This is a genomic window from Acinetobacter sp. NRRL B-65365 (assembly GCF_001605865.1).
GTDB classification, from domain to species: domain Bacteria; phylum Pseudomonadota; class Gammaproteobacteria; order Pseudomonadales; family Moraxellaceae; genus Acinetobacter; species Acinetobacter vivianii.
Window position 1 is genome coordinate 1 of sequence record NZ_LRPD01000067.1, and the last position, 115,343, is coordinate 115,343.

General features: G+C 42.5%; 116 protein-coding genes, 2 tRNA genes, 1 pseudogene and 1 riboswitch. Of the genes and pseudogenes, 54 read left to right on the forward strand and 65 right to left on the reverse strand.

Going from position 1 to position 115,343, the window contains the following annotated elements; all coding sequences use genetic code 11:
- Positions 1–27: 27 nt before the first annotated feature.
- The 3 genes from AWW72_RS16670 to AWW72_RS16680 are packed head-to-tail and all read right to left on the reverse strand — an operon-like array spanning position 28 to position 2,833.
- Complete coding sequence (locus AWW72_RS16670; protein ID WP_062848071.1) at positions 28–1,086, reverse strand: DUF6670 family protein; 1,059 nt, start codon at positions 1,084–1,086, stop codon at positions 28–30.
- Between the two features lie 17 nt (positions 1,087–1,103).
- Positions 1,104–1,937 carry a CDP-diacylglycerol--serine O-phosphatidyltransferase gene (gene pssA / locus AWW72_RS16675; protein WP_004774322.1) on the reverse strand — a complete coding sequence of 278 codons (834 nt, stop codon included), beginning with the start codon at positions 1,935–1,937 and terminating at the stop codon, positions 1,104–1,106.
- 38 nt (positions 1,938–1,975) lie between these two features.
- Complete coding sequence (locus AWW72_RS16680; RefSeq protein WP_004774321.1) at positions 1,976–2,833, reverse strand: 23S rRNA (adenine(2030)-N(6))-methyltransferase RlmJ; 858 nt, start codon at positions 2,831–2,833, stop codon at positions 1,976–1,978.
- A gap of 382 nt (positions 2,834–3,215) precedes the next feature.
- On the opposite strand from AWW72_RS16680, the gene AWW72_RS16685 reads away from it, so the two are divergent.
- Positions 3,216–3,827 (forward strand): 2OG-Fe(II) oxygenase, encoded by a 612-nt coding sequence (locus AWW72_RS16685; protein WP_062848072.1) that lies wholly within the window; start codon positions 3,216–3,218, stop codon positions 3,825–3,827.
- A gap of 64 nt (positions 3,828–3,891) precedes the next feature.
- Positions 3,892–4,419, forward strand: a complete 528-nt coding sequence (locus AWW72_RS16690; protein ID WP_062848073.1) for a hypothetical protein — start codon at positions 3,892–3,894, stop codon at positions 4,417–4,419.
- Positions 4,420–4,444: 25 nt separating this feature from the next.
- On the opposite strand, the gene AWW72_RS16695 is transcribed toward AWW72_RS16690, so the two are convergent.
- The 4 genes from AWW72_RS16695 to AWW72_RS16710 all read right to left on the reverse strand — a co-directional run bounded on the left by AWW72_RS16695 (position 4,445) and on the right by AWW72_RS16710 (position 8,619).
- The gene (locus tag AWW72_RS16695; protein ID WP_004774317.1) at positions 4,445–4,687 is read right to left on the reverse strand and encodes a DUF2789 family protein; all 243 of its coding nucleotides are present in this window, start codon (positions 4,685–4,687) and stop codon (positions 4,445–4,447) included.
- Positions 4,688–4,844: 157 nt separating this feature from the next.
- On the reverse strand, positions 4,845–5,831 hold the full coding sequence (locus tag AWW72_RS16700; RefSeq protein ID WP_004655942.1) for a malate dehydrogenase: 987 nt from the start codon (positions 5,829–5,831) through the stop codon (positions 4,845–4,847).
- Positions 5,832–5,998: 167 nt separating this feature from the next.
- Positions 5,999–6,685: a ribonuclease T2 family protein gene (locus AWW72_RS16705; RefSeq protein WP_249409181.1), complete on the reverse strand. Its 687-nt coding sequence runs from the start codon at positions 6,683–6,685 to the stop codon at positions 5,999–6,001.
- Positions 6,686–6,711: 26 nt separating this feature from the next.
- Positions 6,712–8,619: a lytic transglycosylase domain-containing protein gene (locus tag AWW72_RS16710; protein WP_171254744.1), complete on the reverse strand. Its 1,908-nt coding sequence runs from the start codon at positions 8,617–8,619 to the stop codon at positions 6,712–6,714.
- Between the two features lie 299 nt (positions 8,620–8,918).
- On the opposite strand from AWW72_RS16710, the gene miaB reads away from it, so the two are divergent.
- The 4 genes from miaB (at position 8,919) to AWW72_RS16730 (ending at position 12,579) form a co-directional block, all read left to right on the forward strand.
- Positions 8,919–10,370: a tRNA (N6-isopentenyl adenosine(37)-C2)-methylthiotransferase MiaB gene (gene miaB, locus AWW72_RS16715; protein ID WP_009514230.1), complete on the forward strand. Its 1,452-nt coding sequence runs from the start codon at positions 8,919–8,921 to the stop codon at positions 10,368–10,370.
- 40 nt (positions 10,371–10,410) lie between these two features.
- The gene (locus AWW72_RS16720; RefSeq protein WP_047431185.1) at positions 10,411–11,484 is read left to right on the forward strand and encodes a PhoH family protein; all 1,074 of its coding nucleotides are present in this window, start codon (positions 10,411–10,413) and stop codon (positions 11,482–11,484) included.
- Positions 11,485–11,782: 298 nt separating this feature from the next.
- Positions 11,783–12,268 (forward strand): rRNA maturation RNase YbeY, encoded by a 486-nt coding sequence (gene ybeY / locus AWW72_RS16725; protein WP_062848076.1) that lies wholly within the window; start codon positions 11,783–11,785, stop codon positions 12,266–12,268.
- An 11-nt stretch (positions 12,269–12,279) separates the two neighbouring features.
- Complete coding sequence (locus tag AWW72_RS16730; protein ID WP_062848077.1) at positions 12,280–12,579, forward strand: antibiotic biosynthesis monooxygenase family protein; 300 nt, start codon at positions 12,280–12,282, stop codon at positions 12,577–12,579.
- 127 nt (positions 12,580–12,706) lie between these two features.
- Here the strand turns inward: AWW72_RS16730 and AWW72_RS16735 are convergent, their stop codons facing one another.
- Entirely contained in the window at positions 12,707–13,594 is an 888-nt protein-coding gene (locus AWW72_RS16735; RefSeq protein WP_062848078.1) for an energy transducer TonB, read from the reverse strand.
- 244 nt (positions 13,595–13,838) lie between these two features.
- Between AWW72_RS16735 and AWW72_RS16740 the strand changes: the two genes are divergently transcribed.
- From AWW72_RS16740 to AWW72_RS16750, 3 genes are all read left to right on the forward strand, one after another.
- Positions 13,839–14,519 carry a hypothetical protein gene (locus AWW72_RS16740; protein WP_005255299.1) on the forward strand — a complete coding sequence of 227 codons (681 nt, stop codon included), beginning with the start codon at positions 13,839–13,841 and terminating at the stop codon, positions 14,517–14,519.
- Between the two features lie 196 nt (positions 14,520–14,715).
- Positions 14,716–15,420: a DUF3108 domain-containing protein gene (locus tag AWW72_RS16745; RefSeq protein WP_005255301.1), complete on the forward strand. Its 705-nt coding sequence runs from the start codon at positions 14,716–14,718 to the stop codon at positions 15,418–15,420.
- A gap of 88 nt (positions 15,421–15,508) precedes the next feature.
- A complete protein-coding gene (locus tag AWW72_RS16750) occupies positions 15,509–16,084 on the forward strand; it encodes a xanthine phosphoribosyltransferase (protein WP_004774302.1) in 576 nt (191 codons plus the stop codon).
- Between the two features lie 48 nt (positions 16,085–16,132).
- Here AWW72_RS16750 and AWW72_RS16755 read toward each other — a convergent pair whose 3' ends face one another.
- A complete protein-coding gene (locus AWW72_RS16755; protein ID WP_062848079.1) occupies positions 16,133–16,957 on the reverse strand; it encodes a YwqG family protein in 825 nt (274 codons plus the stop codon).
- A gap of 171 nt (positions 16,958–17,128) precedes the next feature.
- Between AWW72_RS16755 and thyA the strand changes: the two genes are divergently transcribed.
- The 5 genes from thyA to msrA all read left to right on the forward strand — a co-directional run bounded on the left by thyA (position 17,129) and on the right by msrA (position 20,808).
- Positions 17,129–17,971, forward strand: coding sequence for a thymidylate synthase (thyA, locus tag AWW72_RS16760; protein ID WP_004774299.1), 843 nt, complete (start codon positions 17,129–17,131; stop codon positions 17,969–17,971).
- A gap of 20 nt (positions 17,972–17,991) precedes the next feature.
- Positions 17,992–18,501, forward strand: coding sequence for a dihydrofolate reductase (locus AWW72_RS16765; protein ID WP_062848080.1), 510 nt, complete (start codon positions 17,992–17,994; stop codon positions 18,499–18,501).
- Positions 18,502–18,519: 18 nt separating this feature from the next.
- Positions 18,520–19,575: an Lnb N-terminal periplasmic domain-containing protein gene (locus tag AWW72_RS16770; protein WP_062848081.1), complete on the forward strand. Its 1,056-nt coding sequence runs from the start codon at positions 18,520–18,522 to the stop codon at positions 19,573–19,575.
- A gap of 126 nt (positions 19,576–19,701) precedes the next feature.
- Positions 19,702–20,178 (forward strand): META domain-containing protein, encoded by a 477-nt coding sequence (locus tag AWW72_RS16775; RefSeq protein ID WP_062848082.1) that lies wholly within the window; start codon positions 19,702–19,704, stop codon positions 20,176–20,178.
- Between the two features lie 105 nt (positions 20,179–20,283).
- Entirely contained in the window at positions 20,284–20,808 is a 525-nt protein-coding gene (msrA, locus tag AWW72_RS16780; protein ID WP_062848083.1) for a peptide-methionine (S)-S-oxide reductase MsrA, read from the forward strand.
- 51 nt (positions 20,809–20,859) lie between these two features.
- Here the strand turns inward: msrA and AWW72_RS16785 are convergent, their stop codons facing one another.
- From AWW72_RS16785 to AWW72_RS16805, 5 genes are all read right to left on the reverse strand, one after another.
- Complete coding sequence (locus AWW72_RS16785; protein ID WP_004774290.1) at positions 20,860–21,264, reverse strand: ExbD/TolR family protein; 405 nt, start codon at positions 21,262–21,264, stop codon at positions 20,860–20,862.
- Position 21,265: 1 nt separating this feature from the next.
- The gene (locus AWW72_RS16790) at positions 21,266–21,886 is read right to left on the reverse strand and encodes a MotA/TolQ/ExbB proton channel family protein (RefSeq protein ID WP_004774288.1); all 621 of its coding nucleotides are present in this window, start codon (positions 21,884–21,886) and stop codon (positions 21,266–21,268) included.
- A 32-nt stretch (positions 21,887–21,918) separates the two neighbouring features.
- Positions 21,919–22,704, reverse strand: a complete 786-nt coding sequence (locus tag AWW72_RS16795; RefSeq protein ID WP_062848084.1) for an energy transducer TonB — start codon at positions 22,702–22,704, stop codon at positions 21,919–21,921.
- Between the two features lie 209 nt (positions 22,705–22,913).
- Positions 22,914–23,777, reverse strand: a complete 864-nt coding sequence (gene purU / locus AWW72_RS16800; RefSeq protein ID WP_004774285.1) for a formyltetrahydrofolate deformylase — start codon at positions 23,775–23,777, stop codon at positions 22,914–22,916.
- Between the two features lie 84 nt (positions 23,778–23,861).
- On the reverse strand, positions 23,862–24,560 hold the full coding sequence (locus AWW72_RS16805) for a TetR/AcrR family transcriptional regulator (protein ID WP_004655980.1): 699 nt from the start codon (positions 24,558–24,560) through the stop codon (positions 23,862–23,864).
- A gap of 121 nt (positions 24,561–24,681) precedes the next feature.
- Here AWW72_RS16805 and AWW72_RS16810 point away from each other — a divergent pair, with 121 nt between their 5' ends.
- From AWW72_RS16810 to AWW72_RS16825, 4 genes are all read left to right on the forward strand, one after another.
- Positions 24,682–26,136 (forward strand): coniferyl aldehyde dehydrogenase, encoded by a 1,455-nt coding sequence (locus AWW72_RS16810; protein WP_062848085.1) that lies wholly within the window; start codon positions 24,682–24,684, stop codon positions 26,134–26,136.
- Positions 26,137–26,336: 200 nt separating this feature from the next.
- Positions 26,337–26,573, forward strand: coding sequence for a 50S ribosomal protein L28 (gene rpmB / locus AWW72_RS16815; protein ID WP_004649871.1), 237 nt, complete (start codon positions 26,337–26,339; stop codon positions 26,571–26,573).
- Between the two features lie 12 nt (positions 26,574–26,585).
- Positions 26,586–26,741 carry a 50S ribosomal protein L33 gene (gene rpmG / locus AWW72_RS16820; protein ID WP_003654787.1) on the forward strand — a complete coding sequence of 52 codons (156 nt, stop codon included), beginning with the start codon at positions 26,586–26,588 and terminating at the stop codon, positions 26,739–26,741.
- 227 nt (positions 26,742–26,968) lie between these two features.
- Entirely contained in the window at positions 26,969–28,684 is a 1,716-nt protein-coding gene (locus tag AWW72_RS16825; protein ID WP_062848086.1) for a cation:proton antiporter, read from the forward strand.
- A 55-nt stretch (positions 28,685–28,739) separates the two neighbouring features.
- On the opposite strand, the gene AWW72_RS16830 is transcribed toward AWW72_RS16825, so the two are convergent.
- Both AWW72_RS16830 and AWW72_RS16835 read right to left on the reverse strand, forming a co-directional pair.
- Positions 28,740–29,018, reverse strand: a complete 279-nt coding sequence (locus AWW72_RS16830) for a hypothetical protein (protein WP_004774280.1) — start codon at positions 29,016–29,018, stop codon at positions 28,740–28,742.
- 112 nt (positions 29,019–29,130) lie between these two features.
- Complete coding sequence (locus AWW72_RS16835) at positions 29,131–29,634, reverse strand: DUF6586 family protein (RefSeq protein ID WP_004774279.1); 504 nt, start codon at positions 29,632–29,634, stop codon at positions 29,131–29,133.
- Between the two features lie 85 nt (positions 29,635–29,719).
- Between AWW72_RS16835 and AWW72_RS16840 the strand changes: the two genes are divergently transcribed.
- The gene (locus AWW72_RS16840; protein ID WP_004774278.1) at positions 29,720–30,046 is read left to right on the forward strand and encodes an EF-hand domain-containing protein; all 327 of its coding nucleotides are present in this window, start codon (positions 29,720–29,722) and stop codon (positions 30,044–30,046) included.
- A gap of 11 nt (positions 30,047–30,057) precedes the next feature.
- Here the strand turns inward: AWW72_RS16840 and AWW72_RS19235 are convergent.
- From AWW72_RS19235 to AWW72_RS16875, 8 genes and pseudogenes are all read right to left on the reverse strand, one after another.
- A pseudogene (locus AWW72_RS19235) lies at positions 30,058–30,435 on the reverse strand (ASCH domain-containing protein).
- 12 nt (positions 30,436–30,447) lie between these two features.
- On the reverse strand, positions 30,448–30,693 hold the full coding sequence (locus tag AWW72_RS16845) for an RNA recognition motif domain-containing protein (protein WP_032810903.1): 246 nt from the start codon (positions 30,691–30,693) through the stop codon (positions 30,448–30,450).
- A 65-nt stretch (positions 30,694–30,758) separates the two neighbouring features.
- On the reverse strand, positions 30,759–32,738 hold the full coding sequence (locus AWW72_RS16850) for an ATP-dependent helicase (RefSeq protein ID WP_062848087.1): 1,980 nt from the start codon (positions 32,736–32,738) through the stop codon (positions 30,759–30,761).
- Positions 32,739–32,855: 117 nt separating this feature from the next.
- Complete coding sequence (locus AWW72_RS16855; RefSeq protein WP_062848088.1) at positions 32,856–33,428, reverse strand: HdeD family acid-resistance protein; 573 nt, start codon at positions 33,426–33,428, stop codon at positions 32,856–32,858.
- 171 nt (positions 33,429–33,599) lie between these two features.
- On the reverse strand, positions 33,600–34,358 hold the full coding sequence (locus AWW72_RS16860) for a hypothetical protein (RefSeq protein ID WP_062848089.1): 759 nt from the start codon (positions 34,356–34,358) through the stop codon (positions 33,600–33,602).
- Positions 34,359–34,447: 89 nt separating this feature from the next.
- Positions 34,448–37,087 carry a type I DNA topoisomerase gene (gene topA / locus AWW72_RS16865; protein WP_062848090.1) on the reverse strand — a complete coding sequence of 880 codons (2,640 nt, stop codon included), beginning with the start codon at positions 37,085–37,087 and terminating at the stop codon, positions 34,448–34,450.
- A gap of 33 nt (positions 37,088–37,120) precedes the next feature.
- Complete coding sequence (locus AWW72_RS16870) at positions 37,121–37,570, reverse strand: hypothetical protein (RefSeq protein WP_004774271.1); 450 nt, start codon at positions 37,568–37,570, stop codon at positions 37,121–37,123.
- 234 nt (positions 37,571–37,804) lie between these two features.
- A complete protein-coding gene (locus AWW72_RS16875) occupies positions 37,805–38,050 on the reverse strand; it encodes a SlyX family protein (RefSeq protein WP_004774270.1) in 246 nt (81 codons plus the stop codon).
- Between the two features lie 32 nt (positions 38,051–38,082).
- Between AWW72_RS16875 and AWW72_RS16880 the strand changes: the two genes are divergently transcribed.
- Positions 38,083–39,996, forward strand: coding sequence for an ATP-binding cassette domain-containing protein (locus AWW72_RS16880; RefSeq protein WP_062848091.1), 1,914 nt, complete (start codon positions 38,083–38,085; stop codon positions 39,994–39,996).
- 59 nt (positions 39,997–40,055) lie between these two features.
- Here the strand turns inward: AWW72_RS16880 and AWW72_RS16885 are convergent, their stop codons facing one another.
- Together AWW72_RS16885 and AWW72_RS16890 are read right to left on the reverse strand one after the other, a co-directional pair.
- The gene (locus AWW72_RS16885) at positions 40,056–40,583 is read right to left on the reverse strand and encodes an O-acetyl-ADP-ribose deacetylase (RefSeq protein ID WP_062848162.1); all 528 of its coding nucleotides are present in this window, start codon (positions 40,581–40,583) and stop codon (positions 40,056–40,058) included.
- Between the two features lie 133 nt (positions 40,584–40,716).
- On the reverse strand, positions 40,717–41,259 hold the full coding sequence (locus AWW72_RS16890; protein WP_062848163.1) for a DUF4334 domain-containing protein: 543 nt from the start codon (positions 41,257–41,259) through the stop codon (positions 40,717–40,719).
- A 209-nt stretch (positions 41,260–41,468) separates the two neighbouring features.
- Here AWW72_RS16890 and AWW72_RS16895 point away from each other — a divergent pair, with 209 nt between their 5' ends.
- The gene (locus AWW72_RS16895; protein ID WP_004774266.1) at positions 41,469–42,404 is read left to right on the forward strand and encodes an LpxL/LpxP family acyltransferase; all 936 of its coding nucleotides are present in this window, start codon (positions 41,469–41,471) and stop codon (positions 42,402–42,404) included.
- Between the two features lie 62 nt (positions 42,405–42,466).
- Here AWW72_RS16895 and AWW72_RS16900 read toward each other — a convergent pair whose 3' ends face one another.
- A complete protein-coding gene (locus tag AWW72_RS16900) occupies positions 42,467–44,047 on the reverse strand; it encodes a PT dipeptide repeat lipoprotein (protein ID WP_062848092.1) in 1,581 nt (526 codons plus the stop codon).
- Positions 44,048–44,181: 134 nt separating this feature from the next.
- Here AWW72_RS16900 and AWW72_RS16905 point away from each other — a divergent pair, with 134 nt between their 5' ends.
- From AWW72_RS16905 to AWW72_RS16915, 3 genes are read left to right on the forward strand one after another with little or no spacing between them, the layout of a single operon-like run.
- Complete coding sequence (locus AWW72_RS16905) at positions 44,182–45,423, forward strand: cupin-like domain-containing protein (protein ID WP_062848093.1); 1,242 nt, start codon at positions 44,182–44,184, stop codon at positions 45,421–45,423.
- Positions 45,424–45,472: 49 nt separating this feature from the next.
- Positions 45,473–46,354: a DUF6502 family protein gene (locus AWW72_RS16910; protein ID WP_062848094.1), complete on the forward strand. Its 882-nt coding sequence runs from the start codon at positions 45,473–45,475 to the stop codon at positions 46,352–46,354.
- Positions 46,355–46,356: 2 nt separating this feature from the next.
- Positions 46,357–47,067 (forward strand): hypothetical protein, encoded by a 711-nt coding sequence (locus AWW72_RS16915; RefSeq protein WP_062848095.1) that lies wholly within the window; start codon positions 46,357–46,359, stop codon positions 47,065–47,067.
- 340 nt (positions 47,068–47,407) lie between these two features.
- On the opposite strand, the gene AWW72_RS16920 is transcribed toward AWW72_RS16915, so the two are convergent.
- Positions 47,408–48,517, reverse strand: a complete 1,110-nt coding sequence (locus AWW72_RS16920) for an endonuclease/exonuclease/phosphatase family protein (protein ID WP_062848096.1) — start codon at positions 48,515–48,517, stop codon at positions 47,408–47,410.
- Between the two features lie 188 nt (positions 48,518–48,705).
- Between AWW72_RS16920 and asd the strand changes: the two genes are divergently transcribed.
- From asd to truA, 5 genes are all read left to right on the forward strand, one after another.
- Complete coding sequence (asd, locus tag AWW72_RS16925; RefSeq protein WP_004774257.1) at positions 48,706–49,824, forward strand: aspartate-semialdehyde dehydrogenase; 1,119 nt, start codon at positions 48,706–48,708, stop codon at positions 49,822–49,824.
- A gap of 141 nt (positions 49,825–49,965) precedes the next feature.
- Positions 49,966–51,426, forward strand: a complete 1,461-nt coding sequence (locus AWW72_RS16930; protein ID WP_062848097.1) for a FimV/HubP-related protein — start codon at positions 49,966–49,968, stop codon at positions 51,424–51,426.
- A gap of 61 nt (positions 51,427–51,487) precedes the next feature.
- Positions 51,488–52,729: a T4P machinery localization factor FimV gene (fimV, locus tag AWW72_RS16935; protein WP_062848098.1), complete on the forward strand. Its 1,242-nt coding sequence runs from the start codon at positions 51,488–51,490 to the stop codon at positions 52,727–52,729.
- A gap of 44 nt (positions 52,730–52,773) precedes the next feature.
- Entirely contained in the window at positions 52,774–53,742 is a 969-nt protein-coding gene (locus AWW72_RS16940) for an asparaginase domain-containing protein (protein ID WP_171254743.1), read from the forward strand.
- 15 nt (positions 53,743–53,757) lie between these two features.
- Positions 53,758–54,555, forward strand: coding sequence for a tRNA pseudouridine(38-40) synthase TruA (truA, locus tag AWW72_RS16945; RefSeq protein WP_004774249.1), 798 nt, complete (start codon positions 53,758–53,760; stop codon positions 54,553–54,555).
- A 65-nt stretch (positions 54,556–54,620) separates the two neighbouring features.
- On the opposite strand, the gene AWW72_RS16950 is transcribed toward truA, so the two are convergent.
- Positions 54,621–55,628, reverse strand: a complete 1,008-nt coding sequence (locus AWW72_RS16950; protein WP_004774248.1) for an AraC family transcriptional regulator — start codon at positions 55,626–55,628, stop codon at positions 54,621–54,623.
- A 230-nt stretch (positions 55,629–55,858) separates the two neighbouring features.
- On the opposite strand from AWW72_RS16950, the gene infA reads away from it, so the two are divergent.
- Positions 55,859–56,080: a translation initiation factor IF-1 gene (infA, locus tag AWW72_RS16955; RefSeq protein WP_001284370.1), complete on the forward strand. Its 222-nt coding sequence runs from the start codon at positions 55,859–55,861 to the stop codon at positions 56,078–56,080.
- 72 nt (positions 56,081–56,152) lie between these two features.
- Here infA and AWW72_RS16960 read toward each other — a convergent pair whose 3' ends face one another.
- Positions 56,153–56,524 carry a lysozyme inhibitor LprI family protein gene (locus AWW72_RS16960; protein ID WP_004774245.1) on the reverse strand — a complete coding sequence of 124 codons (372 nt, stop codon included), beginning with the start codon at positions 56,522–56,524 and terminating at the stop codon, positions 56,153–56,155.
- 152 nt (positions 56,525–56,676) lie between these two features.
- Between AWW72_RS16960 and AWW72_RS16965 the strand changes: the two genes are divergently transcribed.
- Positions 56,677–57,087, forward strand: coding sequence for a hypothetical protein (locus tag AWW72_RS16965; protein ID WP_004774243.1), 411 nt, complete (start codon positions 56,677–56,679; stop codon positions 57,085–57,087).
- Between the two features lie 52 nt (positions 57,088–57,139).
- Here AWW72_RS16965 and leuB read toward each other — a convergent pair whose 3' ends face one another.
- The 4 genes from leuB to leuC form a co-directional block, all read right to left on the reverse strand.
- Complete coding sequence (gene leuB, locus AWW72_RS16970) at positions 57,140–58,219, reverse strand: 3-isopropylmalate dehydrogenase (protein ID WP_062848099.1); 1,080 nt, start codon at positions 58,217–58,219, stop codon at positions 57,140–57,142.
- Between the two features lie 46 nt (positions 58,220–58,265).
- Entirely contained in the window at positions 58,266–58,844 is a 579-nt protein-coding gene (locus AWW72_RS16975) for a hypothetical protein (protein WP_004774240.1), read from the reverse strand.
- Between the two features lie 135 nt (positions 58,845–58,979).
- Entirely contained in the window at positions 58,980–59,630 is a 651-nt protein-coding gene (gene leuD / locus AWW72_RS16980; RefSeq protein ID WP_004774238.1) for a 3-isopropylmalate dehydratase small subunit, read from the reverse strand.
- A gap of 12 nt (positions 59,631–59,642) precedes the next feature.
- The gene (gene leuC / locus AWW72_RS16985; RefSeq protein ID WP_004774237.1) at positions 59,643–61,061 is read right to left on the reverse strand and encodes a 3-isopropylmalate dehydratase large subunit; all 1,419 of its coding nucleotides are present in this window, start codon (positions 61,059–61,061) and stop codon (positions 59,643–59,645) included.
- Between the two features lie 344 nt (positions 61,062–61,405).
- Between leuC and AWW72_RS16990 the strand changes: the two genes are divergently transcribed.
- Complete coding sequence (locus tag AWW72_RS16990; RefSeq protein WP_004774234.1) at positions 61,406–61,612, forward strand: DUF2061 domain-containing protein; 207 nt, start codon at positions 61,406–61,408, stop codon at positions 61,610–61,612.
- 52 nt (positions 61,613–61,664) lie between these two features.
- Positions 61,665–62,528, forward strand: a complete 864-nt coding sequence (locus AWW72_RS16995) for a LysR family transcriptional regulator (protein ID WP_004774233.1) — start codon at positions 61,665–61,667, stop codon at positions 62,526–62,528.
- A gap of 98 nt (positions 62,529–62,626) precedes the next feature.
- Here AWW72_RS16995 and AWW72_RS17000 read toward each other — a convergent pair whose 3' ends face one another.
- Positions 62,627–63,277, reverse strand: coding sequence for an HAD family hydrolase (locus AWW72_RS17000; RefSeq protein ID WP_004774231.1), 651 nt, complete (start codon positions 63,275–63,277; stop codon positions 62,627–62,629).
- A 183-nt stretch (positions 63,278–63,460) separates the two neighbouring features.
- Between AWW72_RS17000 and AWW72_RS17005 the strand changes: the two genes are divergently transcribed.
- Positions 63,461–63,937 carry an RNA pyrophosphohydrolase gene (locus AWW72_RS17005; RefSeq protein ID WP_004656060.1) on the forward strand — a complete coding sequence of 159 codons (477 nt, stop codon included), beginning with the start codon at positions 63,461–63,463 and terminating at the stop codon, positions 63,935–63,937.
- A 93-nt stretch (positions 63,938–64,030) separates the two neighbouring features.
- The gene (gene ptsP / locus AWW72_RS17010; RefSeq protein WP_004774229.1) at positions 64,031–66,325 is read left to right on the forward strand and encodes a phosphoenolpyruvate--protein phosphotransferase; all 2,295 of its coding nucleotides are present in this window, start codon (positions 64,031–64,033) and stop codon (positions 66,323–66,325) included.
- 66 nt (positions 66,326–66,391) lie between these two features.
- Here the strand turns inward: ptsP and AWW72_RS17015 are convergent, their stop codons facing one another.
- Positions 66,392–66,841 (reverse strand): hypothetical protein, encoded by a 450-nt coding sequence (locus AWW72_RS17015; protein WP_062848165.1) that lies wholly within the window; start codon positions 66,839–66,841, stop codon positions 66,392–66,394.
- Positions 66,842–67,444: 603 nt separating this feature from the next.
- Here AWW72_RS17015 and AWW72_RS17020 point away from each other — a divergent pair.
- A complete protein-coding gene (locus tag AWW72_RS17020) occupies positions 67,445–68,965 on the forward strand; it encodes a catalase (RefSeq protein WP_005255347.1) in 1,521 nt (506 codons plus the stop codon).
- 124 nt (positions 68,966–69,089) lie between these two features.
- Here AWW72_RS17020 and AWW72_RS17025 read toward each other — a convergent pair whose 3' ends face one another.
- From AWW72_RS17025 to AWW72_RS17045, 5 genes are all read right to left on the reverse strand, one after another.
- Complete coding sequence (locus AWW72_RS17025; protein WP_004774224.1) at positions 69,090–70,142, reverse strand: MBL fold metallo-hydrolase; 1,053 nt, start codon at positions 70,140–70,142, stop codon at positions 69,090–69,092.
- Between the two features lie 353 nt (positions 70,143–70,495).
- Complete coding sequence (locus AWW72_RS17030) at positions 70,496–71,104, reverse strand: glutathione S-transferase family protein (protein WP_047431290.1); 609 nt, start codon at positions 71,102–71,104, stop codon at positions 70,496–70,498.
- A gap of 52 nt (positions 71,105–71,156) precedes the next feature.
- Complete coding sequence (locus AWW72_RS17035) at positions 71,157–71,852, reverse strand: helix-turn-helix transcriptional regulator (protein ID WP_005255351.1); 696 nt, start codon at positions 71,850–71,852, stop codon at positions 71,157–71,159.
- A 71-nt stretch (positions 71,853–71,923) separates the two neighbouring features.
- The gene (locus AWW72_RS17040) at positions 71,924–72,598 is read right to left on the reverse strand and encodes an HAD-IA family hydrolase (RefSeq protein WP_005255352.1); all 675 of its coding nucleotides are present in this window, start codon (positions 72,596–72,598) and stop codon (positions 71,924–71,926) included.
- Positions 72,595–73,527, reverse strand: a complete 933-nt coding sequence (locus tag AWW72_RS17045; protein ID WP_004774219.1) for an RluA family pseudouridine synthase — start codon at positions 73,525–73,527, stop codon at positions 72,595–72,597. The genes AWW72_RS17040 and AWW72_RS17045 overlap by 4 nt, the downstream gene beginning before the upstream one ends.
- Positions 73,528–73,959: 432 nt before the next feature.
- Here AWW72_RS17045 and AWW72_RS19520 point away from each other — a divergent pair, with 432 nt between their 5' ends.
- The 5 genes from AWW72_RS19520 to AWW72_RS17065 all read left to right on the forward strand — a co-directional run bounded on the left by AWW72_RS19520 (position 73,960) and on the right by AWW72_RS17065 (position 80,151).
- Positions 73,960–74,106, forward strand: a complete 147-nt coding sequence (locus tag AWW72_RS19520) for a hypothetical protein (RefSeq protein ID WP_004637771.1) — start codon at positions 73,960–73,962, stop codon at positions 74,104–74,106.
- A 211-nt stretch (positions 74,107–74,317) separates the two neighbouring features.
- Positions 74,318–77,674 carry an Rne/Rng family ribonuclease gene (locus AWW72_RS17050; protein WP_062848100.1) on the forward strand — a complete coding sequence of 1,119 codons (3,357 nt, stop codon included), beginning with the start codon at positions 74,318–74,320 and terminating at the stop codon, positions 77,672–77,674.
- A gap of 190 nt (positions 77,675–77,864) precedes the next feature.
- Positions 77,865–79,706, forward strand: coding sequence for a long-chain-acyl-CoA synthetase (locus tag AWW72_RS17055; protein WP_062848101.1), 1,842 nt, complete (start codon positions 77,865–77,867; stop codon positions 79,704–79,706).
- Positions 79,707–79,879: 173 nt separating this feature from the next.
- Positions 79,880–79,955, forward strand: a tRNA-Lys gene (locus AWW72_RS17060).
- A gap of 120 nt (positions 79,956–80,075) precedes the next feature.
- A tRNA-Lys gene (locus AWW72_RS17065) sits at positions 80,076–80,151 on the forward strand.
- A 124-nt stretch (positions 80,152–80,275) separates the two neighbouring features.
- On the opposite strand, the gene hemW is transcribed toward AWW72_RS17065, so the two are convergent.
- Positions 80,276–81,430, reverse strand: a complete 1,155-nt coding sequence (hemW, locus tag AWW72_RS17070; RefSeq protein WP_062848102.1) for a radical SAM family heme chaperone HemW — start codon at positions 81,428–81,430, stop codon at positions 80,276–80,278.
- 114 nt (positions 81,431–81,544) lie between these two features.
- On the opposite strand from hemW, the gene AWW72_RS17075 reads away from it, so the two are divergent.
- From AWW72_RS17075 to AWW72_RS17090, 4 genes are all read left to right on the forward strand, one after another.
- Positions 81,545–82,006 (forward strand): DMT family transporter, encoded by a 462-nt coding sequence (locus tag AWW72_RS17075; protein ID WP_005226577.1) that lies wholly within the window; start codon positions 81,545–81,547, stop codon positions 82,004–82,006.
- Between the two features lie 30 nt (positions 82,007–82,036).
- Positions 82,037–83,395 (forward strand): MATE family efflux transporter, encoded by a 1,359-nt coding sequence (locus tag AWW72_RS17080; RefSeq protein WP_004774209.1) that lies wholly within the window; start codon positions 82,037–82,039, stop codon positions 83,393–83,395.
- Positions 83,396–83,655: 260 nt separating this feature from the next.
- On the forward strand, positions 83,656–84,948 hold the full coding sequence (locus AWW72_RS17085; protein WP_062848103.1) for an ABC1 kinase family protein: 1,293 nt from the start codon (positions 83,656–83,658) through the stop codon (positions 84,946–84,948).
- A gap of 151 nt (positions 84,949–85,099) precedes the next feature.
- Positions 85,100–85,354, forward strand: a complete 255-nt coding sequence (locus AWW72_RS17090; RefSeq protein WP_004774205.1) for a type B 50S ribosomal protein L31 — start codon at positions 85,100–85,102, stop codon at positions 85,352–85,354.
- Between the two features lie 97 nt (positions 85,355–85,451).
- On the opposite strand, the gene AWW72_RS17095 is transcribed toward AWW72_RS17090, so the two are convergent.
- Both AWW72_RS17095 and crcB read right to left on the reverse strand, forming a co-directional pair.
- Positions 85,452–85,781, reverse strand: a complete 330-nt coding sequence (locus AWW72_RS17095; protein ID WP_062848104.1) for a DUF190 domain-containing protein — start codon at positions 85,779–85,781, stop codon at positions 85,452–85,454.
- A 15-nt stretch (positions 85,782–85,796) separates the two neighbouring features.
- Positions 85,797–86,177: a fluoride efflux transporter CrcB gene (crcB, locus tag AWW72_RS17100; RefSeq protein ID WP_004774202.1), complete on the reverse strand. Its 381-nt coding sequence runs from the start codon at positions 86,175–86,177 to the stop codon at positions 85,797–85,799.
- A 133-nt stretch (positions 86,178–86,310) separates the two neighbouring features.
- Positions 86,311–86,377: riboswitch (Fluoride riboswitch) on the reverse strand.
- Positions 86,378–86,662: 285 nt separating this feature from the next.
- Here crcB and AWW72_RS17105 point away from each other — a divergent pair.
- Positions 86,663–86,995 carry a HopJ type III effector protein gene (locus tag AWW72_RS17105; protein ID WP_004774201.1) on the forward strand — a complete coding sequence of 111 codons (333 nt, stop codon included), beginning with the start codon at positions 86,663–86,665 and terminating at the stop codon, positions 86,993–86,995.
- 16 nt (positions 86,996–87,011) lie between these two features.
- Here AWW72_RS17105 and AWW72_RS17110 read toward each other — a convergent pair whose 3' ends face one another.
- From AWW72_RS17110 to AWW72_RS17130, 5 genes are all read right to left on the reverse strand, one after another.
- Positions 87,012–87,650 carry a flavin reductase family protein gene (locus tag AWW72_RS17110; protein ID WP_062848105.1) on the reverse strand — a complete coding sequence of 213 codons (639 nt, stop codon included), beginning with the start codon at positions 87,648–87,650 and terminating at the stop codon, positions 87,012–87,014.
- Between the two features lie 18 nt (positions 87,651–87,668).
- Positions 87,669–88,079: a GFA family protein gene (locus AWW72_RS17115; protein ID WP_062848106.1), complete on the reverse strand. Its 411-nt coding sequence runs from the start codon at positions 88,077–88,079 to the stop codon at positions 87,669–87,671.
- Positions 88,080–88,157: 78 nt separating this feature from the next.
- Positions 88,158–89,420, reverse strand: a complete 1,263-nt coding sequence (gene dctA / locus AWW72_RS17120) for a C4-dicarboxylate transporter DctA (protein ID WP_062848107.1) — start codon at positions 89,418–89,420, stop codon at positions 88,158–88,160.
- Between the two features lie 118 nt (positions 89,421–89,538).
- Entirely contained in the window at positions 89,539–90,741 is a 1,203-nt protein-coding gene (locus tag AWW72_RS17125) for a TIGR03862 family flavoprotein (RefSeq protein ID WP_062848108.1), read from the reverse strand.
- Entirely contained in the window at positions 90,734–91,378 is a 645-nt protein-coding gene (locus AWW72_RS17130; protein ID WP_062848109.1) for a class I SAM-dependent methyltransferase, read from the reverse strand. The genes AWW72_RS17125 and AWW72_RS17130 overlap by 8 nt, the downstream gene beginning before the upstream one ends.
- A gap of 356 nt (positions 91,379–91,734) precedes the next feature.
- Here AWW72_RS17130 and AWW72_RS17135 point away from each other — a divergent pair, with 356 nt between their 5' ends.
- Positions 91,735–91,926, forward strand: coding sequence for a DNA gyrase inhibitor YacG (locus AWW72_RS17135; protein WP_004774191.1), 192 nt, complete (start codon positions 91,735–91,737; stop codon positions 91,924–91,926).
- Positions 91,927–91,944: 18 nt separating this feature from the next.
- On the opposite strand, the gene AWW72_RS17140 is transcribed toward AWW72_RS17135, so the two are convergent.
- From AWW72_RS17140 to pqqA, 6 genes are all read right to left on the reverse strand, one after another.
- Positions 91,945–93,006, reverse strand: a complete 1,062-nt coding sequence (locus tag AWW72_RS17140) for a dipeptidase (protein WP_062848110.1) — start codon at positions 93,004–93,006, stop codon at positions 91,945–91,947.
- On the reverse strand, positions 93,003–94,166 hold the full coding sequence (gene pqqE / locus AWW72_RS17145) for a pyrroloquinoline quinone biosynthesis protein PqqE (protein ID WP_062848111.1): 1,164 nt from the start codon (positions 94,164–94,166) through the stop codon (positions 93,003–93,005). Before pqqE ends, AWW72_RS17140 begins: the two co-directional genes overlap by 4 nt.
- Positions 94,163–94,447 carry a pyrroloquinoline quinone biosynthesis peptide chaperone PqqD gene (pqqD, locus tag AWW72_RS17150; protein WP_062848112.1) on the reverse strand — a complete coding sequence of 95 codons (285 nt, stop codon included), beginning with the start codon at positions 94,445–94,447 and terminating at the stop codon, positions 94,163–94,165. The genes pqqE and pqqD overlap by 4 nt, the downstream gene beginning before the upstream one ends.
- On the reverse strand, positions 94,440–95,198 hold the full coding sequence (gene pqqC, locus AWW72_RS17155; RefSeq protein ID WP_155858571.1) for a pyrroloquinoline-quinone synthase PqqC: 759 nt from the start codon (positions 95,196–95,198) through the stop codon (positions 94,440–94,442). Before pqqC ends, pqqD begins: the two co-directional genes overlap by 8 nt.
- An 11-nt stretch (positions 95,199–95,209) precedes the next feature.
- Positions 95,210–96,121, reverse strand: a complete 912-nt coding sequence (pqqB, locus tag AWW72_RS17160; RefSeq protein ID WP_062848114.1) for a pyrroloquinoline quinone biosynthesis protein PqqB — start codon at positions 96,119–96,121, stop codon at positions 95,210–95,212.
- Between the two features lie 74 nt (positions 96,122–96,195).
- On the reverse strand, positions 96,196–96,270 hold the full coding sequence (pqqA, locus tag AWW72_RS19245) for a pyrroloquinoline quinone precursor peptide PqqA (RefSeq protein ID WP_009514286.1): 75 nt from the start codon (positions 96,268–96,270) through the stop codon (positions 96,196–96,198).
- 426 nt (positions 96,271–96,696) lie between these two features.
- On the opposite strand from pqqA, the gene AWW72_RS17165 reads away from it, so the two are divergent.
- Positions 96,697–98,433, forward strand: coding sequence for a hypothetical protein (locus AWW72_RS17165; protein ID WP_062848115.1), 1,737 nt, complete (start codon positions 96,697–96,699; stop codon positions 98,431–98,433).
- A gap of 57 nt (positions 98,434–98,490) precedes the next feature.
- Here the strand turns inward: AWW72_RS17165 and AWW72_RS17170 are convergent, their stop codons facing one another.
- From AWW72_RS17170 to AWW72_RS17190, 5 genes are all read right to left on the reverse strand, one after another.
- Positions 98,491–99,135, reverse strand: a complete 645-nt coding sequence (locus tag AWW72_RS17170) for an MBL fold metallo-hydrolase (RefSeq protein ID WP_062848116.1) — start codon at positions 99,133–99,135, stop codon at positions 98,491–98,493.
- A 29-nt stretch (positions 99,136–99,164) separates the two neighbouring features.
- Complete coding sequence (gene hemH / locus AWW72_RS17175; protein WP_062848117.1) at positions 99,165–100,181, reverse strand: ferrochelatase; 1,017 nt, start codon at positions 100,179–100,181, stop codon at positions 99,165–99,167.
- Between the two features lie 70 nt (positions 100,182–100,251).
- Complete coding sequence (locus AWW72_RS17180; RefSeq protein ID WP_004774177.1) at positions 100,252–101,280, reverse strand: DUF4062 domain-containing protein; 1,029 nt, start codon at positions 101,278–101,280, stop codon at positions 100,252–100,254.
- Positions 101,281–101,375: 95 nt separating this feature from the next.
- Positions 101,376–102,263, reverse strand: a complete 888-nt coding sequence (gene murI, locus AWW72_RS17185) for a glutamate racemase (protein WP_062848166.1) — start codon at positions 102,261–102,263, stop codon at positions 101,376–101,378.
- A 44-nt stretch (positions 102,264–102,307) separates the two neighbouring features.
- Positions 102,308–102,931 carry a DUF1285 domain-containing protein gene (locus tag AWW72_RS17190; RefSeq protein WP_062848118.1) on the reverse strand — a complete coding sequence of 208 codons (624 nt, stop codon included), beginning with the start codon at positions 102,929–102,931 and terminating at the stop codon, positions 102,308–102,310.
- Between the two features lie 186 nt (positions 102,932–103,117).
- Between AWW72_RS17190 and AWW72_RS17195 the strand changes: the two genes are divergently transcribed.
- Positions 103,118–104,830, forward strand: a complete 1,713-nt coding sequence (locus AWW72_RS17195) for an electron transfer flavoprotein-ubiquinone oxidoreductase (protein WP_004774172.1) — start codon at positions 103,118–103,120, stop codon at positions 104,828–104,830.
- Between the two features lie 72 nt (positions 104,831–104,902).
- Here AWW72_RS17195 and tusA read toward each other — a convergent pair whose 3' ends face one another.
- A complete protein-coding gene (gene tusA / locus AWW72_RS17200; RefSeq protein WP_004774171.1) occupies positions 104,903–105,160 on the reverse strand; it encodes a sulfurtransferase TusA in 258 nt (85 codons plus the stop codon).
- A gap of 175 nt (positions 105,161–105,335) precedes the next feature.
- Here tusA and AWW72_RS17205 point away from each other — a divergent pair, with 175 nt between their 5' ends.
- On the forward strand, positions 105,336–106,175 hold the full coding sequence (locus tag AWW72_RS17205) for a CorC family transporter (RefSeq protein ID WP_004774169.1): 840 nt from the start codon (positions 105,336–105,338) through the stop codon (positions 106,173–106,175).
- Positions 106,172–107,731, forward strand: coding sequence for an apolipoprotein N-acyltransferase (lnt, locus tag AWW72_RS17210; protein ID WP_062848119.1), 1,560 nt, complete (start codon positions 106,172–106,174; stop codon positions 107,729–107,731). The genes AWW72_RS17205 and lnt overlap by 4 nt, the downstream gene beginning before the upstream one ends.
- Position 107,732: 1 nt before the next feature.
- On the opposite strand, the gene AWW72_RS17215 is transcribed toward lnt, so the two are convergent.
- The gene (locus tag AWW72_RS17215; protein ID WP_062848120.1) at positions 107,733–108,071 is read right to left on the reverse strand and encodes a tRNA-binding protein; all 339 of its coding nucleotides are present in this window, start codon (positions 108,069–108,071) and stop codon (positions 107,733–107,735) included.
- A gap of 244 nt (positions 108,072–108,315) precedes the next feature.
- Between AWW72_RS17215 and AWW72_RS19250 the strand changes: the two genes are divergently transcribed.
- Positions 108,316–108,579, forward strand: coding sequence for a DUF2798 domain-containing protein (locus AWW72_RS19250; RefSeq protein WP_081410395.1), 264 nt, complete (start codon positions 108,316–108,318; stop codon positions 108,577–108,579).
- 63 nt (positions 108,580–108,642) lie between these two features.
- On the opposite strand, the gene AWW72_RS17220 is transcribed toward AWW72_RS19250, so the two are convergent.
- The 3 genes from AWW72_RS17220 to gspF form a co-directional block, all read right to left on the reverse strand.
- Positions 108,643–108,987: a hypothetical protein gene (locus AWW72_RS17220; protein WP_062848121.1), complete on the reverse strand. Its 345-nt coding sequence runs from the start codon at positions 108,985–108,987 to the stop codon at positions 108,643–108,645.
- A 261-nt stretch (positions 108,988–109,248) separates the two neighbouring features.
- On the reverse strand, positions 109,249–109,686 hold the full coding sequence (gspG, locus tag AWW72_RS17225; protein ID WP_032810915.1) for a type II secretion system major pseudopilin GspG: 438 nt from the start codon (positions 109,684–109,686) through the stop codon (positions 109,249–109,251).
- A gap of 23 nt (positions 109,687–109,709) precedes the next feature.
- The gene (gene gspF, locus AWW72_RS17230; protein ID WP_047431372.1) at positions 109,710–110,915 is read right to left on the reverse strand and encodes a type II secretion system inner membrane protein GspF; all 1,206 of its coding nucleotides are present in this window, start codon (positions 110,913–110,915) and stop codon (positions 109,710–109,712) included.
- A gap of 213 nt (positions 110,916–111,128) precedes the next feature.
- Here gspF and AWW72_RS17235 point away from each other — a divergent pair, with 213 nt between their 5' ends.
- Positions 111,129–113,354 carry a primosomal protein N' gene (locus AWW72_RS17235; RefSeq protein ID WP_249409182.1) on the forward strand — a complete coding sequence of 742 codons (2,226 nt, stop codon included), beginning with the start codon at positions 111,129–111,131 and terminating at the stop codon, positions 113,352–113,354.
- 103 nt (positions 113,355–113,457) lie between these two features.
- Complete coding sequence (locus AWW72_RS17240) at positions 113,458–115,275, forward strand: cation:proton antiporter domain-containing protein (protein ID WP_062848123.1); 1,818 nt, start codon at positions 113,458–113,460, stop codon at positions 115,273–115,275.
- Positions 115,276–115,343: the final 68 nt, after the last annotated feature.

Genomic DNA, 115,343 nt, shown 5'->3' on the forward strand with positions numbered 1-115,343 from the left:
ATTTATTGGAATTATCTTACCGAGCGTCTATTTTTTACACAAATAAGGCTGAAAATGTGGGATTTTGTCGATTATTTGCTCATTTTTATCTTTTTCTTGCCAGTGTAATGGTCGACAATCGATATATTCACAGTATCCAGAGCCTTCATAGCTTTTATTTTTCCATAGAAGTTGGTAATTAAAACTGCCTACATAGCCAGCAGCGAGACCAAACTTATAATCTCCCCGACTTTTAGCTTGTAACTGAAAAATTACTTCGCCTTTTTCTTGATACTGCCAAATAAACTCTCGTGGCAAATACATTTCACGCCCATTCGGTGTTTTAACCTTCGGATAAACCCGTGTGATATCCAGAACGACTTGCTGCTCATACAGAACAGCCGCCTCTTTTGTTTGTATTTCTATCCGTGAAAAAATGATGTTATTCCATTGATTCCTGAGCTCAGACAAAATGATTTGCAAATCAGGGTTGATCTGAATGATTTGATAAGTGAAAAAATGAAAAGCAATAAAAGGAAAATAAATTGCTCTGGCATGTTTTAAAACACCTGACGCTTCGATTTGGTATTTTTGTTTTTTATAAATGATTTCACCTTCGCACTGGCAAGAAACATACCAGTAGTCAGCAACTCCCCATTGCAGAGCCGAATGATTTTCAATGTCGGTGCAGATTTTCACTTTGAGTTGGCAACTGAGTTCTTCATCATCACGCTTAAAATAATAGTTGGGAAAATCGGCCTGAATATGATCGACATCAAGAAACTGGTAACGATCTACTTCTAATTGACATTGTTCTTTTGCACTATAACTTTTTAGATGCCCCACAGTTGATGCGCTGCTACTGACCAAAACCGTGGCAGTATCAATCGCAGTTGTGGTAATGGCACTGGCGTTATAGCAAATTGGAATACGAGGCTGCCCAATCAGGCTAATAAAATTGAAATAATGAAAAGGTTCAGGCAAATTTGGCAGGATCAACGCCTGATAAACAATTTTAAAAAGGCCTTTAGGCGGGTGAAAAGTTAAAGCATCTGACTTATTGAGGTTCAGCTGCTTTAATTGATTATTACTCATCAATATTGGCATACTGAACCTCCTGAATTTTAAGTTGTTATTTTTTCATCATTCTTTTTGGCAAATAAGGTCGTTACAAATCCAGAGAGTACATAGAGAATACATACAATCAGGATCCCTACAGGAATGTTGTACGTGATTGCAGCAAAAATCAAGACTACAGGCAACATCACGACAAAAGGTACACGTTTACGATCCATTTGTTTAAATGAATAGTATTTGATGTTTGAAATCATCAACAAACCAACGGCAACCATCACAACAGCATTGATGACCTGAATCACAATATCTCTTAAATCAAAGATAAATGGGAAATCTCGACCGACCCATACCAATGAAATCACGGTGACAGCCGCAAGCGGGCTGGCAATTCCAATAAAGTAACGCTTATCTACAACACCAATCTGTACGTTGAAGCGAGCCAAGCGGAATGCAGCACAAGCGGTATAAATAAAGCAACATGCCAAACCAATACGCCCAAGATCATGCAGACTCCAGCTATACATCAAGATTGCAGGTGCGACGCCAAAGGCCAATAAATCAGAAAGTGAATCATATTGTTCACCAAATGCACTTTGTGCGCCAATTGCACGTGCAACACGACCATCTAAACCATCAAGCAATGCAGCCAAGAAAATTGCATAGATCGCTTGGTTAAAATTGCCATTCATGCTCGCAATAATTGAGTAGAAACCAGAAAGAAGTGCGGCTGTTGTAATTAAATTAGGCCACAAATAAATGCCACGACGTTTCACTTTTTGTCCTTCGTGCGTATGCTCTTCTTCTTCTACTTCAAAAGTGATGCCATCAAAAGAATGAGCATCTTTATTTAAATCAGAATCAGGTTTAAGAGAATTTGTCATTATTTTCAATTCCTCGAGAATCTTTGGACGTTGATGGGTTATTCACCCACCAACCAACGCACAGCAGCATGTCCACCATTTTCACTCATGCGTAAATGTGGAAATAACCATTGTAATGCTTGATCCGCATCTTCCGAGAATTTCCAAGGTGGATTAATTACCAATAAGCCACAACCATTCAAACCAACTGGTGTGTCATCTGGCCATACGCAAATTTCACAAATCAATTGACGGCGGATACCAGTTTTAAACATTTTCTTTTCAAAACGATCAATCATCGCGCGATCTTTGATTGGATACCAAACAGCGAATACACCTGTTGGCCATTTTTTATGTGCTGTTTGCAGTAATTCAACCAACTGCGGGAAATCTTTACGCTCGATTTCATAAGGTGGGTCAATCATGACCAATCCGCGCTTTTCTTTAGGCGGAATGACACCCATCAGGCCTTCATAGAAATCACGCTCATGCAAGCCCGCACGTTTATCACGAATATTAAAATATAATTGTTGAAATACATCACGCTGCATTTCGAACACAGTCGCTTTATCCATTTCACGCATGCCTTCAAGGGCAAACCACGGTGAACCTGGATAAGCACCTTTACCCGAACCCGCACGCATATCTTCAACAATTTTAAGATATTGCTTTACACCTTCAGGCGCATTACGTTTAATCGAATCGTCAAGTTTAACTAAACGATGGATACCCGTTAAGAATTCACCTGATTTTTGTGCTTCAGAAGTCGATAAATCATATTTACCGGCACCACCATGGGTATCTATATAACGATAAGGTTTATCTTTAGCATTTAAGCGAGCAAGCAGTTGAAGCAAAAGTACATGCTTCATAACATCGGCAAAGTTACCTGCATGGAAATGGTGACGGTAATTCATGTTGACAATTATTCCTCAATTCAAAGGATAGTTTAACATGAAAATAGGGGCCGATGACATTTCACAGATGCTTGCGACTGTTGACATTTTTTAGCTGATACAAGGCATGGTTTTCGAAATTTAGCATTCTAAATAAGAAAAGCATAACGCCGAAGCAGCAAAAAATGTCGCAGTCCCGAAGGGTTATAGCTAAAACTACCCTAAACTTCGTTATGAAACTTGACAAGGGAATCGCCATTGCCTACGTTCCATGCCTCGTTTATGTCATTTTAGCTTATAACGCAAGGCATGGTTGAAATATCAGCGACCCCTCAACTATTCTTTAGCGTTGATGTGATCATCTAAAATCATACTGCAATCTAACCAACAGAACTGGAGTTCTATGCAACGAACCTCTCTTGCTGAATCATGGAATCTAGACCAAATTCTGGATGATTTAAATGAATTTGGCTTTGCCTTAGTTGATGATGTCTATTCAAATGAATATGTACAGTCGCTTGTTCATGAATGCACCTCTCATCTTGCTGAATTCAGAGCAGCGGGAGTACAAAACGGCGTTGTCAGTCATATTCGTAGTGACCATATTCTCTGGATTGATGGTCAGTTACCGATTGCCCAACAGCATATCAAAGCTTTAGAAGAGTTCTCACAAGCGTTAAATCAGGCGTTTTATCTTGGGATTAAAGAAGTAGAAGCACATTTTGCCTGCTATAACGCAGGTGAATTTTATGCTTTACATCGTGACAATCCTCAACAAAAAAATGACCGGATGATTTCCACCGTATTCTATGTGCATGAAAGCTGGCAAGAAGATTGGGGCGGTCAATTACGTTTGCAGGATAAAAATGGTCAATGGCATATTATCCAGCCCTCGCCTAATCGTCTGGCGATCTTCCAAAGCGATTTATTGCATGAGGTTCTACGCTCAAAACAACAGCGCTTGTCGATTACTGCATGGTTACGCAGTGGAAGCTCAATCTGGAATCAAGGCTAAGCCCTTTAAATTCCTGAAAACAGCCTTATATACCTAGGCATAACTGACGATTCTGGATCAATACATGTCGAACGAAACTAAACAAGTCATTGCACGAATTGGTGAAACTGACCAACTCTTTTTAGAGAATAATAGCCCTGAACTTGCTTTAGAGCGTGCAGACCTGCGTTTACAGCTGGTCGTACTCAGTCATGTGCGTCAGGAACAATTACACTTCTTACAGGAAGCAATCGTACTACTGGAACAGGCACGAATTGAATATGACGAAATGCCATTAAGCCTGTATCTCAATCTGTCATTATATTTGGCCAAAGCTTATATGATTTACTTCGAGCTGACCAAAGAGCAACGTTTTGCCCTCATTACTCAGCAGATCTTAAAGCCTTTGGCATATACAGAACACTTAGATATTTATTTCTTCTTGGCTTATGCTTCGGCCTCTAAGCAAGAATTCGCATTAACACGACATTGGTTAACGAAATACGTATCTTGCTTGGATCATGATTTAGAGTTATTACAACTCCACCCTGCTTTTAATCAAGCACGTCAAGAAGACTGGTTTGCAGCCCTTATAAAAAATAAAGCTCACTGATGTGAGCTTTATTTTTATTGAATCATTACTTGGTACTGTCTACATGCAACTGTTGATTCAGTTCATCAATCACAATGGCCCACTCATCATCTTTGTCCCAATGACTTTTTAGAAAATCTCGCTGACCCGCGCTCCAGAATTCAGCCTCATGCAATTTCTGATCCGCACTGAGCTGATGTGTTTTCACAAAACTTTCAATTGCTGCTTCATCTGCCCCAAGCCCAAGTTGCTCAAATAAAAGTTCTAATGTGGGTTGCTGTTCAAACATTGTTATTCTCCATACAGTGCTTCCGATCAAAATAATTTATCAGTAAATGCATCGGACATGCTTAGGTATGTCTATATTTTCTTGTTGTTTTTTGTGTGCTATGTATAAGAAAAGCACTCTCAGGGAGAGTGCTTTTTCAATTTATCAAACTGATAAATTATTTTACCATGTCAGCGATTGCTGCACGTTCTTCTTCAAGCTCATTCAGCGTGAAGTTGATACGCTCACGACTGAATTCGTCAATTTCTAAACCTTGAACGATTTTGTATTCACCGTTTTCAGTTGTTACAGGGAAACCGAACATTACGCCTTCTGGAATACCATAAGAACCATCAGATGGAATACCCATAGTTACCCATTTGCCATTTGTACCAAGCGCCCAGTCACGCATATGGTCAATTGCAGCATTCGCAGCTGAAGCAGCTGAAGACAAACCACGCGCTTCGATAATCGCAGCACCACGTTTACCAACAGTTGGAAGGAACACATCTTTGTTCCAAGCCGCATCGTTGATTTTGTCTTTTAAGCTTACGCCATTTGCAGTTGCAAAACGGTAATCAGCATACATTGTTGGAGAGTGGTTACCCCAAACAGTCATATCTTCGATGTCAGAAACTGCAACACCTGCTTTTTGAGCAAGTTGAGTCAACGCACGGTTGTGGTCAAGACGTAACATTGCTGTGAAGTTTTTCGCTGGAAGATCTGGAGCAGATTTCATTGCGATATAAGCATTTGTATTTGCTGGGTTACCAACAACCAATACTTTAACGTCACGGCTAGCAACTTCGTTCAATGCTTGACCTTGGCCAATAAAGATTTCGCCATTTACTTTTAATAAGTCAGCACGTTCCATACCTGGACCACGTGGACGAGAACCAACTAATAACGCATAGTCAGCATCTTTAAATGCAACTTTAGGATCATCAGTCCCGATCATGCCTGCCAATAATGGGAAAGCACAGTCATCAAGTTCCATCATCACGCCTTTAAGCGCTTGTTGAGCTTTCTCAAAAGGAACTTCAAGCAATTGTAAAATGACTGGTTGATCTTTACCTAACATTTCACCGCTTGCGATACGGAATAATAAGCTATAACCAATTTGACCAGCAGCGCCTGTAACGGCAACACGAACGGGTTGCTTCATGTGATATTCTCCAATGAGATGCGTTAGCACGATTGAACTTTATTGTTATTCAACCGAATTATCATAAACGGCAAAGATTGTACTCTAAAGCGAATGCATATGCATGTAAAAGAGAATGAATTTCAACGAAAGTCTAATAGAAAATACAAATCAAACTAGGTAAAAGCCTAATAACTGCCTTTAATCGTAAACTCACTTGGGCAGCCTGTCACAATATGGCTAGCACATTGTTTATATTGACCATTTTTCTGATAACAGACGCGAATTTCAGTCAAAACCGAATTAAATTTTGAAGATTGGCAGGTAAAACGAATGCCATTCGGCGGTAACGATGGATTAAGCTTGGTAAATTGCTGTCTAAGACTTTCTTTTTGTACTTCAATGGTATTTGGACTGGTCAAATCAGCTGGTATTTTCAAGCGTTCAGCAAAATTAATAATCGTTCTAAAATATTGGCTGGCATTCATTGGCATACAACCGCCAACATCTTGCCACAATTGCACCCGTGCATTTTCATCAGGCATTACCCGTGCAACTACTTTCGCTTGCAAAGGAGATAGTCTTGCAGATGTTTTAGTGGAACAATCCCGATTTGGAGGTACTTCGGGCAGCAAACTGGCGATAGTAAGCGAATAACCTTCTAGACATTTACGTTGTTTTTGTCTTGATGAATCAAACGAACAAGCAGCAGGCGTCATTTGCACATGCATGACATAACCTGCAACATCCTGTTTATCAGCTGCATATAATGGTGCAGCGAATGATAGAGCCAGATAACAGATCAATGCCTGTATAGCTCTTTTCCACTGCCCTTTAAATAAGTCGACTGCTTTCATCAAATGCAAAAACTTCATTATCTCAATTAAACATCTTCGTGTGTTTAAGGACTATTACGCACAGGAATTGTACTCATCCGTTTTTCTAACGACTGTGCACCCTGCCCCAGCACTACAGCATAATGTGTCGCATTGGTCATGACATGTTTCACATAGTCACGTGTTTCCAGTAATGGAATGGTTTCGGTGTACTGATCTGCCGCCATGGTCTGGATATCAGGCTGCCAACGGCGTGCACGATTCGGACCTGCGTTATAGCCAGCAGTTGCCAATACCGAGCTACCACTCAATTGACTCTGGATCATTGAAAGGTAATAAGTACCGTAACGAATATTGGTATTCATTTCACTTAATGCCGCAGGGTTATAGGTTTCACCCATTTGTCGTGCAATCAGTTTTGCGGTGTTTGGCATAATCTGCATTAAGCCACCTGCACCCACATGCGAACGAGCAGAAGTCACAAAACGACTTTCTTGGCGCATTAAACCATACGCCCAAGCGGGATCAATACCAGCATTGTAACTATGGCTGGTGACATTACTGCGATGCGGTGTTGCATAACGATAGGTGTCGTTATGACGAGAGGTGGTGCGGTCAGCCGCATAAATGGCACGATCATACCAACCCATGTCATGTGCACGTTTTGCAGCCGCAAGTAACAAGCCATCATCGTGTTGCAAATAAGCCTGTCGAACAGCCCAGTTCCACTCACGGTTGGTATACGTTGCAGGTGCATTAACATTTCTTAGCGCAAAGGCACGTCTAAAATGAATATTTTGATTGAGGCGCTGAGTATCTTGGGCACTCGGCTGTTCATTATAAGGCTGATGGTTATAGCGTTCGCCGATACGGTCTTTGGCTAACAAATTATGATAATCATCGCCACCTTGTGCGAGCTTACGATAAATCTGTTGAGCAGCCTGCTTTGAGCCACCATCTGAACGTTGCTCAGATGCACGCGCTAACCAGTACTGCCAACGATCTTCCTGCTTTTGCGTCACCGACATCGCATCAATGGCGCGAATCAGACTTTCCCAAGCCCCGAAACGAATCGCTTGACGCGCATAAATTTCAGCTTCTTCCGGGCTAAACGGATAACCATAACTTTGATCGAAAGCATTGAGTACTTCACGGTTAAAACCATTTTTCATCACGGTCGTACCGCCCACATAACCAATGGTACGGTATAGATATTTCTGTACAGGTTGAGGCACATCCTGAACAACGCGTTGCACATTTCCTAACGCATTGGTTAGGTCACTATCTGCCACACGGCCTAAAGCAAAAATCAGATAGGCATAATCAGCATCATTGGACTTAGGTGCACTCCACAAATAGCCCAATGGATTGGCCTGAATCTGGTTAAACTGAGCCAGTGAAAGATTTAAACCCATGGTTTGGGCGGTTGCAACGGCCTGACCAGACTGGCCTGCACGTAATTGTCCCCACAAACGTTGCTGACGATCCTGTGACGTCATGAGTGGGCTAGACAGCATCAAGCGACCTAAGCCATTACATGATTCAGGTTGAGTATTGGTGGTTAACCAGATGTCTTTATATTCAGCAAAAACCAGACTATCGCCCGTCTTGGCACGCACTTGTGCCACCGCACAACTTTCTTCCTGATCTGGATTGGTGACATAGCTCAATACAGGCTTGGCATCGGCAAAGCTGGCCTGTTTGACTTTTTCTTCGACATAATCGGCCGCAAGTTTTTCAGCCATCGCTGATTGCGGATAACGCTGAGCAAAACTGATAATGGATGTGGCAGGCTGAAAGCCGAGATTAGTATTAAGTTTCCAGTATTCTGGATAATAACCCAATGCATCATTCTGCATTTCATATTGATATTGGTCGAGCAGAGCCGTGTTACCTGAATTGGCAGCACGTAGAGCATCATTGAATTGTTCATCCAAAGCATAGACCGATGAGCAGGCAATCATTCCACTCATGGCAATAAAACGACGGAAACTGTTCTTATTATTCGATTTACGTCTTCCTGTTGTTATTAAATCACACTGCTTTTTCATCTTCATCAATATCTATGCCCAATTTTGCCTGCTTACATAGTGTAATAAGTCTAGCTTCTCACTATTGTTGTGTTATGTAAATTACTGATTCATATTCATTAAAATTCACACAATTTTATTCACAAACTGTCCATTTTTGTCAGTTTTTTATTCTCTGCGCACAACTAAAAATACTGCTATAATCCGCGGTTTATTTAAATCCACCTTGTTTAGGAGCCTGCATGACGGTTCAAACATTCATTCCCAGTGCTGTAAAAGCTGCCTCAGAAAACACTGTTACCCAGCCAATGCACACCGCTGATGTTTCAATTAAGAAGTTATATATTGAAACGCAAGGGTGTCAGATGAATGAGTATGACAGTCATCGTATGGCAGATTTGTTAGGTGATTCGCATGGTTATGTGCTCACTGACAATCCTAATGATGCTGATATTCTGCTCATGAATACCTGCTCGATTCGTGAGAAAGCGCAAGAGAAGGTTTTCAGTGGTTTAGGGCGCTGGCGTAAACTTAAAGAAAAAAATCCTGATCTGGTGATTGGTGTCGGTGGTTGTGTTGCCTCTCAAGAAGGTGACAACATTCAAAAACGCGCACCTTATGTCGATATGGTTTTTGGTCCGCAAACCTTGCACCGTTTGCCCCAAATGCTGGATCAGCATAATGAGCAAGTGGAAAAGCCAAAGAAAGAAAAAATCAAACTGGTTGATATTTCTTTCCCGGATATCGAAAAGTTCGACTTCCTACCTGAACCACGCGTAGAAGGCTTTAAAGCCTTTGTCTCTATCATGGAAGGCTGTTCTAAATACTGCTCTTTCTGTGTAGTTCCTTATACACGCGGTGAAGAAGTTTCGCGTCCACTTGATGATGTGTTGGCTGAAATTGCAGGCTTAGCTGAAAAAGGCGTACGTGAGATCAGCTTGCTCGGTCAAAACGTGAATGGTTATCGCGGTGAAACCTTCGAAGGTGGCATCTGTACCTTCCCTGAATTATTGCGTTTAGTTGCAGAAATTCCGGGAATTGGTCGTCTACGCTATACCACTTCTCATCCGCTTGAATTTTCAGATGATCTGATTCAGTGCTACCGTGATTTACCGCAAATGGTTTCGCATCTACATTTGCCAGTACAAAGTGGTTCGAACGATGTACTACAAGCGATGAAACGCAACCACACCATTGATGTTTACATTGATAAAATTGCCAAGCTACGCAAAGTACGTCCAGATATGCATTTATCAAGTGACTTCATTATCGGTTTCCCGGGTGAAACTGATGAACACTTTGCTGAAACCTTGCAATTCATTAAAGATTTAGATTTCGATCATTCTTATAGTTTCGTTTATTCAAAACGTCCGGGAACACCTGCATCAGACTTACCAGACAGTACACCTGAGCAAGTGAAAAAAGATCGTCTTGCACAAGTACAAGAAGTGATTAAGAAATCAAGTATCGATAAAACGGATGCCATGCTAGGTAAAATTGAGCGTGTCTTGATTGAAAAAGTATCTGATAAAGATCCAAATGTTTTAATCGGTACGGCGGACAATACACGTTTAGTGACATTTATCGGTGATGCAACGTGGGTTGGACGTTTTGCAGAGATTGAGATCACTGAAATTAAAACTTTAAATTTAGTTTACGGAGAACTCTTGAATCTTGAACCTGACGTGGCGTAATGTAAGGGTTATTCCTACAAAGCAACAAAAAGGGTTTATCTTGACTGCAGCGATTCGACGTACAGTAACGTTCCCTGAAATTCCATTGGAACGATTGAAAAGCATGCTCGGTGCGTATAACGGGCATTTAAAACAAATCGAACAACGTTTAGATGTCAAAATTACTCACCGCGGCGATGCCTTTTATCTCGATGGTGATATGGAAGCAGTCGAAAGAGCCGAAGCACTATTGCAACGGCTCTATCAAGAATCAGAAATTTCCTCACAAATCAGTGCCGATGTGATTCATTTGATGATTCAGGGTTCACAGACCGACCGTGAACTCATGGATGATTCAGAACAAGAGCATACTGGCCTTGACAGTGTTTGGTTGCAGACCCGCAAAGGGCGCATCAACCCACGTGGCGCCAATCAAAAACGCTACGTACAACGTATTCTACAAAGTGATATTTCATTCGGTATTGGCCCCGCAGGGACAGGTAAAACTTATCTGGCGGTCGCTGCTGCGGTTGATATGCTGGAACGTAATGAAATTCAGCGGATCCTGCTGGTTCGCCCAGCAGTTGAAGCAGGTGAAAAGCTCGGTTTCTTACCGGGCGATCTCACCCAGAAAATCGACCCTTACTTGCGCCCACTTTACGACGCCCTGTATGAAATGCTGGGCTTTGAAAAAGTGGCTAAACTGATTGAACGCCAAGTGATTGAAGTTGCTCCCCTCGCCTATATGCGTGGACGAACCCTCAATCACTCTTTCGTCATTTTGGATGAAGCGCAAAATACCACACCTGAGCAGATGAAAATGTTCCTCACCCGTTTAGGTTTTGGTTCTCGTGCCGTGATTACAGGTGACGTTACTCAGGTTGATTTACCACGCGGTCAGCAATCTGGTTTGGCTCATGCATTACGTGTACTTGAAAATGTACATGAAATTCATATCACCCGTTTTCACTCTCGAGATGTGGTTCGTCATCAACTGGTACAAAGAATTGTTGAAGCTTACGAAGGCTGGGACAGCGAACAGCAACGCTTGTCAGCAGAAGCCCGCGCCGAACGCAAAGCAAAACAAGAAGCACTGATTGCAGAAAATGATGAGAAAGCTGATGCTCAGCATTAAATAATATTAATCTAATTCGATACTCGGAGCTGTCATTCGCAACCTGAGCGAAGATAAACAAAGCTATGCTTTGTCTGAGCGCAAAATGAACAGCTATGCTGTGAATGAAGGATGCGGATCTAACGTTACAATAATGTAAAATCAGGTTTTGCCTACTTTTGCCAAAACAAAAGTAGGTCGCGCCGAAGGCTTATCCAGCAAATGGATGAGAATGTGGCACGATTCCACCATGATCTTTATCTACATTTCTTAGACTCAATCTAAGCTCGTAGATCTAATTTATATCTAAGGATCTATTTTGAAAATCAATTTAAGTCTTCAACAAGACTTTCAAGCTGCTGAATTGCCACTCAAACGTGGTCAAATCAAAAAAAATATCGAAACTGCACTACGTCATGTCGGTTTCGATGTCAATTGTGAAATTGGGATTGCCTGTGTTGATCTCGCAGAAAGCCATGAACTCAATTTACAATATCGTGAAAAAGACAAACCCACCAATGTCTTGTCTTTCCCAAGTGATATCCCTGAGGAAATGCTCAGCTTACTTGATGCAGAGCCACTCGGTGATTTAGTGATTTGTATTCCTGTGGTTTTACAAGAAGCTGCTGAACAGCAAAAAAGGCCAAATGATCATTTCACTCATTTACTGGTTCACGGCGTTTTACATTTACTCGGCTATGACCATGAGACCAGTGAAGTCGAAGCTGAAGAGATGGAAGCTTTGGAAATCGAGATTCTGAAAAAACTGGGTATCGCCAACCCTTACCAAGCTGATGAAAGCTAATCCAAGGTCGTATGTATATCGTTATTTTTAAAGCCACGATTAAAGCACTCGATACAACTTATTCAGAAATGGCACAAATGCTCAGAAATAAAGCCTTAAGCCAATTTAACTGTGCCAAGTTTGAAGCATGCAGTGAAAATGGTTTTGAAATTGCCCTGTCTTACTGGCATAGCCTTGAAGATATTCAACGTTGGCAACAAGATGCAGAGCATCAAGTGGCCCAACGTTTGGGTAAAGAAAAATGGTATCAGGACTTTAGCGTTGAAATCTGTAAGGTTGAACGTGCCTATTCCAGCCAAAAGGAATTGTGAATAAATACAAACTTATCCACAAACCTCTTAAAAAAAACGGCTAAATCTAGCCGTTTTTTTATTATTTCTTCTCTAACCGTAGATAAGGAATAACATTTTATTCAGTATGTTACTCATCTAAAGATCATTAATGCACTTCAAACTCTGCATCGACGGGGTCAAAACGCCAAGTCCGTATAATTCGCAACTCAGAAATATCCTTTTTCATTGCTGCATCAAATGCTCCAAATGGTGCACCACGCCGTACTGATGCTTTAGCAGCTTCATCCAAAACGGAATGCCCCGAACTTTCGATTAAACGAATCGCCCGAATCCCGCCCTCTGCGTTCAGAATCACCATTAAACGGACTTCCCCCGCTAAACGCTGCTGTTTTGCTTCATCTGGATAATAACGGTTACCATACAATTCGACTTTCTGACGAAATTTATCTAGATAGGCAGCGGATGCATCTTGTTTGGCCTGAATGCCATCTACTGTTTTAATGCGTTGTTTACGGCTAAAATTTTGCTGACGTTGTAAATATTGCGCCTCTAAACTGGCCACCATTGCGGCTTTGGCCTGAAACTGGCTTTGTAAATCATCCAGAGTCTTTTTTCGTTCGCTTTGTTCTGCCTGTTTTTGCCAGCTTAAAACGGTCATCAACACTTTTTCTTCAAACTTGAGCTCACGTTTTTGCTGAACTTTTTCCAGACTTTCTAGCTCAGACTCCCCTGTTGTCGCATCTGCTTGCATGGGCGCTGGCATATCGCTCGCCATACGATGCGCTTGACGGAAATCCCCCGAACCGTGTTGATCTGCCTGTGCCAGAAAATCAGCATCTTTGACTTTATCTGTACTTGGACGCACAGTGACTGCAATTTCTTTGGTTGAGGTGTCTGAAGGAGATGGCATAGTAAAATGAATAGCCAACACAGCTCCATGCAGCAGCATTGCCAAAGCAACTGCGCCCACAAAAACTGGATCTTGCCACCAATAAGGAGACAATGCTGAACGAAAATTTATTTTATTCCACATGGTATTAAAGCGACAAAAAATGTCCCATCCCCAACGGTGATAACCGTATAAAAACCAAAACAATATTCAAAATTTTACAAAAATGTGATCCACTTATAGTTACAGTGTTTCCATACCATCATTTTATGAAAATGTAGCAATTAATTTTGCTACACTGCAAGTTAGAAATTTATTTTTATTTTTTAGTTAATACAAAGATCGTGGCATTGCATGACCTATCAATTCACTTTCTGGAACAACTTTTATGCAAACGCTAATCTCATCCGTTTTTAAACGTCTACGTAAAGTTTACCAAAAAGCAGAAGAATTCATCGAAGAAGAAAGAGAGTTTTCGCTTTCACAAGTTTTTGTGAATGCAACCATGGAACGTTATGTCACCGAAAATGTCGACATGATGCAAGACCTGCATGCCGATTTATATGATGGCTGGTTACGCTTATATACGACACTGGATGTGAAAGGCTTACATACCACGCTTTCGGTCGACTTGAAACTGATTCAAATGGAAATGAATCAGAACGTACAATTGATGGTGTTTGAACAGATCAGCAACACTCAGGTGATTGAAGCAAAATTTAAGAATATCTTTCAAAAATGGGGCTTTTACATTGCCATCTGGTATTACCAGAAATTCCGTGAAGAAGATCCACTAGGTAAAATTCTGGAACATTTTGACATCGTAAAGGTTAAAGATGACTTACTTTATCTGGACCTCAACCGTTGGCTAGGCAAGAAAGCAAGTATTATCGAAACACTGAGCAAAGTGCATGTGAATCGTGCCCGTGTTCGCCCAGCAGAACTTATTGTGTGGGGCAACGTCAATCTGGCCGCAATTCTGTCACCTTCAAACGATGACGACTTTGATGAAGACAGTCTGGAAGATACTGAAGTCACTCCAATTCAACAAAAAGCTCCAAACAAATAGCAAATCGATTACTCGGTGGTATGCTGCACCATAACGCATACCACGCATATACACAACTTCATGATTTATACGAAAAATTAACAAGCGCTTAGTAAAAAGCCTGATCTTTTCTTCACAATCTACAAGCATAATAGTCTTAAATCGTAGTGATAATTGAGTGATTGACTTATCAAGGTCACTCAGAGGATAGAATGTTATGACCAAGAAATTATTGAAAGTAGCGGGTATTACCTCTGCGGCCATTCTAAGTGCAAGCTTATCTAGTCATGCATTGGCAATGGCTCCTTTTCAGGCCAGCTATCAATTTAGCTACAACAATAAGAATTTAGGTTCTGCAACACGTACCCTTTCTCAACAAGGCAATAACTGGACGTATAAATTCAGTGCCAAAGCGGGTGCGATTGCATCAGCCTCTGAAACAAGTCAGTTTAATTTTGCCAATAACAAAATTACCTCACAAAACTTTAGCCGTAGCAGCAAGATCCTGATTCACAGCAATACGATGAGTATTAACTTTAATCCAAGCAGTAAAGTTGTGAATACTAAGAAGGATGATCAGACCCGTTCATTTGCATGGCAGGCTGGCGCGCTGGATGAGCTCAATGCCGAGTTGCAAATCCGTGAAGATTTGAAAAATAACTCTCTGAAAAGTAAATATTTGATCGCGGATGCCAAAGCGCTGGATGAGCGCCGTTTTGTGAAACAAGGGACCGAAAGTGTCAAAACACCTTATGGCACATTTAATGCCATTAAAGTAGTCATGCAGCACGATAAACCTGAACGTAATACCGTATTCTGGTTAGCACCAAAACTCGACTATCTGCCAGTAAAAATGGCGCATAATGATGGAAAATCGTCATACGGATTGTTATTAACTGGCTATTCGGGCAAAACAAACTAAGCAACTGGTCAATTTTGGCTTGCATTTTTTTTGATGCTTTTTAAAATATGCCTTTGCTTGAATAAGCATCCGTTTAGAGGATTCTCCCGTGTACGCTTTAGAACAGAAAATCTTAAATGAAGGTATCGTTCTATCTGATCAGGTTTTGAAAGTTGATGCTTTCTTAAACCACCAAATCGATCCTGTGTTAATGCAGCTGATTGGTAAAGAGTTTGCCGCTCGTTTTAAAGATGCAGGTATTACTAAAATTATTACCATCGAAGCTTCAGGTATTGCACCTGCAATCATGGCAGGTTTAGAACTTGGCGTTCCTGTTATTTTTGCTCGTAAATACCAGTCATTAACACTCAAAGACGACCTTTACCGTTCTAAAGTGTTCTCGTTTACCAAACAGACTGAAAGTACCATTGCAATTTCAAACAAGCACATCAGCTCAAGCGACAAAGCGCTTGTGATTGATGACTTCCTTGCAAATGGTCAAGCAGCACTCGGTTTAATCGACTTGATTCACCAAGCCAAAGCTGAAGTGGTTGGTGTGGGTATCGTGATTGAAAAATCATTCCAGCCAGGCCGTGATGTGTTGCTTGAAAAAGGCTACCGTGTTGAATCACTTGCACGTGTGAAGTCTTTAACAGATGGCAAAGTTACTTTTGTCACTGAATAAGATTAAAAATCTAAAAAAAGCGGATGAATTTTCATCCGCTTTTTTTATTTAACAACAATCCCAGTTATAGACGACTTTAGAAAAATCTCGTTTCTTTAAATCTTCTGGGTGAATAAAGAAATTACCAACACCCGAATCTCCCCACATAATATCGTTTTCAGCATCATCAGTATCTAGCTGGAAAAGCAGAATATAGTCTTGAATTTTTTCATTATACTGACGTGGATCAGTTTGAGTAAAAAATGGATAACCGCCTAAACGATGCCCGCTTGCAGAAAGCAATTCATGATAAGGCTCAATAAAATCATTTTCGAAATCGCCACCCTCGAATTGATCTTCAAAATCGTAAAGCTCATCAACATTGAGAATTTTCTTTCCAAAAGCAAAATCTTCCAGACTAATGGCCTGCTCAGCACGCTGAAATTCAATTGAATATTGCCCACTAAAAGGCAAATATGCCTCTTCATCGAACTCAAGCTCTGAAAAATCCTGTTTTAATTGCGTAAGATCTTCAATCACCTGATCAAAATATAAAACCTTAAAGCCCGATTGCAGCTGTTGATCATCAAAGTTCATGCCATATAAATCATCGGCAGCAATATAGAACTGCAAAATTCCCGTGTCTGGAAAATGAGGTAAATCTGGAATTTCAGCAAAATTGAACTGCGCCAATAAAACCAAGGGATTGCCATCCGAGTCAACTGGATAGGCGACCTCTAGCGGGAAGTAAGGCTGCCCCCCAATCTTACTTTGCCATAATGCCAAGTCATCACTTGCTGTTAGCTGCATAGAGACCGTCGGCAAAATCGTTGCTGAAATTTTTTCTAGGTATGGATGTAAAGTATTCGGTAAATTCTCAGCTTGAAGATTCATTATGTTGCTTGTCCATGTCGTTATTTATAGAACTTAATATAAAACAAGCAGCTAAATTAAAATAGAGAACAAAGTCTGAACTACGACAATTAATGACGCTCAATTGACCCATTATTTATCACATAAATTCTGATAAGATTAGCCCGAGCAAAATCTGCGATAGGAATGACGATGCGTACATATTTAGACCTTTTACAACATATCCTCGACAATGGCGGCGACAAAGGTGACCGTACAGGAACAGGAACACGTTCAGTATTCGGTCATCAGATGCGCTTTGATCTTTCTAAAGGTTTTCCCTTATTGACCACGAAAAAGGTGCATTTCCGTTCAATCGTGATCGAGCTGCTTTGGTTCCTCAAAGGTGACACCAACGTTCAGTATCTTAAAGATAATAAAGTCACGATCTGGGATGAATGGGCAACTGCCGAACAAACAGCGCGCTTTGGCCGTCCAGAAGGCGAACTTGGGCCTGTTTATGGTCATCAATGGCGTAACTTTGGCGCGACTCAAAATGCAGACAGCAGCTATCAACAAGACGGTTTTGACCAAATCAAATGGCTGATCAATGAAATCAAGACCAATCCAAACTCACGTCGTTTGATCGTGTCAGGCTGGAACCCGAATGAAGCTGGAAAAGTGGCTTTGCCACCTTGCCATACCTTGTTCCAATTTTTTGTACAAGATAACAAATTGTCATGCCAACTGTATCAACGCAGTGCCGATGTCTTCTTAGGCGTACCTTTTAATATTGCCAGCTATGCTCTGCTGACTCATATGATTGCGCAAGTATGCGGGTTAGGCGTTGGCGATTTTGTCTGGACAGGTGGCGACACACATTTATATGCCAACCATTTTGAACAGGCTCAATTACAGCTTTCGCGCGAACCATTGCCATTATGCGAATTAAAGTTAAATCCAGAAATCACCGATATTTTTGACTTTAAATTTGAAGATATTGAAATTGTTGGCTATGAATCACATCCAGCAATTAAAGCACCCGTCGCAGTTTAAAAGATTAGAGAGAATATAAAATGGCATGGCAAGGCACTGAAGTTGTTCACGTAGTTGCGATGGATAAAAATCGCTGTATCGGCAAAGGCAACGCTTTGCCTTGGCATATCTCTGCTGATCTGAAACACTTTAAGGCGATCACACAAGGTGGCGTAGTGATCATGGGCCGAAAAACCCTTGAGTCTATGGGGCGTGCCCTGCCTAATCGTGTCAATTGGGTGATTACACGTGATCCTGAATGGCAGTTTGAAGGGATTAAAGTCGCGCATAGTATCGAAGAGGCATTAAACGGCGCACTTACAGATGCACAACACGCTGAAAAAGCGTCTTTATTTATTATTGGTGGTGGAGAGATTTTTACTCAAACACTTGCCATTGCAGATCGCCTAGAGTTAACCCATGTGGATCTTGATGTTCAAGGCGATGCGCATTACCCAGAAATCTCTGAGGATTTCCATCAAGTAAACTCAGAACAACATACAGATGAAAAATCTGGTGTGGCTTTCGAGTTTGCGACCTACCAAAAATAATAATGGATCGCATTTGCCATGCATAACATTGGATCACGTGAGTTTTTTATTGCTTTAGGGATTGGACTTTTACACGGTCTATTTACCTTGTGCGTGGTCCTTTCAAGTGTCTGGCTTTGCCTTGCGTTGTGGATTCAACAGCCGCTTGGTACTTTATTTAGCCGAGTTGCTATTGTACTTTGGGGCTTGTTTGCACTGAGCCTGCTTGGCGTATATTTCAGCGGTCATCTCATCAGCCGTCGTACTGATATCATTATTTATTGTGTTGCTTTTGCTTGCTCATTGTTTTGGTATTTTTCTATCGAAGCCAGACAAGATCGTGACTGGAATCCAGAAGTTGCAGAACAGCTTAGCTATAGCAGACAGGGTGATCTGGTTACCTTACATAAAGTTCGTAACTTTGACTGGCATGCAGATGGGACTTATGACATCCACTGGGAAGATCGCACCATTGACCTGAACAAGATTACAGGGATCAATGTCATCACTTCCTACTGGATGGGCCCTCAGATTGCACATACGCTGGTGAGTTTTGATTTTGCAGATCAAAAGCCTCTGGTATTTTCAATTGAGATCCGCAAAGAGAAAGGCGAAGATTTTTCTGCGATTGGCGGATTCTTCCGTAAATATGAACTCAGCTTAGTCGCTTCAGACGAAAAAGATATTGTGTATACACGCAGTAATATTCGTCATGAACAGGTTTATTTATTCCCGGTTAAAATGCCTGCGGCAGAGCGTAAAGCCCTGTTTATTGAATATCTGAATCAGGCTGATGAGCTCCGCAGTGAAGCAAAATGGTACAACACCTTAACCAGTAATTGCACAACGCTGGTTTTTGATATGGTACAGGCCATTAATCCACAAAAATTACCAAAAGATTATCGCTTATTGGCTTCAGGTTATTTACCGAATTATCTCTATGACTTGAAGGCGCTCAATCAAAATTACAGTATGAATGAATGGTATCGTCTGGCGCACATCAATCCACGTGCCGAACAGTACGATCAGCAGTCCAATAAAAGTAGCGAGCATTTCTCAGATGTAATTCGCTCAGGCATTCCAAAAGTTGAGTGATTTTTCCACTAATTTTATTAAAAGTATCTGAACATTTACAAAAGGATACGCAATATACCGTTCAGCTCCACGGTTTTTTATTTTAATAACGCTTATAGAAACACAATGATTCGGATTTAAAATCTTATGTTAAAGCCTCTTTTAGCTTCTTGTACTTTGGCAATTGCCGTAGCAATGACGGGCTGTGCAAGCTCAGAATCTCTCCAGACTTCACCAAATGCATCTCAAAAACAAAGCATTGATTTGTACAACCGTACTTGGATTGCAACTCAGATTAATGGTGTTGAAGTCAAAACTAATGATCTTTCGAATAAACGCCCTGCGATCCAGTTTGATGCTAAAGCGAAACGCTTCTTTGGTGCAGATGGATGTAACCAGATTCAAGGTACCTTTGAAAGCCAAGGCGCTGTATTACGTTTAGGTCCAATTGCATCAACCATGATGGCTTGTCTAGGCAATGACAACAGTGCGCTTTCTCGCCAATATAGCCATGCTTTGGCAAGCACAACCAGTTATGAACTAAAAGGACATGAGTTGAAGTTCCTTGATGCTTCAGGACAGGTACTCGTAAGTTTCGTAACTGTTATCCAACCGCTACCTTAATGCGATGATGATAAAAGTAAAAGCTCGTTTCAAACACGGGCTTTTACTTTTTGAGCACTTCGTTTAATTTAGTAGCATTCTTAAAATTAAAAATTGGGAAGTTTTATGCAACAGGCAATGTTAGGTGGTGGATGCTTTTGGTGTGTAGAAGCCGTATTTCTACAACTTAAAGGCGTTGAAAAAGTGGTGAGTGGCTATGCGGGCGGGATTACCCAAGATCCGACCTATGAGCAAGTCTGTCAGGGTAATACACAACATGCCGAAGTGATTCTGATTGATTTTGATGAGCAGCAGATCAATTATACCCAATTGTTGAATGTATTCTTTACCACTCATGATCCAACAACATTAAACCGTCAGGGTAATGATATTGGCACACAATACCGTTCTGTAATTTATTACTTCGATAATGAGCAAAAGCAGCAAGCTGAGCAGGTCATTCAGAGTTTAGAAGATGAAGGCCTCAATATTGTGACTGAACTCAGTCCAGTACCAACCTTCTACCCTGCTGAGGAATATCATCAGAATTTCTTTGCTCGTAATCCATCACAAGGTTATTGCAACTTTAGTATTCCACCTAAGCTTTCTAAACTCCGAGCCAAGTATCTTGACCTGCTCAAAGATGAATAAGCAATAAAAAAGCAACTCACCGAGTTGCTTTTTTATTGCGATCACGCTGTCTTAGTTTTCACTAACAAACGCAATATCACTTAAGCCTGCTTCACTGGCACGCGACATCACTTGTGCAACCGTATCATATTTTGATTCTTTATCTGCACGTAACTGCACTGTCGGTTTAGTCTGAGCCTGACCCGCTTCCTGGAAACGCTTCTCTAGCTCGTCTAAGCTAATGATTTGCGCATCCCAAGCCACTTCACCTTTGTTATTAATACTGATGGTGATTGCTTTTGGTGGTGGATCAACAATTTCAGCAGTTGTTTTTGGTAAACTTAATGGAATTGATGGGTTAGCAACCGTTGCTGTGACTAAAAAGATAATCATCAATACCAACATAATGTCGATCAGAGGAATGAGATTCATCTCATTCATGCCACTGTCGTGGTCTTCACCCAATTGAAAGCCCATCTTAAGCTTGACCTCCAACTAAACTTTGTTGAGTCGCTTTAGTTTCTGTTTTTGCCGCTGTTTCTTGCTGCAACATGGTATCGATTAACAGGCTGTGTGCTTGATCTTGTAAATCATGTGCCAAACCACGGTTAAAACGTACACAAATGTTATAAGCCATTACCGCTGGAATCGCCACTGCAAGACCAAGACCTGTCATGATCAAGGCTTCACCTACTGGTGTTGCAACCTGAGCTAAACCAGCCTGTCCGCTTTTACCTACGGCAACAAGCGCATGGAAAATCCCCCACACTGTACCGAATAAACCCACAAACGGTGCCAATGAAGCGATTGTTCCAAGAACTGATACACCTTTTTCTGCTTGAGATTTCTCAGCAGAGATTTGGCGAAGTAATGCTTGTTCAGCAACAGCTTTACGTTGTTCAAACGATAAAGGCTGTAACTTAGATTTAAGCGCCGCCAAAGCTTGCACCAGCTGGTTATAAGCCTGTTGTTTTAACTGGCGTGTTCCTAAAATGCGCAGAATGAAAATAGTCCACGTTGCAATCGACATTGCTAATAGGATGAAATACAGTGTTTTACTTACTGCATCTGCATGTTGCCAATAAACTGAAAAGTTCATATACGAACTCCTGATTTAATTTGCTACAAAGGCTAAGAGGAACTCTTCACTAGCTCTAATGGAAGATCACCATTAATAGCTCGCCCATCTTTAGTTGGTTTAAATTTCGCTCTTCGTACTGCTTTGAGTACGATGTCATCTAGTTTCGGTAAACCAGTTGATTTTTTTACCGTTACACTCAAAATTTTGCCTGAAGGCTCAGCTTCGATATGTACAATAATCGTCCGCTCACTACCTTCTAAGTCTGTATCTTTATATGAAGGTGCAGGTTTTCTAGACCAAGATACTTCACCGGGTGCAATAGGCTGGCTCTTTCGAGCATCTTCCTGTGCTTTTTGCTCTCTTTGAGCTTGCTCACGAGCCTGCTGTTCCCTTAAAGCCTGTTCACGAGCCTGCTGCTCTTTCAACATTTGTTCACGTTGAAGCTGTTCTAATCTCTGTTTTTCCAACTCTTGCTGTTTCTTTAATTTTTCTTGAGTATCATCCTGTTGAATAACCTTTGGCTCTACCTTTTGTACTTTCTGGGCAATAACTTTTGGCTTTTCAACTGGCTTAGGCTCTACCTTCTTCTCTACAGGTTTAGGTTCTACCTTAGGCTTGATCGGCTCTACTTTTACAGGAGGTGGCGGTACATCTTCTTTAATTGTTAAAAAGCGTACTTTTAATGGCTCTTTCTCGACGGGCTTAAGCTCCATCGTTTTCATGTGGCTAACCGCCCACAGAACTCCTACATGTCCAATCACAACCGCAACTAAGGCAGTGATGATTTTCTTTTTCATCGGGTGTGGCGTGTTGAATGTAGCAGGAGATTGACTCATAAGAATCTAAGTACCTAATAGATGGTGGCGCTTTCAAAAAAGCGATTTCACTCATCGGATAGAACAATGAAAGTGCCGTAATAATAAATGAGAAGTGTTTTCATTTGCAACCGTTTTTTCTTGTATATTTGCTAAGCTTTTAAAAATAGGCATAAAAAAAACATGCCTGACGGCATGTTCTTCTTTATATAGCGGAGCAAATGTTTTTATTAGAAAACCACAGTCTTGTTACCATCAACAATAATACGGTCTTCTAAATGCCATTTCACAGCGCGTGCCAAGACATTACGCTCAACGTCTTCGCCTAACTCACGTAGCTGTTCAACATTGTAATCATGACTGACACGTTCAACATCTTGTTCAATAATTGGGCCTTGATCGAGATCAGCAGTCACATAGTGTGCTGTTGCACCAATCAGCTTCACGCCTTTCTCATAGGCTTGCTTATATGGATTTGCACCCACGAAAGCTGGCAGGAATGAATGGTGAATATTGATGATCTTCATTTCCCATTTCGCAACAAAATCTTCGCTCAGAATCTGCATATAGCGCGCCAAGACCAATAAATCGTTGCCTTGCATCATTTCATCGATCTGAGCGTAAGCTTCAACTTTATTGTCTTTATTGACAGGCACAACGTGGAAAGGAATACCGAAGTTTTCAACCGCTTCACGCAAATCTGGATGGTTTGAAATCACTTGGGTAATTTCACATGGTAATGAACCACGCGCATGACGCCACAACAGTTCTAATAAAGCATGGTCAACTTTCGAAACCAGAATACCGACTTTTTTCAACTCGCCAACGAAATTCAATTTCCATTGCATTTCATAACGCTCAGCCACATTTGCAGCAAAAGTCTGCATTAAGGCTTCTTTACGAGATGGCAAGTTATCAAGTTCAAACTCAACACGCATGAAGTAACGCCCGCCCTGAGCTTCTGTTGCGTACTGATCAAGTGCGGTAATGTTTGCTCCCTGATGATACAAAAAGCTCGATACGGCTTGCACGATCCCCGGCTTGTCTTCACAAGTAATCAGTAATCGCGCTGTGTGGGCTGTAGTCGTGTTCATTTGGTTAATATCACTTATTCGAATCAAATTAAAATCAAGCCGAGCATTCTAACCCTTTTTTGCCCTTGACTAAATAGCTAAGGCTCACTCGTCGTCATTTTTAAGATTAGATAAGCTGGCAAACAGGTCTGATGGCCCCAGTGATTTCAATAATTGTTCATAAGTCTGGCGGCTTTCACCCATCAAATATGGCCCTTCTAGGAACACCATTTGACGTAAGGCTTGCCATACCCATTTTTCTTCCAGACGATTGTTATCACTGATATGACCAGACATATACAAGAAATTAGTCCAGTTAGTGAGCACAATCCACAGGTTAATAATCAAGGCTTCGATTTCAGAATCGGTCATTTTCATCAGACCCGCATCCACAAAGGCACGATAAATTTTTTGCCCCTGCTGCATCACCTGCCCTGCAAAACGCGGATAGATTTTTCTAAAGTCTTCATTATTTTCAACCAGATGATACACATCACGGTGAATAAACCGATATGCCCACAACTGATTGCTCAGCACCTGAAAATAACTAATTTTATCATTGGCATTCAATGGACGATCTGTCGGTAAGGCCAGCATTTCCAAGGTTTCAGCCTGATATTGCTGCGCCAGCTCCTTGATAATTTCCTGTTTATTACGGAAATGGTAATACAGGTTGCCTGGACTAATCCCCAGCTCAGCCGCAATATGGTTGGTTGTGACCGAACGCTCTCCACGCTCATTAAACAACTGCAAACTGATTTGCAAAATACGATCTTTTGTTTTGTTCGGTTTAGCGTGTGACATTGATTTTAACCATCTATAACATTATCAATAGGTTATAAAACAAACCTATAAAGCGACTTGACACTTTAGAGTATTTACTCTAAAAATTAAAAAATAATAAGCTTTCTTTTGGTCCACTCCTATGAACAGTCAAACAAAAACAACCGCTATGACACCTCATGTTGATGTGAAACGGCTACATGATTTGCTTGAGCAGCAAAAAGCAGCTTACCAACGCCATCCTGTACCAAGCGCCAAAGAACGTCTTGAACGCTTAGCTCGACTTAAAAGTATCTTGGTAAAATATCAAGATCAATTTGCTAACGCAATTAATCAAGATTATGGCAACCGTGCCATTATGGAAACTAAGATCGGCGAAGTCCTGACTTGTCTAGAACATATCAAATACTATAGCAAGAACTTGACGGAATGGATGAAGCCATCTAAACGCCATATCAGCATGTTACACCAACCAGCAAAAGGCTGGGTAGAATATCAGCCATTGGGTGTTATCGGCATCATTGCGCCATGGAACTATCCACTACTGCTTTCGGTCGGCCCACTGATCTGTGCGCTGGCCGCAGGCAACCATGCCATGATCAAAATATCGAGCGCATCGTCAAACTTTGGTTATGTACTTGAGAATGCCCTTTCAGAAGCATTTCCTCAAGAACTCGTCGCGGTGGTGAATGGCGGCGGTGTAATTTCAGATGCATTCAGTCATCTTGCTTTTGACAAAATGATTTTCACAGGCTCAACCTCTGTGGGTAAAACTGTTATGGCAGCGGCGGCTGAAAATCTGGTGCCTGTGATTTTAGAATTAGGTGGCAAATCACCTGCACTGGTTCATTCAGCTATGAATATTCGTGATGTGGCACAACGTATCGCAGTGGGTAAACTCTGGAATGCAGGTCAAACCTGTGTTGCGCCTGACTATATGTTCCTGCCTAAAGGCAAAACTGCCGAGTTCACCAAGCACTACAATGACTTTGTGACCGCGATGTATCCAAGCTTGCGTGATAATAATGACTATACTTCTATTATTAATGACAAGCAGTACAACCGCCTGCAAGGTTATCTGGAAGATGCCCGTGATCAAGGTGCCAATATTGTTGAGCTCAATGCCAAAAGTGAATCTCTGACCGAAGTTCGTAAAATTGCGCCCACCTTATTAACAGGCGTGACTACTGAAATGGAAATTATGAAGCATGAGATCTTTGGTCCAATTCTTCCTATTCTGGAATACGACCATATCGATGATGCACTGCAGTTCATTAATAGTCGCCCACGTCCACTCGCCTTCTATTACTTCGATACGGATAGTGCACGTGCAGATTATGTCGCAGGTCGCACGCATTCAGGACACTTTGGTATTAATCAGACGCTGACTCACGTCGCGCAGGATGATTTACCATTTGGTGGTATTGGTGCGTCAGGTATGGGCAAATATCATGGCAAGGAAGGTTTCTTTAGCTTCTCACACGAACGCTCAATGATGTCGAATCCAGTTAGCCCTAAACTTTACAGTTTAAAATTCATCCTGCCGCCTTATAATAAAGCAACCCATAAGCTGCTTTTAAAAACACTATTTCGCTAGAAAAGGGCTGTTAGCATATTAACAAACCCTCACTTGGTTAAGGCATGATCTATCACACCAGATGATGCCTTGTTTTTACCAAATTCGCTTGTCTTTTAATCGTATTTTTGGTATAAAACGCCCCTTGAATGATTTCATCCGTTTACTTGAATGGCTAGTTGCACGAAATTGTGCTGTATAAACTAGCAATGGAGTTCACCATGTCTAAGGTTTGCCAAGTTACCGGCAAGCGTCCTATCGTTGGTAACAACGTGTCGCACGCAAACAACAAAACCAAACGCCGGTTCGAGCCGAACCTGCACCACCACCGTTTTTGGTTAGAAAGCGAAAAGCGTTTTGTACGTCTTCGTTTAACCACTAAAGGTATGCGTATTATTGATAAATTGGGTATCGAGAAAGTTGTTGCTGATCTCCGTGCTCAAGGTCAAAAGATCTAAGGAGTCTGAACAATGCGTGATAAGATTCGCCTCGTTTCTACAGCTGGTACAGGTTATTTCTATACCACTACTAAGAACAAACGTACTATGCCGGAAAAAATGGAAATCAAAAAATTTGATCCAAAAATCCGTCAACACGTAATTTTCAAAGAAGCTAAAATTAAATAATTTTAGTTCTTTAAAAAAACGGCTTCTTTTGAAGTCGTTTTTTTTGCCCTAAAAAAGCGGTATAAATAGAAAAAGAAATGAATAAATCACTTACATAATTTTTTTTGATAATTAAAAAAATTATCATCAACAAATTCGATTTTAGTTGTTACAATTTATTCGCTGTTTTCTTGGCATGTTTTATGCTCATTTATTTCTACCTTAACCGCAACGATTAAGGAGCTCCGATGCCACATGATGTTGATTTAATTATATTACTTGCTGTTGGTTTTGGTATGGCCCTTATTTTTGGCTATATCGCAGCACGTCTACGCCTCCCCCCTCTAATTGGCTATCTCGTTGCCGGCATTATCATTAGTCCCAATACGCCCGGTGTCGTCGGTGATATCCAGCTTGCCAATCAGTTGGCCGAACTCGGGGTCATGTTCCTCATGTTCGGCGTTGGGATGCATTTCTCCCTCAAAGATTTACTCCAAGTTCGACGCATCGCCTTACCGGGTGCGATTTTACAGATTGCCGTGGCAACATTACTGGGGGTTGGCGTCTCCATGTATTGGGGTTGGAGCTTTGGTTCTGCATTAATCTTCGGTTTAAGTTTATCGTGTGCCAGTACCGTTGTATTACTCAAAGCATTAGGCGATCGAGGTCTATTGGACTCGGTTAACGGAAAAATTGCGGTCGGCTGGCTCTTGGTCGAAGACCTTGTGATGGTATTAGCACTGGTCCTTCTCCCTGCAACGGCGGTATTGCTTGGTGGACAGGCACTTCCCGGAACAGATTCATCACAAAGTATTTGGATCACTATCGGGATCACCCTGCTTAAAGTGACGGGCTTTATTGCCTTCATGCTGATTATTGGTAAACGTCTCGTCCCGATGATCATGCAATTTGTGGCACGTCTGGGTTCCCGTGAGCTATTTACTCTGACTGTGGTTGCGGCTGCGGTATCAATTGCTTATGGTTCGTATGCGGTATTTGGCGTATCAATGGCACTTGGCGCCTTCTTTGCGGGGATGGTCGTTAAAGAGTCTGACTTTAGTCACCGTGCCGAAGAAGAGACCCTACCATTACGTGAAATCTTCTCGATTTTATTCTTCGTTTCAGTCGGTATGCTGTTCGATCCAAGTATCTTGGTCGAAGCACCATTAAAGATTTTAGCAGTTGTTGCCATCATTATGGTGGGTAAGACCTTGGCTGCGATGGCTCTGGTACTTTTCTTCCGCTATCCGATTAATACCGCTTTAACGGTAGGTGCAAGTTTGGCTCAGATTGGGGAATTCTCTTTCATTCTGGCAACACTGGGCTTATCACTCGGTTTACTCACACCTGATGCGCAAAACCTGATTCTTGCAGGTGCGTTATTCTCGATTACCCTCAACTCATTTGTGTTCTCTGCAATTGAACCTGTGCAACGCTGGATTCGTGAGCGCTCGCATTTGGCTCGTTTACTGGAACGTAGTGGTGATCCACTGGCAATGCTCCCAGATGAGGTAGATCAGGCCTACCTGCGCGATCAGGTGGTGATTATCGGCTATGGTGGCGTAGGTCGTCGTATCAGTGAAAATCTGATGCAGCAAAACATCAAAGTGGTGATTGCAGAAGAAAATCGGGAAATCGTTGAAAAATTACGTACTCAAGGCATTGCTGCGGTGAGTGGTGAAGCCACTGAACCGAATGTCTTGATTCAGGCACATATTCAACATGCCCGTCTGCTGGTGATTTCACCGATGGATATTTTAGATATTCATCGTATCGTGGATATTTCCAAACAGCTCAACCCTGAAATTCAGGTCTTGATTTGTGCAGAAAGCAAAGAAGAAGCTGTAATTATCCGTGAGGAAAACATCGGTGAAGTGTTCTATGCGAAAGAAGAAATGGCGAAGAATATGAGTCACCATATTCTAAATCAGATCGAACTTGCCCATCAGTCCGAAGCACATTAAGAAATTTCTAAAAATGAAAAAGCGTACTCAAGGTACGCTTTTTCATTTTTCAGGATTAGCTAAAATGTGAAGGTTGCTCGTCTAGCACTTCTGCTTGCCACTGATTCATCTGCTTTTCCAGTAATCCAAACAAAGCCGCTTGAATCATATGCTGTGCCACGGTTGGCGTCTGGTCTCCGAGAATGGCTTTCACCTCGTCACTAAACTGAATCTTGACTAAAGGCTCATTTTCAGAACCCGCATTGCGCAAAGCAAGCTCACCACCTTCGAGTTGAACCAATTCAAGAATTGCTTCCTGATTACCAAATAATTCTTTTAACTGTTGCATTGACATAAATTTTCTCCATGTTTCAACATGGTGGCAAAGTATTTGGCACTTTGCGCTCTCACGTCTTATTTATATAAGTGCTGATGCGGTAGATTTCAAGTCGCTTTAAAGTTTCGACTTAGAACTCCACCATTTCATTACGAAAACCATCAATTAAGTGACTTAATTCACGGTGCCATTCACGTAAGATTTTGGCATCAGGCAACCATGCTTGCGGACTTTGGGTCACCTTAATAATCAGATTAGAAGACGTTTCATTTTCTGGTTCTGGCGCAGAGGGCTCAGGCGCATACTGACACATTCGATATGCACGCTTCAATTCAGCGACAAAACCATCTTTTGCCAGTTGTTGTAATACCAGAATTTCTGGAGAGACCTGCCCTTTATCTGCCATATGTTCTTCAATCGACTTAAAGGTCGGTTGCAAATCATTGAGACGATAATAGCGAACCAGCTCCTGCAAAAACGCTAATATTGCGCCATGTAAATGAAAGACAGCAGCTTCACGATAGGCCTGCGCCTGCTGAATATGTTCTGTTTGCTCAGCTTGTTGACATGCGAGACGAGCGAAATACAGTTTCTGATTGGTACGATCTGCATGATAACGAGCAACACGGGACATAATATTTTCCTTAAAAACCCTTTCTCTTGGATAGCTTAAGATTAAATGCTTTAATGATAAAATCAATATCCTTTTGAGCCTGTCCATGCGTCATATCAAACAAGCCATCCTGAGCTTAATATGCTGTATGGCAATTTCAACAACTTATAGCTGTGAACCCACAGGCTTAGACTGGGAAAAACTTTATACAGATTATGATATCAACAGCGATCAAATGATTGATATAAGAGAATGGACAAAACTGATTGAGCTTAGAGGACAGTCCGTTTCTTGGCAGAAACAATTCTTCTCGCTAGACCATAAACGAATAAAAATTTTTAAATCACTCGACCAAAATAATAATGGCCTGATTGATCAGCAAGAAATCACCAACATTTACCACTACTTTATCAATCCCTGCCAAAATAAATAATTTTCGGGCAATCAGTTTGATATCAATCCTTCAAGATCGAGTTCAAGCATATACAGTTTTCGCTGGGCCAAACAGGCAACAGGTTGAGAAAAGGGACGAACGTTACTCGTTGTCCAGGCAAAATATCCTTCTGCCCAATATGATGCACAGGCTGCCTCTATTTCATCTGCTTGCCAGACATGTATCGACTCAATATCCACCAAGGCCAAAGCTCGGCCGATCTCTTGCTCTCCTTCGTTCCGAAGAAAATGCTGATTTTCGACAATAACAAGATTTTTAAGCGGAATAGTTTAAGGTTGCCATGAGCGAATCTCCAAGGTTTTCAGTCCTTGAACAATCCGCTCAGCACTAGGCGCAACAACCGATAAAGCGGTATATTGCTTTAACATACAGAATTAAGATTAAGCTTGATCTTCTGCAATTTTCACACGGATGCCATAGTTTTTTACTTTCAAGGTATTTAAACCTTTCACTGCTTTGACCGCTTCACGTGGATTCGGCATTTCAACAAAACCAAAACCTTTTGATTTTCCTGTTTCAGCATCTTTAACCACCACACAAGAATCGACTTTGCCATAGGCTTTAAACAAGTCGAGCACTTCTGCATCGGTCACGCTACGATCTAAATTACGAACTAAAATTTTCATGCTAAAACCTAAAACATGATTCACCATCAAATCAGTGAATCAAAAATAAATTGAATCTGGGTAGTTTAATCGAAATCGATCCCAAAACCTAAATTGATTGCAGCCGATCGCGAGCGACTGGCTTGCCCATAAGCACGGGGAATATCACGATGGATCTGGGTCTCAACTAAATGTTGAGGTAAATCATTCAGAAAATAACTTTCTATTTTGCGCCCTAACTCATCATATTGATCATGTGCCCACAAGTTTAAATTCTGTTTCGTCAAAATTAATTCATTTTCAGCTCGCGTCAAGGCAACATACAGTACACGACGTTCCTCTTCCACATCATCAAAATCACCCTGTGCGCGTGCATGTGGATATTGTGTTGGAGAGACATGAGGTACATAACAGACTTTTTGCTCGGCACCTTTAGCCGAATGGATGGTAATCAACGTCACCAAATCCTGATCTGGGGTTTTATCAATTTCTGAGACGGAGATTGGATCGAGTACATACTCCTCCAGAAATTCTCCAAGTGAACTGTGCTTACGCGCCAGTTGCTTAACCAAGTCAAAATCTTTGACACGACGTGTCCAGTCTTTGGTTTTATAATTATTTTCCAACTGTTCATTCAATGCATCTAGCGCCAGCCCAATGCAGGCTTCGACATGTTGCTGCAACACATCCAGTTGCATCAAGATCAGAATGGCCTGTTGCGGTACTTTGCCATGACGCTCTAAACGCTGGCAACGTGCCTCAATATCGGGCAGTTGAATCAGTTCCTGAGCCAATTTACTGGCACCGACATCACCCACTCCATCCCAGAGCGTCAGAAAGCGCATCCATGCCAGATCGTCCTGCGGATTGACACTGACACGAAGTAGACTCAATACATCTTTAACATGTGCCGATTCGAGCAGTTTCACCCCACCAATAAAGCGGTATGGAATATTTGCTGCAATCAAAGCCCCTTCCAGATAACGTCCACTAAAACCTGAACGTAACAGCACCATATGCTCTGCCCATGCAGCACCTTGCATATGACGTCGGTTTAAATCCTGAATAATCCAGTTTGCTTCTTCAAACTCATTGCTCAAGATATGCAACTGAGGCTTTAAGCCCTTACAGCGATATGCTTGCAGATGCTTGTCATACTCAATCGGACTTTGATCCAGCAACCAATTGGATAAATCCAGAATACCTTGCGTGGAACGATAATTCATTTCCAGCGTCAGCACTTCGGCATCAGGCACACGTTCTTTAAAATGATGGATATTTTCAAAATCGGCCCCACGGAAGCCATAAATCGATTGTGCATCATCGCCGACACAAAACAGTTTCACCTTGCCGACCAAAGGTTGTAGCAAAGCCCATTGCAAAGGATTGGTGTCCTGCATTTCATCGACCAGTAACGCTGAACAGAAGCCTGTGACCCATTTCACCAACTCAGGTGAATTCTGCAAATGCACTGCGACAATCGACAAGATGTCATCATAATCAAGAAAATTGCGCTCTTGCTTACGTTGCTCATACGCTTTCATCAGTTCCGCAATTTGCGCCTTGTACTCAACCGCTTGCGGCAACTGCTCCAACAAAGCATCTGAAAGTTTGGTCTTGGTATTACGAGCATAAGAATACAGATCACATAACTCAGCCGCTTTAGGCAACACGTTGCCCTTATCTTTTCCGCGTAATAAACGGAACATCAGCAATTGATCATCACGGTCAATAATGCTGAACTGGCTCAGACCAAAAGCGCGCGGATTACGACGTAGCAAATACATGCAAAAGGTGTGGAAGGTGGAAGCACGCAAACCTTTGGCCTGTGCCCCCATGTGCTGCTCGACACGGGTAACAATTTCACTTGCGGCCCGACGGGTAAAGGTCAGAATCTGGATCTGCTGGGCAGGCAAACCCTGATCAATTAAATATGCCGATCTCGCCACAATTGTTTTTGTTTTACCACATCCCGCTCCTGCCAGAACCAGACAGTTTTGTGCAGTCGTGGTGGCAGCCTGTTTCTGTTGTGGATTCAGTTCATCAATTAGCTTGGCAAGCGTCATACAATCGGTCAATTAAAAACGAATCGATATTTTAACAGACTAAACCCATGCAAATGTTTCTTGCTACAAAACAAAAAGAGCATGCGTTATGCATGCTCCAAAATTCTAAATAATGACTTATACGCTGGTCAAGCTATGCGGCAATTGCTTAATCGCTCCCGCAAAAGTCAGATAGTTGATGCCTTGAAATAAAATATCAATCGCAAGGAACATTCCCAGCACCCAGAACGGTGAATCAGGAGATGAGAGGATCAGAATCCCGGTGAGTAAAGTTAATATGCCTGAAAATAGCACCCAGCCCCAACCAGAAACGGGTCTCAGAATAAATGCATTTACCGTGCGGATAATCCCTGCAATAATCAGGGCAATGGCCAGAAAACTGGTTAATACCACCGCAGTAATCACAGGTGTCGTAAATGCAAAATAACCTGCTACTAGATATAGCACGCCAAATAATGCCCACAACCAGCGCGTACCACCTTTAAAAATGGTAAATGCAGCAATAAAATGCAAAATACCGCCTAGCATCATCAATACGCCAAATAGAAGTACGGCAGACAAGGTGGCGAATGGTAACGCAGCTAAAAGAACCAAGCCAAAAATAACCAATAAAACGCCCAATAACAGATACCATTTACGATCAGCGTGTAGCTGATTGCGAATCAGGTCGTTACCCACTGTTTTCATCATTATTTACTCTTTTATCATCAATGTTATAAGCCTATATTGGGCCTGTTCAGCACTAAATTCTGTATAAGGCATGTTGAAAATTAATGACGGAATGTCAGAAAACTTGTGTTTTATTTCATATTTTTGAGCGTTCTGTTTAATGCTATGGATAAATCTGAACTTATCCACAATTTACTTCACCCAACCCACTTCTCTGGCCGTTAAAATACTGATCACCGTTTCATTCAGGTCATTTGGCATTTTACTTTTGTGTTCAGACAGTGGAATTCTTCCTCCCATAATTTCTGCTTCAGTCTGAGGATACAAAGGTTGCCGATCTGCTTGGGCATAACCGATGGGGAAAATAGGCTCACCATTACTCAAATTATATTTGTCTGTCGCGCCAAACCCGTGTAGTAACTCATGCACCAACACGACATTATTCTGTGCGGCCTGTTTGGATGAGGCAAATAAGTTCACCGAGCCAATCCGCCCACGTTCCAGCGCAGTCGAATGCTTCAGTTCCCGACTCTGCTTAGGATCGTAAAAATTCAGATATAAGGTCAAACTCGGAGAGCCATCCACAGACTGATGCTGTTTCCATGCATAGAATCTAAACTTTAGGCTCCACAAGATATTGTTCAAGATACTCGGCTGTTCAGACATCTTTGGGGGTATTTGCTGTAACTCACGTCCAATCTGAACAATGAAATAGCTGCTTTGCCCGCGATACTGCTGGCTATTTTTCTCTAAATATTGTTTTACCTCAGCAAAGTCATCTTGCTGTAATTGTTGAATATAATGCTGTGTAGTCGCTAAACCATCAGCATTAATCGGATGCAATAAAATATGAATCGGTTGATTCCAGTTCTGATTTTGATCACGATAGGCATTTACGGCGACCACTAGCAACACGACCAGCAAAATCGCGACCCGAATATTTTTCCACATCTCATTTCCCCAATAAAAATATATTTCTTGTTTTTCTTAATGCTATAAAAAATGCTAGCAAGTGCTAGCATTTTTTTAAATCTGAATGTTTAACCTTCAACCCATTTTCCGTCTTGGAAAACCAGACTCCACTTGGTTTGTTTGCCTTCTGCCGTTTCAGAACCTACGTATTGTGACTGGTTCTTACGACTAAATTTCACCACGGTTGGATTACCTTCAGGATCAACATCTGGCGCTTGCAGCAAGAATTGATATTTCGGATCAAGTTGTTCCGCAACGCTACGTAACTCAGCCACTTTTGGCGCACGTGTTTCACGAATTTTCGGGAATTTACTTGCAGCCAGGAATAAGCCAGCAGCACCGTCACGCAATACAAAGAAATCATCATGCTTGGTTGAGCGCAGGTGTTCCATCTTGATCGGATCAACACGCGGTGGCGCAGGCTGACCACTCTTCAAGACTTTACGGGTATTATCACAGCTTGAGCAGGCGAAATATGGACCAAAACGGCCTGTTTTTAACTGCATTTCACCATCACATTTATCACATGGAATGGTTGGGCCATCATAACCCTTGATCTTGAATTCACCTTCTTCGACTTCGTAGCCATCACAATCCGGGTTATTACCACAGACATGCAATTTACGACCACCATCAACCACATAGCTGTCCATTGCAGTACCGCATTTAGGACAACGATGTTTCGACATCAAATCGGCTGTTTCAGCACCATCATCATCAGATAATGCAGCTAAAGACTCAACTGGGGTTAGGTTCAGTGTACCCTTACAACGCTCTTTCGGAGGCAGGTTATAACCTGAACATCCCAAGAATACGCCTGTTGTTCCTGTACGTACCTGCATTGGACGAGCACATTCAGGACAAGGGACATCGGGTACTTCGACAGGCTGGTTACGGCGCATGCCGCTTTCACCCTGTGCATTGGTCAAACGCTTTTTAAAGTCGCCATAGAATGTATCCAGCAACTCTTTCCAGTTACGCTCACCTGTCGCAACACGGTCTAACTGACCTTCCAAATCTGCGGTGAAAGCATAATTCATCAGGTTATTAAAACTTTCATCCAGACGATCTGTAACGATCTCACCCATCTTCTCAGCAAAGAGACGACGGTTTTCCAGTTTCACATAACCACGTTCTTGAATCGTTGAGATAATTGCAGCATAGGTTGATGGACGACCAATCCCTTTTTTCTCAAGTTCTTTTACTAAAGATGCTTCGGTAAAACGTGCGGGTGGTTTAGTAAAGTGCTGACTTGGATCAAGCTTTTCTAACTTGAGGACTTCGCCGACTTTCACTGCTGGCAGTAACACATCATCATCTGATTTGTTGGCACCACGAACACGGGTAAAACCATCAAAGACTAAAGTACGGCCTTTTGCCTTTAATTCAACATTTGATGCTTCAACAGTCAACGTTGAAGATAAATATTCTGCTGGTGTCATTTGACAAGCGACAAATTGACGCCAAATCAAATCATATAAACGCTGAGCATCACGCTCAACGCCTGCAAGTTTGTCACCCGTCAATCCAACATCTGATGGACGAATCGCTTCATGGGCTTCTTGCGCACCTGCTTTATTGCCATAACGGTTTGGCTTGGCAGGAACATATTTTTCACCAAAATTTTGTTGAATATGATTACGTACCATATTCACCGCGTCATCACTCAAGAAGGTTGAGTCCGTACGCATATAGGTAATAAAACCACCTTCATACAAACGCTGCGCCAACATCATGGTTTTCTTCACAGAGAAACCTAAACGGGTACTTGCTGCTTGCTGAAGAGTCGACGTGATATACGGTGCACTTGGATTCACCTTGGTCGGCTTATCTTCACGTAATGCAACTTTATATTCAGCATCTTTTAATACGCTTAATAGCGCATCGGTTTCAGCTTTATTCTTGAGTTTAAGCGTCTTACCGGCTTGTTTAACCGCTTCAAGACGAATGTCATCTTTCTTCGACAAAGTATCTGCAAAAACTTGCCAGTATTCTTCTGGGATAAAGGCACGGATTTCACGTTCACGCTCGACCACCAGTTTTACCGCAACCGATTGCACACGGCCTGCCGATAATCCACGGGCAATTTTTTCCCACAGCAATGGTGAAACCATGAAGCCCACCACACGGTCGAGGAAACGACGTGCCTGTTGTGCATTAACACGGTTCAAATCGAGGCGTGTTGGCTGTTTAAACGCTTCCTGAATGGCATTTTTAGTAATCTCGTTAAAGACCACACGGTGGTAACGGCTGTCATCCCCACCAATCACTTCTCTTAAATGCCAAGCAATCGCTTCCCCCTCTCTATCCAAATCCGTTGCGAGATAGATTGCATCGGCATCTTTGGCGAGTTTTTTCAGCTCGGCAACCACATGTTCTTTGCCAGGCAGCACTTCATAATGGGCAATCCAGTCATGTTCTGGATCAACACCCATACGGTTAATCAGTGCAGATTGGGCTTTTTCCGCTTTTTGCTGGTCAGTCAGTTTGACACGCGTTGCAGGCTTCTTTTCAGTAGACTTCGCTCCGCCTCCTGTCGGTAAATCACGTACATGACCGACCGATGACTTCACTACAAACTGTGAACCTAAATATTTATTAATTGTTTTCGCTTTTGCAGGCGACTCCACAATCACTAAGGCACGTTTCTTTGCAGCAGATGCGGAAGCTGCTGTGCTTTCTGAAGCAGAGCGTGGAGTTTTCGCCATAATAAATCGTTTTTCCTGTGTTCAATCAATAAATTAGCGCTGAGCTAATTCATGTAAATAAGTTTTTATCTGTTCAAGCTGTGTGGCTTTTAAGTCAGTTTCTTCATCCCAATATAGCCCAACACAGTTTGCCTGCATATCAATAGCATAAACTCCTTTTAATGCAATGGTTAAATCATTAAATTTCTGATCACCTTGCACCACCTGAAGCTTGCCATCTACCACTCGTGCACGCATAAGCGGCAAACGGGCATCTGGAATCAGGACACTATAATAGGCCACCATGCTGGCACGCTTTTCCGATGCCATTGGAATTTTTGTCCATTCTGGCGCTGCGATTAAACGTGGATGCAAGCCCATTTTTCGTGCCTGATCACGCATCATGCCCAATGCTTTTTCTCGTGGACTAACACGTAAGCCAAAAATCGAGCCAAGTACAAACAGTACAATCGCAACTGTGATCCAAATTCCAATATTACTCATAAAGTTGCCCAAAACATCCTTTTACTAGCGTTACATAAGTTGAATCAAAAAGGCAAGTTTTCCTTACAGTCTATATTCAGGACATTGATTTATCATTCAAACTTGAATATATCGCAGTCATCAAACCTTATTATTCTCAAGTTTAAAATATGATTGATGTCGGAAATATATAATAAATACATGACTCAGTTTTGACTGTAAATATGAATGACTTATTTTATCGTGGCGAATAGCTTAATAATGCGGCGGTTTATCATTCACAGGATCAAAAGCTGCAATACCTTCCGATAAATCAGAAGATTCAACCCGACGATATAAAAGTTGCATCTGTTTTTTTAAATCGGCAATTTCTTGCGTCTGAATTGCCAATTGTTGATTTAATTGTTCAACTAAATCATCTAAAAATGCAATTCGGACTTGCAAATCTTCAATGGGTGCGGAAAATGACGCGTGATCATCAAAATTTTGTGGTTTAGTCATTTCAGACCTCATCTGAACTTTTAGGAAACATTATGGCCTATATTACTTTAAGGGATGTCCATCTCGCATTTGGCGGACCTGCCTTACTCGACGGCGCGAACTTTAACCTGGAACGTGGCGAACGAGTCTGTTTAATTGGTCGTAATGGCGAAGGTAAGTCTACTTTATTAAAACTGATTGAGGGAAGCCTGTTGCCTGATAACGGCGAAGTTTCCATTCAAAACGGTTTAACTGTTTCAATGTTAGCCCAAGACGTCCCAATGGACTCTGGTAAAGTTGCTGATATCGTTGCCGAAGGTGCAGGCGAAGCAGCCAATGTCTTAAAAGAATATCATGAAGCCAGCGATGCCTGCGTGCTGGGCGATATGGAAGCCTGTGATCGTATGGGCATGCTTCAGCACAAACTCGATCAACTCGATGGCTGGGCACTCGAAAATAAGGTCAATTCAATTCTGAGCAAAATGGGACTTGATCCCGATGCTGATTTAGCTGATTTATCAGGGGGGCGTAAACGTCGCGTATTGTTGGCGCGTGCCTTACTGACTCAACCAGATGTCCTATTACTCGACGAACCAACTAACCATCTCGATGTTGAAAGTATCGAATGGTTAGAAAAGTTTTTAATGGATCAGAATAACCTGACCCTGCTGTTCATCTCGCATGACCGTTCATTTGTTGACAGCATCGCAACCCGTATTGTCGAGCTGGATCGTGGTATTTTGCGTAGCTACGAAGGTAACTATTCACGTTATCTCGACCTCAAAGCACAGCAAATGGAAGCAGAAGAAAAGCAGAATGCTTTATTTGATAAAAAGTTAGCTGAAGAAGAAGCATGGATTCGTCAAGGTATTAAAGCACGTCGTACCCGTAACGAAGGTCGTGTCCGTGCCTTGAAAGACTTGCGTGAACAGTCTAAGGCGCGTCGTTCACAACAAGGCAAGGTCAGCATGGCAACTCAAGAAGCGAATCGCTCTGGTAAGCTGGTGTTTGAAATTGAAAACTTAAGCGTGAGCTACGACAGCAAAGCACTGATTAAAGATTTCTCTGCAATCGTGTTGCGTGGCGACCGTATCGGTTTGGTCGGTGACAACGGTGTCGGTAAAACCACCTTGATCAAAGCCATTCTGGGTGAAATCGAGCATGGCGGTTCAGTCAAGACTGGTACACAACTTGAAATCGCCTATTTTGACCAGTTACGCAATGCGCTCGATCTTGAAAAGACCGTGATGGCGAACGTTTCAGAAGGCTCAGACTTTGTCGATGTGAATGGTAACCGCCGTCATATCTATAGCTATTTACAAGACTTTTTATTCTCTCCAGAACGTGCGCGAACACCGGTAAAAGCACTTTCTGGTGGTGAACGAAACCGTATTCTTCTCGCAAAATTGTTACTTAAGCCATCGAACCTGATTGTGATGGATGAGCCAACCAATGACTTGGATATGGTAACGCTTGAGTTGCTTGAAGAAATGTTATCCGAATACAAAGGGACCTTGCTGCTCATCTCGCATGACCGTGCCTTTATGGATAACGTTGTGACCTCAACGTGGGTGTTTGATGGCAAAGGGAATATTGATGAATACATCGGTGGCTATCAGGACTATCTAGAACAACGCCCAGACCAGAAAGTCGTTGATCAAAAAAGTGATGTCAAAAAAGCGCAGGCAAAAGCTGAAGCGGCTGCCGCAGCTGCTCTCGCTCCTGCACCGAAAAAAGTGAAGTTGAGCTATAAAGATCAGCGTGCACTTGAACAGCTGCCTGCTGAAATTGAAGCATTGGAAACTGAACAAGCCACATTATCAGAGAAACTGGCTGATGGTTCATGGTTTGTCAGCGATGCCAATGCAGCAACTCAAGCCAGCCAACGTCTCGCAGAAATTGACGAATTATTGCTAGAAAAGTTAGAGCGCTGGGATGAGCTAGAAAATCTAAGCAAAGGTAATTAAATCCTCTATGAGCATCTATCTCTTAAGGATAGATGCTCTATTCCAACTCAAATCGACGATTAAATCTTAAAATTATCTTTTAATGACTGATAAATATTAAAATTCTCATCATCAAAACATACAAAAATGACTTCCGTTATAAACTGACTCTGTTTTAATTGCTCAGCAATTGTTTTTAACGCAATTTGAGCAGCAAGCTGTTTAGGAAAACGATAAATTCCTGTAGAAATATTCGGAAATGCCATACTTTGTAGTTTCAAATTTTCAGCCAGTTTAAAACTGTTCCGATAAGCATTTTCCAATAATAAAGCTTCATCGTGCTGTCCATCGACCCAAGTGGGCCCAACGGTATGAATGACATATTTCGCCGGCAAATTTCCAGCCGTCGTCACCACAGCCTCACCAACAGCACAACCACCTTGTTTTGCTCTTATTTTTTGACAATCTGCCAAAATCGCTGCGCCGCCTTTTCGGTGAATTGCGCCATCTACACCGCCTCCACCGAGTAACGAGGTGTTCGCAGCATTCACAATTGCATCGGCCGTAATCTGAGTAATATCTCCCTGAATGATGTTTATCGTTTTCACCATAATCTCCTGATCGAAATAATGATTGATCTATCGACAAAAAGCATGCGCTTTATCTTTTAGATTTAAAAGTGTACGCACAACTTGATCTAAATTCCAATTTGCAAAAGATAAATCCTCGCAGAGAGTTAGATTATTCAAAGCCAAGTGAGCTTTGATGATCGCGTTGCAGAATAAAAAAATAGGGCTGGGCTTGCTGTTTTAGATCCATCCAGCCCAATACGGTATTTTCATCTATTTTTCGAAACACATCATGAATAGGCTTTTCATCGTAAATCATCGTCGCCGATATTTTCCCCCGAAACTCAGTCATTCTTAAACGGGCTTTACTGTCTTTGGTTTTTAATAGTTTCAAACCACCAGCCAGATACTTGCTGTTATTTTTCAAAAGGCTAAAATCAATATTTAGAGGCAACCATTTTGGATCAAGGAAAAATAACGCTGTCTTCTTCGCATTGAGGAGCACTAACGGATATACCGTTTCCTGATCAATAAATAATTTCCCATACCAGTTTGCCTGCTCCAATAGACCATTCATCGGATGACCTGTTACCACCTCAAATCCTTTCCAGCGACCATACATAAATGCACAGTCAACCTCATCCAAGTGATCATAAAACTCGATCATTTCCTGAGCGTCGATTTTCTTCCCTTGTGATATTTCCTGAATATTCATCATCCCTTCCCTTTTTGTTTTATTGATCCTCAACTCAATCTGGATTGAGTCAGGTATGACCTGCATTGTATTACAGCTAAAGTAGAAGCAAAAAATTTCTCATTCAATTTCCGCCGAGTAGCAACCGAACAAAAGCGTGTTGGCATATTCTCAGGCTCACTTCATGTTACACTGCTCCAAAATTCAACATTATTCACTCTACTAAGTTTATGAGTCAAAAGCAGTCTTATATACCTGGCGAATTTCAATGGGAATTTCTATTACCCAAATATTGGAAAATTTGGATCGCCATTTTTTTTCTTATGTTATTGGCCATTCTCCCATGGGCAATTCAGTGGCGCTTGGCACATGGCTTAGCAGGATTATTCTGGCATCTGCTCAAGTCACGCCGAAAAACCACACTTCGAAATCTGGAACTGTGTTTTCCAGAATGGTCACCAGCGGAAGTCGAAGCCCAAGCAAAACAAGTTTTTGTCGATATGATGCTGGGTGTTTTTGAAACCCTGAATGCATGGTATTGCCCTCAATGGTTTAAAGATCGTCACAGCATTGAAGGCCTAGAACATATTCATGAGGCTAAAGCTCAAGGCAAAGGCATCTTATTACTCGGCACACATAGTACCTTGCTAGATGCGGGCGGTTATATCTGCGCCCAGTATTTCGAGCCGGATGTGGTGTATCGACCGCAGAATAATCCAATGCTGGATATGCTGATTTATCGTTGCCGTGCAACCATTTATCAGCACCAGATTGATCATGATGATATGCGTGGTTTGATTCGTCGCCTAAAAGACGGTGGTGCAATCTGGTATAGCCCTGATCAGGATTTCGGTCTCAAACAAGGCGTGATGGCCCCTTTCTTTGGTGTCCCTGCCGCAACGGTCACGGCACATCGTCGCTTATTAAAAATCTCGAAAGCTGTCGCGATTCCGCTGTATTTCTATCGGTACGGAGATGTGCGTAATCCACAATACAAAGTCCTAATTGAACCGATTGTGGACAACATGCCAAGCGAAGATGAGGTGAGTGATGCGATCCGAGTGAATCAGATTATTGAAGCGCAATTACGTATTGCACCGACGCAATGGATGTGGTTCCACCGCCGTTTTAAAACCAGAGCCGAAGGCTACGAAAAAATCTATTGATACGCAAAGAGCCGATCCATTGTAATGAATCGGCTCTTTTTTCAATGAGGAAAAGATAAATATTAGTTCGGGAAAATCACACCTGAGCTTAAATCATAATAAGTTGGATTATTACTATAGACCGATCCTAATTTCACATTAATAAACCAGCCTAAATTACCCTGATCTTGTAAGCGGTTTTGAACCTCACTTGGTAGGTCTAGTTTGTGAATCGCATCTTCTTTAAAGACCTTAGATTCAATATTGGCTGTGCTCGTACTATCACGTTCAAATAAATAGCCTTTGGTATTAAAGAATCCAAGTGCATTGCCCTTATCAATCAGGTGATAGCCTTCCGCAGCCTGCTGTTTGAGCAATAAGTCTAGTTTGGTTGGATTATCATCATAAAATCCTGCTTCTGTTTCTGGCATTTCGAAATAGCGATATGCATAGGTTCCATTATGGGTACTACTGTTCACACAGGTTGGCACATAAAATGTGCCGTTGGTTGTACCGTTATTGGTAAAAGTACTACCAGCAAAAATTAACTTACAACCCTGTGCCCCCAGCTCATTAAATGTTGCCAGAATATTAGCGCGACTGGTATCGGTTAAGAAGCGGTTATCATAAGTATAAGTTGCTGGTTTTTTATCATTTTTAACAAATAAATATTTATAAGTATAGCTTGGTGACTCACCCAATGATGACTTATACGCAAAGCCAGCTTTACCTTGTTTTTTAATCTCAGCCAACCAAAACAGATAAATATTAATAACCACATTGGTTTTGACATCAACAATTTTATAGCTGTAAGTATCCGTCGAAGCATTATTTTTCACATATAAGTTTTTAGGTTCTGGAAAATCACTATTGGCTTTTTTTACATCCAGAGAATTACTAGCTAAAGCAAAACCCTGTCGCCCCTGCTCATTGGCTTGCGTAAGGAAATTCTCAAAAGAGCTTTGGTTATCTAACAAGCGATAACTTGCAGTTGCATTTTTTACAGTCGGTTTCAATAGGCTATAACCATCTACATTGGTACGAGTATAGCAAGTGACTGTCCTCGATGGATCAATACCATCCATATACGCTTGAATATCTTTAATATTCGCTTTTTCATTCACCTCACACATCCCATCTCCTTTAAAGGCATAGGCCCATGCACTTCCCGTGCGATATCGATCACTATATTTCACCCGATTTGCCGTCGTGGTCCCACTGGTTTCAGTCGGCAAAATGTCAGTAATCAACGCATCATCAGAAGCAACCGCATAATTTTTAATAATGGCACCTGTGCAATCTTCTTTTTCAAATTGACGCGTTTCTTTCGTAAAACGAACGCTGTTATCTGAAGTCTTATACACAGTTAAGTTTGTTCGTGCCCCTTCATGGCAAAAGCCGCCTAGCCAAGAACCGACAAAGCGATCGGCCACGACTGGGGTCGGTGTTGGAGTTGGTGTAGGTGTTGGGGTCGGTGTAGGCGTTGGAGTTGGTGTAGGCGTTGGAGTCGGTGTAGGTGTTGGGGTCGGTGTAGGCGTTGGAGTCGGTGTAGGCGTTGGAGTCGGTGTAGGCGTTGGTTTGGAATCAGAATCATTATCCGAGCCACACCCGACCAGTACAGCACATGTCACGCTTAATGCCAGTTGTGTCCATATTTTTTTCATTATTTTACCCTCTGTGTGATTTTTTCACATAAATTACATGTGAAAATTTAACACTTTTATGCTTGAGTGCAAATATATTTCTGCGTAAATTAATAACGAAAGGTCAAAAATATTTTTACTCATGGTCAGAATGTATGGATGCACAAGAGAACTTAGCCAGACAATTCAGTGCCTTACCAAAGGAATGGCAGATCTGGCTAGAAGAAAATTTAGAACGTGGCTGTCGTCCCACTGATTTAGTCAATATTTTGCTACGTGAAGGCTTAATTGATCTTGGTCAGAACTTTGCAGCTCAAGTACCGCGAGAACCACAACACGATCATCAACAAGAACAAACTGTGCTAGAAAAACAGGCACAGCTCAGCATTACGTTCAATCAACAACAGCAAAAATGGCTTGCGCAGGCCGTTTTGAATGGGACAGATCAGGCCTGTATTTATCAAACTTTGCAACAACAAGGCGTAAGTGAAATTGATATCACACTGGAATTGGCTCAGCTAAAACAACATCCTTATTTTCAAATCGCCCAAGAACAGCATTTTTTAGTGCGGAAACGAAACTGGTTGCTCAATACTCTCGATTGTTTTGCCCGTTTGAATCCCCAATATCAGCATATTAGCCGGATCACACTTCCCTCTTTCGAGCAATTTATTCAACAATATTACAGTCGAAATTTACCTGTCATTCTCACAGATTCAGTCGCCCATTGGCCTGCCTTACAGAAATGGTCACCTCAATATTTCAAAAAAACAGTCGGGAATCAGGAAGTTGAGGTACAGTTCAATCGTGAAAAAGATCCAATGTTTGAACGCAACTCGATTCAACATAAAACCAAGATGCTGATGAGTGAGTTTGTCGAATTAATTGAACAAACTCCTCACTCTAATAATTTTTATATGACGGCTAATAATGCCAAAGCCAGTCAGTCAAGTTTAGCCACATTATTTCAAGATATTGATCATTTTCATGGCTATACAGATCATGCACAGGTCTATGATCGCAGCTTTATCTGGTTTGGACCGAAAGGTGCCTTTACGCCCCTGCATCATGACTTGACCAATAACATCCTTGTTCAAATCTATGGACGTAAAAAGGTCACCTTAATTCCCGCACTACAAGTGCCAAATTTATATAATGATGTCGCAGTTTTTAGCAAAATTGCTGATCCTTATCAAATAGATGTAGCAAAATCATTTCCAGACTTTGCACTGAGCAGCAAAATCGAATGTATTCTCGAACCGGGTGATGCTTTATTTATTCCTCTCGGCTGGTGGCATTGTGTCGAAAGTCTGGATATTTCCATGAGTGTTTCATTTACTCATTTTAATATCGACAATGGTGGTGCTGAATCATTTCCAACAACCAACTATTGTTAAAATCAGATCAACCCATAATTAATCACGCTTTAACTCTTCAGGTGCTTTAATGGTAAAACCAACAAATCAGGTCATGACCGAAAACGAATTAACAGCGAATGATACGCAAGGTGTTATTGCTCAAGAAGCAGAAACAACCTTGGAAAGTATTTTTCCAATGATGCAGCACATTGCGCGCTGGTTGATTCATTCTGGCGTAGGTTATACCGACTTTGTTGCCGCATTGAAGCCAATTTTTTATGAACAGGCACTCTCAGAATTAGATCGGATTCAACAAAATAAAACAGATTCAGCCGTGAGTTTATTATCAGGATTACATCGTAAAGATGTCAGTGCTTTTCGGCAACAAGCCACCCAAAATACGACCGAGGCTCCCAACTTTGCCATTAGTGTTCCTGCACGTGTCATTGCACGCTGGATTGCACTGGACCTTCCTCATCAGATTCCAATTTCTGGTGAAGAGAACAGTTTTGAAGCTTTGGTGAAACACATCTCGACAGAAAAACATCCCCGTTCAATTCTATTTGAATTACAACGTTTAGGCGTGGTTGAACAACAAGGACAACAGGTTATCTTGCAGCAAAATAGCTTTACACCAGATAATCAAATGCAGGAAAGTAAAGCCCTATTTTCTGCCAACCTCACAGATCATCTGGCAGCTGGAATTGATAACTTTATTAGCGAAAAACCTTTTACTCATCTCGAACAGGCAGTCCATGCCGAGAAATTAACACCGCAATCGGTTGAGGCACTTCGACAACTTAGTATCGAACTTTGGCAAAATATGGCAAAACAATTATTAAATGCTGCCATTCATCATTGCGAACAAGACCAGAACAAAGCAGATGCAACTTATCAATTTCGATTTGGGGTCTACCAGTACGATACACAGATAAAACTACAAGTGCCTTATATATTTAAGGATAAATAAAAATGAAAACAATATTTTTCCCGAGCATTATTTTAGTTTCAGCGATTGCTTTAACCGCCTGTGGAGAAAATTTTTCTGCGGCCAATGTCAGCTTGGGAGGCAGTGGTTCTGGTACCCAGAAACCCTTACCTGGTGGGGGAAATGGTGGAGGCTCGCATCCCTCTACGGGAGATAAAGGTGAATTTTATGAATATGTCGTCGTAATCCCGCAAGAGACCCAAAGCAGTTGTATGGGGGTGCAACGCAACATGCGTTTTATTGATGCTGAAACCAAAAAACCTTTAACTATAAACTCCCTTCAGAGCTTAGCCACATCCCCCCTGCAAATTGAAATTAGCAACACCACCCCAAATTATGTTTATCAGCTCGTACCGCTGTGCCGTCCGATTGAGTTTCAAGTCGGTGAAACTGTCATGTTTCACGGACAATCATTAAGATGCGCTACAGATCAAGATGAAATACAGGTATTGCGCCCTTATGAAACACGGACTTATGAGCTAGATCTCAGCTTTGCCGAGACTGAACTTCCCTTAATCGTAAACTATAAAGCTTTTTATCGGACTGATTTGCCTAGTATTGGGACAGCGTGGGAAAAATGTGACGCAGCCCAAATCACTGTGCCTATTTATAAGAAACGTATTCCTAAAGAGCCTAAAATTATAGAACCACCGATCACGGTTCCTGAACTACCTGTCGGTGAGAAGCCAGAATAATGCTAGTCATAAAAAATTAAAACCCGAGTCCTGCATCCTGCAAAACTCGGGCAAATGAGGTTGTGCTTTCACGTTATTTTTATTATCTTGCGTCCATCGCATGCATCATATCCATGATGACTTTTCCATCTCAGCGCTGCTTATCCTTAATCGGAAATCCATTCCTGCGTCCTTGTGCTGATGTATTTAGAATAAATCTTTTGCGGCTGTAGGACTATTCGTTACAAACTTAAATCTATGTACGAAATAACGTACATTAATTAGCTAAAGTTTAAAATCACGCAATTCCTCAAGTCACTGAATTCTAAATAAATCACGTAATTTAACCTTATACTACCCACTATTTATGAGGTTGAGCCAAAGGATCAATGACCTCTTTCTCCACTTCCTCAGCCTTCTCTATGCCTTCCTGTATCGCATCTTGAGCTTCCTGTTCATCTTCGGCTGTCTGTTCCAGTGATTCCTGCTGTTGTTCAAATAGACGGTCTGTTTGTAACACCACATAAATCGGAAAATGATCTGAACCGATATGCGACAAGCGTTTCATTTTGACTAAACCAAAATCCGTACTATGAAAGAGATGATCCAGTGACCAACGCAGTAAAGGATAATCAGCATGGAAAGTATTCATGAAATAGCGCCCAACCCGTGGGTCAAGCAGGCCGCTAATACGCTGGAATAAGCGCGTTGTTCTCGACCATGCCACATCATTCAGATCTCCCATCACGATACAGCTCTGATCTAGGTCTTTAATTTGGTCACCCACAATCAAGAGTTCGGCATCTCTTAAAGTTGAGTCTTTCGCCTCAGTTGGACTTGGAGGCTTAGGATGTAAACAGTACAACTTAACCTGCACACCCGACGCTAACGTCAAACAAGTGTGAATTGAAGGAATCTCGTCACTTAAGATAAATTTCACTTCGGTGTCATTTAATGGCAAACGACTATACAGATGCATGCCATATAGATTGTCTAAAGGCACAGGCACACGGAAAGGATAGTCTGCTTCGATTTTGCTCAGCGCTTGTTGCCATGCAGCATCCGACTCAAGGGTCAGTACCACATCAGGTTTTAGATTTTCAATATGCGCTAGCAAAAGATGATATTTATCGTTTGGGGTCAGTACATTCGCAACCAGTAATGAAACTTGCTGTTCAGGTTTTAACTGCGCCTTCTTTACTTTTTGAACCTGCTTTTTCCATAACGGCGTATAGGGCAAAACCATTTTGAGTTGATAGGCAATCGCAGCCATTAAACCAAGAAAAAATAGCTCCGTGCTCAAGGTCCAGTCCGATACACCAAATAACATTGCACAAGCGGTCAAAATCCCCAATGCCAAAATTTGTAATCTGGGAAAATCCGCCCCTCGAAACCACCACTCATCTCGAGGGATCAAAGACCAAAATGAAAGCCATATCACCACTGCTGCGCAAATCTGAATCCACATCATGTTCATTTTTCTCTTTGGGATAGCATAGATTTACAATAAAGCTGTAGCTTTATCAATTTTCTATCTAATATAAACAAGATATTCCACTCAATAAACAGGCTGTTTTAGTGAGGTAACGCTTGCAGTTGTGGACGCTTTTGATACACTCAAACCCCTTTTAATTTTTTTACATACCGAGGCACAATGACATGAAAGTAGGTCTGGTCGGTTGGCGTGGGATGGTTGGTTCTGTCCTTATGCAACGTATGGTTGAAGAGAATGATTTTGCTCATATTGAGCCATTCTATTTCTCTACCAGTAATGCAGGTGGTGAAGCGCCTGCATTTGGTGGTAAGACTGCCCCAGCACTTATGGATGCAACGGACATTAAGAGTCTGAAGCAAATGGATGTCATTTTAACCTGTCAAGGTGGTGATTACACATCTGAAGTTTTCCCGAAACTTAAAGCTGAAGGTTGGGATGGCTACTGGATTGATGCAGCTTCTACCTTGCGTATGGCTGATGATGCAATCATCGTACTTGATCCAGTGAACTTGAACGTGATCAAAGATGGTTTAGTGAATGGCACTAAAACTTTCGTTGGCGGTAACTGTACTGTTTCACTGATGCTGATGGGCTTAGGTTCATTATTCCAGAACAATCTGGTTGAATGGGCTACATCAATGACTTATCAGGCAGCATCGGGTGCAGGCGCGCAAAACATGCGTGAACTGATCACAGGTATGGGCTATCTGTATAACAATACCAAAGACTTACTGGATGATCCTAAATCTGCGATTCTTGATATTGATCGTCAAATTGCAGACTTGCAACGTGGCGAAGGTTTCCCGAAAGCAAACTTCGGCGTGCCATTGGCAGGTTCATTGATTCCATATATCGACAAACAGCTCGAAAGTGGCCAATCAAAAGAAGAATGGAAAGGTCAGGTTGAAACCAACAAGATCCTCGGTAACCAGCAAATTGTTCCAATCGATGGACACTGTGTCCGTATCGGTGCGATGCGTTGTCACTCTCAAGCGATTACATTGAAATTGAAAAAAGATGTGGCGCTGGACGAGATCGAAGACATGATTCGCAACTCTAGCCAATGGGCAAAAGTGGTTCCGAATACACGCGAAGCATCAATGACTGATCTTACCCCAGTTGCAGTAACAGGAACTTTAACTGTTCCAGTGGGCCGTTTACGCAAACTGAATATGGGTAAAGAATACCTAGGCGCATTTACAGTTGGTGACCAGTTGCTTTGGGGCGCTGCTGAACCATTGCGTCGTATGCTTCGTATTCTGGTTGAATACAAGAACGCTTAAGCAAAAATCCCGAAAAATCAAAAGCCGATCACATTTGATCGGCTTTTTTATGTGGATGGAAAATGAAGAATTTACAATTCATTTACATCACGGTAATGTATACTTTTTTCTGACCATAACATCACTTTTTCATGGATCGAGATGACTGTTTATAACAAATTAAAAATTGCCATTTTAACCATAATTTCTTCGCAACATCTTTATGCAATTACACTTGATCCATTGCAAATTCAGTCTGCTCCGGGTGAGTTACTTTATGCGGAAATGAGTTTTCATCAAGCTGATATCAACTCGAAATTTGATGTGAGTCTGGCCACGCCTGAAGACTTATTGATGATTGGCGCCGCACATCAGCCCCCTTCAAACCTGAACTTTTTTACACGTCGTAACAATCAGGGAGAAGGTGTCATTGTGATCACTTCTTCGCGTCCAATGACGGATGCTGAACTAAACATCATTATCAAAATCCAAGAAGGCGGCGCTTCTCATTTAAAGCATATTCGACAATCTATGCGTCAGGCAGCAAAGCCGCCGCTCAGCGCAAAAAGTAATAATGAAAAGTCACTCACACCTAAATTTATTGTCAGTGAAAAAGATATTGCTTTAAACCTGCCTGAAAGCACCCGTTTCAATGTTGCAGATACCAATACCAAAGCAGCCGCTAAACAGGAAACGCTATTAAATGCACCCTTTGCCTTGCCGCCAGCATTAAAGAAACAGCAACCTTCTGTATCCGAAGCAGCCGCAATATCTGTTGCTGTGCCTGCAAAAGTAGAATCCTCTTTAGCAGCACCACTCCAACAAACAGCATCGAATGTAAGTAGCAAAGCAGAGAAAGTAACTGATGCTCCTGCAATTAAACAGGAAAATATTCAAACGGCACAAGCAGCGACACCTGCAACAGAGACCGCTCCACCTGCAAATGAGCTAAAAAATAAGGTATTAAAGTCTGTTGAAGATGGCGAGATAACCAAAGCCCAATATCAGGCCAAAGAGCTTTCAGCTCCTGCGAAGAAAAAAGTACCTGTTCAAAATACGCCAACGACATCAGCTGAAACCGCACAACAACATGTTGTACAACGCAATGAATCCCTCTGGAGTATTGCACAACGTATTGCAGGACAAACCCAGCAACCTGTCGCTCAGGTGATGCATCAAATCAAGGCACAAAATGAGCATGCCTTTATTGGAGGCAATGCAAATCGACTCAGACAAGGTTCACATTTGAATTTTAATTTCAGCGCGACAGCAACGCAGCAGAATAAGAATATCAACCAAATCGCGGCTCAAACCCAACGCCCTGCCGCTGCTAAAGCCAAATATCGCTTACAACAGGCAGAAATGTCCTTAGTCGCTGAAAGTAATCAAGATTCAAGTACGGGAAGTGCCAAAAAAGACACATTACAACAAAAAACCAGTGCAGACTTGTCATTAAAAGTTATGACAGCACGGGAAAAAACCGTTACATTACAAAGAAACGTAACACAGTTAGAACTGGCACTGCATCAAAAGGAACAACGTATTCAGCTGTTAAATGCTCGGCTTGCCGAACTACAAGATCAGTTAAAAGCGCAGCAGGAAACTAAAAAGTCAACACGCTAGGTTACGAGAAGATTCTCATAAATTTGCATAAAAGCGGCTCAATCTTTAAGGGGTAAAGATCATGTCAAATATAATCATCGTACTACTGGTCATTGTGCTGGTGGTTGCGATCTTTTTAAAAAAACGTGAAAGTAATCAAGCCAATGCTGCACCAAAGAAAGGTACAGCTAAAACACCGAAAAAATCTGCGACCAAAACGGCTTCACGCACGGCTTTAGTTCGTGAAGAACAAGAACTTGCCCCTCAAGTTAGCACTGCAATTTCTGAAAGCCTCCGCCAACAGCTTGAAAAGCAAATACATAGTGGCAATTTCCAAGCCGCTGAAGCACAAATCAATCAGGCTTTAAAACAAGATAATTCTCAACATGAGCTTTATCTTTTTTTACTTGAGATTCATCTTAAACAGAAAGATGATTTTGCAATTGATCAACTGATCAAGCATGTGCATGCACTGAAACTTGAAGATATTGCGCAAGCTGCTGAAATCAAACATCGTGAATATCTACAGAATAAACAGCCTGACTCTATTGATTTTAATTCGGCAAGTTTTCATCAAACGCATACGACCACAGAACCTGTCGCTCAAAACAATAGCGCAGATTTCGATGCATTAGTTCAAACACCAGCAGCACAGTCTTTTGACGATTTACAATCTGAATATACGGCTCCTGCGGAAGAAGCTCGAACGGTAGAACCAGCGCCTGAAGTACAGCCTTTAGATTTCAACTTTTCATTTGAACAAAAGGAAACGGTTGAACCAGCTCCTGCACCAGTTGAAACACCTGAAGCAAAACAAGAGCAACCACTTGAGTTTTCTTTTAATCTGGACTCAGCAACACCGAAGACTGAAGAAACCAAAGTTGCAGACAGCAAGCCAGAATTAGACTTTAACTTTGCGGATTTAGAGGTTGTTCCAAATCAACCTGAAGCCAAACAGCAAAGTACAGAAACAGCACCGAGCCTTGATTTCAATTTTGAACCGTCTCAAGCTCAGGTTGAAGAAAAAACCTCGATTGAAAAGACTGAGTTTTCATTTGAAGCTGTAGCACCAGCGCCTGTTGCGGAACCTAAAGTTGAATTTACTCCAGCACCCTCTCAAATTTCTGCAAGCCACGATCCACTGGTGCAATCATTCCCAGATTTGCAACAACTGGATGAAGCTCAGCTCAATTTAGAACTGGCTGAACAATATGTTGAACTGGGCGCCTACGAATCTGCCCGTGAATTGTTAAAAAACACCTCTGCATTCAATCCAGAGCAACAACAACGTTCAGAAATTTTACTGAATAAAATAGCTTCCTGAATTTGATCAGTCTAATATAAGCAGTCTCTAAGACTGCTTTTTTTATGATGAAAAAAATCGCTTTAATCTATATGGGTGGAACTTTTGGCTGTATTAGCGAACCGTTAATGCCAATGCCAGAACAGGACTTTTTACCGCTACTTGGCAAGGTGATCCCACCACATTTACAGGTCGAATGCTTCGCTGCACCCAGTATTAAAGACAGCAGCGCCTGTACTGCAACCGATTGGCTCAAACTGGTCCAACAAATCCAGCAGCTACAACTGAATGGCTTCCAGCATTTTGTGATTATTCACGGTACGGATACGCTCAGTTATGCTGCCGCTACACTGGCACGGTTCTTAGGCCATTCTTGCCATGCGATTATTACGGGCAGCCAATATCCATTACTGAATATTGAAGGCAATGACACACGCGAGTTTACTGATGCTATCGGTAACTTATATCTGGCCCTAGAGCAGGTATTGAGTTTAGCAAGCGGTGTGTATCTGGCCTTTCATCAACAAATTTTCCATGCCCAAACCACGCTAAAAGCACATACAACTGAGCTGGATGCATTTGTCGGGATCAAGGCAGAGCAAAGTTGCAAGACCACGGCTGATCCTTTTGTCATCCACAATGAGCATATCGAAAAAGCAGCACAACTGAGCATGCTCAATCTGATGTTACAGCCGATTGCAAAAGAGCAGCTCATCATGCAGTTAAAAAATCTTGTAACTGCTCCACCAGACTTTCTGGTTTTACAAGGTTTCGGAACAGGCAATATTGCCGTCAATGATGAAATTCTTGCATTATTCGACACTTTTTATCAGAAACAATGTCTGCCAATTATTAGTACACAGGTCACCTTCGGGCAGCTGGATCAGCGTTATGCAGTCAGCTCATGGATTCAATCTGCCAAAGTTTTGGTCAATGATTGCCATAGCCATGCCGATTTATATGCAAAAGCCCTGCAAATGTATTTAAAATACCCGACCCACGAACAATGGTTCGAACATTGGCATCAACACTAATATTGAGGTTAGAACATGCAACGTTATGCAATTGGTATTGAATTTTGCGGTACTCAATACCGTGGTTGGCAAACCCAACAGGCTGGCGTGATCACTGTTCAGGAAACCGTAGAAAAAGTGTTGAGTACCATTGCCAATGAACCCATCGTGTTACATGGCGCGGGCCGTACCGATGCAGGGGTGCATGCAACCAATATGGTGGCGCATTTTGATACCGAAGCGATCCGTCCAGAACTTGGCTGGATTCGTGGTGCCAACAGCCAACTTCCCAAAGATATTTCCATTCAGTGGATTAAATGCATGGATGAGAATTTCCATGCCCGTTTTAAAGCAGTAGCGCGTCGTTATCGTTATGTGGTGTACAACGCCCCTACTCGCCCTGCATTGCTATACAAGCAAGTCACGCATCTTTACCAAACACTTGATGTCCAGAAAATGATTGCGGCTGCATCCAAATTTGAAGGAACACATAATTTCGAAACCTTCCGTGCTGCGGCGTGTCAGTCGAATCAACCTGTGCGTCATGTAAAACATTGCCGCTTGTTTGAGCATGGCCGTTATTTAGTTTTAGATATTCAGGCAGATGGGTTCTTACATCACATGGTACGCAACATCATGGGCTGCCTGCTTGAAATCGGTCAAGGCATGTATGACATCGACCATATCGATACCATGTTTGCAGCAGAAGATCGTACCGCTGCCGGTATTACCGCCCCTTCCGATGGTCTCTATTTTATTCAGGCCTATTATCCAGATGAGTTTGAATTACCGAAGATGCCATTAGGGCCTCAATGGTTAAACCTACCTGAATAATGCAATGCACTAAGCACATAAAAAAGCCTAATCGATTTGATCAGGCTTTTTTCATTTTAAAGAAATTAACGCTGTTTACGCTTACGATATTCAACAGGCGTTTCATTGGTCCAGCGCTTAAAAGCCCGATAGAAAGTACTTGGCTCAGAAAAACCGGTTAAATACACAATACGTTCTACACTTTCACTGGTATTCGCCAAAAGTTTTTTCGCCAGACGACAACGATAGTCTGAAAGAATTTGCTGAAAGCTGGTATTGGCTTCACTCAGTTGCGTTCTTAAACGACGCGGCGTGATATTCAATTGTGCAGCGACTGTTTCCAGTGTCGTTTCACCACTTTCCAGAGTTGAACCTATCGCACGGCGCACTTCACCAACCAGATCGTATCGCGCAAGCTCCTGTAATTTCTCAATCGCCAGTTGCTCGTGCAATTGCAGTAATTCTGGCTCAGCTTGCCACAATGGATAGTCCAGTACCGCAGCATCAAAATAAAGACGAGTTTCTTTTTGTCCTAAGCTGACTGGGCAACCATAAACTCTGAAATATTCATCATCAGCAGCGCCTTCACTGAAATTAAAATCAATGTAGATCGGCTCAAACTGCCCTTCGGTAATAAATTTAAAGAAACGTAAAATGCCAGACATGGCACATTCAGAAAAATGGCGATTGACCAAATTATCCGACCAGAACTGTTCGCCATTGGTCAAATAGCAACGACCATCTTCAATAATCAACTTGGCATCAAAGGCATCACTAATTAGACGCTGGTAAGCCAAAGCGCGCTTTAAGCCTTCACCAAAAGTTTCACTACTGATAAATAAGTGTTCAATGACTTGCCCACGGTATAAAGGCAAATGCTCGCCGAGATGTAATCCAATATCTGGATCTTTACTCACGTCCTGTGCCGCAATCCAGAAGGCATTTTGTGCACTCAGTGGCGTTCTCGCATTGGTATCAACCTGATTTAGCGCCACGCCGGCTTTTGTTAAAATCTCTTCGGTTGGTAATCCTGCTTTACGAATTGCCTGATAACCAAAGCGCAATACAACTGATGCATCTGTTAGCTGACCCACGCAGTGCCCTTCCCTGTAGATACGTTATTATGACAATGAACAACAATTTTAGATTAACGTTGATTGACCAAACTGACAACAATATTCTGCTTATTTTGTTAAAAAAAATCCCAAATTGTCCGACAGTTTCTTTCGGTTAATATCTGACAGCCTTACCGCGACTTGATCTTGTAAATTTTAAATAAATTGACTATAATTTGCGCCTTCCCAATTTGATCATCAGGTAGGCTATGGCCAATAAAGAGGAACTCATTGAGTTCGAAGGCGTTGTCACCGAAACGCTTCCTAATACGATGTTCCGTGTACGTTTAGAAAACGGTCACGAAGTTATTGCTCACATTTCTGGTAAAATGCGTAAACACTATATTCGTATTTTGACAGGTGACAGTGTAAAAGTTGAAATGACACCTTATGATTTAACCAAGGGTCGTATCACTTATCGTGCACGCTAAGTCAGATTAGTGAATGCAAAAAAGCCACATCTTTATGTGGCTTTTTTTATTTCAACAGGCCAGAAGCAGAACTTATTCACTTAAGCGTGTAGTTTTACACGCACCCGCTTCACACTCACGTAAGCGCTCTTGTAGCCAGTTGTTACGGTCTTGGGTCATATTCAAACGACATTGAATATTCGCCGTGCTTTGCAGGTCTTCACTACACTCAACATCGCGATAACGGACCCACGCCAACTGGGATTTCTTCAAAATTTTTTCTTGTGTTTCATTCAGGTATTTGCGTAATAGTTGATAGTTTTTATTTAAATCCGTATCCGCACTCATATAGACTTTATTGGTACAGTAAACATCATCATAACCATTACGTGTCTTATCACAATTATCCGCATAACTTAGTGTCGCCATCACACTACCCATCAATCCGAATATTAACCTGTGCATCAAACTTTCCACATCTCTTAACTCTCGGGCTCATCTAAGCATATTTTGCTTCTCTTTAGTATTACCCAAAAGTAGACAAGTTTGTACGTTTTTGTCTTTGTTTGTCTATATCGTTAGAATAGAGAGATGGGCTAAAAATTAAGGAAAATAAAATGGCAAATTATAAAATATATTTGGCTGCTTTCATTTTAGGTTTACAAGGATGCACAACCGCAGGATGGCGATCTGTACAACTGCAAGACTATTTACAGCCTTATGTGGGCCAATCCGCTGATCAGATCCAGCAAAACCTCAACTTACGAAGTTTAGGCTTCCAGACCTTAAAACAACCTCAGAGAAGCAAAGAAAGTTTGGTTTTTACTGTCCTTCGGCCGATTAATATTCCCGTTCCGATTGCACAGGCTTATGGAGATCCGAGCTCACCAACCAGTGGCTCAGTACGATTAGGATCGATCTCAACCAGCCAGCAATCTTATGATGTGAATTTCTATTGTCATATCATCTTCGAACTGGATCAGCAGCAAATCGCCCGCGCCATACGTTATGAAGGTAAAGCTTGCTAAACAGCCAAATAAAAAAACGCAGCAATTGCTGCGTTTTTGCTTTCAATACAGATTAGTTCAGCGCAGAAACAACTGCCTCACCCATCGCATCTGTACCCACTTTGGCCATACCTTCAGACATAATGTCGGCAGTACGTAAACCTTGATCCAGCACCTGACCTACAGCATCTTCAATCGCTTTGGCAGCCGCTTCTTCACGGAAGGTATAACGTAGCATCATCGCAACTGACAGCACGGTCGCCAATGGATTGGCAATATTCTGTCCTGCGATATCAGGAGCAGAACCATGACATGGTTCATACATGCCTTTGCCATTTTCATCTAAAGAAGCCGAAGGCAACATGCCAATTGAACCAGTCAACATTGCTGCTTCGTCAGACAGGATATCGCCAAACAGATTACCTGTTACGATGACATCAAATTGCTTTGGTGCACGCACCAGTTGCATCGCTGCATTATCAACATACATATGTGATAACTGAATATTTGAATATTGAGCTTGCTGTAAATCAGTCACCGTTTGCTTCCACAACTCAGTCACTTCAAGTACGTTGGCTTTATCGACCGAACATACTTTTCCACCGCGTAATCCAGCCAGTTCAAAAGCAACCTTAGCGATACGCTTGATTTCGCTTTCTGAGTAAACATCGGTGTTATAACCCTGTTTCTCGCCATTTTCCAGTTCACGAATACCACGCGGTTGACCAAAATAGATCCCGCCAGTTAATTCACGAACGATGAGAATATCCAGACCCGCTACAATTTCTGGCTTCAAGCTAGAAGCATCAGCCAATTGCGGATACAAGATTGCTGGACGAAGATTAGCGAATAAATTTAATTCACTACGGATTTTCAACAAACCACGTTCTGGACGAATTGAGCGCTCAATGCTATCCCATTTAGGACCACCCACAGCACCAAGTAGAATGGCATCGGCTTTTTTTGCTTGTTCGCTGGTCACAGCTGGATACGGTTCGCCATGTGCATCAATTGCTGAACCACCGAGTAAACCATGTTCCCATGTCAAACCTAGATTAAATTTATGATTGACCTTGGTTAAAACCTGTTCCGCTGCAGCTACGATTTCAGGACCAATGCCATCACCCGCTAAAATTAAAATATGTTTAGACATCTACTTTTCCAGTTTTCATATAAGCAGTTTTGACACTGCGAGCCGATTAAACCTTTTTCTCAACAAACTCGCCTAAACCTGTACTGACATCAAAAGGACGGCAGAAGCGGCGAATGGTATGTTGCTCTTGCTGTAAATCTACACATAGCGGATCAGGTACAGAAACTTTAAGTAAGCTGCCTGAAGAGCGATGTGTTCTGTCTCGATACATTTTAAAGGTATAGCGCACATGCGGTTTAAACGCATGAATGACATGGAAAGTTTCTGCACGGTCTGGAGAAATAGGATAGAAACGAATGACAACTTCATATTGCTTGGCAGGTACGCTTAAATACACCTGCTGCTTTCGGCTGAATACCGAACCATGTAATCGAACAATCCCCCGTCCCATTGCCTGCTGGCTGATCCGGTGGGTCTTTGCATCGATTACCGCAATATCCCCGATTCGTTCAAACTCACAATTCTCAACGCCTGAACAATATAAAGTCGTGTTGTCCGCCTTACTTTCCAGCATGTTCTGTGCAATACGAACCTGATCAACCACGTTCGGTGCATTTTGACACGCGGTTAAAGTCGTACCAACACATAGACACAGTAAAATACTGCGAGCGAGTCTTCTTCTCATTATTCAAGCCCAGTCCTCATGCCTTGTTAACATGTAAGCAAAAAATTATTCGCTAGCATGTTAACAAGAGTTCAATGTCTGCGCTATGGCTATGTTAAAAATGTCCAAGACGAAGTGTAATTTCATCCACTCAAATTAAGCCTGAATGTCCTGAAAGACCCAAGGACGCGCCTGTTTTGCTTTCGCTTCATAGGCACGAATATCGTCTGCAACCTGTAAAGTTAAGCCGATATCATCCAAGCCATTCAATAAACAATGTTTACGGAATGGATCAACTTCAAATTTAAATGCTTCACCTGTTGGCGTACGAACTTCCTGAGCATCCAAATCAATCGTTAACTGATAACCTTCATTTTCAGCACATTCTTTAAATAACTGATCCACAATCTGTTCAGACAAGATCACAGGCAACATGCCATTTTTAAAACAGTTATTAAAGAAAATATCGGCAAAGCTTGGTGCAATCACGGTACGGAAACCATATTCACTCAATGCCCACGGCGCATGCTCACGGCTTGAGCCACAACCAAAATTGGTACGTGCCAATAAAATACTAGAACCTTGATAACGCGGTTTATTTAAAACGAAATCAGGATTTTTTGGACGTTTGCTAATGTCTTGTCCCAAATAACCTTCATCCAAATAGCGCAACTCATCAAATAAATTGTCGCCAAAACCAGTACGTTTAATTGATTTCAAAAACTGTTTTGGAATAATCAAGTCGGTATCAACATTGGCACGATCTAAAGGTGCAACAATACCTTGCTCTACAGTATATTTTTTCATGATTCTGCTCCCTTAGAATGAACGAACATCAACAAAATGGCCTGCAATTGCTGCCGCAGCCGCCATCGCTGGACTCACCAAATGGGTACGTCCACCATTGCCCTGACGACCTTCAAAATTACGGTTTGAAGTCGAGGCACAATGCTCGCCGGGTTGTAGTTTATCGGCATTCATCGCCAAGCACATTGAACAACCTGGTTCACGCCATTCAAAACCCGCTTCCAAGAAAATCTGATCCAAACCTTCCTGTTCCGCCTGCTGTTTCACCAAACCAGAACCCGGAACGATCATGGCCTGCTTGATACTCGCAGCCACTTTACGACCTTTTACCACGTCGGCAGCAGCACGGATATCTTCAATACGTGAATTGGTACATGAACCAATAAATACGCGATCTAACTGAATATCAGCCAAGGCTTGTCCAGCTGTTAAACCCATATATTGATAAGCACGCGTCCAGTCATTGCGTTGTACGTCATCTTTAGCTTGCTCTAAAGTTGGCACGGCTTGTGTCACTGGAATGACCATTTCTGGCGAGGTTCCCCAAGACACTTGTGGTTCAATCTCGGCACCATTCAATACAACTACCGCATCAAATACCGCATCTTCGTCTGAATGCAAAGTATTCCAGTATTCAACTGCCTGATCCCACTGTTCACCTGTTGGCGCATAGTTACGATCTTTGACATAGGCAATGGTTTTGTCATCAACAGCCACCATTCCCACACGAGCACCGGCTTCAATCGCCATATTACATACCGTCATACGGCCTTCGATTGACATGTCGCGGAACACTTGCCCACCAAACTCGATGGCATAGCCTGTACCACCTGCAGTACCAATTTTGCCGATAATCGCCAAGACCACGTCTTTAGAAGTTACGCCCTTGCCCAACACGCCATCGACACGCACCAACATGTTTTTCGATTTCTTCTGTACCAAGCATTGCGTTGCCAATACATGTTCAACTTCTGAAGTCCCAATACCATGTGCCAAACAACCAAAGGCACCATGCGTTGCGGTATGCGAGTCACCACACACCACCGTCATACCTGGTAAAGTCAAACCTTGCTCTGGCCCAACAACATGCGCGATGCCTTGGCGTATGTCATTAATACCGAATTCAACGATATTAAATGTTTTACAGTTATCGTCTAAAGTCTGAACCTGAATACGAGAAGTATCATCTTCAATCCCAGCGATACCCTGTTCACGCTCTTTTTTAGAAGTCGGTACGTTATGGTCAGGGGTTGCAACATTGGCACTTAAACGCCACGGTTGACGACCAGCAAGTTGTAAGCCTTCAAATGCCTGAGGGCTGGTCACTTCATGCAATAAATGACGATCAATATAAATAAGGCTAGAACCATCATCGCGTTGTTTTACTAAATGGTCATCCCATAATTTGTCGTACAAAGTTTTGCCTGCCATGTCGTCGCTCTCCATCGTGCTTGCCATCGGACTGGGTATTTTTTATCTTGAATTGATTATAGCAATGCTTTTACATAAATCTAATTTATCATTTTTATAAATTAACAAACTTTTTGGAATGATAAATTTTCTTCTCGGCTCATCTTTGTGCTTTCAAATGAAAAGCATGCGAAATCAATCTGATCCTGCCTGATCTTAACTTTAATGTCATTTTTTTTAATCATATTTAAGTGAATGTTCATTCTATTTATAAAAACAATCATCATAAATTGAAATTTCTTTTTTACATTTCAAATGATAATGATTATTATTTAATTAAATAGAGATTCTGTAGGGTGAAGCCGATGTCAAATATTCAACAATTCGTAATGAATAATAGTAGGACTTTGAAAAAAACCTTGAGTTATTACATCATGCATATTAGTGTGGCGATGCTCGTTGCATATATCATTACAGGCAATTGGATCATGGCGGCAACCTTAAGTTTGATTGAGCCAACAGTACAAGCCTTTGCTTTTTTCTTTCATGAAAAAGTCTGGAATTATTTCTAATTCAAAAAATTGCACATAAAACCAATTTAAAATCTCTCCCGGATAAGCGTGTATGAACCTCGCAGCTTTTGAAGCATTTGTAAAAGTGATGGAAACTGGTTCAATTTCTATTGCAGCAGAACAATTATTTATTACCCAGCCTGCAGTGACCAAACGGATTCATAGCTTGGAAGACTACTTTGGCGTCAAGCTATTTGAGTCCGCAGGTCGTGGCATTCAACCGACCCATGCAGCACATTCTCTATTGCCCAAAGTCCAAACCTGGCTGAATAAACTGGGTGAGATTCATCATACCCTGAGTCATGAACAGGCACAGGTACAAGGTCGTCTCAAGATTGGTACCAGTCACCATATCGGTTTACATCACCTAGCTGAGCCACTTAAAAATTTTGTTCAGCATTTTCCTCAAGTCACCTTAGATGTCCATTTTGTCGATTCTGAACAGGCGCATGAACAGGTATTGGCAGGCGAACTAGAACTGGCCTTTTTAACCTTACCTCCAGTCGGAGATGATCGGCTCAACTATGTCACCATCTGGAATGATCCGTTGGTATTTGTTACCGCGCCCTTCCATCCCTTGGCACAGCAAACTCAGCTTAAGCTCGAAGACCTGATAGCTTATCCAAGCTTATTACCAGCAGCACAAACCTATACCAGTCAGATTACTTTGGCAGAATTTGAAAAGAATAATCTCAAGCCAAAAATCACCATGAGTAACAATCCGTTAGAATCCATCCGCATGTTGGTATCGATTGGTTTAGGCTGGTCTGTTTTACCCAAAACACTGGTCAATCAGGATTTAAAACAGCTGGATCTACAGCTGGATATGCAACGCCAACTTGGTATGGTCTGGCATCCAGCTCGCATCCAGTCTAAAGCGGCTGAGGAGCTGATTCGGATGATGCAGGTAGGATAAATAATCCATCCTTTGCTGTAGAAACATTCATACAATAAAAAACCTCCACTTATGGGAGGTTTTTTATATTCTTCAAAATAGACAGGGATATAGAGACCTTAGATTGACCAGTCCTGAATTTCCCAAGCCTGCTCTTGCGCCAATTTTTCTAAACGGTCATCTGGATTGACGGCAATCGCATGGGTCGCATATTCCAGCAAGAAACGGTCATTGATCGAATCTGAATAAGCCCAAGATTCATCTACGGTACGTCCAGCCAGCCATTGATCCAGACGTGCCAGCTTACCTTTTTGATAACATGGAATTCCTGTGACCTTGCCTGTGTATTTACCATCAACCACTTCAGCACTGGTGGCGATAATTTCCGTAATACCAAACTCACGGAAAATCGGCGCGGTAATAAAATCACTGGTCGCGGTAATCCCCACAATGGCATGCCCGAGATCCTGATGCTTTTTAATCGCATCAAATCCTTTTGGACGCATTTGTGGACGAATGACTTTTTGCATAAACAACTGATGTAATTCAGTTAAATAGTGATTGTCGTGCTTGGTGAGAAATTCAAAAACAAATTCATTATAGGCAATCGGATCCAGTTGCCCTGCTTTATAGTCTTCGTAAAATTTGTCGTTCATTTGACGATGATGAACAGGATCAACCAAAGCTTCACTGACCAAAAACTCGCCCCATGAATGGTCAGAATCGGTATTTAACAGGGTATGATCTAAATCAAACAAAGCCAATTTCATATAAATGCTCATTTAAATGCAAATTAAAGAAAAAAAACGTAAATCTATTTCCGTAAGTCACTAAAAATTCGTTAAGATCATAGCAATTTAAACATTTTACTTTGACCTTTTTCGAGTTGGACATGGAAGATAGTCTGTCCCCGAGATCAAAGTCAACGATATAGATAAAATTTAGGTAGCCAAATGATCGACTCAGAAGGTTTCCGACCCAACGTCGGGATCATTTTGGCAAACGATGACGGACAGGTTTTATGGGCAAAGCGCATTGGTCACAATGCTTGGCAATTTCCACAAGGAGGGATCCAATTTGGTGAAACCCCTGAACAGGCACTTTTTCGTGAACTGAGAGAAGAAGTCGGTTTATTGCCCGAACACGTCCAGATTATAGCGCAAACAAAAGGTTGGCTGCGTTATCGTTTGCCACATCGGTACATTCGGTCAGATTCAGATCCGGTATGTATTGGACAAAAGCAAAAATGGTTTTTACTGAAGTTAACGGCCTCGCCTCATCATATTCAGTTAAACCTGTCAGACCCACCCGAGTTCGATGAATGGCAATGGGTGAGTTACTGGTACCCATTGGGTCAAGTGGTCAACTTCAAACGTGATGTTTACCGTAAAGCCATGATGGAATTATGTTTACAACTACCTCAGCGTTAATTGTCATAGAATCATCATTTTAAGCAATGATTTTTGGCAAGAGAGCTGTTATAACTAGGCCTATAACGATTCAATAAACTGGAGTAAACATCCATGTCAAACATGCAACTCGACACCCTTAGACGCATTGTGCAAGAAATTAATGCGTCCGTCAGTTTGCATGATTCTTTGGACATTATGGTCAATCATGTGGCTGAAGCCATGCATGTGGATGTCTGCTCGATTTATTTACTGGACGAACGTAATCGCCGTTATGTGCTGATGGCATCGAAAGGTCTTAAACCTGAAGCCGTCGGCAATGTCTCGTTAAATATCGGTGAAGGTCTGGTCGGTTTAGTCGGGCAACGCGAGGAGATTGTGAACCTCGACAATGCGCCGAAGCATGACCGCTTTGCTTATTTACCTGAAACAGGCGAAGAGCTGTTTAACTCATTCCTTGGCGTGCCTGTGATGTATCGTCGTAAGGTCATGGGCGTACTTGTGGTTCAGAATAAAGAATCCCAAGACTTTAGCGAAGCCGCAGAATCCTTTTTAGTGACGCTATGCGCACAACTTTCAGGTGTCATCGCACATGCACATGCGGTTGGCAATATTGATGTGTTCCGCAAGCCAACCACTGGCTCAACTTACAAAACCTTCCAAGGTGTTTCAGGTGCAGGCGGTATCGCACTGGGTCGTGCCATCGTGCTCTACCCACCTGCCGATCTTGCTGCCATTCCAGATCGTGAAGCAGAAGATATCAGCGAAGAACTGGATTTACTGGATCAAGCCATTGCTTCGGTTCGTCAGGAAATTCAGTCCTTAGATGAAAAAATGCAAGATTCCCTCATGTCGGAAGAACGGGCGTTATTTAGCGTGTTCTTGCGAATGCTGGATGAAAATGCCTTACCAAGTGAAATTAAAGACCATATTCGTGTAGGAAGCTGGGCCCAAGGTGCAGTGCGTAAAGTGATCGACAAACATGTTGCGCTGTTTGCACAAATGGAAGATGACTACCTGCGTGAACGCGTTTCTGATCTCAAAGATCTAGGCCGTCGAATTCTAGCCTGCCTGCAAGAAGCGGATTCAAGCCATCGTGAGCTCAGTCCTGACAGCATTCTGATTGGTGAAGAAATCAGTACTGCCGCTCTGGTGGAATTGCCAGTTGATAATATTGCCGCAATCGTCACCTCGGAAGGTGCAGCCAATTCACATATGGTGATTGTGGCGCGTGCGCTGGGTATTCCAACAGTAGTCGGTGTTACCGAATTGCCAATCACTACGCTGGATGACATTGAAATGATTGTCGATGCTTATCAAGGCCGTGTTTTTGTCAATCCACCACGTCGCTTACGCCAACGTTATAAAGAAGTTCAGAAAGAAGAAGAACAGATCGCTAAAGATTTAAAGCAATACGAAACCAAAGATGCGATTACACCTGATGGTATTTCTATTCCATTATTCGTCAATACAGGTTTAATGATTGATGTGGTGCGTGGCGTTCAGCGCGGTGCCAAAGGTGTCGGCTTATATCGTAGCGAGATTCCCTTCATGCTACGTGAGCGCTTCCCTGGCGAAGAAGAACAACGCGCCATCTATCGCCAACAGCTTAGCCATTTTGCCAATAAACCGGTGATTATGCGTACCCTTGATATTGGTGCGGATAAAGACTTGCCCTACTTCAGTATCGAAGAAGAAAACTCAGCGCTCGGCTGGCGTGGATTACGCTTTACGCTGGATCATCCTGAGATTTTCTCTGCGCAAATCCGTGCCATGCTCAAAGCCAGTATTGGCCTGAATAATCTGCATATCCTGCTGCCGATGGTAACCAGTGTCAGCGAAGTAGAAGAAGTACTGTATCTGCTTGAGCGTGACTGGGTTGCGGTACAGGAAGAAGAACAAGTCAAGATTACCAAGCCTAAAATCGGGATTATGGTCGAGGTGCCGAGTGTGCTGCTGCAAATTGATGAGTTTGCCGAACTGGTCGATTTCTTCTCGGTAGGTTCCAACGATTTAACCCAGTACTTGTTGGCAGTTGACCGTAATAATCCACATGTTGCCAACGTGTATTCACACTTCCATCCATCAATTTTACGGGCCTTGAAACGTCTGGCTGAAGACTGCCATACACACCAAAAACCTGTCAGTGTATGTGGTGAAATGGCGGGTGATCCATTGTCTGCGATTCTGTTAATGGCAATGGGCTTCAATACGCTCTCAATGAGTTCTAGTAATATTTTGCGAGTACGCAAAGCAATTTGCCATGTGCCAATGAGCGATGCCAAAAAACTGCTTGAAGATGTGCTACAAATGAACAATCCGCTGGTGATTAAAAGCTGGCTTGAACATTATTTCAGAACCCACGGTCTTGCCGACATGGTGAAATCGAATCGCCTGGTCAGTGTATAAAATACCATTCACAAATAATAAAAAAGCGCCCCTTTAAAAGTGGCGCTTTTTTTATAGCTAGATTTTTTATTTTAAATAAACCTGTTGCTTTCCTTGACCAAGACTCACCTTCGGAAATTGGCGGTCGTAATCAATCACAATGGCATCTTTAGCCGTTAGATTGTTGCTGTCTGATTGCCAAGTCACATAATAACTAATCTCGGCATCATCACGGACTTGCGGTTGAATCAACTGACGATGCCCTGCGGGCACACTAAACTCAACACTAAACGGCACTTGTGATACCTGCACTTTCTTTTGCTGAATTAAAGTCGCAGGCACATCAGCCATGCGACTTTCTACTGCATATAAACTGACTGTACCTTGCTGTGGCTGAACGGCATGGTTGCCTGCCCCCACAAACTCAACCGTCAAAGTGGTGGCTTGGTTGGCCTTATGTTCAGAAGTCTGCGACATGGAGGTACAACCTGTCAGTAAAGTGAAAGATAAACCAAGACCCGTTACTATTTTTTTCATTGTTTTTATCTCATCATGAAAGAGCTCAAACATAGCATGCCTTGAATTAAAATCATGACGACTTACATATTTTCAACCTAATTTCTTATCTCTGCCACCTCAACGAGATGTTGCTCTTAAAGATGAACACTCAAGTATTGACGAATCATTAAACGATTTGTGCAATTGAATGCTGCTTTACACAACTGCAACAGGTCAATCTCCCTATTTCTGCATCAAACATTTCTATTTTTCATTTCTTCATTCAGCGATTTTCATGTAGTTGAATGGTTGAGCAAAATTACAATAAAACTTTTATTTTTCATGAGTTTTTTGATTTTTTTAACAATTTTTATATCCAAAAATGCTCAGCTCAAGTTTAAGATTTAGACAGCTTCAATCGAATAAAGCATTTATGACATCAACTTTAATCCATTGGAAAAAAAGCTTTCATCAACCTAGAGTAAAAATACAAAGGATGTAATCTGATTCATTACAAATCTCAATTAGGCATCTGAAATTTTGATACCCAATTTGTATATGTCCCAGTGAAGCATTCATATCTTTGAACGGTCAAATGATTGAGATGACCAAGCTCACAGGTCATCTTGATGGAGATAGAACATGAGCCAAGACGAAAAAAAATGTCCTTATAGCCACCTCACCACTGATTTTGGTGCACCCGTTGTCGATAACCAGAACAGTATGACCGCAGGCGCCAGAGGACCATTATTAGCCCAGGACTTATGGCTAAATGAAAAACTTGCTAACTTTGTCCGTGAAGTGATTCCTGAGCGCCGTATGCATGCCAAAGGTTCAGGTGCATTTGGTACGTTCACGGTTACTCATGACATTACCCAATATACCCGCGCTAAAATCTTTAGCGAAATCGGCAAAAAAACCGAAATGTTTGCCCGCTTTACCACAGTTGCAGGTGAACGTGGTGCAGCAGATGCGGAACGCGACATTCGCGGCTTTGCCCTAAAATTCTATACCGAAGAAGGTAACTGGGATATGGTGGGCAATAACACCCCTGTATTCTTCTTGCGTGATCCACGTAAATTCCCAGATTTAAACAAAGCAGTAAAACGTGACCCGAAAACCAACATGCGTAGTGCAACCAATAACTGGGATTTCTGGACTTTATTGCCAGAAGCATTACATCAGGTCACCATCGTCATGTCAGACCGTGGTATTCCTTCAAGCTACCGTCATATGCATGGCTTCAGTAGTCATACCTATAGTTTCATTAACGCAGCCAATGAACGTTTCTGGGTGAAATTTCACTTCAGAACTCAGCAAGGTATTCAAAATCTGACTGATGCTGAAGCGGGTGAATTGGTTGGTCAGGATCGTGAAAGCCATCAACGTGATTTATTCGATGCAATTGAACGTAAAGACTATCCAAAATGGACACTCTTCGTACAAGTAATGCCTGAACAAGATGCGGAAAAAGTTCCCTATCATCCGTTTGATTTAACCAAAGTATGGCCACACGGCGATTATCCGTTAATTGAAGTAGGTGAGTTTGAACTGAACCGTAATCCTGAAAACTTCTTCCTTGATGTAGAGCAATCTGCTTTTGCACCAAGTAATCTGGTTCCAGGGATCAGTGCTTCACCAGACCGTATGTTGCAGGCGCGCCTGTTTAACTATGCAGATGCGCAACGCTATCGTTTAGGTGTGAACTATCAGCAAATTCCAGTCAATGCGGCACGCTGCCCTGTACATAGTAATCACCGTGACGGTCAAGGCCGTATCGATGCCAACTATGGTGGTTTACCACACTACGAGCCAAACAGCTTCGGTCAGTGGCAAGAGCAAGCTCAGTATAAAGAGCCACCATTGAAAATTAATGGTGATGCCGATTTCTGGGATTACCGTGAAGATGACAATGATTACTTCAGTCAACCACGTGCCTTGTTCGAACTGATGACACCAGAGCAACAAGACGCATTATTTGGCAATACAGCACGTGCCATGGGCGATGCACTCGACTTCATCAAGTATCGCCATATCCGTAATTGCTACGCTTGCCACCCAGCCTATGGTGAAGGTGTTGCGAAAGCATTGGGTATGACCGTTGCTGATGCACAAGCTGCACGCGAAACTGATCCAGCGCGTCATTTACCAAGCTTTCTGTAAGCTTTGACATTCTGAATAAAAAAGCCATCTTCGGATGGCTTTTTTATTTGTGTGCATAACGATTTATTCAAAATTTGACTAGGACAACAACCATGACCATGGATGTATCAACTCACGCCAGCTTTTAAGCACGGATAAAATGCCCTTCTCGAATGCAATAGAAAGGATTAACCAGTTTCGAAGAAGATTTCATGGCATGCTGCAATTCATGTTCAGGAGAATCACGGTCTTCATCTGTCAACTGAAAGGTACGGTAATGAATCGCCAATGAACGGTGCGCATGCAAGTCTAAATGCGCATGAAATGCATCTTGTGGATTCATATGCACATAACGCATCAACATTCGCGGTTCATAGGCCCCTATCGGCAATAATGCGATTCGGGCATCGCCATAGCGCTCATGGATTTGTTTAAAATGCCCTGAATAACCGGTGTCCCCCGCAAAAAAACAATGCCCTGTCTTGGCAAGCAAAGAAAAACCGCCCCATAAGGCACGGTTCTGATCACGCACGCCACGTCCAGATGCGTGTTGTGCAGGTGTATAGGCAATCTTTAACTCATCATGAAACGGGATTTCCTGCCACCAATCCATTTCAATCACATGCAAATGCTTCGGCAGATAATAGGCATTGCCTAAACCGGTATAAATCGGCATTTCAAATTTCTGATGTAACCATTCCAGCGTCGCCAGATCCATGTGGTCATAATGATTATGACTCAATAACACCCCATGAATAGTCGGGAGATGTTCTAGTGCTATTCCTGCGGGACATACACGACGTGGGCCATTGCCCTGTTTCGGGCTAGCATATTCACACCAGACAGGATCAGTCAGAAAGTTATAAGGGCCGATTTGAATTAAAATCGTAGCGTGTCCTACAAACCAGATTTGCCAGTCATTTAAGTCCGCATGCGGACGGTTTTGAGGCAGTTCCAGCATTTGATTGCGTAAATTGGACTCATGAACACGATCAACATTCCATGTATAGGACTGACGAGTCGCCAACCACTTTAACAGCCCTTTTCGATCAAACGGCGTTAACGGTTTCTGCAAATTATAGAAACGGTCTATCCCGCAATGATCAGAAGCCTCATGTGGAAACGGAGGTTTCACCCAAGTATGACTCAAGCAAGATTGTGTCGGCAATTGATAGGTTAATGTCGGCTTATCTTTCATGTACTTCTTCTTTGGTGGAATCTAATCGCATGAGGTCCATTATGTTATATCCCTATGATTACGGCGTGTTTTCAATGTTATCGCGTTTTAAATCATCATGATTTTTTGACTACAAAGATGACATTTCATCACAACACAATCGGTCTTTGATCCTAACATAAGGTTTTTAGTTATGCTGATTTTCTAGAGCTGAGTCAACACAATTTTACTGAACTAATAACGCTCAGTGACATTTCCATCTAAACGTTAAACAAAGAGTTTTTCATTTATATTTTTTATTTTGATTTGATCGTTTATAGGCACTGTAAAAATTAAAAAAGCCGAACAAGTCGGCTTTTCAGGATGATAAGAATCTAAGCATTGCTAAAAAAGGCAGCAAATTTTTGATAGCTTGGACGCTGCTTAATATTGTCCAGATAGCGTTCAATTGCAGGATGAGATTCAACCTCGCCCATCTTAAGCTGCCAGAACAACATCGCGGCAACAGTTACATCCGCAGCGGTGAACTGCTTACCACATAAATACGGATCAACTTCACTCAAGCCTTGTACAAAGGCATTATAGGCATCGTGGTAGTCTCCATATCCCACAGAACCTTTCTGATCGGGTTTCACCTCAACACCTAGCATTTTATTGGTTGAAGCTGCTTCCCAAGGCCCTGAAATAAAGAACAACCAGCGATAATAAAGACCGCGTTTTGGATCATTGAGTGCAGGTGCCAAGCCTTTGTCAGCAAACTTATCAGCTAAATACGCACAAATCGCATCAAGCTCATACACCACAATATCATCGTCCACCAATACCGGGACTTTGCCAAATGGATTGATTTTTAAGTACTCAGGCGCTTTCATTTCTGTTTCAAAGGCCACTTCGATGCGCTCACACTGCACACCCAATTCAATCAGTAACCAGTCTACAACGACGCCACGTGAGAAGTTATTGGTATAAAGTTTAAGAGCCATGTTGATATTTCCTTAGTGAGTTATTCTTATTTCAATGTAATTGTTTAGATTGTCAGTTTTTGTCAGTAGTAGCACACACCTCTTGAATCCACCATTGTTGAAAGAGCTGTTGTTTAAATTGCGGATAAAGCTCCTGACTCAGGCTTAACTGTCGAATACGGTCAATCCGAAAGTGCCGAAAACTCTGTCGCAACTCACACCATGCTGCCAGCACAATCCGATCATTAAAATAACCTAAAGCAAAAGGCCACACGGTACGAGAACTGATACGTTGTTGTTCATCCGCATAATCCACGACTATTTTGACTTGCTGACGGATGGCCAAACGCACCTGTTCTACCAGATTTTCATCGACCGGTAACCAGGCATTGATTGAGCGTAAGGTGGTTTGTTCAAGTAAATGTCGACAATGTTCAGGCAATACCGCATTGAGTTTCGCCAATACCGACGTTGAAGCCGATTTTAAAGCCAGATCTGGAATTTCACTCAACCAGTTTAAGGCCAAGAAGATGGCCTCAATTTCGGTTTCATTCAAGGTCATCGGTGGTAACAGGAAATCTTCTTTGAGTTGAAAACCCAAGCCTGCCGCAGCATCAATATTCACACCTTGGGCGCGTAATGTTTCAATATCACGATAGACACTACGCTGACTAATCTGCAAGCGCTCCGCCAATACCTGTGCAGTGACTGGATAGCGATATTCTCTGAGTAGTTGTAATAAATTGAGCAAACGGATCGATCGGCTCATATAGTCCCTATTGTTATTATGGATGATGGGAAAGCGAACTCTCCCCTCATGATCATTTTATCTTACGCGGCTTAACTTTCAGTTAAATCAGCAACCTTGAGGAGGCTTTGTAAATAACCATGCAAGTCCTGCACATTATGCGCGATGGTTAATGGCTGGTATTGCTGCAAAGTTTCAATACTGTGCACACCATAACTGACCCCTATACGCGGCATACTCAGGTTTTGCGCCATTTCCAGATCGTAACTGGTATCCCCCACCATAATAGCGCGTTCAACCGCTACATCCATCTCGGCAAGAATCTCCTGCAACATCAATGGGTCTGGCTTGGACTTGGTTTCACTCGCGGCACGTGTAATATCGAACAGTGCATGGCTATTGGTTTGCGCCAATACACGGTCCAGACCTTTACGGCTTTTGCCTGTTGCTACGGCAAGCTTGAGACCTTGCTGCTTTAAATCCATCAATAGCTCAGCGACACCATTGAACCAGACATCACCTTTCGAGTTTGCCACATAATGATCGGCATAGCATTGCAAAAGCTCCTGATGCAAATGCGGGACTTGCGGAAACAGGATCTGCATCACTTCGGGTAAACCTAAACCAATAATGCTTTTCGCGGCTTCATCAGTCAGTGGCTGCTCAAATTGTTGTGCTGCATATTGCAAACTCGCCACAATCTGGCCTACCGAGTCGAATAAGGTGCCATCCCAATCAAAAATGATGAGTTCGATATTCTGCTTCATTTCTGCTTTCTCAACTCGTCAATCACCTGCTGCATATCTTCGGGCATCGGTGCTTCAATTACTGGATAATTCGGAATTTCCAAACGCATGGCATGCAGGCATAAACGGCGTGCTGCTGGGCCGTTATACACCGTATTGTGTCCATATTTATCATCCCCCACCAAAGGATGACCAATACTTAAACCATGTACACGAATTTGATGGGTACGACCTGATAATGGTGATGCATGAACCAGAGTTGCTGTTTTAAAGCGCTCAACCACTTTCCAGTCTGTCTTACTTGGCTTACCTTCAGAAGTAACACGGACACGACGCTCGCCATTGGCCAGTTCATAACGCAATAAAGGCGCATCAATCATTTGGCGATCTAGACTGACTTGCCCTTTGACAATAGCCGCATACGTTTTCTGGATCTTATGTTCACGCAGGAGATCCTGTAGTAATTTTAAGGTACTGCGCTTTTTACTGACCATCACCAGACCTGAGGTATCACGGTCAATACGATGAATCAGTTCTAAATATTTTTTACCTGTGGCAGCCCGTAGCGCTTCGATCAGGCCATAAGCCACACCACTACCGCCATGCACGGCGATACCCGAAGGCTTATTAATGACCAACAGACCTTCATCTTCATAAACCACACGGCTCAATAAGCTTTGCGCAACACTATCGCTTACAGGTGCAGCCGTTTCATCCTTTTGTTCATAACGAATGGGTGCGACACGAATCTGGTCGCCAATGCTCAAACGTGTTTCTGCTTTTATTCTTTTTTTGTTTACGCGTACTTGCCCTTCACGAATCAAACGGTAGATTCGACTTTTTGGAACACCTTTTAATCGGGTAAATAAAAAATTATCTATTCGCTGCCCGTCTTGATGCTCATCCACGTCAAACCAAGTGACACTTTGCCATTGTTGTGTAGAATTCATACGCTCGATTAATCCAAGATTTGCTAAATATGATTAAAAAATGATCATTTAGCTAAGTTATTTCACAAGAAACCTAAACTTAGCCCATAGGCAGATGCTGCAAGGTTTGGTATATTCAGCGCACGGATACCACCGTAAGTGAGCATCAAATCAGAAATTTTATTTAGATAAAATTTTAAATCGATGAGATATTCACCAATAACTCGGATAGGTCCTAAAGAATTATGCCGACGCCGAAGGCTTATTATATCGGCAAAATGGCAAACTGTTGCGTTTAATTGTGCATCAGCACATACAGTTTGTTCAGAAAAAATATGTCGCCAGCAATTTGCTGGTTATTAAACGTAAACTGATCCACATCAGACAATTTGCTCCCTGATGTCGCATTCAGGCTAAAGCGTTGATGCATTGGAACTGCCAAGCAGAGATACGATGATCATTCCGTATCAAGACTTCCAGATGGATCGACTTCAATGCTTAATGACAGTGAAAGTCACCATCCAATGCACCGCTCACCCGCCAGTGAAGCGTACAGGAAACTTTGATTATGTTGGATCTAGTGATATTTCACAGATGTAAGACATGCCATGAAATATCAACGGATTCAAGATTGAAGCAGTATTGCTAACATCGGAATAACCGAATCAAAGCCCCCAGCTGGATACTTACAGCCAGTGGTTTCAGAGCTTCCTACACAAAGTTGCTTCTGAGTCTTGATCGCGCCAATTTGATGTTTGCTCAAAAATATTGGGCTTATTGTTTGTGTGTATCACTATTAGGTGTCACACCCATGAAACGTATGTTGATTAATGCAACCCACGCCGAAGAAGTTCGCGTTGCACTTATCACTGGTAATCGCCTTTACGATTTCGATTTAGAAAATCGTACTCGCGAACAAAAAAAATCAAATATTTATAAAGGTCATGTTACTCGCGTTGAGCCATCTTTAGAGGCGGTTTTCGTTGAGTACGGCGCACAGCGTCAAGGCTTTTTATCAATGCGAGAAATTGCAAACTCGTACTTCAAAGCTGACCCTCGTCAAACTTCAAACATCCGTGAACTCATCACTGAAGGCACTGAATTACTGGTTCAAGTTGAAAAAGAAGAGCGTGGCAACAAAGGCGCTGCCCTATCGACTTTCATTTCGCTTGCAGGCCGTTATTTAGTTTTAATGCCGAACAATCCGAAAGGTGGCGGTATCAGCCGTCAGATTTCAGGTTCGGTACGTGAAGAACTTAAAGAAATCTTAGCGTCTTTAAATGTACCGCGTGGCATGAGCGTGATCGTACGTACCGCAGGTATTGGCCGCACTCAGGAAGAGCTTCAACTCGACCTACAACACTTACTTGACCTTTGGGCACAAATCCAGGGTTCAGCAAGTTCAGGTCCATCACCAATGTTGGTACATCAAGAAGCAGGCGTGGTAACACGTGCCATTCGTGATTATTTACGTGATGATGTGGCTGAAATCCTGATTGATAGTGAGCAAGCCTATAACGAAGCCTATAACTTCGTAAAAGCAGTGATGCCACGTCAGCTTGATAAATTAAAAACCTATACTTTGAATGAACCTTTATTTGCTCACTTTGGTATTGAAAGCCAAATCCAGACGGCCTATGAGCGTGAAGTAAAACTTCCTTCTGGCGGTTCAATCGTGATTGACCAGACCGAAGCTTTGGTATCAATTGATATTAACTCGGCCAAATCAACTCGCGGTCATGATGTTGAAGAAACAGCACTCAATACCAACCTTGAAGCAGCTGAAGAAATTGCACGTCAACTTCGTTTACGTGATATCGGCGGTTTAGTGGTCATCGATTTCATCGACATGACCAAAGACCGTAACCAGCGTATGGTTGAAGCCAAATTACGTGAAGCAACGCAAAGCGACCGCGCACGTATCCAGTTCGGTCAACTCTCACGTTTTGGCCTGATGGAAATGAGCCGTCAACGTTTACGCCCTTCTCTTGAAGAAGCGACAGGTTACGTGTGCCCACGCTGTCATGGTACAGGCATGGTGCGTGACTTACGTTCATTGTCACTTTCGATCATGCGTAAGGTTGAAGAAATTGCATTACGCGAACGTCAAGGTGAAGTTCAAGTTGAAGTACCTGTTGAAATCGCAGCATTCTTATTAAATGAAAAGCGTCACAGCCTTGTTTACTTAGAACAAACGTCAAATGTTCGTGTAACGGTATTACCGCATCCGCACTTGGAAACGCCGCACTACCAGATCCAGTTCAATCCAGATGGTTTTGCGCCGTCGAGTTATGAACGTACTGAAGCAACCCGTTCAAGTGAAAAAGAACTGGGTTATGAGTCTTCTGACTGGCATTTAGAAGATGCAGAGCATCACCATGCACCTGCACAAAATCAAGCAGCTGCACCACAGAAGAAAGCAGCACAAAATGCGGCAGCACCAGCAAAACAAGCTCAACAAGCTGTTGCACAAAAGTCAGCAAGTCCTTGTGCATGGTTAGAAAACCTGTTTGTTCAAAAGCAAGCGCAAACCACAGACCAATCTCGTTCTGCACAAAATGCGGCAGCTGCGATTGAGCAAATGGTAAATAATGGCGCAGTGAGCCGTGGCCAGTTTGGTCAGGTGAATGCACCTGTTGCCACTGAAATTGCTGCACCAGCGGCAAACAATGCCTATATTTCACAAAATCCTGTGAAACAGGAAACGCGTGAGCAGTTTGAGAAAGACGAAAAACCACATCGTCCGAATCAAAACCAGAAGAAACGTAAGCACAAAGAGCAACGTGAACAACACGCACATGCACATGAACAACAAAATCAAGTGCACGAAGAAGTGGTTCAATTGTCACGTCAGGAACAGCGCCAAGAGCAACGCGAACTGAAACGTCAACAAAAACGTCAGCAGTCGCAAGAGCCTCAAAACCAGCAACAGCATCATGATGCTGCTCAAGGCAATGAGAATGCGCCATTACCACGTCGTGACCGCAACCAACAGCGTCCGAACCGTCCAAACCGTCATCGTGACCAAAGCGTGTTGAATGAAGCACCAGCGGCTACAACTGCAGCGCCTGCGAATCCACAACAGGTTAAAGTTGATGTTGTTGATGCACCACGTTCGGAACCAATGAACACGGCATTGATCGTAAACATTGACCAAGGGCAAAGTGAGATTGTTGCACTGAATCCACAACAAGCACCTGCACCTAAAGCAAAAGCTGAGGTTGCTCCTGCTGTTGTTGAAAAAGCTGAAACAAAACCTGCGGCTCAAGCAGAACCAGTCGTTGCGAAAGAAGCACCTGCTGCAACTGCAGAAGAAGCGGTTCAAGCACCTGTAAAACGTGCCAGCAATGATCCACGTTCTCGCCGTCGTCAACGTGGTGCTCAAGCACCTCAGAAAGCCGCTGCACCAAAAGTTGCACCATCGCAAATTCCTGCGTTGGGTCAATACACGCTAGGTAGCTTGATTCGTCATGTGTATGGCGAAGACTGCACCATCTTGATTGAGCAGTTTGGTTTAATCACGACATTTAACCGTGCCCTACAAAAGTTTGCTGAGCAATATGCAAGCACCCTCGTTGTAGAAACAGTGGTTGAAGAAGAAAAGCGTCCTGTAACACGTGATGCTGAACTTCCAAGCAAGCAAGTCGCTGAAGAAGCTGAACCAGCGCCAGTGTTAGCATTAACACCGCCTGAAGCATCAACAGTGCGTGTTGCAAACGATCCTCGTGAACGTCGTCGTTTAGCAAAACTTGCTGCTGAGCAAGCCAAAGAAGCGCATATTGCTTCAAACGCGACTCCAGCTCCTGTCGAAAACACTGAATCGAAAGAAGAAGTGAAAACAGAAGAAGCGGTTACTCCAGCAGAAGAAACTGTGGTTGCAGCGCCAGAGCAACAACCATTAGAGCTTGCGACTGAGACAGTTGCTGCGCCAGCAGAAACAGCACCAGTTGAAGCTGTCGAAGCACCAGTGGCTAAAGCTGAAATGAAGTCTGAAGTAACGACTAAAGTTGCTGAGAAAGCCCAAGCTGCTGAAAAAGCAGAACAGACAGCACCTGCAACTGAAGCAGAGTCTGAAGACGAAGCTGCAAAAGCAGAAAAAGAGAAATCAAGCCGCCCGCGCCGTCCACGTGGACGTCCACCAAAAAAAGCTGCAGCTAGCAATGAGTAATTTGCTAAATTGCACTCAATAAGGCTAAGCCTAGTCATTTCGGTGACTAGGCTTTTTTGTTATTTTGTCAAATTAGGTTGATTGCTCTAGGGACTTACCATTACAAAACAGCATCAACGACAATGGTGTGAATGGTTGTGTTCTTACGGATAGCCATTTTTGGATTGATCGAAAAATAAACAGGATTGATATGAGCCAAACTACGCAGACCGATATTATTACTCTTGGTGATGTCGCTACTCGACTTCCAAACTTCATTACTAAAGTACCTCATATCCTTAATGGTCTTAAACAGGCATATTTACGTACGCCATCTTCTCCCGCTGGTTTAGGTATTGCCTTTGAAAAAGCAGTCAAGCGTAACCCTCAAGGCATCGCACTGTTATTTGAAGATCAAAGCTATAGTTATCAGGCCTTAAATGAATGGGCAAACCAGATTGCACATTACTATTTATCTCTGGGTGCAAAAAAAGGTGATGTGATTGCTGTGATGGTTGAGAACCGTCCTGAATTGATTGCCAGCATTGTTGCTTTAGCAAAAATCGGGGTCACCATTGCGCTTGTAAATACCTCTCAAGTCGGTAAAGTGCTCGCGCATAGTATTAATCTGGTCAATCCAATTGCAGTGATTGCTGGTGAAGAAGTCCGTGCTGCAATCGATGAAGCACGTCAGGATTTAAAAGTTGCTCAAGACCGTTTCCACTGGTTTGCTGATCAGGAAACCCGTAAAAATGCAGGTGTAGCACCAGAAGGCTACGTCAATCTAGCGCTACAAATTGACCAGTTCCCGAAATTTAACCCATCCACCACACGCACTGTGACTGGTAAAGATGGCTTGTTCTATATCTACACCTCAGGCACCACTGGTTTGCCAAAAGCCGTGATTTTTACGCATAGCCGCTGGACACTTGCTTACGGTACCTATGGTCATATTCTCAATCTTGGCAAAGATGATGTGATGTATGTCACCCTACCGCTTTACCATGCAACAGGTGTGGTGGTGTGCTGGTGTGGCGTGATTGCAGGCAGTGCAACGCTTGCAGTACGTCGTAAATATTCAACCAGTGCCTTCTGGAAAGATGTACAGAAATTCAATGCTTCTGCGATTGGTTACGTCGGTGAACTTTGCCGCTACCTGATTGATGCACCTGCAACAGAACTAGATCGTGCCCATCGTGTCACCAAAATGATTGGTAATGGCATGCGTCCAAATATCTGGGGTAAATTTAAAGAGCGTTTTGGTGTTGAAGAAGTCCTTGAACTCTATGCTTCAAGCGAAGGAAATGTCGGTTTCAGCAATATCTTTAACTTTGACAATACCGTCGGCTTCTCTCCTACCCCTTATGCCATCGTTGAGTTTGATAAAGAAAAGAACGAACTAGTACGCGACAAAAAAGGCTATTGCAAGAAAGTCAAAACCGGTGAAGTTGGCTTACTGATTGGTAAGATCACCAGTCGCTCGCCTTTCGATGGTTATACCGACCCTGAAAAGAACAAGTCTGTGATTATGAAAGATGTATTCACTCAAGGTGATTCATACTTCAATACAGGTGACTTGGTCCGTGATATCGGCTTCCGTCATGCACAGTTTGTGGATCGTCTAGGCGACACATTCCGCTGGAAAGGTGAAAATGTTTCGACCACTGAAGTTGAAAACATGGTGTGCGAGTATGAAAAAATCGCTGAAGCAGTGGTATATGGCGTAGAAATACCAAATACCAACGGTCGTGCTGGCATGGCAGCCATTACCTTGGTCGATGGTGTCGAGCTAAATGATGCAGATTTAAGCGAAATGGTGAACGTATTTAAAAAATGTTTACCTTCATATGCCATTCCTGTGTTTTTACGCGTACAGGAAAAGGTCGAAACCACAGGTACATTTAAATACCAGAAGAATAAATTGAAAGAAGACTCGTTCAATCCGAGCAAAACTTCTGAACGTTTACTGGTTTTATTACCTGGTGAAAGCAGCTATTGTGATGTAAATACTGAGATCTTTGACAATATTCAAAGCTATCAATACCGTTTCTAGTTTATTTTTTAGCTAAATAAGAGGAAATCGTGCTTTTTATAAACAATCATGCACATGTTTTTAAATTTCCTCTTGTGTTAGCTGAATAACTTGCTAGAATACGCAACATCAAAACGAAGACGCATTTAGAACAAATTAGTTTTTCTTGCGAAGCTTGTTGAAATACTTGCTTAGGGTCGTTAGCTCAGTTGGTAGAGCAGCGGACTTTTAATCCGTTGGTCCCGCGTTCGAGTCGCGGACGACCCACCATCTAATGTTTTGAGAGTTTGTAAAATGTATTTTACAAACGCCTGTAAGAGGTTAAGCTACAGAAAATCATAGATTTTCTCTTGCGCTCAGGTAAAACGTTGTTTTACTTATCCTCGCTCAGGGTCGTTAGCTCAGTTGGTAGAGCAGCGGACTTTTAATCCGTTGGTCCCGCGTTCGAGTCGCGGACGACCCACCAGATTCTAAAAAGCCTCATCATTTGATGAGGCTTTTTTATTTTGTCTTCGATATCTTTCCAAACGATGACAAAACCAAAATCTCTGCTTTAAGCTTCCCTGCTCAAAGCACACATACTTTTTAAATTATAAAAATTTTTCTAGAACCGAATTTAAAAAGATATGCCCCTGCTCTGTACAGGCAATTCGCTCTTCATCAGCAACGAGGAGTTTTTTCTCACGCAACTGATGCAATGTCTCATTCAAATCTTCCAACGCAAGCCCTGTACGCTGAGTATAAGACTCGGTCGCCACACCTTCATTTAAACGCAATGCGTTCATCATAAATTCGAAAGGCAGTTCCTCTGCTTCAATACGTTTCATTTGCACATGTTCAGCAGGGACTTTAGCTAAATAATCTTTAGGTAAGCGGGTTTTCTGGAAACGATAGATTCCATCAGGACGCGTGACCTTGCCATGCGCACCAGCTCCAATCGCCAGATAATCACCAAATTGCCAATAATTCAGATTATGTGCCGATGGCTTTTCCTTTCGCCAGGCCGAAACTTCATAATTCACATAACCATTAGCCTTCAAATATGCCTCACCTTGCTCCTGAATATGCTCTAGAACCTCGTCTTGGGGCAATACAGGCTGGGTTCGGAAGAAAACCGTGTTTGGCTCAATGGTCAGCTGATACCAGCTAATATGCGTCGCTCCGTGCTCTACAGCCAATCTAAGATCCGTTAAGGCCTGTTGTTCTGTTTGCTGAGGTAAACCGTGCATCAAGTCTACATTTACGCGCTCAAAGCCTGCTTGTCGTGCCTGCTGAATCGCATCTAGTGCATTATTGGCCGTATGAATCCGTCCTAAACGCTGTAAATGTTCAGGATCAAAACTTTGTACACCCAAGGATAAACGGTTAATCCCCGTAGCAAGATAATCCGCAAACGGGTCATGCTCAACGGTTCCCGGATTGGCTTCCAGCGTAATTTCACAATCTTCCTCAAACGCTAAACGCGTTTTCAACTGCTCAAATAACCATTGATAACCTTGTGCAGAAATCAGTGAAGGTGTTCCGCCACCAATAAAAACACTGTGAATCGATCGGCCTTGCGCCATTTCAACCTGAGTTTCAAAATCTGCCACCAGTGCAGCCAGATATTGCTGTTCCAGTGCTAACGACAATTGTCCATCAGGTACAGCATGCGAGTTAAAGTCACAATAAGGACATTTACGTACACACCACGGCATATGGATATACAAGGAAAGCGGAATATTTGCGGGGTTTAAATGGCTCAAGATAGCAGCTCAATGACAGAACCCCACTATTTTAACATGACTCGCGCATTCGGCTTATCATCATCTACGTATTCAGTTAGACTGAGGATAACCAAGAACAATTAGACCGATAATATGATGAAAATTTCTAGCCAATTACTTTTTATTCTTCCCCTGACTTTAGGGATTGGCATTGCCATGGCCTTTCAAACCGCAATCAATACACAACTTCGAGAGTATCTCAACTCTCCCCTGCAAGCGGCTCTACTTTCTTTTTTTATTGGCACGATTGTGCTGGCACTACTGGTCTGTTTTCAGAGTGCCAGCAAGCCGAGTTTAAGTGAAATTTCACAAATTCCTTGGTTTCTATGGCTAGGTGGCTTTCTTGGGGTTTATGCGATTAGTTTGAGCATTTATACTGCACCCAAGCTCGGATTGTTAACGTTTTCAGGTTTGGTCATTTTCGGGCAACTGGTGATTTCGATGTTTATTGATCACTTTGGCTGGTTAGGTACAGAAAAAACACCGATTAACTGGCAACGCCTGCTCGGTAGTATTGTGATTTTTATTGGGGTGCTCCTCACCCTGCAACGCTGATTCCTCCTCATTTTAATAAGAGTATTTTTTGTGTCCCATGTCACAACCAAGCGGTTTGAACTCAAGCAGCTATTCCATTTGATGTTTCCCATCCTGATCACCCAGTTTGCTCAAGCGGGTTTGGGTTTGATTGATACCATTATGGCAGGTCATCTTTCTGCGACAGATCTGGCAGCCATCGCAGTCGGTGTCGGGCTATGGATTCCGATTATGCTGTTATTTGCAGGCATCATGCTGGCAACGACTCCATTGGTCGCTGAAGCACGAGGCGCAAAAACACCAGAGAAAATACCGACTATTGCCCGTCAGTCTTTATGGGTCGCCGTGATTCTAGGTACTGTGGCAATGTTGATCCTGCAATGCATGCCTAGATTTTTGCCGTTATTTGGCGTACCTGAAAGCTTATTACCCAAAGCAAGCCTGTTCCTGCACGCAATTGGCTTCGGTATGCCTGCGGTGATGATGTATGCTGCGTTACGGAGCTACTCCGAAGCCTTGGGACATCCACGTCCGGTCACCGCAATCAGCTTAATCGCCTTGCTGGTATTAATTCCGCTAAACTTTATGTTTATGTATGGCTTCGGGCCGATTCCAGCACTTGGTAGCGCAGGCTGTGGTTTTGCAACAGCCATCTTGCAATGGTTAATGTTCATTACACTGGCTGTGTATGTGTCAAAAGCCAAAGCCTATAAGCAGGCGCCTATTTTTACCAAATGGGAAAAACTTGATCCAGTCTGGATTAAACGAATTTTAAAACTCGGCTTACCGATTGGTCTGGCTGTTTTCTTTGAAGTCAGCATTTTTAGCACGGGCGCGATTGTGCTTAGCCCACTCGGTGAAAATGCGATTGCAGCGCATCAAATTGCAATTTCAGTCACCTCTCAACTGTTTATGATTCCGCTTTCATTGGCGATTGCCTTAACGATTCGTGTTGGCATGTATTACGGCGAACAGAACTGGCACGCGATGCGTCAGGTACAAACTGTGGGATTGATCAGCGCTACGATTTTTGCGGCTTTCACGATGACGCTGATTGTTCTGGCACGTCCTTATATCGTGGCAATCTACACCACAGATGTAGATGTGATTCCTGTGGCAATGTATCTGCTCTGGTTTGCAATGGCTTATCAATTGATGGATGCATGGCAAGTGAGTGCGGCAGGTTGTTTACGAGGGATGCAGGACACACAGGCACCGATGTGGATTACCTTAATGGCGTATTGGGTGATTGCCTTCCCGATTGGTTTATATCTCGCCCGTTATACCTCTTGGGGCGTGGCAGGTGTCTGGTTGGGTCTGATTATTGGCTTAAGCATTGCCTGTGTATTGCTGATCAGCCGTTTATATTTAAACAATAAACGTTTGGCAAAAATGACGCTCACGACCTAATGACAATCCATTTTTAACAAGAAAAGACATCAAGGGCGGTATGGACGCTGCCTGCGATTGATCCTCCCGTCATTACTTTCAAAAACATGATTTTTAGATCATGCACCATATAGCCAGTACAGTTTGCATGCATACAGTTGCTGATCGCAGCCCTCTTATACCTGCTTACATCACTTAACATTTTGTTATAGGCAATTTAAGTTTTGTCACCTATGATCAAGGTATCACTTTGAAACTGGATCGTATGAGGTCAAGTCCTTATGGCAAAACATGCAAGCTCTCCCAGTAAGCGTTTTCTAAAACTGGCTGGTATGACCGCAAGTATTGCCAGCAAAAGCGTGGCGAACTCTATCCGCAATCTCACCGCAGATGAAGAACAGAAAAATGCAGCGCGTAGCCAGCTGTTTCAGGACATCGGTCTACAGATTGCCGATACCCTCGGAGAAATGAAAGGCGCCGTGATGAAAGTCGGGCAAATCGCCTCACAATATAAGGATATTTTCCCGCCAGAAGTCGCCAAAGCCATTGCCAAGCTGCAACGTCAGGCTCCTGCAATGCCCTTTTCCGCGATTCAACAACAAGTGGAAAAAGAACTCGGCAAACCGTTAAACCAGATTTTTAGCTCTTTTGAAACAGAACCTTTTGCTGCCGCATCAATCGGACAAGTCCATCGTGCAGTGCTGCCAAATGGGCAAGCCGTTGTGGTAAAAGTGCAGTATCCGGGTGTGGATCAGGCTTGTGAAAGTGACTTAAAACAAGTACGTTTGGCTTTGCGATTGATGGGCGTATTAAAAATTGACAAGAAGCTGCAAGATCAACTATTTCAGGAAATTCAGGACAGCCTCTCAGCCGAATTAAACTATGAAATCGAGGCCCAAAATCTGGAAGTATTTAAAACCTTTCATGAAAAGCTGGATCCTCATGTGATCATCCCAACCGTTTATAAAGACTATTCATCTCGTCGCGTACTGACCCTAAGTCTGGAACAAGGTGAATCTATCGAAACGGCAAGTACATGGTCAGTTGATACACGTAATCAGATTGGACGTCGCCTGATTCGTGCCTTGGGACAGGAAATGTTTTTCTTAAAACGCTTTCACTGCGACCCGCACCCAGGCAATTTTGCTTTCCGTGAAGATGGCAGTGTGATTATTTACGATTACGGTAGCGTCAAAACCTTATCGCCTGAAATCGTTCAGCACTTTAAGGCGCTGGTCAATGCCGCTCGTCAGGAAAATATTACCCAAGTTGAAGACTTACTGGCGGAACTGCATTCGATTGCCGAAAAACAGAAATTTCCAAGTGAGTTATATACGCAATGGATTGAAATTCTATTGCGCCCATTAACGACCAATTATGATTTTGCAGAAAACTCGTCACATCATGATGGCATGTTGCTGGTGAAAAAATCGCTTAAATACTGGGATGTATTTAAACCGTCACCAGATACGCTCATGGTTAACCGAACTATTTCTGGACATTACTGGAACCTGATTCATCTCAAAGTGCATGATAATCTCAATGATTTATTTGAAGAATTAGTTCCAAATTAATCTATCTAATGCCCTCTTGTCTTGTTGCAACAAGTCAGAGGGCTCTATCTACTTTGATCAATTTCTATATATAACTGACTTGAAAAGACATGAATTGACTTCATATATTGTTATGTTATAACATTTCTATTAACAATAGGAGTCATTCAAAATGCGTAAAGATATCCATCCTGCTTATCAACAAGTCTTGTTCCACGATACCAATGCCGATGCTTACTTCTTAATTGGTAGCACCCTGCAAACCAAACAGACCAAGGAATATCAAGGCAAAGTTTATCCCTACGTGACGCTTGATATTTCAAGTGCATCGCATCCGTTTTATACCGGTGAGCAACGTCAGGCCAGCAATGAAGGTCGTGTTGCAAGCTTTAACAAACGCTTTGCACGTTTTAACCGCAAAGGTTAATTTTAATTTAAGTTTCACCCATTAAGCTGAAAGCATTAGAAGTCTAAGGTTAACTCTCCTCCACTTAGACTTCTTTTTTTATGTCTTGATTCCAGCCTCAGGAATCTGTCTTTTGCTGTCCCACCACACCAAACTCAATCGGTGTTTTCACATAGAATAGTGAAATCTCTTTAGCATTGAGATAGCTCAATAATTCAGTCGCCTGTTGCTCTGTTACCGCAAATTGAATCTGCACAGGTCGATCCGCCAATTCAAAGAAACTGGCAGAATGAAATAGGCCTTGATGGTCAAAACCTTCCAGTCCAGCCAATACCGTCGCCCCACGTAAATTCATCTGTTTGGCAACAGCCAATAGCCATTCACTGATCGGCTGTCCCTGATAGGAACGATTTTGTGCGGTATAAAAGGTAATTAAAAATCCATTCATTACGATGACTCCCAATTATGCAGCACTGAGCCATTGATGCAGGCTCATTCCCAGAATAGTAAACAATAGCGATCCAACCACATGAATCACGATTGCTGCACAGGCATAGCCCAATTTACCACTTTGTAATAAGGCAATAATCTCGGCAGAAAAAGTCGAAAATGTTGTGAGCGCGCCACAAAAGCCTGTAATCACAAACAGTTTATAATTGGGACTGAGTGAACTTTGAGAAAAATATGAAATGGCAAAACCAATAATAAAGCCACCGACAAAGTTGACCGTGACTGTACCCAAAGGAATATTCGGGAAAATAGGATTGAGTTTTAAACCCAGAAACCAGCGCAACCATGCACCTAATACCGAGCCTAAAGCAATTGAAAGTAATGGATAGTACATGATTTACTCCAAGAACAGAGTTGGAGCGAAAGAATAATGAGACATGGATGTATAGCAATTATTCTGAAAATTTTTCATGGGCGAACTCCAAAAATGGGAACAGAGCACGCACGAACCTACGTCCCCTGTTCAGGGTAACGTAGGCATCATTAGCCATTCTGGCGGTTTGTAATAGGAGGAATGCCATCTCCTTTGCTCTAAAATAACATATTTTTTAGGCAACTCAATCGCTCTTTTTTAAGCAGAATTGCACTGTGTATAAACATGAAGTTATCCACAATTCAGCCAGATGTTGCTAAAACTTTTCCCCAGCCCCATCAAATTCTAAGGCGAGTACGACAAAAACAAAGGCTTGTGCCTATACATTATTCATCAATACATAAATGACGAATTTGCACATAAACGGCGAATACACCAACGACTTCTCTTCTGCATTTTCAATGTTATGATGCTGCTATTGATTCAATCAACATGGAATTTTAGACATGACTCAAAGCTTATTGGCACAACTCAAAGATGGCTCGGCAAAGTTTGCAGATGTATTGGCATTTATCGAAGCGCGTTATCAACATACCCCAACTGCATTCCAGAACGGCACGCAATCTAATGCTGCGACTGAAAACCAAGGCAGTGCCAAAGTACTCAGCTTTGCTAAAATTGAAGGCTTAAATCAAGCGGACACACTCAGTTTATTTGCAGAACATTATGCTTCTGTGTTGGCAACGCCTGAAGCAACAGACCATCAAAATATCCGTCAGTTTATGCAAAATGGCTGGGATGGCGTTAAGTTCGAAGGTGAAGCTTTAACTGCCAAATAATAGAAAAAGGAGGTATTTAACCTCCTTTTTTATGCTCACCAGTGGATGACACGACCGGTCGGGCAAGTTTTCGTAGATCGGTGGTTAAACTATAAAAATCACCACCCATTTTGCCAACACTATCCAGTTGTTGCTGGTCAATCATCTGTCCATCCCAAAGTCGATCATCAACATAGATTGATTTCACATCCAGCAAAGCCACCGTACCACCCGATGGAAGCGTACTCAGTTGCAGAACCTCTCTTAACTGACATTCATAACGAATCGGCGCATGTTTGACAGATAAAGCGACCACCGAATGGCTTGGCTCAGACTCAATCTCGGCAAACTCAAATTCGCTTTGCGCTGGAGGCAATAAAGTACAGGATAAATTCATCTTTTCCAGCAATTGTGAATTCACGATATGCACCACGCACTCTCGTGTATCCATCAGATTGCGAATGGTATCTTTATCTTGCCCATTTCTGGGGTTGACCTGTGAATACCATAAAATAGGTGGATTACAGCTGGCAACGTTAAAAAATGAATAAGGTGCAATATTGGCGACACCCTCTTTGGAGAGTGTACTAATCCAGGCAATCGGTCGAGGCGAAATTCCACCGACCAATAAGCGATAGATATCATTTGCTTCTAACGCTGAGGTTTCAAAAATCATCGTAAAAATACATCCAATTTAAGGACGTTCAGCATATTGAGGTAAATCATCCGCAATACAATCCCACTCTGCTTTGGAAGCAGCGAAAATATGCATGCTTGGCTTTTGCTTTAATGGTGTATCCAGAGTTCCGATTCTTAAACGATAAAGCTCAGGCTGCGCATCCCGTGAACTGACCAATGGAGAACCACATTCACCACAGAACCAACGATACACCCCAGATGCCGCAAACTTTTTAACTAGCGCTTCACCTTGTACAATTTTAAATGCTGTACTGCTTACGGGTGCATTGGTGGCATAGGCCGTACCATTGGCTTTACGGCAACGCTGGCAATGACATTGTACGATCTCGCCGATTTCACCATGAATCTCATAATGAATTCCATTACATAAACAACTGCCACGATACACGGGTGAAGCTTGAGACATTGGTCATTCCTTGGATGATTTTTCCACTAAAAATATAGGCTAGATCTTGTCACCATGCAAATTACAAATCCTATTTATTCAGACTTTTTGGTCTAATACTTTTTGAGCACGGGCATGATCAATATCCTTTTCCCAATGCGCAATTGCAACCGTCGCCACACAATTGCCGATCAAGTTTGTGCAAGCACGTACAATTCCAATGAACCAATCTACCGACAACAATAAAACCAAACCAATGGTTGGAAGACTTGGAATGACGGATAAGGTCGCCGCCAAAATAACTAAAGCTGAACCAGGAATACCGTGTGCACCTTTTGAAGTCACTAAAGAAACCAATAGAATTGCGAGTAGATCATGCATGGATAAATCGATATTGCAGGCTTGTGCAATAAAGATGACCCCGAGGGTTAAATAAATAGAGAATCCATCCAGATTAAAAGAATAACCCGTAGGAATCACCAAGCCTACCGTCGAATCCTGAATGCCTAAATTTTTCAACTTTTTCATGATCTGTGGCAATACAGAATCAGAAGATGCTGTTCCCAATACGATGGAAAGCTCAGCTTTAAAATAATTGAGAAATTTGAATATATTTAAACCTGCAACCTTCAGAATTCCACCCAAAACAATCAGTACGAATAGAGTACACGTCACATAAAATAACAAGACTAAATAACCAAGCTGGATCAGCGAATCCACTCCAAATTTTGCAGTGGTGTACGCAACCGAACCGAACACTCCGATTGGAGCCAGACGGATAATCAAAGCCATCATTTTAAAAAACACTTCAGAAAATGCTTCAATTGCCTTGCAAACCAGTTCTGCTAAATGTTTTGGGATCAGTAATAAGGCGACACCAAATAAAATCGCAATCAACAGAACCTGTAAAATATCACCACGGGCAAACGCATCTACAAATGTTTTAGGAATAATATGGAGTAAAAAATCTGATCCAGAACTGATGCTATGTGCACGTTCGGTATAAACATTTAAATCTTTGCCATCTAGCTTGGTGACATCAATATTCATCCCGACACCAGGTTTGAATATATAGGCAACCACAATCCCCAAAATCAGTGCAATACTGGTGACCACTTCAAAATATAAAATTGTTTTTGCACCAACTTTTCCCATTTTTTTAATGTCATTTGCGCCATAAATTCCCAGAACGACCACACAGAAAACAATAGGTGCAATCAACATCTTGATCAGCGCAATAAAGCCATCCCCGAATGGTTTTAAAGCTAAAGAAAAATCGTGAAAGCTAATCCCAATAACAATACCGAGAATTAATGCAAAAACAACTTGAGCAAATAGGCTGGACTTGAACTTTTGCAACATTGAACATTCATCAATAAAAAGATAAATATCAACACTGCAAAAAACTCGCCAATAGATAAAAATAAGATGATTTAGAACATGAAAAATATAGAAATTTTAAATAACGCTTTAAAAAACATTATCTTGTCGGGGTACATTCTAATCGGTGATGTACACCTTCTCCAGCGGCTCGCCCAGTTGCAAAGCAAGCTGTCAGCAAATAGCCACCCGTTGGTGCATCCCAATCTAGCATTTCACCACAGCAAAATACATAAGGGTTTGAGTGTAATTGAAGTTGTGGAGATAACACCTCTTGCTTCACCCCACCCGCACAGCTAATGGCTTCCTCAATCGGGCGAAAGCCTGCTAAGGGAATACGAAGCTGTTTGATCTGCTGTGCCATTTGCTTGGCATCTGACCATAAGCTTTTTTCGACGATTTCCCGAAGCAGATTAATTTTGACATTGTCCAATCCTGCTTTACGCCAAAGATTGGTCAAAGACTGTTTTTTATTCGCCTGTAATTTCTTTTCTAATTGCTCAACGCTGACATCTGGCAGTAGGTCTAGCTGTAATTGTAGAGATTGCTGCTGGGCAAGCTGTGCTCTGAGATCACGACCCAATTTATAAATCACGCCACTCTCAAAACCATAATGGGTAATAATGATATCGCCATGCGTTTGCTGTTCAGGCCATACCCATGCATTGACGCGCTTAAGCGGTTGTCCGAAACATTCTTGCATAAACGGCGACCATGTTTTCAAAACACCAGCATTGCTGGCCTGAAAAGGCGCGATTTCATTTTTTGAGAGCCATTGTTGCCACGCACCATCACTGCCCAATTGCGACCATGACACCGCACCACAGGCCAGTACAATCGCATCATAACTGGCACTAAAACGTTGCGTCTGAGTTTCCAGAGTGAGTTGATTATTGGATAAATCCACACAACGATGGCGATAATGAAATTTTACGCCAGCACTCATCAACCGCTTTAACCATGCACGGAGTAACGGCGCTGCTTTCATTTCTACAGGAAAGACGCGTCCCGAACTGCCAACATAGGATTCAATCCCCAGACCTTGCATCCAGTTCTGAATCCATTGTGCATCCCATTGCTTGACCCAAGGTCCCAGCCATTGTGTCTGGTCATAACGCTGGATAAAAGCCTCAACAGGCTCAGCATGGGAAATGTTTAAACCTGTTTTACCTGCCATTAAAAACTTGCGTGCAGCCGACGGTTTCTGCTCAAACACGTCAATTTCATAATCATATTGACTCAACACCTCAGCAGCCATCAAACCTGCTGGGCCTGCCCCAATAATGGCAACACGCTTAGGCATCGCGGTTCTCTTGGATATTTTGACCTTGCAACGGTGCAAAATCATCAAAACGAGTTGCGTAACCTTTTGGCTTACGAATGATCAATTGCTGGCAAAGTTCGCCACGTTCCAGATATTTGATTTCAAAATGCGTTCGAGCTGAATCCGCTGCAATTTTTTGTTTTTCGTAAGGTAATTTCCATACTTCAATCAGTTGTTGCTCTGCTTCATCAATATATTCTGGAATATTACTGGCTAAGGTAATGGTTCCATCTGGCTGAAGGCGAGAAAGCAGGAATTCGAAAAATGGCATATTGAGCCAGCGCTGCGCTGGATTATGTGGTTCTGGATTCGGATAAAGAATAAAAAATTGTTGTACTTGTGCCGGGAACAAGGCATGCACGACCCAGGGCAAAGCATCGGCATGAATAGGATTTAAATATTCCCGAGCTTCCAGCTGATGCTGTTTTTGCATCGCCAAAAATTTTTCTTTGGTTCGCTCAATTGCATACAACGTGGTTTGCGGGTTTTGTCCCGTAAATAACAAGGCATGTTTGCCTTTTCCAGCACCAATTTCCACACAAATCGGTGTGTTAGAAATGGTCTTAAAATCACGAGGGGCTTGCATACGTTGTGCTTGAAATTGACGAATCGACATAATCTCATCAAACTATCTAGAAATCGGCATAAGTCTAACAACTCACCTTACTTTTGCCTAATCTATTTAGGGTTTATTAACATTTCACAAATGCTTGCGACAGAGAGCATTTTTTAGCTGATACAAGGCATGACTTATGAAGTTTAGCTATTCTAAATGAATAAGGCATAACACAGTAGCAGCAAAAAATGCTCCTGTCCCATAGGGTTATGGCTAAAACCTCCCTAAACTTCGTTATGAAACTTGACAAGGGGATCGCCATTGTCTACGTTTCATGCCTTGTTTATGTCGTTTTAGCTAATAACGCAATGCATGGCTGAAATGTCAACAAACCCTCTTTGTTTTAGGAATTTTCTATGCCACGTACATTTCCCTGCCCGCGTTGTGGTGAAACCAGCACTTGGGAAGGTAATGCGTTTCGTCCATTCTGCTCAGAACGTTGCAAGATGATTGATCTCGGTGCCTGGGCCAGTGATGAATACAAACTACCAACGCAAGATACACCACAAGCAGAGATGAAACGCCACGAAGATGATTATGAGGATTAATCATCTTCTACTCATGTGCTAAGTCCAGATTCGGTTCAGCGCATTGAGCCAGTTGCCCCAGCAGATTTTCTCAATCAATTCTTTTGAGTAATGGCGCTGTTGCATCGCAGCAATCAGTTGCGCTAAGCCCGTAACGTCTTGCAGTTCTGTACTGATCAGCGCGCCATCAAAATCTGAGCCGAAGCCAATATGGTCTTCTCCAAGACGATCCATCATATATTCCAGATGATCCAGAATCAGTTCAAGTGGCGTGTCCGCATTCCGCTGTCCATCGGCGCGTAAAAAGGCCACATCGAAATTGACCCCGACCATGCCCCCACTCTCAGCAATTGCCTTGAGTTGTGGATCAGTGAGATTACGTGCTTGGGGACATAAAGCGTGTGCATTGGAATGGGTGGCGACAATCGGTTGCTGCAAAATATCGACCGTGTCCCAAAATGCACGTTCATTCATATGCGATACATCTACCACCATTTTCTTTTCTGCACAGCGTCTTAATAAGGCTTTACCTGCTATGGTCAGGCCTGCACCTGTATCGGGTGAATGAGGAAAACGGGCATTTAAACCATGTCCAAACTGGCTCACCCTGTTCCATAAGGGGCCAATACTCCGCAACCCGGCCTGATAAAAAACATCGAGCAAGTCAGGGTTGTCCTGTAAAGCTTCCGCCCCTTCCATGTGTAGCACCACGGCCAGTTGACCTTGAGTACGGCAGTCTTGAATCTGTTGCACCGAGGTACACAGTTGAATCTGCTCAGAAGATTGCACCATCTGCTGTGCCAGCTCGAGTTGCGCCAGACAGATCTGCTCAATCTGCTGTTGAGTGAAATCTTCGGCATTTTTATCCACGAGCTTATCGGGATGATGTTGTTTCACATAAGCAAATGGCGGTAGAAAAATTGCAAACATGCCGCCTACAAATCCTGCCTGCTGACAGCGCTTTAAATCCAGTTGTCCAGACAACTGTTCATGAATAAAGGCCTGTACGGGATCCGCTTGATCGCTGAGCCACAACCGTGTCAGCAGATCATTATGACCATCGAAAACTACAACTTTGTCGTGATTCAGGCCATGCATCATGAGGAGGATTCGCCCGTAATGCTTTGCACAGGAATTTTTTGCTGAAGTGCCATTTTTTTTGAATTCTTGCTATTTCGAAATACCAGTTGCGCAAGGGATGAAGCCTGTTCACTGTCACGGCGTGCTTGTTCGATTAGATAATGATCGCTGGATTTACCACACACAGGATCAGCATTGGCAGCATCACCTGTGAGCATATAGGCCTGACAACGGCAGCCGCCAAAGTCCCGCTGTTTGTCTGGGCAACTACGACAGCTTTCTGGCATCCATGCATCGCCACGGAAATGGTTAAAACCAGTGGATCTGTACCAGATATCTGATAAAGATTGGTCACGCACATTGGGAAACGCAATCGGTAGCTGACGTGCTGCATGACATGGCAATGCCGTGCCATCAGGCGTCACCGTAAAGAAGATTTTACCCCAGCCATTCATACAGGCTTTGGGACGTTCCTCATAATAATCAGGCACCACAAAGATCAACTTACACGGATGATTCTGCTGGCGAAGTTTTTCTCGATAGGCATTAGTCACCTGTTCGGCACGCGTCAACTGTTCTTGCGTAGGCAATAAACCCTGTCGGTTTAAAAAAGCCCAACCATAAAATTGACAGATTGCCAGTTCAACCGTATCAGCATTCAACTCCAGACACAGCTCAATAATCTGTTCAATATGGTCGATATTATGTCGATGAATCACGAAATTCAGCACCATCGGATAGCCATATTGCTTGACCAGACGGCACATCTCATATTTCTGTTCAAAGGCATGTTTTGAACCAGCCAAAGCATCATTGACTACAGGATCACTGGCCTGAAAACTGATCTGGATATGATCCAGTCCAGCCTGTTTAAGTTGAGCAATACGCTGCTCATTCAGGCCCATTCCCGAGGTGATTAAGTTGGTATAAAAACCTTGCTGATGCGCATGCGCAACCAGTTGTTCCAGATCTTGCCGAACCAGCGGTTCCCCACCAGAAAAGCCCAGTTGCACCGCGCCCATCTGCCGTGCCTGATCAAACACATCACACCATTGTTGCGTGCTCAGTTCATTTTTATGCTGGGCATAATCCAGAGGATTCGAACAATAAGGACATTGTAAAGGACAACGATAGGTCAACTCCGCCAAAAGCCAGAGGGGTAAACCAACGCCTTCGGTCATCGCAAATCAATCCAGTATTGTTGCTGCGCAACGCGCATATAGTCGACCACATCCTGCTCGATTTCTGCAATGTCACCAAACTGCTGTTTCAACAAGGCCACAATGGTGGCAACATTCTGCTGCCCATCAATATGCTGTCCAATCGCTCCAGCACTGTCATTCAGCTTGATCATGCCTTCTGGATATAAAATCACAAAAGCATTTTGTGCAGGCTCAAACTGAAAACGGTAACCTTGTCGCCAAGTCGGAATCAGGTTTAAATCAAATTCTGCATTAGTCACGAAATAACCCCTTATGCCAGACAGGTTGTGTGGTCACGGTATGATACGGCGCTTGCTCATGCACATAGGCCAAAGTCAGTGCATCCAGAATACTCCAAAGAATATCCAGCTTGAATTGCAGGATTTCCAGCATACGCCGCTGCTGTTCATACGTGGTAAATGAGTCCAGTGTAATATTCAAACCATGCTCCACATCGCGACGTGCCTGACTTAAACGCGAACGGAAATAGTCATACCCCTGATCATTAATCCACGGATAATGCTGCGGCCATGAATCAAGACGGGACTGGTGAATTTGTGGGGCAAATAATTCGGTCAATGAGCTGCTGGCTGCTTCACGCCATGTAGCACGGCGAGCAAAATTGACATAAGCATCCACGGCGAAACGCACGCCGGGTAACACCAATTCTTCTGAAATCACCTGCTCACGGGTCAGGCCAACGGCTTCGGCCAAACGTAACCATGCTTCGCGCCCACCACCATCAGGATATTCACCATCCTGATCAATCATCCGCTGAATCCATTCCTGACGTACACGCTGATCTGGACAATTGGCCATGATCGCCGCATCTTTCAGTGGAATATTGATTTGATAATAATAACGATTGGCAACCCAAGCCTGTATTTGCTGCTGGGTGGCTTTACCTTCATACATCATCACATGAAAAGGATGATAAATATGGTAATACTGCCCTTTATCCAGAATGGCCTGCTTAAACTGTTCGACACTTAATACATCAGCGATTGGCATCATCATTTACCTCAAAGTTCAATCTGCATGCCATCAAAGGCGACTTCAACACCGTGGGCTTTAAGTTCAGCACATTGAGCCGAGTTTTCATCTAAAATCGGATTGGTATTATTGATATGGATCAACACTTTTTTAGGGCGGCTGAGCTGATTCAGATAAGACAATGAACCACCCTCGCCACTAATATATAAATGCCCCATCTCACGTCCGGTTTTGCTACCAACACCGGTGTGTTGCATTTCATCATCCGTCCAGAGCGTACCATCAATCATGACACAATCTGAATCACGCATGATCTGCATGATCTGTTCATCAATCTTTCCAAGACCCGGTGCATAGAACAACTGTTTTTGTGTTTTATGATCCCGAATGATCAATGCAATATTATCGCCCTCATGCGGATCGTGACGATGAGGTGAATACGGCGGTGCAGCACTTTGAATAATCAGTGGCATAAACTCCAGATCTTCAAAACCTGCAATCTTGAATGCCTGTTTAGGATCGATTTGCTGATATTGCAGACCGCCATTCCAGTGCTTCAACATATTAAATACAGGGAAACCTGTGGTCAGATCCTGATAGACCATATCGGTACACCAGACCTTGATTGGACAGCCTTCACGTAAAGTCAGCAGTCCAGTGGTGTGATCCAGCTGACTGTCCATCAGGATCACATCACGAATACCAGTATCACGTAACTTACGCGCAGGCTGAGCTGCCTTAAAATCAAATAATTGCTGACGAATATCTGGCGAAGCATTGAGCAGCACCCAATCGATGCCATTTTCAGAAATCGCGATTGAGGATTGTGTGCGTGCCTTAGCCTGAATCTTACCCGTACGCACGCCATGACAATTTGGGCAATTACAATTCCACTGGGGAAAGCCCCCGCCAGCAGCCGAACCTAGAACATGAATATACATAGATTTAATTTCTTGTTAGAAAAAGATAAGCCCTAGGCATAACTAGGGCTTATCTTGAATTTGAATCGGAATGATTAACGTACTTCGAAGTACATGGTCACTTCAAAACCAATACGTACATCAGTAAAAGCAGGTTTAGTCCATTGCATGAAATCGTCTCCAATTGGTTTTCATCAGGTGAAATTAAGCAATTAGTTCAACATGAATAAAGCGTTTCACACCTGATTCTAAATAAAAATAATCGCTTTGTAGACCTACCCTGCCCAAGATATTGTTCGATAATTGTGAGTTTTGGCTAAATTTCGGTAAGTCATACTCAAATTCAGTCTCTCTGCTTAAAAATTGTCTACCGACAACGCTATTCTTAATAAAAATTTACACATTTTAAATATGTGATTTACATCACAGTAATTTACTTTTTCATGACCTTATGCAAATCTAGTGACAACTGTAGGATTGAATAACAAGACCAAACTACACATTACAACTTATACATTGTTCTGATCCAGTTTCGCACCGATTTATGTGGCATCAGCTTGTTCAATAAAAAGATTTAAATTTACCAGGATGTAAAAATGAATAACGATATTTCTTATCAGCTCAAGCTTTTGGCGACACAAATTGATCCCAATCTGGATGCTGATTGGCAAACGGCACTGATCACACTTTTTTCAGAACATACCCCTGAACATTGCGAAAAAATTTCCCAGCAGGTGCTGCAACTCAAAAAAATTCACTGGAACCGAAAGGACAACAGCTTTTCCTGTTTGGCTAAACACGACTTTGATATTCTGATTGAGAAAATTTATATCGCTCCAATCAAAGTGTTAGTGAAAAAAATTGCAGCGTCCCTAGAAAAATTAAGAAGCTATCAGCATGCTTATGAAATTTCAGATTATCTGGAAAATATCCTGAGCCAGATTCATACCATTGAAACCGAAGACGACTTTGATCTACAAGAGCAAAAGAAACTGATTCTAAAAGAATTTATCTATGCAGCAGCGCAGATTATTCTGGCAAAAGAAAAGATCATCCTGCCTGAAAATCAGCGACATATTGATACCGACATCATTAAAACCTTTATGACAGAGGTTTTTCTCAAACAGCAGTTATTAAAATATTCTTTTAACCTTTTGCGTTCGCATCAACTCAGAGCAGAAAAACCTCATATCCTGAAATATTTTCTGTATAAACAACAAAAATCCCGACAACTGGATATCGTGAAAACCTCCAAATATATTTTTGCTTTGGCGCCGAGCAAGGAAGGGATGGTCAATACCTTTTCAGTTCGACGTTTCTTACAAGAAGAAAAATTTGAAGGCTGTGACAATATTTATGTGAATTCAGCGATTCTGCATTTAGATAAAATCGAAGACATCAACCATCATGAACAATTCGAGTGGCAAATCAGCCGAATCATTACGATTGATAAGCCTGTTAACCAGTATGTTTCAGATATTGTGCGCAATATTGAACTGTATACCAGCAAAACCCTAGTGCCATTCCTGCGAGAGCCTCTGCAACCCAATGGGGTATTTATGGAAAAGCTGGTAGAACAACGACTGATTGATTTTGAACAGAAACTCAATAGCAATATTCTTGAACCTGTTGCCGAAGCGCTGAAGCATTCAGTTCATCATCGAGATGAATGTAATTATCTCTATTTAAGTGTCAAACACACGCTGGATGATCTGATTAGCCATTTTATCGAGTTCCAGTCACAGCCTTCTTTGATCTTTAATAAGCAGGTTAATCTGTTTATTGCCCGGCTCAAATCTTATGCCACCTTGCTACAGAAACGGCATTCGGATGTGTTCACGGTGTTTTCGTATGAGGAATGGAAAAAACATCATGCCGAAGCGCTAGAGCCAACCAATATTCTCAAAGACATTAGTTTGGCCTCGCTACAGGAATACAAAGATGCTTTTTCGGAATTAAAAGAAAATCAGCGCCAGCTCAAACAAAGTGCTTCATTTCTGAGTAAACTTATGAATAAACCTCAAAAAATAAAAGACAATATTCTCAAGCTAAAACTTAAAACAGCACAAATTAAAAAAGATGCACATCAGGAAATCATGCGGATTCAGCGACGTTTTCCATCTCTGATCGTTTATTTAGAATTTGAATCACTGATTTCAATTAACCACAAAGAACGCCATTACGCTTTTCCGACAGGAGAAAATGGCATTACCCGCCTGCCCATTCTGATTCAGATTCCAGAAGATAAAGCCTCTTTCGACTTGCAAAGCATTTGTAATAGTTTGAACTTTGATTTGAATCTGGCCAATCAAAAATGGCTGGAAACCATTTAACCAGCAAGGAGCTGGCTTGTGTATAACACGCTGCTATACACAAGCGAAAAGGTGCAGTTAGCCTGCTTTGCTTGCCACAAAAGGATTAAATTGCTTTTCATAACCAATGGTACTCATCGGGCCATGACCTGAAATAAACTGGGTATCATCAGGCAAGCTAAAGCATTCGCGCTGAATCGAATCGAGCAACTGCTGGTGATTACCTTTTGGAAAATCTGTACGACCAATCGAGCCTTTAAACAACACGTCACCTGTCCACAACAAACCATGTTTGGCGTTATAGAACATCACATGACCTGGGGTATGGCCTGGGGCAAAACGCACTTCAAATTCATCTTCACCCAGCTTTAAAACTTCACCACCTTCTAACCATTGGTCCACTTTGACAGGCTGGGGAATTGGAAAGCCATAACGCGCCGAGACTTCCTGAATCATGTCCAGCCAGAACTGATCTTCCTTATGCGGGCCAATCACGGGAATCTGCCATGTTTCAGCAAGTTCACCGACTGCACCTGCATGATCAAGATGTCCGTGCGTCAACCACAGTGCCTTCACTTTTAGACCCAAAGCTTCCACTTCTTTTTTCAGCACCGCAGCATCACCGCCCGCATCAATCAAAATCGCTTCTTTGCTTTCACTGTCCCATAAGATCGAACAGTTTTGGGCAAATGCAGTAACAGGGACAATTTTGACTTGGAGCATAAAAACCTCTGGCGAAATAAAGCGTCGATTTAACGATGGGCTAAGGTATGAGTGAGTGCATCAAGATTAGCCTGAACCAGACCGGCAAGCAAATCTATATGGGTCTGATCCGCATTCAAGGCTGGAATATAGACATAGTCTCCGCCACCTGCATGCTGGAAAATTTCCTTGTTTTGCATCGCCAACTCTTCCAGCGTTTCCAAACAATCGGCTGAAAAGGCAGGACTAATCACCTGTACCGATTGAACCTTTTGTTCACCCCATTGCTGTAACAACTGATCCGTATAAGGCTTTACCCATTCCTGCTTGCCAAAACGTGACTGGAAGCTGATCGCCCATTCATCCTCTTTGAGATGTAAAGCTTCTGCCACCAGACGTGCTGTGGTTCGGCAACGGTCTGCATAGGGGTCACCTTTATCGGCATAAGGTTGGGGAATGCCATGAAACGACATCAACAGTTTTTCAGCTTTGCCATGTTGTCCCTGATAATGCAATACGCTATCTGCCAACGCCTGAATAAATAAAGGATGTTGATGATAGTCCTTAATAATGGTCAGACCGGGTAAATGACGTTGCTGTGGAATCCATTTGGCAAACGCATCATATAATGGCGCTGTCGAGGTCGCTGAATATTGAGGGAACAACGGCAGCAAAATTACATGTTCTTGTGGATCCTTTGCCAGTTGCGCCAGCACATCATGGATACTTGGTTGACCATAAGTCATAGCTGGCACAACCGTCAGATCAAACTGATGATTTTCTTCTTGTAGGCGTTGCTTAATCAGCAGTGTTTGTTCCAGCACAATTTCACGCATCGGTGAGTCATTCGACCAGACCGAAGCATAAGCTTCAGCCACCCGTTTCGGACGGAAGGTCAAAACAAATAAGTGCAGGATGATCCACCATAATAATTTGGGAATCTCAATCACACGGGTATCAGATAAAAACTGTTTCAGGAAACGTCGTACTGCTGGCACAGTTGCTTCATCTGGCGTACCTAAATTGGCCAGAATCACAGTCACTTTTGGTTTTTGTGTCGCTAACATAGACCGCATCCGCTTGTCATTGGGTTCATACAATTACTTTAGCAGTTTTAGCCCTGTTTGCTAAATTGGATTAATGCATGGTCTTAAATTGAAAAACCCGATTGCTATCCAGCATATTACTTTCCAGTAGTTTCTGTCCTTTTGCGGTGAGCTGCCATAACATACGCTGACGGTCATCACGCCCTGTTGGCACAATCCATTCATTTTGACGCATTTGTAATTTGATCTCATGCAAAGCACGAATATTCACTTGGGCACGAGATACAGCATGCGCCCTTGGCATTTCCTTACGGGCATCGTCCAAACCTGTCTCATTGAGATATTCATTGATCCGCTTGGAAAAATATTCTTCTGGTGTCGGGATCACAAAGGCTGAACCGAGAACATTCAGTAATTGCGCCCACGTCATCTTGCGATGTGGCTTCACTTCCTTGAAATTGCCATCCTGATAGGCATGCATCCGATATTCAAATGAATAAAGTTCATGCATCGAAACTTTAGGTACATTGGTCAGCGGATCAGCTTCACGATTGCCCAGTTCCGTTTCCAACTGTTTCACCTTGGCACGTAATGCATCAATTTCATCACGCAATACCTGCGTATTTTGTGGACGCACCCACCCCACCACAGGATAACGCTCTAGCATCTGCGGCATACTTGAACGTACAGCCAGCTCCAGATCTCTTAAAGTACGATAACAAAAGACCTGATCCACTTCGTGTTGTAGCTGTTTTCTAAATTCTTTGAATTTTTCTTTAAGTTCTGGCTTATGATCATGCAATTTGGCATCACGAGACTCTGGGTCTTCATGCATAAATACAATCACAGGCTTTTGTTTGGTCATGGCATAAATATATTCCAGATGCATATAGCCGACACCTGAAACGGATTGTTCGCCATATTGGCTACCCAGCAAAATCACCACATAATCACAATCATCAATTTGACGGCGGGCAATCGACGTACTGAGCGGGGTGCGCTGTTCTAGCCCCCATGACAGAAATCCCATGCCAACTAATGTTTGTGCGAGAACCGCTCGCTCTGGTTGCATTTCATTGCCAGAGGTAGAAATAAAGACTTGATAACGAGTATCTTGCATAGGCTAGGCCCCAATTCATTGATCAATAATATCAAGTATTTATCTTGATTTTTTATTAACAACTAACCCCAATAAATATATAAATATGGCTCGATTTAGTGATTTCCTATCTCAATCTCGGCCAGATTTTGAATCTTCCATGTTAATTGTTCTGGTATAAGGTGCTGAAGAACGGGTTCTAGTTCGACCGCATTGTTACCACTGACATAACATTGAATACGGGTAATGTTATGACGCAATTTGTCACATAATAACCCATTTTTAATTAAAAGATAGGCAGTTTGTCGCGCAACTGCTTGTCCAGAATCAATTAATTTTAATTTTTCAGAAAAAATCTGACGAATCGCATCTTTCAGGAAAGGATAATGGGTACACCCCAAGACCAGAAAGTCAGCGCCCTGCTCGACCACAGGTTGTAAAATCTGTTGTAGTACCTCGAGACAGGCGGGACTCATCTGCTGCCCAGCCTCAACAAATGGCACCAGTTCCAGACTCGTCACCGTCAACACTTTGACGCCAGCAGGCTGTGCAAAGTTTGCCATCACATCTTTAATTAGCTGTCCACGGAAGGTGGCAGGCGTCGCCAGCACAGCCACGACTTTGGATTGAGTTTGAATGACGGCGGGCTTTAATGCAGGTACAAGACCAACGATTGGAAAGCGTTCTCCATAATGATCGCGTAAGTAATCCAGACTAAAAGCAGAAGCCGTATTACACGCCACAACCGCAATTTTACAACCCTGACGGTAAAGCCATTCGATTGCCTGTGCAGTCAGTTGACGGATTTCCTGATCTGAACGCGCGCCATATGGCACATGAGCCGTATCTGCATAGTAGAGAATGCGTTCATTTGGTAAATGTCGTGCAATCTCTTGTGCAACCGATAAGCCGCCAATGCCTGAGTCAAAAACACCAATGGGTGCATCAGCAGATGCGTGTGGCATTGGATCAAGTAAAAGAGGCATGGATTGAACGGCTGTCATATTACACATGGACACTGGTTTATTTACTCTTTTAAGCTTAAACCTCAGGTGCTCAAATGCAAGACCAAATCACCACTTTTTAGCGTTAAAACCGTGTCACCTTGCGCATTTTCAGACAAAGTTCCGTAGTTGACGAGATGATAAAAACTCTGACGCTGGATCAAGGCATTCATACCAAAACGGACATGCACATAAGGACGTAACTCACCTTCATATTCACGCATAAAAATAGGATGCGCTTCATCTACAATAATTACATCCTGATTGATGGTGGTGAGTTGCAGATAGGTTTTGCCTTCGATTTGCACCTGATCCGCCTGATTGATCAACAATGGTTCATCTTCAACTTGGATTTCAATCTGTTCCACAGGCGTTTTGAGGTAGAATTTGCCGTCCTCTTTCCACAAGACCTTACTGAACAGATCCAGAAGAGCCTGACGTTTGATCAATTGACCTTCGTGCCACCATTCTCCATTGGCTTTTATGTGTAGATCCATTTTGCCACAATGCTTTGGATGCCACTGGTCTAAAGGCGGAATTGACCTTTTGTGACTTTGCTGTACATCATTTAAGTATTGTGCAATGTTCATTAAGTTTTTATCATCAGAAAACATGATTTTTCCCTGATTTTCTAAAGAGTTTTGTGGAGAATCATTTTCATTTATCATAGTTTATGCCTTGCTGACGAGAAAATATGACCGCTCAGCCAATTGGCGAGATCAAGGTTTAAAACTATACTATCCCAAACGTTTGCAAGCACATACTATCATTTGTGTTTGGCAATTAAGAACACTCATGGCAGCGCCGAATCGCAATATTACGGTTGCCACCCTTAAAAATATGAGGAGTCCTACATGGAACACATCGAACGTGAAGCGATGGAGTTTGACGTAGTGATCGTAGGTGCAGGACCTGCGGGTTTATCTGCTGCGATTAAAATTCGTCAATTAGCGATTGAAAACAACCTACCTGACCTTTCTGTATGTGTTGTTGAAAAAGGCTCCGAAGTAGGTGCGCATATCCTTTCAGGTGCTGTACTTGAACCACGTGCCATGAATGAATTATTTCCAAACTGGAAAGAAGAAGGCGCACCACTGAATGTCCCTGTCACAGGTGACGAAACTTATTTCTTATTGTCTGATACCAAAGCGCAAAAAATGCCGTATTGGATGGTACCAAAATCAATGCACAACGAAGGGAACTATGTCATTTCTCTTGGTAATGTCGTGCGCTGGTTAGGCCAGAAAGCAGAAGAGCTGGAAGTTTCAATTTTCCCGGGTTTTGCTGCATCTGAAGTGCTTTACCATGAAGATGGTACGGTAAAAGGCATTCAAACAGGTGATATGGGCATTGGCAAAAATGGTGAGCCAACGCATAACTTCACGCCTGGTTATGAACTTCATGCTAAATATACATTGTTCGCTGAAGGCTGCCGTGGTCACCTCGGTAAGCGCCTGATTGCAAAATACAATCTTGATAAAGATGCTGATCCACAGCACTACGGTATCGGGATTAAAGAACTTTGGGAAATCGATCCTGCTAAACATAAGCCAGGCTTAGTCATGCATGGTGCTGGCTGGCCGTTGTCTGAAACAGGTTCATCTGGCGGCTGGTGGTTATACCACGCTGAAAACAATCAGGTGACTTTGGGTATGATCGTGGATTTATCGTATGAAAATCCGCACATGTATCCATTCATGGAAATGCAACGCTGGAAAACGCACCCAACCATCAAGCAATTCCTTGAAGGTGGTAAACGTATTTCTTACGGCGCACGTGCTGTTGTGAAAGGTGGCTTTAATGCTTTACCTAAACTCACTTTCCCAGGCGGTTGCTTGATTGGTGATGATGCTGGTTTCTTGAACTTCTCAAAAATCAAAGGCTCACACACTGCAATGAAGTCAGGTATGTTGTGTGGTGAGGCAGTATTCGAAGCGATTGCTGCGGGTGTTGCAAAAGGTGGTGATCTTGCGATTGCACGTGTGCTTGAAGGCGACGATCATTTCGACAAAGAATTGACTGCGTATACAGACAAATATAACAATTCTTGGTTAAAAGAAGAGTTATATAACTCACGCAACTTTGGCCCTGCAATGCACAAGTTTGGTCAATGGATTGGTGGCGCGTTTAACTTTATCGATCAAAATATCCTTAAAGTGCCATTCACGTTGCATGATCTTAAACAAGACTTTGCTGCACTGAAAACAGTGGATGCATCAACGTTTAAGCCAAACTATCCAAAACCAGATGGCAAGTTGACCTTTGACCGTTTATCTTCTGTATTCGTATCAAATACCGTACATGAAGAAAATCAGCCAGCGCATTTAAAACTGACTGATCCATCTATTCCAGTAGATGTGAACTTACCAAAATGGGATGAGCCAGCGCAACGCTACTGCCCTGCTGGTGTTTATGAAATCATGGAAAATGATGATGGTTCAAAACGCTTCCAGATCAACGCAGCAAACTGCGTACACTGTAAGACTTGTGATATTAAAGACCCATCACAGAACATCACTTGGGTAACACCAGAAGGTGGCGGTGGTCCGAACTACCCGAATATGTAATTCAAAATAAAAAATCCGAGTTTAGACTCGGATTTTTTATGCGCTATGCACTTTAAAAGTTAACAATAAAACTTAACCTTTCTGCACAAGATAGCGGTATTCAGTATTGCTGTTTTCATCCTGATTTTCTTCTTTGAGCAACAGCTCATGACCAAGATGCATACAGAATTTTGGAATATCCCATGATGTTGAAGGGTCTGTCGCCAATACTTCAACAATCTCACCTGACTTGGCTTTGCGAATGGCTTGGTGCAACATCATCACAGGTTCAGGGCAACGTAAACCTCGCGTATTGATTTGAACAGCGGGAAGTTTTGGTTGTTCAGACATCATAAAACTCAAATATTCGAATTTTCACATTTTAGCATAAACTGCTCATATAAAAATCATCTGGCCTGTTTTGGAAAACTGTACGTTTTTTACATAGTATTGTTGATGCATATCCGCTTTATCTTCGGTATGATGAAAATCATCTAATTGATATAGAGAGTCTTTAGGAAAGATCATGGTCGAGGAATCCAGTCCGTCGTGGGGTATGCGTGGCTTAAGAAAATGGTTAGGTACCGCACCTGAAACCCGCGATGAATTACTCAAGTTAGTTCAAGACTCACGTCGCTTTTTAGAGCCAGATACTGTTGCTATGCTTGAGGGTGTTCTTGACCTGCCAGCAACAAAGATTCGAGAAGTCATGACACCGCGTACAGCGATCATCAGTTTGCAGGAAGACGATCAATTACTTGATATTCTGCATGTACTGATCGATTCTGCACATTCGCGCTTCCCTGTATTCTCAGCGGATCAAAGCGATAATGTGGTGGGCATCTTATTAGCGAAAGACCTATTACCTTTTTTAACTGAGCGTAATGTCAAAGTTGATATTCGTTCATTGATGCGCCAGCCTGTGTTTGTGCCTGAAAGTGCACGTTCAGATCAGGTGTTGCGTATGCTGAAAAATACGCAAACGCATATTGCCATCGTGATTGATGAATATGGTTCAACCTCTGGTCTCGTCACCCTTGAAGATATTCTTGAAGAGATTGTCGGCGAAATTGAAGATGAACATGATATTGCGGATGAAGAAGCCTTATATATCGTTCCAGATAATGACCCGACCACAGCAAATACGTGGATTGTGCAGGCACTTACACCAATCGAACATTTCAACACTATTTTAAATGCAGATTTTTCTGACGATGAAGTTGAAACTATGGGCGGTTTACTGCTGCAAGAGATTGGTTTAGTGAGCGATTTACAAGGTCAAACCATTGAGCTTGGCGATTGGCAATTTACCATTATTGAAGCAGATGCACGCACTATTCATCTGATTCGAGCTGTCCGTCAATGAGAACCTATTTTGAGAAGCTGTTAAATTCGTCTCAACCACAAAAACAGCTCCCTTTTATTTTTCCACTTTTGATTGCACTCATTTCGGGTGCAATCTTTAGTTTGGCGCTCGCCCCGTACTATTTCTGGTGGCTTGCGATTTTGTCGCCTGCATTACTCTATGCCGTATTGCGCCAGCGTAGCCCACGTCAGGCCTTTGCGCTCGGCTGGGCCTATGGCTTTGGTTTATGGTTTGTCGGGGCATTCTGGCTCTATACATCCATCCATACCTATGGCGATACTAATGCCTTTTTAAGCGTGTTGATGATTGCCTTTATGGCGGCTGCAATGGGCTTGTTTACGGCATTTCAGACTTGGCTATATCGTCGCTTTTTCCCAGAGACGCCGCTTACTTTTGCACCGCTATGGGTGCTGTTTGAGTGGGCAAAAACCTGGGTATTCACTGGTTTTCCGTGGTTATTCGCAGGTTATGCCTTCACTGAACGCCTATTAGATGGTTATGCACCTCTATTTGGTGTTTATGCTGTTTCTTTCGTTGTCATCGTATTGGCCTGTGCGCTGGTCGAGATTTTAAATCGTCGCTGGTTTTGGGCGGTGCCTTCCGCAGTTCTAGTGTTAGGTGCATGGAGCGCTGGATTTATTCAGTTTGTACAACCGAAAGCAGCCAAACCACTGAGTGTATCTTTGGTTCAGGGAAATATTCCTCAAGACCTGAAATGGTTAACTGAATACCAGATTAAGACCTTAGAAATTTATGCCACGCTGACCCGTGCTGAATGGGGTCGAGATCTGATTGTCTGGCCAGAATCTTCGATTCCAATGTTCCAGACCGATATTCCAGAGTTTCTGGAGGCGATGGATGCGCAAGCCAAGAAAACAGACAGTGCCTGGGTGACCGGTATCCCGTATTGGGATATGGCGAAGTCACAGCAAGTCGGTGAACCATTGTATTACAACAGTATTATGGCTTCAGGCAGCGACTCACATGGCTTGTATAAAAAGCAACGTCTGGTGCCGTTTGGTGAATATATTCCATTATCGGGCATGCTGAAATGGGTACTGCCTGCGATGCAGAATGATGTCAGCATGAGTGGTTTTTCTCGTGGTGAATCGAACCAGAAGCCATTAATGGTTAAAGGTCATGCGCTGGCAGCTGCGATTTGCTATGAAGTGGCTTATCCAAACCTAACCCGCCGTAATGCATCGAATAGCGACTTTTTGATCACAGTTTCAAATGATGCATGGTTTACAGGGACTGCTGGGCCTTGGCAACATTTGCAAATGGTACAAATGCGTGCCAAAGAAAATGGCCGCTGGTTTATTCGTGCGACCAATACCGGTGTGACAGCGTTTATCGACCAGAACGGTCATATTGTGAAACAGGCACCAATTGATCAGGAAGCAGTGCTTCGTGGTGAACTGCCTGCCATGCAAGGACAAACCTTGTATAACCGCTTAAGCGATTATCCGATCCTGATTTTCTCACTTCTATTATTGATCGTTGGCTGGATTTACCGTCCACGTAAAGTCGATATTTCGTTTAAATCACGTCGATAAATCACAAAAACTTTGTGCCCAGAGGAACATCAAACTCTGGGACGCAAAGTGCCACCTCTCCTTCCGCATTATGAAATCCTGTGACCAGACATTCTGATTGAATCGGGCCAATCTGTTTCTTCGGGAAGTTCACTACTGCAACCACCAGTTTTCCAATCAAGTTTTCAGGCTGATAAAGTTTGGTAATTTGCGCACTGGATTTTCGGATTCCTAATTCTTCACCAAAATCGACTTGCAAGATATAAGCGGGTTTTCGTGCTTCTTTAAATACTTCAGCCTGTATAATCCGACCGACACGCAACTCCACTCTGGTAAAATCATTCCATTCAATTTGTTGCATCTACTTGTTCTCTTCGATTTTTAAAGTCATATGGAATATAGAGGATCTCTATTTTTAAATAAAGATGCTCATTTTTTATTCCCTAATCTGATCCTTCATGTTAAATTAATTTTGCTCTTTATAAAGCCGTAAACGTTTACGTCAATCAACGTGCCAACATATCTCCAACAACGTTTGGAGCTATTTGATCAAGATATTTCATATTTGATCAGGCACTGGCGTTTGTTGGTTTACGGAGAAAAATATGCAAAATTTCAAAGGGTCTTCTTTTCATTTTCAAAAGATTCCAAATCGTTACGCCACCGTAGTTTTACCTTTGTTCCTATCTATCATCATGACTTTTATCGTGTCGTGCATTAGCACTTTACGTAGCATGGGATTAGAACATTTTTCTACTCAGATCTGGCTATCCGCATGGGGAATTTCGTGGCTAATTGCCTTCCCTGTTTTGCTTTTGGTCTTGCCAATCGTACGCAAAATTACCTTTCTATTTGTTCGCGCAGGCTAAATTCAGGCAATAAAAAAACGTAGATTTTAAGTCTACGTTTTTAACGCTCAGTATTTTAATCATTTAAAAGCTTATCGATAATTGCACGCTTAAATAGGCAACCAGACTAGATAAAAATAACATCGGAATATAACGATAAGCCTTAAATAAAAACTGCTCATATTTAGAAATCAGGTCCACATGATGCCAGACCGTGGTTTTCAATGCACTTAAAAAGCACAAGACAAACCAAGCACTTAACATGCTTAATGCAAAGAAACCAATCATAATCTGACTACTTCCCTCAGTGGCTTGCCATAATATTAAAGCACCTTCACTAATGGGTAATAAAGTTAAAATGAGCAATACAGATTTAAGCATTGCCCAATGAAACTGATTCAGTTCATCTAACATAAAAAATGCTTTCATCTGATTTCTCACAGTTGGTTTCAATGGTCTGAATTTATTATGCAAAGCTTTGATCTAAAGAAAAAGTCTATTTTTCTGCATAATTTATTTTTCTTGTAACTATTAAATATGGGAATAATTCTTATTATAACTCTCACATATTCAATATTTTATTCTATCTTTATTTTTCAATGATTTATTAATTAATTTCGAATTAAGAAACATTATCACTTCACTCTAGATTTAATAATTCAAAAGTGAAGTGATATTTTTATCTAACAATTAAGGCTGATAATAAATATCGGCATCATTGCCTTCGCCACCTTCTTTACCATCCGCACCAAACGAATATAAATCAAATGGACGGCCTTCACGACCTGGAATGACATACTGCAAATCATTTTCCCAACTGTCTTTTGGATAGCCACCTTTCACGTAACCACCAGGTAACCAGTTTTTCGCTGTTGCTGGCTGGTTGACCAATGCATCTAAACCACCATCTTGCATCGATGGGTAACGGCCATTGTCCAACTTATATTGATCCAAAGCACCCGCAACACCTTTTAGGGTAATACTAGTGGTATCCACTTTAGCCTTTTCACCACGACCCATCACGTTTGGAACGATCAGTGCAGCCAAAACACCTAAAATGACAATCACAACCATCACTTCTATTAACGTGAAGCCAGATTGCTTCACATATATTTTTTGATTCTTCATATTCATCTCTTTCATGTCACTCATCAGATCATATTGTTCATATTAATAATTGGCAACATTACCGCAATCACAATCACCAATACAATTGCTGCCATAAAAATCAGCATCAAGGGTTCAAGCAAGGCCAGTAAAGTTGAAATAAAGGTGGTCACCTCACGATCCTGCATAGTCGATGCCCGATCCAGCATACGATCCAGTTCACCAGAGGCTTCACCACTTCGAATCATTTGTACCATCATCGGAGGGAAATAACCGCAGCGTTCCAGTTGTGTTGCCAAATTACCACCTTCTGTTACACGCTCCATCGCCACTTCAATGGCATCGCGAATTACCCAGTTATTACTGACTTCGGCACCAATGCGTAAGGCTTCCACCAAAGGCACACCCGAGCGGGTCAAAATAGATAAGGTACTGGCAAAACGTGCCGCATTTATACCACGCGAAAGTTTACCGAATAGTGGCAATCTGAGCGTTAATCGGTCAAATGCATAATGCCCTGCATTGGTTCTTAAGAATCGGGTAAATAGAATGATGGCAATAAAGGCAAGAATAAGCATGCCAATCCAGGTATGCCGAATAAAGGCGCTGGCTTTCATTAAAGCAACCGTGATCCACGGCAAAGCTTCTTTACTTTGTTCAAAGGTTTTGACGATTTCTGGCACGACATAAGTCATCAAGCCCATCACAATACCAAAAGACATCAGCATCAGTACAATCGGGTAGATCATCGCACCCTGAACTTTCTTCTGCATGGCAAAACGGTTTTCTGTGTAGTCCGATAACTGATCCAAAATCAGATCAAGATGACCTGAACGCTCGCCCGCAGCAACCGTTGCAATATATAGCTCGGGAAAGCGTCCTGACTGCTGCATACTTTTTGCTAGTGAATGCCCTTCCAGTACCTTGGAACGTACTGCAATCAATAAATTTCGGACATGCGCTTTTTCACTTTGTTTACTAACCGCACGGAGCGCTTCTTCCAATGGAATTCCTGCCGCGACCAACACTGAGAGTTGACGCGTCATCAATGCTAAATCATAAGCGCTAAAGCTTTTTTTAAACCATGAACGCTGTTGTTGTTTATCTTTTTGCTCAACTGCATCGACCGCAATTGGTGTCCACGCTTTATCGCGTAACTGTTGGCGAATCTGGCGTGCGGAATCCCCTTCCAGCACACCTTTATGTTGCTTTCCTGATGCATCGATAGCAGTAAATTGATAAGCAGGCATGGTTCTGTTCTAATTGTCCCAAAATAGTCGTTGTTAAGTGCATCCGTGTATGGCCTGAGGAACGTGGTTCCACAAGAAATTCATCGACATAACGCACAGCACTTTAGCATAATTCTATGAGATGCCGTCATGCCTTATTTAAGTTGTTTTAAGCGATCACACAACTTAAAAGGCTGAAAATATCAACATACACTTTACATGAATGAAGCCTATATGCCGACCCAAAATTCTAGCGCTATTGTTTACCGTATTCGCGTTGCCATACCTGTATATCTGTATGACACCTTTGATTATACGGTCAGTGCAGAGCAATATGCTCAGGCACAAGTCGGCGCGCGTGTTGCCATTTCATTTGGGCGGCAAAATCTGGTGGGTCTCATCACTGAAAAAGTTGACCCAGACGAAGTATTTACAGGTCAGTTCAAACTTAAAGCCATCACGGAGTTACTCGATCAGGAAGCGATTTTAGACCAACAAGTTTTAACTTTGTTGACATGGTCAGCCCAATATTATCAATTTCCGATTGGTGAGGTCATGCAAAGCGCCTTACCAGCGTTACTCAGACAAGGTCGTGCCTTAGATATCCTGTTCCATCTATGGAAAATCACACCACATGATGATCCAACCTCTTTATTAAAGCGTTCGCAAAAACAATATGAAGCCTATCAGGTGTTAAAACTACACCCACATGGCACCACTGAAAATGTCTTGAATCTCAGTGGCGTCGAGACTTCGACCCTGAAAGCACTAGAAAAGAAAGGCCTGGTCGAATGTTGTCTGGAACCGCATGATTTTACTCCTACACCAGTGCAATTGGCACAAGTTCCGTTAACACCGAATGAAGACCAGAAAAAAGCCATTCAACAGATTCTCAAGGCACAACATCATTATCAGGCCTTTTTACTCGACGGTTTGACTGGAAGCGGAAAAACAGAAGTTTATCTGCAAGTGATGCATGAGGTATTAAAACAAGGCAAGCAGGTGCTGGTGCTGGTGCCTGAAATTGGCCTCACCCCACAAACCGTTTCACGGTTTAAATCACGCTTTCATTGTGATATTGCCTTGCTCCATTCAGGTCTAAATGACTCGAAACGTTTACAGGCATGGCAACATGCGCAAACGGGCAAAGCCTCGATCATTATTGGTACACGCTCTGCAATTTATACCCCATTGCCAAATCTGGGCCTGATCATTTTAGATGAAGAACATGACCTCTCTTATAAGCAGCAAGAAGGTTTCCGTTACCATACCCGTGATGTCGCCTTATATCGTGGGCATTTGCAAAACTGTCCTGTGATTCTCGGCTCAGCTACCCCTAGCATCGACAGTTACCACCTGGTTGAGTCAGGAAAATTACAGCTCCTTGAACTGAATCAGCGTGCAGGCGTGGCCGTTTTACCGAAAATGCATGTGGTGGATTTAAAGATTGCGAAAAAGCAGCATGGTCTCAGCCAGACCTTGATTCAGCAAATTAAGCATACGTTAGAGCGCAAAGAACAAGTCCTGATCTTTTTAAACCGACGTGGCTATGCACCCATCCTGATGTGTGAAAGCTGCGGCTGGCAAGCCAACTGTCCGCACTGTGATGCACACTTTACTCTGCATTCACAGCCTTACCATTATTTGCATTGTCATCATTGCGGTACCATCAATCGTCTGCCAGATCATTGTCCTGAATGCAAAAAACAGAGTTTGAAAACGATTGGCGCAGGAACGGCGAAGCTTGAGGAACATTTACAAGAACTCTTCCCGCACAATGAAGTGATACGGGTTGATCGTGACAGTACCAGCCGCGTCGGTAGCTGGCAGAAAATTTATGATCGGATTCAGCAAAACAAGCCGAGTATTTTACTGGGTACGCAAATGCTGGCTAAAGGTCATCACTTCCCGCATGTGACACTTGTTGCGATTCTGGATATTGATGCAGGTCTGCTCAGCGTTGATCCGCGCGCGCCTGAACGAACAGCTCAATTGATTGTACAAGTGGCTGGACGTGCTGGACGTGGCGAGCATAAAGGTAGTGTGTATTTACAAAGCTTACGTCCTGACCATCCGATGTTGACCACACTGATTGAGCATGATTATCGTACCGTCGCCAAACAAATGCTGGCTGATCGCAAAATCGCCCTGCTACCGCCTTATCGTTATGCCGTACTGGTTCGGGTTGAATCTAAAGATCGTGACTATAGCCAACAATTTCTAGCGGATATTGCCCAGCAACTTAGAACAATGGCTGGCGATCTGGTTGATATTTGGGGCCCAATCCCTGCTCCTATGGAGCGTAAAGCAGGCCGTTATCGTGCGCACATGGTGATTTTGTCTACCGATCGGGCAAAACTGCACTTTTATTTGCGTCAATGGTGGCAACAAGTGGTACATTTACCTCGACAACATCAACTCAGACTTTCCATTGACGTTGATCCACAAGAGTTTAGTTAAGATACTTTAGACATACGTTATAAAAGACACGTCACAGGATTGGTCTTTTTAACCTTTACTCATTTGAGTTAGTCTAGAAAGAATAGAAAAATTGAGGCATTCGATGTCCTTACTGCTACCCATTATTTTTTTACTGGCTGCGACTTTAATTTTTGTTCCATTGGCCAAGCGCTATATGGGCACCACTGTTTTGGGTTATCTCATCGCAGGGCTGGTACTCGGTTCCAATGTCTCAGGGCTGGTTGAAGATCCTCAACTGATCCAATCATTGCTCGAACTGGGTATGATTGCGGTCATGCTCTTTCTAGGTCTTGCGTTTCGACCAGTACAACTCTGGGTAGAGCGTCGAAGTATTCTTAAACATAGCGGCTTACCACTCGCAATCATCATTCCACTTTTAGTCGGTGCCTGTTTCCTACTGTTGAATCAATTGCTGACCAGTCTCATTCTTGGCTTCGCACTGGCACTCTCCGCGGTTACTTTAGTGCAGCAACTACTACAGAAAAAACACCAACTGCATAACCAGTTGGGGCAAGCCTGTTTAGCCACACTGCAATTTCAGATTTTTATCACAGTGGTTCTGATTGCACTCTTTCCTTTGCTGGAAGAAACCGCATCTACAAGACATGGAATTGCTTATTTTGCTGCGATTATTGCCACGATTTCGGGTCTGTTTCTCGCCAGTCGCTATCTGGTACGTCCAGCTTTCCGCTTTTTAGCACAAAAAAACAGTATTCAACTTATCCCTGTGCTGAGTGCCTTAATCATTGTCTCGGTCATTCTGATTATGGATATTTTGAATATTCATGTCTTGATTGGTGCATTTTTAGCAGGCTTATTATTAGCAGAAACCGAATTTAAAGCTGAAGTTGAGCGTATTCTTGAACCCTTTAAAGATGCTGCAATCGGGTTGTTTTTTCTGGCGATTGGTCTAGGTCTTTCGCTTGAACCTCTCGCTCAGACGCCATTATTAATCTTAGGTTCAATCTTTGGATTGGTACTGATCAAGGCGGGTGTTATTGCAGCAATCCGTTATTATCAGCAACGTCATGCCAGATTCAGCACCTTGTTTGCAATCACCTTGGCTCAAAGTGGTGAACTCACTTTTATTCTACTGAAACTAGCAGAAAGTGAAGATCTGCTCAGCAAAGCCTTATTACAACCTGCCTTGCTGATTGTGTTCGGTTCGATGTTATTGACGCCTCTGCTGTACTGGCTCTTTGATGTAGAAATTTTGCCACGCTTGCAGAAAAAAGTACCCGTTGCGCCTGAAGATGTGCCTCAACATCCGATTCTGATCGTCGGTTTTGGACGCTTTGGACAAGTGGTTGCCCGAGTTTTGCATGCGCAAGGCAAACAATTCAGTGTAATTGACAGCAACCAACCTGATGCTGATTTTATTGAACAATATGGACATCGTTTTTTTGATGCCGACGTGACTCAGGTCGACAACTTACGTGCTGCGGGAATCGAATACTGCAAGCTACTGATTCTCGCAATTGATGATGTTGAAGACAGTATGAATCTGGCACGTTATCTGCGTTTGAATCATCCCGACCTGACGCTGTTTGTGCGGGCACGCGACCGTCATCATGCCCATTTACTCAATGGTTTAGGCATCCAATATATGTGGCGTGAAACCTATGCCGCTTCGCTGGATATGGCACAGCAGGCTTTAGTCGAAACTGGCCTGTCAAATCTTGATGCACAAACACAGATGGAACGTTTTAAGCAACAGGATGAGCTACTTCTTATCCAGCAACATTGGGTACAAGAACAGCAAGAGATTGTTGAACATTATCCAAGTGCGATTGCAGAACTTGAGTATTTGTTTGAAAACACAAAAACTTTGCAGCCAGATCGCATGCGCAATGATCAAAACACACAAAGTGATGCAAATTCACTCAATGAAACATCTTGAGTTTTAGCAAACTGACACCATTATTGACTGCATACATGCACCTTTTTATAAAGCCTTAAGTGCTTTTC

Coding starts and splice junctions, on each gene's coding strand:
- AWW72_RS16745 (WP_005255301.1), top strand. CDS start 14,716: ATGACCAAGAAATTATTGAAAGTAGCGGGTATTACCTCTGCGGCCATT.
- rpmG (WP_003654787.1), top strand. CDS start 26,586: ATGCGTGATAAGATTCGCCTCGTTTCTACAGCTGGTACAGGTTATTTC.
- AWW72_RS17240 (WP_062848123.1), top strand. CDS start 113,458: ATGTCCTTACTGCTACCCATTATTTTTTTACTGGCTGCGACTTTAATT.
- hemH (WP_062848117.1), bottom strand. CDS start 100,181: ATGTTAGCGACACAAAAACCAAAAGTGACTGTGATTCTGGCCAATTTA.
- infA (WP_001284370.1), top strand. CDS start 55,859: ATGGCCAATAAAGAGGAACTCATTGAGTTCGAAGGCGTTGTCACCGAA.
- AWW72_RS16795 (WP_062848084.1), bottom strand. CDS start 22,704: ATGAGTCAATCTCCTGCTACATTCAACACGCCACACCCGATGAAAAAG.
- pqqE (WP_062848111.1), bottom strand. CDS start 94,166: ATGACCGAAGGCGTTGGTTTACCCCTCTGGCTTTTGGCGGAGTTGACC.
- gspF (WP_047431372.1), bottom strand. CDS start 110,915: ATGCCTGCTTATCAATTTACTGCTATCGATGCATCAGGAAAGCAACAT.
- AWW72_RS17190 (WP_062848118.1), bottom strand. CDS start 102,931: ATGATAAATGAAAATGATTCTCCACAAAACTCTTTAGAAAATCAGGGA.
- AWW72_RS16845 (WP_032810903.1), bottom strand. CDS start 30,693: ATGAAAATTTTAGTTCGTAATTTAGATCGTAGCGTGACCGATGCAGAA.
- AWW72_RS17110 (WP_062848105.1), bottom strand. CDS start 87,650: ATGATTTTTGAAACCTCAGCGTTAGAAGCAAATGATATCTATCGCTTA.
- topA (WP_062848090.1), bottom strand. CDS start 37,087: ATGGCGAAAACTCCACGCTCTGCTTCAGAAAGCACAGCAGCTTCCGCA.
- AWW72_RS17020 (WP_005255347.1), top strand. CDS start 67,445: ATGAGCCAAGACGAAAAAAAATGTCCTTATAGCCACCTCACCACTGAT.
- AWW72_RS16880 (WP_062848091.1), top strand. CDS start 38,083: ATGGCCTATATTACTTTAAGGGATGTCCATCTCGCATTTGGCGGACCT.
- leuC (WP_004774237.1), bottom strand. CDS start 61,061: ATGGCAGGCAAAACTTTGTACGACAAATTATGGGATGACCATTTAGTA.
- AWW72_RS16840 (WP_004774278.1), top strand. CDS start 29,720: ATGCGTCATATCAAACAAGCCATCCTGAGCTTAATATGCTGTATGGCA.
- AWW72_RS17170 (WP_062848116.1), bottom strand. CDS start 99,135: ATGCTCCAAGTCAAAATTGTCCCTGTTACTGCATTTGCCCAAAACTGT.
- AWW72_RS17115 (WP_062848106.1), bottom strand. CDS start 88,079: ATGTCTCAAGCTTCACCCGTGTATCGTGGCAGTTGTTTATGTAATGGA.
- thyA (WP_004774299.1), top strand. CDS start 17,129: ATGCGTACATATTTAGACCTTTTACAACATATCCTCGACAATGGCGGC.
- lnt (WP_062848119.1), top strand. CDS start 106,172: ATGAGAACCTATTTTGAGAAGCTGTTAAATTCGTCTCAACCACAAAAA.
- leuB (WP_062848099.1), bottom strand. CDS start 58,219: ATGTCTAAACATATTTTAATTTTAGCGGGTGATGGCATTGGTCCTGAA.
- AWW72_RS17165 (WP_062848115.1), top strand. CDS start 96,697: ATGAATAACGATATTTCTTATCAGCTCAAGCTTTTGGCGACACAAATT.
- AWW72_RS16770 (WP_062848081.1), top strand. CDS start 18,520: ATGCATAACATTGGATCACGTGAGTTTTTTATTGCTTTAGGGATTGGA.
- AWW72_RS16755 (WP_062848079.1), bottom strand. CDS start 16,957: ATGAATCTTCAAGCTGAGAATTTACCGAATACTTTACATCCATACCTA.
- AWW72_RS16905 (WP_062848093.1), top strand. CDS start 44,182: ATGGATGCACAAGAGAACTTAGCCAGACAATTCAGTGCCTTACCAAAG.
- pqqC (WP_155858571.1), bottom strand. CDS start 95,198: ATGCCAATCGCTGATGTATTAAGTGTCGAACAGTTTAAGCAGGCCATT.
- pssA (WP_004774322.1), bottom strand. CDS start 1,937: ATGACAAATTCTCTTAAACCTGATTCTGATTTAAATAAAGATGCTCAT.
- AWW72_RS17220 (WP_062848121.1), bottom strand. CDS start 108,987: ATGAAAGCATTTTTTATGTTAGATGAACTGAATCAGTTTCATTGGGCA.
- AWW72_RS17205 (WP_004774169.1), top strand. CDS start 105,336: ATGGTCGAGGAATCCAGTCCGTCGTGGGGTATGCGTGGCTTAAGAAAA.
- truA (WP_004774249.1), top strand. CDS start 53,758: ATGCAACGTTATGCAATTGGTATTGAATTTTGCGGTACTCAATACCGT.
- AWW72_RS16850 (WP_062848087.1), bottom strand. CDS start 32,738: ATGACGCTTGCCAAGCTAATTGATGAACTGAATCCACAACAGAAACAG.
- AWW72_RS16960 (WP_004774245.1), bottom strand. CDS start 56,524: ATGCACAGGTTAATATTCGGATTGATGGGTAGTGTGATGGCGACACTA.
- AWW72_RS17050 (WP_062848100.1), top strand. CDS start 74,318: ATGAAACGTATGTTGATTAATGCAACCCACGCCGAAGAAGTTCGCGTT.
- AWW72_RS16855 (WP_062848088.1), bottom strand. CDS start 33,428: ATGATGAAAACAGTGGGTAACGACCTGATTCGCAATCAGCTACACGCT.
- msrA (WP_062848083.1), top strand. CDS start 20,284: ATGCAACAGGCAATGTTAGGTGGTGGATGCTTTTGGTGTGTAGAAGCC.
- AWW72_RS17040 (WP_005255352.1), bottom strand. CDS start 72,598: ATGAAGCAGAATATCGAACTCATCATTTTTGATTGGGATGGCACCTTA.
- AWW72_RS17135 (WP_004774191.1), top strand. CDS start 91,735: ATGCCACGTACATTTCCCTGCCCGCGTTGTGGTGAAACCAGCACTTGG.
- AWW72_RS16875 (WP_004774270.1), bottom strand. CDS start 38,050: ATGACTAAACCACAAAATTTTGATGATCACGCGTCATTTTCCGCACCC.
- AWW72_RS16940 (WP_171254743.1), top strand. CDS start 52,774: ATGATGAAAAAAATCGCTTTAATCTATATGGGTGGAACTTTTGGCTGT.
- AWW72_RS17005 (WP_004656060.1), top strand. CDS start 63,461: ATGATCGACTCAGAAGGTTTCCGACCCAACGTCGGGATCATTTTGGCA.
- AWW72_RS16730 (WP_062848077.1), top strand. CDS start 12,280: ATGTATATCGTTATTTTTAAAGCCACGATTAAAGCACTCGATACAACT.
- AWW72_RS16810 (WP_062848085.1), top strand. CDS start 24,682: ATGAACAGTCAAACAAAAACAACCGCTATGACACCTCATGTTGATGTG.
- AWW72_RS16785 (WP_004774290.1), bottom strand. CDS start 21,264: ATGGGCTTTCAATTGGGTGAAGACCACGACAGTGGCATGAATGAGATG.
- AWW72_RS17030 (WP_047431290.1), bottom strand. CDS start 71,104: ATGGCTCTTAAACTTTATACCAATAACTTCTCACGTGGCGTCGTTGTA.
- AWW72_RS16695 (WP_004774317.1), bottom strand. CDS start 4,687: ATGTTTGAACAGCAACCCACATTAGAACTTTTATTTGAGCAACTTGGG.
- AWW72_RS16920 (WP_062848096.1), bottom strand. CDS start 48,517: ATGATGTGGATTCAGATTTGCGCAGCAGTGGTGATATGGCTTTCATTT.
- AWW72_RS17140 (WP_062848110.1), bottom strand. CDS start 93,006: ATGATGCATGGCCTGAATCACGACAAAGTTGTAGTTTTCGATGGTCAT.
- AWW72_RS17125 (WP_062848108.1), bottom strand. CDS start 90,741: ATGCCTAAGCGTGTTGCCATTATTGGGGCAGGCCCAGCAGGTTTGATG.
- AWW72_RS16685 (WP_062848072.1), top strand. CDS start 3,216: ATGCAACGAACCTCTCTTGCTGAATCATGGAATCTAGACCAAATTCTG.
- AWW72_RS17015 (WP_062848165.1), bottom strand. CDS start 66,841: ATGAAAAAAATAGTAACGGGTCTTGGTTTATCTTTCACTTTACTGACA.
- AWW72_RS19250 (WP_081410395.1), top strand. CDS start 108,316: ATGCAAAATTTCAAAGGGTCTTCTTTTCATTTTCAAAAGATTCCAAAT.
- AWW72_RS17085 (WP_062848103.1), top strand. CDS start 83,656: ATGGCAAAACATGCAAGCTCTCCCAGTAAGCGTTTTCTAAAACTGGCT.
- purU (WP_004774285.1), bottom strand. CDS start 23,777: ATGAACACGACTACAGCCCACACAGCGCGATTACTGATTACTTGTGAA.
- AWW72_RS17215 (WP_062848120.1), bottom strand. CDS start 108,071: ATGCAACAAATTGAATGGAATGATTTTACCAGAGTGGAGTTGCGTGTC.
- AWW72_RS16765 (WP_062848080.1), top strand. CDS start 17,992: ATGGCATGGCAAGGCACTGAAGTTGTTCACGTAGTTGCGATGGATAAA.
- AWW72_RS16740 (WP_005255299.1), top strand. CDS start 13,839: ATGCAAACGCTAATCTCATCCGTTTTTAAACGTCTACGTAAAGTTTAC.
- AWW72_RS17045 (WP_004774219.1), bottom strand. CDS start 73,527: ATGAATTCTACACAACAATGGCAAAGTGTCACTTGGTTTGACGTGGAT.
- AWW72_RS16735 (WP_062848078.1), bottom strand. CDS start 13,594: ATGTGGAATAAAATAAATTTTCGTTCAGCATTGTCTCCTTATTGGTGG.
- AWW72_RS16835 (WP_004774279.1), bottom strand. CDS start 29,634: ATGTCCCGTGTTGCTCGTTATCATGCAGATCGTACCAATCAGAAACTG.
- AWW72_RS16860 (WP_062848089.1), bottom strand. CDS start 34,358: ATGTGGAAAAATATTCGGGTCGCGATTTTGCTGGTCGTGTTGCTAGTG.
- AWW72_RS16870 (WP_004774271.1), bottom strand. CDS start 37,570: ATGAGTAATATTGGAATTTGGATCACAGTTGCGATTGTACTGTTTGTA.
- AWW72_RS16965 (WP_004774243.1), top strand. CDS start 56,677: ATGGCAAATTATAAAATATATTTGGCTGCTTTCATTTTAGGTTTACAA.
- AWW72_RS17055 (WP_062848101.1), top strand. CDS start 77,865: ATGAGCCAAACTACGCAGACCGATATTATTACTCTTGGTGATGTCGCT.
- AWW72_RS16775 (WP_062848082.1), top strand. CDS start 19,702: ATGTTAAAGCCTCTTTTAGCTTCTTGTACTTTGGCAATTGCCGTAGCA.
- AWW72_RS16890 (WP_062848163.1), bottom strand. CDS start 41,259: ATGAATATTCAGGAAATATCACAAGGGAAGAAAATCGACGCTCAGGAA.
- AWW72_RS16805 (WP_004655980.1), bottom strand. CDS start 24,560: ATGTCACACGCTAAACCGAACAAAACAAAAGATCGTATTTTGCAAATC.
- AWW72_RS16825 (WP_062848086.1), top strand. CDS start 26,969: ATGCCACATGATGTTGATTTAATTATATTACTTGCTGTTGGTTTTGGT.
- AWW72_RS17180 (WP_004774177.1), bottom strand. CDS start 101,280: ATGCAAGATACTCGTTATCAAGTCTTTATTTCTACCTCTGGCAATGAA.
- AWW72_RS16680 (WP_004774321.1), bottom strand. CDS start 2,833: ATGAATTACCGTCACCATTTCCATGCAGGTAACTTTGCCGATGTTATG.
- tusA (WP_004774171.1), bottom strand. CDS start 105,160: ATGTCTGAACAACCAAAACTTCCCGCTGTTCAAATCAATACGCGAGGT.
- rpmB (WP_004649871.1), top strand. CDS start 26,337: ATGTCTAAGGTTTGCCAAGTTACCGGCAAGCGTCCTATCGTTGGTAAC.
- dctA (WP_062848107.1), bottom strand. CDS start 89,420: ATGTTGCAAAAGTTCAAGTCCAGCCTATTTGCTCAAGTTGTTTTTGCA.
- AWW72_RS16995 (WP_004774233.1), top strand. CDS start 61,665: ATGAACCTCGCAGCTTTTGAAGCATTTGTAAAAGTGATGGAAACTGGT.
- AWW72_RS17095 (WP_062848104.1), bottom strand. CDS start 85,781: ATGAATGGATTTTTAATTACCTTTTATACCGCACAAAATCGTTCCTAT.
- AWW72_RS16690 (WP_062848073.1), top strand. CDS start 3,892: ATGTCGAACGAAACTAAACAAGTCATTGCACGAATTGGTGAAACTGAC.
- murI (WP_062848166.1), bottom strand. CDS start 102,263: ATGACAGCCGTTCAATCCATGCCTCTTTTACTTGATCCAATGCCACAC.
- AWW72_RS17075 (WP_005226577.1), top strand. CDS start 81,545: ATGATGAAAATTTCTAGCCAATTACTTTTTATTCTTCCCCTGACTTTA.
- leuD (WP_004774238.1), bottom strand. CDS start 59,630: ATGAAAAAATATACTGTAGAGCAAGGTATTGTTGCACCTTTAGATCGT.
- AWW72_RS16710 (WP_171254744.1), bottom strand. CDS start 8,619: ATGAGTGGAATGATTGCCTGCTCATCGGTCTATGCTTTGGATGAACAA.
- AWW72_RS16790 (WP_004774288.1), bottom strand. CDS start 21,886: ATGAACTTTTCAGTTTATTGGCAACATGCAGATGCAGTAAGTAAAACA.
- AWW72_RS16930 (WP_062848097.1), top strand. CDS start 49,966: ATGACTGTTTATAACAAATTAAAAATTGCCATTTTAACCATAATTTCT.
- asd (WP_004774257.1), top strand. CDS start 48,706: ATGAAAGTAGGTCTGGTCGGTTGGCGTGGGATGGTTGGTTCTGTCCTT.
- AWW72_RS17035 (WP_005255351.1), bottom strand. CDS start 71,852: ATGAGCCGATCGATCCGTTTGCTCAATTTATTACAACTACTCAGAGAA.
- AWW72_RS17130 (WP_062848109.1), bottom strand. CDS start 91,378: ATGTCGATTCGTCAATTTCAAGCACAACGTATGCAAGCCCCTCGTGAT.
- AWW72_RS16900 (WP_062848092.1), bottom strand. CDS start 44,047: ATGAAAAAAATATGGACACAACTGGCATTAAGCGTGACATGTGCTGTA.
- AWW72_RS17090 (WP_004774205.1), top strand. CDS start 85,100: ATGCGTAAAGATATCCATCCTGCTTATCAACAAGTCTTGTTCCACGAT.
- AWW72_RS17235 (WP_249409182.1), top strand. CDS start 111,129: ATGCCGACCCAAAATTCTAGCGCTATTGTTTACCGTATTCGCGTTGCC.
- AWW72_RS17195 (WP_004774172.1), top strand. CDS start 103,118: ATGGAACACATCGAACGTGAAGCGATGGAGTTTGACGTAGTGATCGTA.
- AWW72_RS16990 (WP_004774234.1), top strand. CDS start 61,406: ATGTCAAATATTCAACAATTCGTAATGAATAATAGTAGGACTTTGAAA.
- AWW72_RS19520 (WP_004637771.1), top strand. CDS start 73,960: ATGATCATTCCGTATCAAGACTTCCAGATGGATCGACTTCAATGCTTA.
- fimV (WP_062848098.1), top strand. CDS start 51,488: ATGTCAAATATAATCATCGTACTACTGGTCATTGTGCTGGTGGTTGCG.
- AWW72_RS17105 (WP_004774201.1), top strand. CDS start 86,663: ATGACTCAAAGCTTATTGGCACAACTCAAAGATGGCTCGGCAAAGTTT.
- AWW72_RS16910 (WP_062848094.1), top strand. CDS start 45,473: ATGGTAAAACCAACAAATCAGGTCATGACCGAAAACGAATTAACAGCG.
- AWW72_RS17000 (WP_004774231.1), bottom strand. CDS start 63,277: ATGAAATTGGCTTTGTTTGATTTAGATCATACCCTGTTAAATACCGAT.
- AWW72_RS16700 (WP_004655942.1), bottom strand. CDS start 5,831: ATGAAGCAACCCGTTCGTGTTGCCGTTACAGGCGCTGCTGGTCAAATT.
- ptsP (WP_004774229.1), top strand. CDS start 64,031: ATGTCAAACATGCAACTCGACACCCTTAGACGCATTGTGCAAGAAATT.
- AWW72_RS16895 (WP_004774266.1), top strand. CDS start 41,469: ATGAGTCAAAAGCAGTCTTATATACCTGGCGAATTTCAATGGGAATTT.
- AWW72_RS16670 (WP_062848071.1), bottom strand. CDS start 1,086: ATGCCAATATTGATGAGTAATAATCAATTAAAGCAGCTGAACCTCAAT.
- pqqB (WP_062848114.1), bottom strand. CDS start 96,121: ATGTATATTCATGTTCTAGGTTCGGCTGCTGGCGGGGGCTTTCCCCAG.
- AWW72_RS16830 (WP_004774280.1), bottom strand. CDS start 29,018: ATGTCAATGCAACAGTTAAAAGAATTATTTGGTAATCAGGAAGCAATT.
- AWW72_RS17025 (WP_004774224.1), bottom strand. CDS start 70,142: ATGAAAGATAAGCCGACATTAACCTATCAATTGCCGACACAATCTTGC.
- crcB (WP_004774202.1), bottom strand. CDS start 86,177: ATGTACTATCCATTACTTTCAATTGCTTTAGGCTCGGTATTAGGTGCA.
- AWW72_RS16705 (WP_249409181.1), bottom strand. CDS start 6,685: ATGAAGTTTTTGCATTTGATGAAAGCAGTCGACTTATTTAAAGGGCAG.
- miaB (WP_009514230.1), top strand. CDS start 8,919: ATGACGGTTCAAACATTCATTCCCAGTGCTGTAAAAGCTGCCTCAGAA.
- gspG (WP_032810915.1), bottom strand. CDS start 109,686: ATGAAGAATCAAAAAATATATGTGAAGCAATCTGGCTTCACGTTAATA.
- AWW72_RS16915 (WP_062848095.1), top strand. CDS start 46,357: ATGAAAACAATATTTTTCCCGAGCATTATTTTAGTTTCAGCGATTGCT.
- AWW72_RS16975 (WP_004774240.1), bottom strand. CDS start 58,844: ATGAGAAGAAGACTCGCTCGCAGTATTTTACTGTGTCTATGTGTTGGT.